Origin of the sequence: Robertmurraya sp., from assembly GCF_036676585.1 — a bacterium.
Classification (GTDB): Bacteria; Bacillota; Bacilli; order Bacillales; family Cytobacillaceae; genus Robertmurraya_A.
This window is the reverse complement of sequence record NZ_JAKFCQ010000027.1, coordinates 1-89,022: the sequence shown is the minus strand read 5'-3', so window position 1 is coordinate 89,022 and position 89,022 is coordinate 1. Positions and strand designations below refer to the sequence as shown.

The window sequence follows — 89,022 nt, the reverse complement described above, 5'->3', positions numbered from 1 at the left end:
AAAATTGCTGAGTTTTCCGATGAACAGGCAGAAATCATTAGAGAGTATTCTAATGCACCTATTACCCATAATAGCTCTGTCTTTTTCAGTGTAGACAACGAAAGGCTTTACGAAAACTTAGATTTTGCTTCGTTTGACACTTATGCCACCATCGATCACTTTGAGAATTATTTGATTAATCATGATTTGTGGAGGAACTTCAAAAAAGGAAAGAATTTCTGGGTCATGGAAACAAGTCCATCCTATGCGGCGTCGTTAGAAAGTCATGCCAATCCTCATCCAAATGGCTATCTAAAAGTAGAAGCAGCTGCTGCCTATGCATTAGGTGCTGAAGCGTTTTGTTATTGGTTATGGAGACAGCAGCGTGCAGGTTGCGAACAGCCACACGGGTCTGTAATCAGCGCATGGGGAAAACCGACCGTTGGATTCTCAAATGTGCTAGAAGTAGAAGAAATGCGTAAAGAAATTGAGCCAATTATTTTATCAACTAAGCCTTCTCAAGCAGAATTGGCTATTACGTATTCTGACCGGGGCAAGGCCTTCTTAAAGACCGAGCCGCATCGAGAATTGAATCATCGCAACTTAATTACGGATTTCTACAAACGAATTTTATCCATGGGAATTTATCGTGATGTAATCCCTGAAAGAGCGAGTTTAGACGGTTATAAACTATTGTTCACCCCGTTTATCCCGTATGTATCTTCCGATTATATCGCTCGGGCAATCGAGTTTGTAGAAAAGGGTGGGATTTGGATTGCTGGGCCATTAACAGGTGGACGCACCGAACATCACACGGTTCATACAGATAGAGCTTTAGGGGAATTAGAAAAATATGCCGGTGTAGAAGTACTTTACACCTACCCAATGGATGGTACTGGAAGCATCGGGCGTGCTTTTGATATTGCTGCACCACTAGGGAATTGGAGTTCCGTGTTCGAAGCAGATTCTGAAACTGCCGTTGGAATCATTGAGGAGGGACTATCTAAAGGGAAAGCCTTTCTAACGGAGCATCAACTTGGAGCAGGAAAAATCGTCATGCTTGGGTCATTGCCACTAGGAGATGCAGGAGACTTGCTGTTGCAGAAATTAGTCGATCATTATTCACAGGAAGCAAATCTTACTATGAGAACCGATGTATCACAAGGAACCATCGTTGCCCCAAGACAAGGGGATGGGTACGCGGTTTGGTTTATCATCAATATGGATGGGAAAGGCGGTTCAGTGACGATTCCGCAACGAGGTATAGATTTGCAGACCAATAGCGCAGTTGAACCAGGAAAACTCGAGCTTAGCAGCTTTGAATATAAGGTGATCCAATTTAATGAGGAGTTACGATGATTCGAAAAGCATCAGTTATGAAAGTGTTTCCTGGCTGTCATGATGAATACAAAAAACGTCATGATGAACTTTGGCCGGAAATGGAAATCGAATTAAGGAATCACGGAGCGCATCACTATTCCATTTTTTTAGATGAGAAGACCAATAGCCTCTTTTCATATGTAGAAATTGAGAGTGAAGAAAAGTGGAATCAGATGGCGCAAACGGATATTTGTCAAAAATGGTGGACGTATATGAAGGACATTATGGAAACGAACCCGGATAACAGTCCAGTTTCAACAGAGTTAAAGCAGGTGTTTTATTTAGACTAGAAAAGAAAAAGAGAGACCATTAGTGCTTCTGTTAGTGGTCTCTCGTTTTATTAAGAGTCTATTCATTAGGGTGTAGAAGTTTATAACAATAAGAGGGGGATAGTTTATGCATAGTTTGCGTTGGGCATGGAGCTATATCCGTCATTTTAAAGGAAAGTTGTTTATTGGTTTATTATTGGCATTGGCTGTGTCAGCCCTTAATATGGTGAATCCATATCTAGCAGGGAGAATGGTTGATGATGTTATGTATGGTGAAAATATAGAAATGCTATGGACTTTGGTAGCGTTAATGATCGGTACCACGATTGTGAGGACTTCCGTTCGATATGGATATCAGATCATGTTTGAAAAAATATCTCAAAATGTCATTTTCAGAATGAGAGAAAACCTTTATGATCGCCTTCTTCAATTAGATTTTACTTTCTATGATCGTACCAAAACAGGAGATATTATGGCTCGTATGACAGGTGACATGGAGGCCATTCGACATTTTACCGCTTGGACGATTTATATGATATTTGAAAATGCAACTATCTTTATCTTTGCTATCGTTTTTATGTTTACTATCCATCCACCATTGGCATTAGCCATTTTATCAATAGCGCCGGTGATCGCATTTTTTGCCTTCCGTTTATCGCGTGATGTTAAGCCAACATTTACGGAAATTAGAAATCAGTTTGCGAAGCTTAATTCAATCGTTCAGGAGAATATCAGTGGAAATCGGGTTGTTAAAGCGTTTGCGAAAGAAAGTTATGAAATTGAAAAGTTTTCAGTCGAAAACGAAGCTTTCATGGATCGAAATCTGAATTCTGCAAAAGTGTGGGAGAGATATTTACCCGTTCTTGATTCTCTTGCAGGTGTCTTAACGGTAGTAATGATCTTAGTCGGCGGTATTATGGTAATAAATGATTCACTAACAATTGGAGAACTCGTCATTTTTAATTCTTTGATCTGGGCGTTAAACAACCCCATGCGGATGGCAGGCTGGTTGATGAATGATGTGCAAAGATTTATTGCCTCTGCTGAAAAAGTGGAGGAATTGCTCCTAACAAAATCAAAAATGATTAATGGTGTTGAAAAAAGTATCATACAGGAAAAATCAGCTACGGTTGAGTTTGACCGTGTTTATTTTAGCTATGGTGATGGAATGGTTCTTGAGGATGTGACCTTTGAGGCTCATCCCGGGCAAACAGTGGGAATCATTGGCCCAACTGGTTCAGGAAAATCAACATTAGTGAACTTGCTTAGCAGATTTTATGATACGTCCAGCGGAGATATTAAAGTTGGTGGAAGGAACGTTAAGGAATGGGATATTCATCAATTAAGGTCATCCATGGGAATGGTTATGCAGGATATATTTCTATTTTCCGATACCATTGAAGGAAATATTGCCTATGGAAATCCCAACGCAACACTGGAGGATGTTCAAGCGGCGGCTAGAAAAGCTGAAGCTCATGATTTTATTACAAGCCTCCCTGACGGCTATGACACGATTGTTGGGGAAAGGGGAGTAGGATTATCAGGAGGACAGAAACAGCGGATCGCACTTGCAAGAGCCCTTTTGAAAGACCCGAGTATTCTTATTTTGGATGATACGACCTCAAGCGTGGATATAGAAACAGAGGAAAGAATTCAACACACACTTCAAGCTATTCAACAACGCAAAACTTGTTTTATTATTGCCCATCGAATTTCGTCTGTAAAAGAGGCAGATATCATTCTCGTAATGAATAATGGCAAAATCATAGAAAAAGGAAATCATGAAGAATTACTGTTAAAAAGAGGCTACTATTACCATGTTTTTCAAAATCAGTATGGGAACTTTGATATTCACCTAATTGCAGGGAAGGTGAGATAAAGTGGCACGTAATAAGTTTAATGTAGATGAAGAGCTGGAAACACCTTTTAGTATCGTTCACCTAAAAAGATTACTAGTGTATGTGAAACCTCATAAAAGAACCATTCTATTAACTGTACTAATCATGCTTCTAGCAAGTGGTGCGAATTTAATTGGCCCCTATTTAATTAAACAGGCAATAGATGAAGAAATACCAGGTAAGGATATTACAGGGTTAGTGATCTTGGCGGGAATTTATTTAGGTGCCTTGATCATTACTGGCATCTGTATGAAATACAGAATCCGAATGATGTCTCAAATTGGTCACGATGTGATAAAACAAATTCGAAAAGATTTATTTACGCATTTACAAAAGCTTTCTTTTTCATTTTTTGATAGCCGGCCACATGGCAAAATATTGGTCCGGGTAGTTAATTATGTGAATGGGTTAAGTGATTTATTATCAAACGGTTTGATTAATTTAATTACCGATCTCTTTAGCTTATTGGTCATTATCGGCTTTATGCTTGCGATTGATGTTAAGTTAACGCTAGCTGCGATGGCTGGTTTTCCGATCCTTGCAGCATTTATTTTCTTAATAAAAAATGCTCAGCGGAAAGCATGGCAAAATTTAAGCAATAAGCAATCCAATATGAATGCGTATATCCATGAAAGCATTAATGGAATTAAAGTGACCCAAGCGTTTGTCCAAGAGGAAGAAAATAAGAAAATTTTTCATGGGGTTTCCAATGGGTATAGAGGTACATGGATTAAAGCGATTAAGGTTCATTTCCTACTGTGGCCTGCGATTGAAAATATTTCGGTATTAACCGTCTCTTTGATATACGTTATTGGCATCAGTATGATAGGAAACGGCATTACAGTCGGGGCATTGGTTGCATTTGTCGGATATATTTGGATGTTTTGGACACCACTGACCAATATCGGGAACTTTTACAATGCAATTATTAATGCTTCGGCATACCTAGAACGTATTTTTGAGATGATGGATGAAAAACCGACGATCATGAGTGAACCTGGAGCAACGGACCTAGACGCTATTAAAGGTAAGGTGGATTTTGAGAATGTCATTTTTGGTTATGAAGAAAACGATAGAAACCTAGATGGCATCAACTTCAAAGTGAATCCGGGTGAAACCATAGCCATTGTGGGCCCAACAGGTTCTGGAAAAACAACGATAGTCAATTTGATTAGCCGTTTTTATGATATTAATAGCGGAGTCATAAAAATTGATGATGTTGATATAAAGTCCGTTAGTGTTACGTCCCTTCGGAAACAGATGGGAGTCATGCTTCAGGACCCGTTTATTTTTTCGGGAACCATTATGGAGAATATCCGTTATGGAAGATTGGAAGCATCCGATGAAGAGGTCATGCAGGCTGCTAAGGCTGTGCAGGCACATGGATTTATTAGCCAGTTAAAGGATGGCTATCATACAGAGGTAAATGAAAGAGGAACAAAGCTCTCAAATGGTCAAAGGCAGCTGATTTCTTTTGCTAGAGCATTACTCGCTGACCCTAAAATCCTTATATTAGATGAAGCAACATCTTCTATAGATACCGAGACAGAACTTGCTCTGCAAAAGGGACTTGAGGCTTTGCTTTCAGGAAGAACTTCTTTTATCATTGCTCACCGGCTTTCCACGATTCAAAATGCATCTCGAATCTTTTTTATTGAAAAAGGGAAGATTCGAGAAGAAGGGACACACGAGGAATTAATTCAACAAAAAGGACTTTATTGGAGTTTATATACTTCACAATACTCCTCTTTAGTTGTTGGCTAATGTTTGGCCCCTGAGTACAGTACTTAGGGGCTATTTGATATGTTTTAAATGTTACAATCGCGTTCGGATTATTTAGAAAAATCCAACTATTTAATTATTCCCTTTGAAAAATAGTTGGATAATGGTAAAATTTAATTAACACGTACGGACAAATTTTATGGTGTTTTCTTGCGGAAAAATGAGGGCGCTTACATATGTATCTTTTTACCTACTATTATATGATGAAAATGGAGAATCACTCTAATGAAAAAGGCTTTTTGTCAACTAAAGAGGCGATATGACAATCTGAAAATTAAATATAAACTATTTGTACTCGTTTCATGGATTATGATTCTCTCATTTTCTTTTACATTCTTTGGATTAAGCTATGCATTTAAAATGTATGATGAACAAATATATAGTAAATCCTCACAAGTTTTAAGTACATCTTCAAATAGTATAGAGAATGAATTAAAGAGGATGGAGGATGTTTCCTATAATATTTTAACGGATCCACAAATCCAACAATATTTGTCTTTAATTTTGGAAGACAGTACAGAATATGAAAAATTTCGATTACGTAACCAAATGAGTGATAAACTTCTTAGCTATGTCAATAAAGAAACTTACATCCAATCAGTGTATTTAGTCGACGCAAATGGCGAAGAGTATGCTGTCGGTCCCAAAAACTTAAAATTGTCAGAGAGACAAAAGAAGTATGTTACCGAGATGGCCATAAGTGCAGATGGGAGCAATGTATGGCTTAATCCAAAGGAAAATGATTTTACCATCGCAACTGCTCGGGAAATTAGGCAGTACCGAAACCTAAGTTTTGACACCTTAGGTACACTCGTCATTTATATCAACATGGATAAGCTTGTAGGAAATATTTTAGAGGGATCGAAAAGGATGGATGGAGAGTTCTTTATTGTTGATAATAATGACATTATTTTTCCAAAAGAAACCAATTTCCTAAAAGATCACTTACTAACATTAGACTCTGGCTATCAGATAAAAGAAATCGATAAAAAAAGTTACTTTCTTGTTTCTATTAAGTCGAATTACTTTGATTGGGGTTATGTAAACGCAATTCCCTTTAATCAAATTTTCAACAATATTAATCTAGTGAAAACTTTTTTAATCATTATATTTATTTTGATGTTCGCTGTTGTAACGGTATTAGGAATGCGATTTGCAAGGAACATAACGATTCCTTTAGAAAATCTTGTAGCCGGCATGCAACACGTAAAGGTTGGTGATTTTAAAGAGGCCAGAAAGGAAACGCTTAAATTTTCCACGACTCAGGATGATGAAGTAGGAAAATTGCAACAAAACTTTCAAACGATGATCCAACAAATTGATGAGTTGATCCATGAGGTTTTTTCTAAGCAGCTGACGATCAAGGAAACAGAGTTTAAAGCATTACAGGCTCAGATTAATCCCCATTTTTTATACAATACATTAGAATCAATCAACTGGTTAGCCAAGGGAAATGGACAAACTCAAATTTCGAAAATGGTTGAAGCGCTCGGTTTTTTATTGCGCAATTCTATCTCTTTAAAAAAACCATTGATTACGGTAGAGGAAGAGCTTGATATCGTTAAAAATTATATTATTATTCAGAGTTATCGATTTGAAGACCGATTGGATTTTCATTTGAATGTGAATACGGATCTTTATGGATATTCTATTCCCAAATTAACGTTACAGCCCCTAGTGGAAAATGCCATTCACTATGCCTTAGAACCAATGATTGATACTTGTAAAATTGAAGTGTATTCAATTGTTGATAGTGACTCGTTCCAACTTATTGTGGAGGACAATGGTCCAGGAATGGAGCCTGCCTTTATTGAAAAATTAAAAAGGGGAGAAGTGAAAACTAGAGGACAAGGGTTAGGGTTATCAAATATAGATGAAAGAATAAAGCTTTCTTTCGGAGAAGACTATGGAGTTAGGATTGAAAGTGTGCCAAATGAAGGTACAAAAGTAATCATCGTACTACCGTTTGATAAGGGGGGAAATTATGTATAAGGTTTTATTAGTAGATGACGAAAGAATCATTACTGACGGAATGGCAAAGGTAATTGCCTGGGAATCGATAGGGACCACATTAATAGGAACGGCAAGAAATGGCATCGAAGCATTCAGTGTAATTGAACAAAAACAACCAGATATCGTTATTAGTGATATCAAAATGCCTGGAATGAACGGGTTAGAGCTTGTTGAAAAAGTTAACAGCGTGTTTCCACACATACGATTTATTCTCCTATCAGGCTTTAGTGAATTTGATTACGCAAAACAGGCAATGGCATATGGAGTGAAGCACTATCTATTAAAACCATGTAATGAGCACTCGATTATGGATGCTGTAACGGAGCTTTGTGAGGATTTAACACAAAGACTAAATCGGGAAAAATTTGTTCAACAGATGAAAGGTACTCTCGAAAGTGTTATGCCCTATGCAAAGGAACAGATGTTAAAGGAAATTGTTACGAATCAGTATGAAAACAAAGATTTAGATTACTATCATAAACTATTTCAATTAGATTTACATTCTTCTAAAGTCCGGCTCGTTTTATTCCAACTTGAGGGAGAATTCTATTTTGAGCATATGTTTGCTATCAAAAATATAGCGGAACATATTTTGGCCTCTTATATACTCAGCTGTACAGTTGGGGAAACCGTGTTGTTATTAATTGAAGATGATGAAGACACACTTAGTCTTCATAGCCAAATAGAAAAAATTAAAAAAACATTTTTTCAATATTACCAAATAGATTGTACGATTGCTATAAGTGAAGAAGGAAGCATCTGTCACGCCAATAAATTATACAAGGAAGCACTGGATTGCCTTTCATACCGGTTTTATTTAAATGAAGGAGGTATCATTACGACAAAGGATATCTCCAATCCATACAATCTAGCGGAAGGAGATTTTTATTTTGATGATCAAAAATTTTGTCGCCTAGTAAAATCGGGTTCATGGGAGGATGTTAAGAACGAAATCAGTAATTTTATTAATCATCTAATCTATTTAAAACTGGATATTCATACAACCAAGTCTTATGTCATACAACTCTTTAATTCGATGATTCGTTTGTGTGAAGCCGAACAGATGAATAAGTATTTAGGTCAATTAACCGTTTTGCTAGAAATGGAAACGATACAAACGATGAAATCCTTTTTTGAAAGCGTTGCCCAAGAAATAACCTCTTTATTTTATAACCAAAATAAGAAGAAACACTCTGCCATTATTAATAAAGTAATTGAAATTATTGAAAAACATATGGGAAATCAACATCTATCCTTGCATTGGGTTGCGAATGAGATGTTATATATGAATGCTGATTATCTAGGAAAGTTATTTAAGAAAGAAACTGGCGAAAAGTTTTCTAATTACCTAACCAAACAAAGAATTGAAATGGCTATTAAGCTTATTGAAAAAGAAAACGATGTAAAGGTGTTTGAAATAGCAGAAAAAATTGGGTATGGTGAGAACCCTCAATATTTTAGTCAGGTCTTTAAAAAACATACAGGATACACTCCATCAGAATATAAAAAAGAATCGTTACAAGGGCAGTAAAAAATATAAAAAAGGGGAAATAACGATGAAAAAACTATTATTTTCAACCTTATCCCTAGTAATGGTATTTTGTGCTGGTGGTTGTGTAAAACTCGACCTGCTCCATTCGGCAGCAAGTAAGGAACAGGAGAGGGTTACTATCAGGATTGCCTGGTGGGGTGAGCAGCCAAGACACGATTATACAATGGAAGTAATTGAATTGTTTGAAAAAGAATACCCCCATATAAATATTGAACCAGAGTATGCTTATTGGGATGATTATTGGAAAAGACTAGCTCCACTGGCGGCTGCAAATCAGCTACCAGATATAGTGCAAATGGATCTCCTATATTTGAAAACGTATAGTGAGAATAATCTGCTTGAGGACATGACTCCTTTTATCGAAGAAGGAGTGATTAATACAGAGGATATTAGTGAAGATGTTCTTTTAGGAGGAAAAGTTAATGGATCCTTGTACGGTTTTCCACTTGGTATGAATGTACCTGCTATTATTGTAGACCGGGATTTACTTTCTTCAGCTATTGATTCGTTTCCAGAATCCAACTGGACATGGGCCGACTATGAAGAAATTGTTTCCAAGGTACATAATGCAAAGGGTATTTATGGAACCAATGGAATGAAATCCGTTGACGTGTTTTTTTCGTATTATTTACGAACAAAAGGAATGAATTTATATAATAATAGCGGCACAGGATTAGGCTATGAGGAAGACCAGTTGTTTATCGATTACTTTGAAATGCAATTAAGATTGCTAGAAAAAGGTGCTTTTCCAAGAGCGGATGAAGAAGATCAAATAAAGGGGATTGAGAATGGGTTACTTGTAAATAAATTAGCTCCTATGACCTGGGCTTATTCCAATCAATACATCGGTTTATTAGAGACTGCCAACCGTGAACTTGATCTTATTCCCCCTCCGGGTCCAGGGCAGGGTGACGGACTAACATTAAGACCGAGCATGCATTTTTCTATTTCTAAGAGTTCAAAAAATAAAGAAGCAGCTGCGCTATTTATTAATTTTTTTATCAATAATATTGAAGCAAATCAAATCATAAAAGGGGAAAGAGGAGTACCTATTTCTTCAACAGTTGCCGAAAAAATAGTAACCATACTTTCCGAAGACCAGAAAAAAGTGTTTGATTATGTTTATCACGTAAAAAATAATAATCCTAAAGTGGAAAAAGCAGATCCGTTAGGCGCTATCGAGGTAGTCAGTTTACTACAGGATATATCTGACCAAATTCTTTTTAAGAAGATTACGCCAAGTGAAGGGGCGAAAATGTTTAGAACAGAAGCGAATAATATTCTCTCGAAGAAAAACTAGATCCTTTTTCCTGCAGTAAGGGCTCTATTGAACAAGAAATACTACTTGTTCAAGGAGTCTTTTTTGTTTTCAAATAAATGTCTGATTTTTAAACAAATAGGACGGAAAAATGGATTCAGAATAGTTCGAATTGGTTGCATAATAAAAATGTAAACACTTACATAAAAGTGTGAGAAAAGAAGGGGGAAAAAGAATGAAAAAGTTTTTAGTGTTAATTTTTACTTTTGTTTTAGTTTTTTCCTTAGCAGCATGTAACAGTAGTTCACCTAGTAGTAATGAGTCTGAAGAACCAAAAGAAGACAATAAAGATGAAAAAGTAACTCTTCGTATTGCCTGGTGGGGTTCACAACCGCGTCATGATTACACACTTAAAATAATTGAAATGTATGAAGAAAAAAATCCAAATGTAAAAATCGAAGCAGAATATGCTGCATGGGACGATTACTGGAAGAAGTTAGCTCCACAAGCTGCTGCAAATGAACTTCCAGATATTATCCAAATGGATTTATCTTATTTCTCACAATATGCTCAAAACGGTCAAATCGCTGATCTAACTTCTTATGTTGGTAATGAAATTAACACAGCAGATATTGCTGAAAATGTTATCGATGGTGGGAAAATTGGCGACAAACTTTATGGAGTTAACGCAGGTGTAAACGTGGTTGGTTTCCATTATGACCCAGCAGGACTTCAAAAAGCTGGCGTGGATTCAATCCCTGAAAATTGGACTTGGGATGATTACCTAGATATCGCTGCAAAAGCGAAAGATGCAGGATTATTTGTAGATACAAGCATGAAAGCCGATGTATTCTTTAACTACTATTTAAGAACAAAGGGTGAGTCTTTATACAGTAAAGATGGTGCTTCTTTAGGATATAAAGATGACCAATTGTTCGTCGATTTCTTTAAAATGAGATCCGATTTAATTCTGGACAAAGCAGCTCCAACTCCAGACTTTTTAGCTCAACTAAAAGGGATTGAAGATGATCCTGTAGTTACACAAAATGCGATTGGTATTTGGCAGTGGTCTAACCAATTCGTAGGTTTACAGCAAGTTGCGAATAGAGATCTTGCTATTGCTCCAATGCCAGGTCCTGACAGCGATAAAGGCCTATATTTAAAGCCAAGTATGTTCTGGTCTGTTGGAAATAATTCGAAAAATAAAGAAGAAGCTGCAAAGTTTATTGACTTCATGATCAACGATATCGAAGCGAATAAATTAAATCTTGGTGACCGTGGTGTTCCTGGTTCTGCAACTGTTAAAGAAGCATTAAAGCCACTACTTTCTCCAGCTCAAGTTCAAGTATTTGACTATGTTGAGTGGGCAGAAGGAAACAGCTCTGCATTTGATGGTCCAGACCCAGTAGGTGCTGGTGAAATTATCGAGACTCTAGATAGTTTAGCTGAACAAATGGCTTATGGAAATCTTAAAGTGGAAGATGCAGCAAAACAGTTTAGACAGCAGGCTGAAAGCGTCTTATCGCAAAACAAATAATAATTTCCAAAGATAGCTGATCACCTTTTCGATCAGCTATCGTCCTTTCATCTTATGGAAACGAGGTCAAAGAATTAAGGAGATGAACCAATGAGTACACCTGTGATAAAGGGAAATGCAAAAGCAGATCTTCCAATCCGCTCTATAAGCAAAAGAAGCCGTATCATCAAGGAAAACTTGACAGGTTATGCGTTTATTAGCCCTTTTGTTATTGGATTCCTTGCTTTTACATTCATTCCAATCGTTGCATCTTTATATTTATCATTTACAAACTATAACCTATTTGCACCACCCAAATGGATAGGATTAGACAACTACATAAAAATGTTTACAGGCGATCCCCGCTATTGGCAATCGTTAAAAGTGACACTTATTTATGTGTTTGCAGGGGTTCCTTTACGACTCGCATTCGCATTGTTAATTGCCATGATGTTAAACACCGCTTCTAAAGCAGTAGGACTATATCGCTCATTGTTCTATTTACCGTCTCTAATCGGAGGCAGTGTCGCTGTTGCCATTATGTGGCGTAATGTGTTCGGTGATATTGGTATTGTTAATATTTTACTAGAATTAATTGGAATCCCAACCGTTAGATGGTTTGGTAACCCTACAGCGGCATTATGGATGCTTATCTTCTTATCTGTATGGCAATTTGGTTCTTCGATGTTAATCTTCTTAGCGGGATTAAAAGGTATTCCAAAGAGTTACTATGAAGCAGCAAGCGTAGACGGAGCAAATGGAGTTCAAAAATTCTTTAAAATCACTCTTCCAATGCTAAGCCCAGTTATCTTATTCAATACGGTCATGCAGACGATTGCTGCATTTATGACGTTTGTTCCAGCCTTTATTATTTCAAAAGGTACCGGGGGACCGTTAGACGGAACACTTCTGTATTCTCTATATCTATTCATTCAAGGATTCGAGTTCTTTAATATGGGTTATGCTTCCGCAATGGCATGGGTCATGCTCATTATTGTGGGTATATTAACAGCGGTCATCTTTAGTACTTCAAAATACTGGGTTCACTATGAATCAGAAGGAGGCAGATAATCATGACATCGAAGTTAAAGTCACCAAGATGGTGGATCTATCACATACTTGTCGGCGGATTTGCTATATTGATGCTGTATCCAGTTATTTGGCTCCTCATGAGTTCCTTTAAACCTAGTGATACAATCTTTATTACTGCGAAATCACTCATCCCAGATCCTTGGATTTGGACCAACTTTGCAGAAGGGTGGAAAGGGATTGGCGGCAATTCCTTTGGGGTGTTTATTAAAAACACAGCCATTCTGGTGGTTATTACACTAATTGGACAAGTAATATCCTCGGCCTTTATTGCCTTTGGATTTGCACGATTACAGTTTAAAGGAAAAGCACTTTGGTTTGGGATCATGATGGTTACCTTAATGCTTCCACACGATGTGTTAATGGTTCCTCAATATATTATTTTCTCGAAGCTTGGTTGGCTTAACTCCATTAAGCCACTTGCTATCCCAGCATACTTTGGACATCCGTTCTTTATTTTTCTCCTAGTACAATTTATTAGGACGATACCGAGAGAGTTAGATGAAGCGGCGATTATTGATGGATGTGGTACCTTTAAAATATTTACAAAGATTATTTTGCCATTAATTAAACCAGCATTAGCTACGGCATCGATTTTCTCATTCTATTGGACTTGGGAATCCTTATTAGGACCAGTGTTATATTTAAATAGCCCGTCAAAGTATACTGTTTCCATGGCATTAAATATGTTCCTGAGTAATGAAACAGTTTCTAACTGGGGCTCTATGTTTGCGATGTCGGTGGTCACGTTAATTCCTGTATTTGTTATTTTCTTTCTCTTTCAACGTCATGTTGTGGAAGGAATCAGTACGAGTGGACTTAAAGGCTAATAGGTACATCAAATTCTGGAATTTGTCTTATTCCTTTGCCACTTCATAAGAGAGAGTGTAAGCAAATCCGAAGTGGCAAAGAAATGTATAAATACGGAATAGTTTTTAGTGGGAAAAAGGGGGATGACTAATGGAAACTTCTGCTTTTATGGGCGGTTTTTATAAACTATTGGAATGGATATCAAGACTGGCTTTCTTAAACATACTTTGGATTTCATTTTCCTTATTAGGACTTATCCTTTTTGGTTTTTTTCCAGCAACAGTGGCTATGTATTCGGTTGTTCGAAAGTGGATGTATGGAAAAGAAGATGTATCTATATTTAGGACCTTCTGGACTGCATATAAACAGGAGTTCGTAAAAAGTAATCTTCTCGGATTGATTATTTTTACGATCGGAGTCATTTTGTATATCGATTTTCACTTTGTAATTCAAGCAACAAGTAGCTTCGTGTCGATCCTTTATATTCCATTTTTATTAATTTCTTTTATCTTAGTTTGTATGTTGTTTTATATTTTTCCAATGTTTGTACATTATGATATGAAAATTCGTCAGGTGATTAAGAATTCATTTTTTGTGATGATTATGAATCCTATTTCAACCTTTTACATGTTAATTGGTAGTTTTGGTATTTGTTTTGCACTATCGTATGCACCGCCCATCTGTATCCTTTATAGCGGAAATCTGCTCGCTCTATTTATCATGAAACCTGCAACCATGGCCTTTGAGAAAATAGAACAAAAATCAAAATTACTACTACAAGGACAGTAAAATCCGGGCTCTCAGTTTATTGAGACCCGTTTTTTAATGACTTGCCTAAACCATTCAGAGAGAAGGGAATGTAATGGAGAAAGATGTTTCAAAACAAGTACTACTATGGAAATCAACAAACATCAAAGATGATGATAGAGATGAGTCTCCTAATATAGAACTGTTTTTATTAGACGGGGAAGGCTCCCATCCAGTCATGATTATAGCACCGGGAGGAGGCTACTCTCATCGAGCAAGCCATGAGGCTTATCCAGTTGCTAATTGGCTCAATTCAATTGGTATTTCTGCGATTGTTCTAAATTATCGTGTCGCCCCTCATAAACATCCACTTCCACTTCATGATGCACAAAGGGCGATTAGAATGGTAAGATACCATTCTACTAATTGGAGGATCGATCCAAACCGGGTAGGGATATTGGGATTTTCTGCCGGAGGACATTTGGCATCCACCGCAGGAACACATTTTGATTTAGGAAATCCGGTGGCCGAAGACCATATAGAACGGTTTAGCTGTCGGCCTGATGTCACGGTTCTTTGTTATCCGGTGATCACAATGGGAGAATCGACTCATGCGGGAAGCATGCATAACTTATTGGGGGGAGATTCAAGTGAAGAAATGATTTATCTGTTATCCAATGAGTTACATATTAATGAACATACACCGCCAGCATTCCTTTGGCATACAGCTGATGATGCATCAGTAGACGTGGAGAACAGCTTCCTCTATGCAAAAGGGTTAAGGAGAAATTCCGTTCCTCTTGAACTACATGTATTTGAAAGTGGTCGACATGGATTAGGGTTAGCGGAGGATCATCCAGAAGTAAAAGTTTGGCCAAAGCTTTGTGAAAAATGGCTAAGAAAAAGGGGATTTTAAACCTTTCTTACGACACCTTAGAAAAAATAGGAGGGAAATATGTTAACGAAAGATGAGATAAGGATTCGAGATCCTTTTATCCTTACTGACCATGATTCAAGAAACTATTATTTGTATGGTACGACAGATGCAAATGTTTGGGAAGGACAGGCTACAGGATTTGATGCCTATAAAAGCAGAGACTTAGTAAACTGGGAAGGTCCATTTCCCGTTTTCCGAACGGATTTATACTTTTGGGCAAATCAACATTACTGGGCACCTGAGGTGTATTTTTATCATGATCAGTATTATATGTTTGCTAGCTTTAAAGGGGAAGGAAAATGTCGCGGTACTCAAATCCTAGTGTCAGACCATCCATTAGGTCCGTTTTCACCTCTTTCAGAACATCCGATTACTCCCAGTCATTGGGAATGTCTTGATGGGACGTTATTTATAGATAGTAACGAAGAACCATGGATCATTTTTTGCCATGAATGGCTTCAGGTTCAAGATGGAGAAATCTGTGCCCAGCGCTTATCACCTGATTTTCAATCGACAGTAGGGGAGCCTTATTTTTTATTCAAAGCGTCAAGTGCCAACTGGGTAGTTCCCGTGAGAGGGGAGACGGAATATATCACAGACGGACCTTTTCTGTATCAAGATCAAAAAGGACGGTTACAAATGCTATGGTCAAGTAGAAGTCCTAAAGGATATGCGGTTGGAATCGCTATATCAGAATCTGGTGATATACGTGGCCCGTGGGTTCAGGAGACAGAATCTTTATTAGACGAAGATGGCGGACATGCGATGCTATTTAGAACTTTTAATAATGAATTAAAACTAGCCATTCATTCACCCAATCGATCCCCAAATGAACGACCTGTATTTTTATCTGTTTCAGAGAAGGATGGCAAACTAGTTGTAGAAAAGTGAAAGAAAAACTGTGTACCAAATGGTTTACACAGTTTTTTCTTCATTCTAGAAAATTAATTAATCAGTGCTTGTAGGGGTGCGGGAATTCTTCCGCCACGATTAATCATTTTTTGTGAGCTGAATGGATTTACTCCCATAACCGGTGCTCTCCCAAGAAGTCCTCCAAATTCAACCATTTCTCCTTCTTGTTTTCCAGGTACAGGGATGACCCTTACTGCTGTTGTTTTTTTGTTAATCATTCCTATGGCCGCTTCATCTGCAATCATTGCGGATAGGGTAGCAGGGGTAACATCTCCTGTTATAGCAATCATATCAAGGCCGACTGAACAGACGCATGTCATTGCTTCAAGCTTTGATAAACTTAAAGCACCGTCGATAATTCCTCGAATCATTCCATTATCTTCACTGACGGGGATAAAAGCACCGCTTAATCCACCAACATAAGAACTGGCCATGGCTCCACCTTTTTTTACCGCGTCATTCATGAGGGCCAGGGCTGCGATCGTTCCATGAGTACCCACGCGCTCAAGACCGATTTCCTCTAAGATTTCTGCAACACTATCATTAATGGCGTTGGTAGGAGCCAAAGAGAGGTCCATAATTCCAAACGGAATGCCGAGCCGCTTGGCTACCACTCTACCAATAAGCTCACCTGCACGTGTAATCTTGAACGCTGTTTTTTTGATAATATCAGATACTTCTCCTAGGTCAGCTTGTGGGTGTTTTTTTAACGCGTTCAATACGACGCCAGGACCGCTAACTCCAACGTTAATAACAACTTCGCCTTCTCCAGCTCCATGAAAAGCTCCTGCCATAAATGGATTATCTTCAACTGGATTACAAAATACGACGAGTTTAGCACAAGCGATACCATTTTGATCTTTTGTTCGCTCAGCTGCTTCTTTGATAACATATCCTAATTGCCTTACCGCATCCATATTGATACCGGTGCGAGTGGTGGCGACTGAAACTGAGGAGCAAACGCGCTCTGTTACACTAAGTGCTTCTGGCAAGGCTTTAAGTAAGGTCTCATCACCTTTAGAAAATCCTTTGTGAACAAGGGCAGAGAATCCTCCGATAAAATCTACACCTAATTGCTTTGCGGCTAGGTCAAGAGTTTTTGCAAGCTCCACGGTTTGTTCAACGGTTGCACTTCCTAGGATTTCAGCAATTGGGGTAATAGATATACGCTTATTAATAATCGGAACGCCAAATTCCTTTTCCGCTTCTTCTGCTACTTTCGTTAAATCCTTAGCATAAGTAGTTATTTTATGAAATACATTTTGCTGCATTTTATGGAAATCGGAATCCGCACAATCACGGAGACTGATTCCCATTGTTACTGTTCGGATATCAAGGTTTTCCATCTGCACCATTCGTATTGTTTGAAGGATTTCATCCATTGCAATTGTCATATACAGTCACCACCTATCTATATTCTGTGCATCGCTTGAAAAATCTCTTCAAGCTGAATGTTTATTTTTAAGTCCATTTCCTCTCCAACTAAATCCAGTTGGTCACGGAGTTTTGACAAATTTTCATTTCCGGTCACGTCAATAATCATCATCATGGTAAAAAAGTCTTGTAAAATGGTTTGGCTGATATCCAAAATATTCATATTATTTTCAGCGAGAATAGTTGTCACTTTTGATATTATGCCAACCTTGTCCTTTCCAATCACACTTACCACTGCACGTCTTCTTTCCATTCGTTCCACCTCATTATTTTTTTGAAATAAAAAAAGATTGGAGTATCTCCAATCTCGGGTAAGAAGAGTGTGCAAAATATTATTATGCAAACATTCTCTTCTGTCCTTTTGCCTGAGATTGTGAATCCTTCGGCGCCGTATACATACGGTCTCTCCAGAAGCTGCTCCGGTAATAGTTTGATCCACTACCATCATGGCGGCTGTATTGAATTAAGTAAGATATTATCAATAAATAATAATTCAGTCAATTAAAATTTGTGAAAAATAAAAAAAGACCATATCAATTTTGAGTTTTCTGAAAATTAATATTGAAAAATGGTAAAAAAGAACATATAATCAAAAATGAGCATAAACGAGCAAAAACATCCACGTTTATGACTGAATGTAAACGTTTTATGAAAGCGCTATATTTTTTGGGGGTGAGGCTTATACATAATAAAGGAAAATCTACTAGATACTGAATTTCTATTTTCCTGTAACAAAAAAGGCAAGAAAAAAGTACGATTCAGGGGGACCCACGGCCAAATGGAAAAAACCCCTAAATCATACCTCTATTTGAGTATGCCTAAAATTCTTTAGAATTTTAGAACTCATTTTTATGGTATGGCAAAACAAACTTTTTTTCAAGATTTGTATTTTGAAAAACAACTATTATTCTAGGAAATTATTATTTGGAGGTTTTGATAACCATGAAAATTATAAAGAAATTTCACATTATTTTATTCGTATTACTCTTAACTTTATTAAATGCTTGTAGCAGTGGAGAGAGCTCTTCTACCAATGCTACGGATGAAAATAATACTGATGATAAAGAAAAACAACTTAAGATCGGGTTGACCGTTCCAACTTTAGGGAATCCATTCTTCGTAGCAATGTCCAAAGGGGCTGAAGAAGTTGCTGCTAAGTATGATGCTGAAGTCATTACAGTGAGTGCAGATCATGATCTGGCAAAGCAAACGGCTCAAATTGAAGACTTTATTACAAAGAAAGTGGATCTCATTTTGCTAAGTCCATTTGATTCGGCTGGGATTGCAGGTGCAGTTAGTCAAGCAAAAGCAGCTGGAATTCCAGTTGTCGCTCTTGACGGTTTTGCAGAAGGAGGTATCGACTCAGTTGTGATGTCAGATAATGTTCAAGCGGGGAGATTAGCTGCCGAGTACCTAGTAGAGCAATTGAATGAAAAAGGAAATATTGTCATTATTGATGGACCTCCTGTATCAGCGGTCACAGATCGAATTAAAGGCTTTAATGAAGTGATAAGCAAATATCCTGACATTAAAGTAGTTGCTAACCAGAACGGTGAAGGTAACCGTGAGAAGGCGCTAACTGTAATGGAAGGAATATTATCCGCAAATAAGAAAATTGATGCCGTTTTTACTATTAATGACGAAGAAGCTGTCGGAGTACAAATTGCTCAAGAACAAGCTGGTAGAGAAGATGAGTTCTTTCTCGTAAGTGTTGATGGTGCTCCTGCTGCAGTTGATGCACTGAATAAAGGTGGTAGCTTTGCAGGTACTTCAGCACAGTTCCCTAATCAAATGGTGATTGATGGTGTAGCTTTAGCATTAAAAATAATAGATGGAGAGAAAGTAGACTCAGAAGTTCTTATCCCTACTGAATTCATTACTCAAGAAAATGTTGATTCATATAGTGGGTGGTAATCAGTACCCCTCGCAATGAAAAGATAAACATAGTGCTCTAATATCGAGCACTATGTTTACACCAAATGTAGTGTAGGGAGGGGCAGTAATGAACGGAACGAAAGAGAAACATACGAAGCATCAATCTATAAATGAACAACCTATTATGAGTATGAAGGACGTATCAAAGCAGTTTTCTGGTGTGAAGGTGTTACAAAACGTTGATATTGAACTTTATAAAGGGGAAGTTCATGCATTAATGGGTGAGAATGGTGCAGGGAAATCTACTTTAATGAAAATAATGGCAGGAGTGTATCAGCCTGATGGCGGATCAATCGTATACAAAGGTGAAGAAGTGCGGTGGAATCATCCCATGGATGCTAGAAGCAAAGGCATTAGTGTTATTCATCAAGAGATAAGCTTATCGCCTAACTTATCCATTGGAGAAAATATATTAATGGGTACCTCGTTGAAGAAAAATAGAATCGGTTTAATTAGCTGGAATGATATTTATGAAAAAGCTGAAAAAATTTTAATTTCCATTGGTTCTTCATTGGATCCTCGAGCGGATGTTAGTTCATTAAGTGTCGCTCAACAACAAATGGTGGAGATTGCTCGTGCATTATCACTTAACTCAGAAATATTAATCATGGATGAACCAACGGCATCTCTTACTGATAAAGAAATAGAGAAGCTTTTTACGATCATAGACGAATTAAAAAGAAAAGGTGTTGCGATCGTTTATATTTCCCACCGAATGGACGAAATTTTTAAGATTTCCAATCGTTTTACCGTACTTAGAGACGGTTGCTTGGTCACGAGCGGTCCAATATCGGAAACAAATCCTACGCATCTAGTAAAACTTATGGTAGGACGAGAATTAAATGAGCTGTTTGTAAGAGAGAGAAGCGAAAATGATACAGGAGCGAAGAATCAACAACCAGTACTCGAGTTGAAAGGTGTCTCCGACAAAAAAATCGTGAAAAATGTCTCGTTGAAGATTTATCCTGGGGAAATTGTTGGTTTAGCAGGACTTGTTGGAGCTGGAAGAACCGAACTGGTGAGGACCATCTTTGGTTTATCCGACCTGTCAGAGGGTCAAATCGTCATGGACGGAAAGTCTGTTCAGATAAGGAACCCAATTGATGCGATGAAGCTTGGGATTGCCCACGTACCAGAAAGCAGGAAAGAACAGGGTTTATTACCGAATCTATCAGTCAAAGAAAATATCATGATGGCACAATACCCCCTGTACCGTAAATTTAGGATTTTGCAATACAAGAAAATCAACCGTGAAGCGGATCGTTATATTGAGGAACTTGGAGTCAGAACGGCATCAAAAGAACAAAATGTAATGGGCCTTAGCGGTGGAAATCAACAGAAAGTCGTTATAGCAAAATGGCTTTCCATTGGTCCAAAGGTACTGCTGCTAGACGAGCCTACACGAGGGGTAGATATAGGTGCGAAAACAGAGATCCATAAAATTATTAATCAACTAGCTGAAAAAGGGCTTGCTGTATTGATGATTTCTTCAGAATTACCCGAAATACTTGGAGTAAGCGATCGGATCGTAGTGATGCACGAAGGCAGACTAAGAGCCGAACTGTCTCATGCGGAAGCAACACAGGAAAAAATAATGTTCTATGCTACAGGAGAGGTTAAATGATGAATATTAATGTACAATCTACAAGTCCAACAGTAGTTACATTCAAGGATCGTTCCAAACAAATATTTAATCAGCTGGGCATGTTAATCATTCTTGCTTTATTAATCGTAGTTATGAGTGTGATCGCACCAAATTTCACAGATTCAAGTAATATATTAAACGTATTGAAGCAAAGCTCAATCACTGCAATTCTTGCTGCTGGAATGACGGTAGTTATTTTAACAGGTGGGATAGATTTATCTGTTGGATCAACGCTCGCTTTAAGCGGTGTTATATCAGTTTTACTATCAAACGCAGGAGCTCCTGTTGTATTAGCGATGTTAGCTGGAGCTGGTGTTGGATATGTGGCTGGGGCGATTAACGGTTATTTAACAGCGGTACCCAAGCTACCTGCGTTTATCGTCACACTTGGTAGTATGACATATTTAAGAGGATTGGCGTATGTCATTACAGGTGGTTATCCCGTAGTTTTAGCATCAGAGAAGTTCAAGTTTATTGGAGCAGGTGAAATATTTGGCATACCTACTCCGATCTATATCATGGCCATTGTTTATCTAATCATGTTTGTCGTCTTGAAATATACCATGTTTGGACGCCATGTCTATGCGATTGGCGGCAATGAAGAGGCGGCACATCTAACAGGAATTAAAGTGAATCGTACATTAATCAATGTCTACTCTATCAGTGGGTTACTGGCAGGTATTAGTGGAGTTGTGATGGCAGGGCGCTTATTCTCAGGACAGCCGATGGTAGGTATTGCCTTTGAACTGGATGCGATTGCAGCTGTCGTTCTAGGTGGTACTAGTTTTGTAGGAGGACGCGGCAGAATACAAGGTACCATCATTGGGGTGTTAATTGTGGCTGTACTAACAAATGGCATGACCTTACTTAACGTAGATTATTACTGGCAACAAGTCGTAAAAGGGATAGTCATTGTCATTGCTGTTCTTCTTGATCGACTGCGTAGTAAAAATTAATAGAAAAAGTGGAAATTTGAAAGCACATGAGAGCGATTTGTATTCTCATGTGCTTTCAAGTTTTGATTAGTATTTAGAATGGATACTGTCTGTTTGTTGTTTGAATGGATACCCATTTCGTTACAGTGAATTCTTCGACCACCCATGGATTTCCGAATCGACCTAATCCACTAGCTTTATTTCCTCCGAAAGGAATATTTGGAGCATCATTTACGGTTTGGTCATTAATATGTGTCATCCCGCTATCAATTTGGAGGGCTAATTCTTCTCCCCGGGCTAAGTCATTTGTAAATATGGCTGAACTTAGTCCATAATCAGTATCGTTAGCGATTTCAATGGCCTCACTATCTGTTTGTGCCTTAATAATAGTAGCAATAGGAGCAAATAACTCGGTTTGTGCCAGTTTGCTAGAATTATTGACATTCGTGAAAACAAACGGAGTAAGGACGTTACCCACTCGTTTCCCTTCTAAAGCAACAGTTGCTCCTTCAAGTTTCGCCTCTTCAATGTATTGAAGGGCTTTTTCCAATTGGCGCTCGTTAACCAATGGCCCAATAACTGTCTTTGGATCACTTGGATCTCCAAACGGAAGTTCTCTCGCTCTAGCTACAAATTTATCAACAAACTCATCATATTTATCTTTATGAACAATGATTCGGTTAATAATCATACAAATTTGTCCTTGGTGAATAAACTTTCCAAAGATAGCAGCATTCACTGCTTGTTCGACATCGGCATCTGACAGGACAACAAATGGACTGTTTCCACCTAATTCAAGAGCTACTCGTTTTAAATTTTGTCCTGCGATGGCACCAATACGTCTTCCTACAGCAGAAGATCCAGTAAAGCTTATTAGCTTGGATTGAGGGTTGGTTAACATCTCATCTCCAATTTCCTCAATATCAGACAAAATCACATTTAAAACACCTTTTGGCAGCCCGGCATATTCAAAAGCTTTTGCAATTATGATCCCGCCCGAAAGTCCCACTTGGATATCTGGCTTATGAACAACGCTATTTCCTAAAGCAATTGCTGGAGCAATCGTTCTCATAGACAGATTCATTGGAAAATTAAATGGTGAAATAGAAGAAATAACTCCCAGTGGGAGACGGTAAATATGATGTAATTTCTCAGGTGATCCAGGTACTTCTTTTACTTTATAAATTTCATCAGCATATTTTATGGATTCCCCTAAAAATTCTAGGGTAAGATGTAACTCCACATTGGCCTTTAAAAGAGTGCCACCCGTTTCTCGTACGATGGTAGAAACTATTTCTTCACGATTCATAGTTAAATATTCTGCAGCCTTATGTAGAACCGCTCTTCTATCTTCAACGGTAGACTTGGCCCATTTTCTTTGAGCTATTTTGGCATGGTAGAAGGCTTGAGTTAGCTGTTCTTTGGTAGCAAGATGTACCGAGGTAATTATTGAAGTATCATATGGATTTAAAATATCATAGGTTCGTTCACTTTTTCCTTCCGTCCATTCGCCATTAATATAACTCTTGTTTAATACCTGTGTTGATTGCATTATTAGTCTCCTCCCACTTTTTGATAACGCTTACATAAATTTGTAATAGGAATTTCTTTATTAATGCGAGTATATTAGATTCTCCTGATGACGTATAGAAGGTTGTTGCTATATATTAAACGATTTAAAAATTTTTGGATGAAGTCTTGGACATGACTTTGTTTAATCATCCACTAATTTGGTCATAAAGAATAAAAAAGTGGATGTGATTACAATGGATGAACATGAAGGGAATTTTGCGAGAGGATTTACGTGGGCTTTGGTGATTAGTCTTCCTATATGGATAGGGATTTTTGGGATTATTAAATTCATTTCAAAGTGATGATTGTCGTGTTTAAAATTTTTTAGATTTGGGTAAAGTCCAACACGTTAATCTAGGATAGGAGCGGTACATATGACGTTTATATCTAAGATTTTGTACAATTGGCATAGCTTTCGAATGAATTATCATTTTTTGTTAGTAGAAAGTTGTTTGGATTATGAACTGAAAAGTAAGCTAATAAAAAAATTTGAATATCATAAAGATAAGGCAATTCGGTTAAAAAACAACCCCCATTCACTCAGTTGAATGGGGGTTGCATCATTTAATTACGCACTAATCTTAACAACTTTACCTTCTTTACGTTTCTTCGCGTATTCAGCAGTAGCTGTGTATAGTACATCAGATGATGAGTTAAGGGCCGTTTCACAAGAGTCCTGTACCACTCCGATGATGAAACCAACCGCAACTATTTGCATGGCTACATCATTTGAAATTCCAAATAAGCTACAAGCTAAAGGAATAAGCAGGAGAGAACCACCAGCAACTCCTGAGGCACCAGCAGCAGAAACAGCTGCTAAAACACTAAGGATAAGGGCAGTACCGATGTCAACTTGAATACCTAGAGTGTGAACAGCTGCAAGAGTCAGAACAGAAATCGTTATTGCTGCACCAGCCATATTAATGGTTGCACCTAGAGGGATAGAAACAGAATACGTGTCCTTATCTAGATCTAGTTTTTCACATAATGTCATGTTAACTGGAATATTTGCCGCTGAGCTACGAGTAAAGAAAGCAGTAATTCCACTTTCTTTTAAGCATTTAAATACTAATGGATAAGGGTTGGTGCGAATATTTACATAGACGATGATTGGATTCACCACAAGAGCCACAAAGAACATACAACCAACAAGAACAAGAAGTAGTTTTCCATAGTCTAATAATGCAGATAATCCGTTCACTACAATGGCATCATACACCAGTCCCATAATACCAATCGGTGCTAAGTTGATCACCCATTTAACAAGTTGAGAAATCGCATTTGAAAAACTTTCTAACAAGTTTTTTGTAGAGTCATTGGCACCGCGAAGGGCAATCCCAAGAAGAATAGCCCAAGTAAGAATACCAATATAGTTAGCATTGATAAGAGCATTTACTGGGTTATCAACAATATTAAATAATAATGTTCTAAGGACTTCAACAATACCACCAGGAGGTGTAAGGTCCTCAGCTCCAGATGAAAGAGTTAAGCTAACCGGGAAGATAAAGCTTGCAACAACGCCAACAAGTCCTGCTAAAAATGTACTTACAGCATATAACCCAATAATAGATTTCATATTGGTTTGTTGACCACTTCTGTGCTTAGAAATGGCATGCATAACTAGGAATAGAACTAACACTGGGGCAACAGCCTTTAGTGCACCTACAAATAATGAACCGAAAATAGATACCCATTTTGTTGCATCCGGTATGGCTAAAGCAAAAATGATTCCGATAATCATGCCTACGAGGATACGTTTGACAAGGCTCAATTCGTTCCACTTAAGAAATAGATTTTTCATTTTACCCTCCGATTTTTTATAATATTATGATGAAGACAAAGAACAAAGCTATTGCTTTGCTGCGTTAATACCTGTTAGTTTAACACGAATATTATAAATTGTGAAACAAATTATTATATTGAAATATTCGAATTTTTGTTTAATTCACCATTATAGTGTTAATATAAAATGATTAAATGTTCAGAAAATTATATAAGTATTCCCTCTAGAATAATAATCTCGATTATTAGTGTTACAAGAACATATTCACTCATACACTTTTCTTAATAGTATTTCTAAGGAGATGAAGGGTATGATCCATGAGATGCAAAAAGCACTTCTACTCGCTGAAAATATAAAGGGTTTTATTCGGTATGTTGAAAAGCATAAAAACAGCTTCATGGTCGAAGCAGATAAAATGTATCAAGTAAAACTATTTATGAACGAATATAAATTTAAAATTATTGCGGATGAACTTCATAGAATTAACCAGTTTGAATGGGATGAAAAGTACACATACTATTTAGTTGATAGTTTTCAAAAAGGAATCACCACAATTGATGAGTATGTACAACATAACTACAATGATTTGTTTATATTGACAGCCAGACTGTATACACTTAAGAATCTTAGCCATTCTTTTCAAATTCATTAGTCTATTCACTTACCTAAGAATAACAAAAAAACTATAGTAGTAGCCTGTGTGCTTTATAAAAATAAGTTGAGAATCGTACATCACATCGTGCGATTTTTTTGTTTAAAAAAGGAATTAAAAAGAGACAAAATGAGACGGTTGTCTCGTTTTGTCTCTTTTTTTTATCTCTGATTCCATTTTGAAATCCTAAAATTATTGGCTTTTCATGTTGGCACAGTTCTTGCATCAAAAATGGTGTAATGAATTTTTCCTGGGAGGTTGGAATAAATGAGAGCATTGGAAAGCAAAGATGTGGCTTTAACTAAGGAAAAAGCACAGTGGATGTATCAAAAGATGTTAGAGATTCGTAATTTTGAGGACAGGGTTCATGAGTTATTTGCACAAGGGATCTTGCCAGGTTTTGTTCACTTATATGCTGGAGAAGAAGCAGTAGCTGTTGGGGTATGTGCCCATTTAAATGATAAAGATAGCATTACAAGTACTCATCGTGGGCATGGACATTGTATTGCTAAAGGATGCGATTTGAATGGTATGATGGCTGAAATTTATGGAAAGGTGACAGGATTATGTAGAGGTAAGGGCGGTTCTATGCACATTGCGGATCTTGATAAAGGGATGCTTGGTGCGAATGGAATTGTTGGTGGCGGATTTCCACTCGCTTGTGGATCGGCTCTTACGGCTAAGTATAAAAAGACTAATAATGTAAGCGTTTGCTTCTTTGGGGATGGTGCTCAAAACCATGGTACTTTCCATGAAGGCATTAATCTAGCTGCAATATGGAAGCTTCCTGTAGTGTTTGTTGCTGAAAATAATGGCTATGCAGAAGCCACTCCTTTTTCCTATGCGTCTAGCTGTAAATCGATTGTTGATCGTGCGAGTGCCTATAACATTCCTGGTATTAAAGTCGATGGGAAGGATGTTCTTGCCGTTTACCAAGCGGCTGAAGAAGCAGTTCAAAGAGCAAGACGTGGGGAAGGTCCTACTCTTATTGAGTGCGTAACGTATCGTAATTACGGTCACTTCGAAGGGGATGCTCAAAAATACAAGACAGAACAAGAAAAGCTAGAGCATAAGACGGAAAAAGACGCAATCTTACTCTTTAGAAATCATATTGCGAGCGAACAGATGCTAACAGAACAAGAATTAGTTGAGTTAGAAGAATCGGTTGAAGAAGTAGTAAAACAAGCGGTGAAGTTTAGTGAAGATAGTCCATATCCTAACGCCTCTGATTTATTAACCGATGTGTATGTGTCTTATTAATTAATATGATCCATATAAAAGGAGGATTCAATCATGACAAGAAAATTGAGTATGTCAGCTGCAATCAATGAGGCTATGAAACTAGCCATGCGAAAAGATGAAAATGTCATTTTAATGGGGGAGGATGTTGCTGGAGGAGCACAAGTTGACCATCTCCAGGATGAAGATGCATGGGGCGGTGTACTAGGAGTAACAAAAGGGCTAGTACAGGAATTTGGTCGTGACCGTATTTTAGATACTCCAATTTCAGAAGCTGGTTATATGGGGGCAGCCATGGCAGCAGCATCCACAGGACTCAGACCAATTGCGGAGCTCATGTTTAATGACTTTATCGGAAGCTGTTTAGATGAAGTATTAAATCAGGGAGCAAAGTTCCGTTATATGTTTGGTGGGAAAGCACAGGTGCCTGTGACGATTCGGACGATGCATGGAGCTGGTTTTAGAGCTGCAGCCCAGCATTCTCAAAGTTTGTATGCGCTGTTTACTGCGATTCCAGGCGTGAAGGTGGTTGTTCCATCTACCCCATATGAAGCCAAGGGATTATTGCTTGCTTCCATTGAAGATAATGACCCAGTCATCTTTTTTGAGGATAAAACACTTTATAACATGACAGGTGATGTTCCAGAAGGATATTATACGATTCCATTAGGAAAAGCAGATATCAAACGCGAAGGTTCTGACGTGACGATCGTTGCAATCGGGAAGCAGGTGCATACCGCATTAGAGGCTGCAGCCACACTTGCAGCAAGTGGAATTGAAGTGGAAGTCGTAGACCCTCGATGTCTTTCACCATTAGACGAAGAAACGATTCTTTCGTCGGTAGCAAAAACGAATCGACTGATCGTTATTGATGAAGCAAATCCAAGATGTAGTATTGCAACAGACATCGCAGCGCTTGTCGCAGATAAAGGGTTTGACACCCTTGATGCACCAATTAAGCGGATCACTGCACCACATACTCCAGTACCATTCTCGCCTCCATTAGAGGACATTTATTTACCGAAGCCAGAACGTGTGGTTAAAGTGGTGTCTGAATTGTTAGGTACACCAATTGAAATATAGATAGAGAGCTGGAAGGAGAGAAAATCATGGCGGTAGAAGTCGTAATGCCCAAACTGGGAATGGCTATGAAAGAAGGGACTGTTTCCGTATGGAACAAAACAGTTGGTGATGCGGTCGGAAAAGGTGAACCGATTGCCAGTGTAAGCTCCGAAAAAATTGAAATTGATGTTGAGTCTCCAGCAGAAGGAACCGTATTGCAAATTGCGGTTCCGGAAGGCGAAGGTGTTCCGCCCGGTACAGTCATTTGTTATATCGGAATTCCTGGAGAAGAAATAGCCACGGTCACGAAAATTCAAGAAACAGAAGGGAAAAAAGTTGCTTCTATGCAGTTGGAACAAACCGAGCCTAAACACCAGACGAGAGCAGCTCGCGATCGTATAAAAATTTCCCCTGTTGCTAGAAAAATGGCTGAGGCTGGAGGATTAGATATTGAAAATATTCAAGGAACCGGGCCAGGTGGAAGAATTACGAAGGAAGATGTACAAGAAGTTTTGAAGCAAGCTCGTACGACAAAAGTAGAACAGGTTAAAGAGCCTGAACCTACTTCAGTAAAAACTGTAGCAGAGACTCAACAAATCCCTGTTACCGGAATTCGAAAGGTCATTGCAGAAAGAATGTACGATAGCCTCCAAAAATCAGCCCAACTTACGATAAACATGAAAGTGGATGTAACGAAGGTAATTACCTTACAGAAGGAAACAGCAGAACTGGTTCAAAATCGTTATGACAATAAGCTAACTATAACGGATTTTATTGCTAGAGCAGTTGTGCTTTCACTTCAGCAACATTTGCAAATGAATAGCGCTTATATAGATGACAAAATTCATGTATACAAACAGGTTCATATTGGTATGGCCGTTGCGCTTGAAAGAGGATTAGTAGTACCTGTGATTAAAGAAGCAGACAAATTAACGCTTATTGATTTATCAAAAAACATTAAAACACTCGCAACAAAAGCTAGAAAAGGCCAGCTTAGTCATGAAGAGATGCAGGGTTCCACGTTTACGATAAGTAACCTAGGCGCATATGGTGTGGATCATTTCACCCCTGTGTTAAATCCACCTGAAGCTGGAATTCTCGGGGTAGGTGCTGTCTATGATACCCCAGTATTTGTTGGTGAAAACATTGAGAGAAGAAGTATTTTACCCCTCAGTTTGACGTTTGATCACCGAGTTCTTGATGGGGCTCCTGCTGCTGCATTTTTACAAACCGTGAAAAAGTTTTTAGAAGACCCAATTACGATGCTCTTTTAGAAGGAAGGGAGTTCATTGACGACGATCATGATTATTGGAGGTGGACCTGCTGGCTATGTGGCTGCTATTACAGCAGCTCAGCAGGGACATCAGGTATCTCTTATTGACCAAGGTCCATTAGGAGGAACTTGTTTAAATGAAGGGTGTATGCCGACGAAATCCCTCCTGGAAAGCGCGGATGTGTATAGTCAAGTCCAGCACGCTGGTGAATTTGGTATACAACTTTTCGCTGACGGAATTGAGATTGATTGGCAGAGGATCCAGCATCGGAAAAATCAAGTAGTTTCCACACTTGTACATGGAATTCAGTATTTAATGAGAAAAAACAAGGTGAAAGTTATTAATGGAAAAGCTTCATTTATAACAAGCAATACAGTTCGGGTAAAAGGTGAGGGGACAGAGCAACAAGTTTCTGCTGACAAAATAATCATTGCAACAGGATCGGAACCTGTTGCGTTGCCTTTTGCTCCTTTTGATGATGAGTGGATTCTACACAGCAGTCACGCCATGTCGCTTCAAGAAATTCCTGCTTCAATGGTGATTATTGGTGGAGGAGTGATAGGCTGTGAGTTTGCTAGTGTGTATAGTAGATTTGGGACAAATGTTACCATAATCGAGATGTCTTGTCAGCTATTGCCAGGAGAGGATGAAGATGTGGCTGCCGTCTTACATAAAAAGCTCGAAGACGATGGGGTCATAATCCACACATCAACAGCTGTAAAGGACTTACAAAAGGACAAAAAGATGGTTCTTTTTGAAAATGACGAAGGGATCCAAAAGCTTTCGGCGGATCTTGTACTTGTATCGATCGGTCGAAAGCCAAGAGTGCAAAACCTTGGCTTAGAAAATATCGGGCTAGAGTTTTCCCATCAAGGGATTTTTGTAAATGAGCGTATGGAAACCAATATTCCGAACATCTATGCTTGTGGTGACGTCATTGGCGGGGTGCAGTTGGCACATATCGCTTTTCACGAAGGAACAGTGGCAGCCTTACAAGCAAGCGGGGAGGAAGCTCAAGTAAATTATCGGGCCGTCCCTCGCTGTATTTACACATCACCAGAAATCGCTAGTGTTGGGTTAACAGAAAAGCAAGCGAGAGATCAATACGGGGATATCCGGATTGGAGAGTTTCCTTTTGCAGCAAACGGAAAAGCATTAATTACGGGGAAGCAGCAAGGAAAAGTAAAAGTGTTAGTTGAACCAGATTTCGGTGAAGTCATTGGAGTGTCCATTGTTGGAGTTCATGCCACTGAACTTATTGGCCAAGCGACGGTTATGCTGCATGCAGAACTCACAACAGATTCTCTTGAGAACTTCATAGCTGCTCATCCAACACTATCAGAGACTATCCATGAAGCTTTGCTAAGTGCCATAGGTCATGCTGTACATGTATAAAATATAGGAGGAATGTGAATGAGAGCTGCTCTCTGGTATAACAGAAAAGATATACGTGTGGAAAGTATTCCTGAACCTGTTGTTAAAAAAGATCAGGTGAAAATAAAAGTAGAGTATTGTGGAATTTGTGGGTCGGATTTACACGAATACCTAGCTGGGCCAATTTTTATACCCGTTGAAGAGCCGCACCCCCTATCAGAGGATCAAGCTCCGATTGTGATGGGACATGAGTATGCTGGTGAAGTAGTTGAAGTAGGTAATGAAGTAAGCAGATTCAAGATAGGGGACCGTGTATGTATTGAACCGATTTATAACTGTGGAACGTGCGCTTCATGTCTAAAGGGACATTATAACGTATGTGAACAGCTCGGGTTCATAGGTCTTTCTGGTGGGCTTGGAGGTTTTTCGGAATATAGTGTCGTCCCAGATAAAATGGTTCATAAAATTCCAGACCATATGTCATGGGAACAGGCTGCACTTGTCGAGCCGACAGCTGTAGCTGTACATGCGGTTCGACAAAGTGAAATGAGAATAGGGGACTCTGTCGCAGTTATCGGTACAGGACCAATCGGTTTATTAGTTATTCAAGCAGCGAAAGCAGCAGGAGCAAGTCAGATTATTGCGGTTGAGGTTTCTCCTGAACGTCGTGAAATAGCGTTACGAGTAGGGGCCCATATGGCCATCAATCCAATGGAAGTGGATGCAGTGGATGAAATAAAAAGCTATACCAATGGCTTAGGGGTGGATGTTGCCTTTGAGGTGGCTGGAATTGATGCAACAATTAACACAGCTATCCAAGCGACGAAAGCCGAAGGGAATGTAGTAAACATTAGCATTTGGGAAAAACCAGCTACTATTCCAGTGAATAACTTTATTTTAACTGAGAGAAAGATGACAAGTATTATTGCATATCGTAATATTTTCCCTCAAGTTATTCAATTGATTGCGAACAGCCAAATTCAAGCTGAAAGACTAATTACGAAAAAAATCTCCCTTAATCAAATAGTCGATGAAGGATTTGATGCATTAACAAGGAGTAAGAACCAGATTAAGATTTTAGTAGACCCTTCACAATAATTTCTAAGCCTTTGCGTAATAAACGCAAAGGCTTTATTTTTTAAATTTTCTATATATGACTGATTACTCATTGAAAGCGTATACACCCTTTACTATAATGATAGTTGGAGATATATTCCTACACAGGTAAAAACGTGGAAAAATTTATCATGGATAGAGGAGGTTGCATGGATACTACCTTTTATTTTGATACTTGGAAGCGTTTTGTAAAGGAAGGTGTGCTCGATTCAGCTCGATTAAATAAAAGAATCCTAGAGTCGTGGTACAGGTGTAAGACAGAAAAGGTGAATCCTTATCTAAATAAAGCACACTATGTACTCACCCATGAGGAATTAGGTGCAAAAAAGGAGGAACATGCTCTTCTTATCGAATTGGCTACCCCTTTTTTAAAGAAAATGGATCAACCGATAAAAGAATCGGGCATGATGGCCTTATTGGTTGACCCTGATGGATATGTCCTTTCCTTGTCTGGAAATGAAAGAACGTTAACGAATGCGAAAAAAATAAATTTTGTTGAAGGTGTGCGGTGGACGGAGACGGAGGTAGGTACTAACGCAATTGGGACAGCGTTACAAACAAAAGAACCAGTAATCATTCATGGGCCAGAGCATTATTCGGTTGCTTCTCATCAGTGGAGCTGTTCGGCCACTCCAATAGTTAAAGAAGATGGGAGATTGTTAGGAGTGATTGATGTTTCTTGCCCAGTCGAGTCTTCCCATCCTTTTATGATTGGAATGGTAACATCTATTTCTTATGCGATTGAAAAAGAAATCACTAGTAGGTCTTATAAACAAGAAGTAGCCCTTATCCAACAAGCACTGATTCTAGCAGAAACACATAAAAATCACCTCTTCATAGTCTGTAATCATAACAACCTAATTCTATCTGCAAGTAAACCCATCCGAGAAAGATTTCCCCAAGTAATTGGTATGAACCTTCATGAGTTACTACATAACAAGTATAAGATTGATTTGGAAATGCCTTCTTTATTAAAGGAGGACTACAGTAGAAATGGAAGATGTTTCTTTTTATCAGAAATCGTTAAAGAACAGAACCGACTATTTTTTCCTCATTCAGAAAATACGTTTCTATTTAAAGGGGAAACAGGAGTCAGTCGTGTTTTTCAAAACACGCTACAAAAGATAAAAATCGTTGCTCCATCTGATACCTCTGTTTTTATTACAGGAGAAACAGGGACAGGAAAAGAACTGATTGCTAGAGCTATTCATGACAATAGTCTTCGTGAAAATGGACCGTTTATTTCCTTGAATTGTGGGGCCATACCAAAAGATTTGATGGAAAGCGAGTTATTCGGTTATGCAGAAGGGGCTTTTACTGGTGCGAGACGACAGGGGTATAAAGGGAAGTTTGAACAGGCAAATAAAGGGACCCTTTTCTTAGATGAAATTGGAGAGATTCCACAAACGATGCAAGTTGCACTATTACGAGTGCTCCAGGAGAGAAAGGTAACTCCGATTGGAAGCATGAAGGAAGTACCTCTAGATGTACGTGTCATTACTGCGACCCACCGTGATTTGTCAGAGCTAGTAAGGAATGGGGAATTCAGAGAAGACCTTTATTATCGATTGCATGTGTTTCCAATTGAAGCACCTGCTTTACGAGATAGAAAAGAGGATATCCCTCATCTTGTAAGTTATATTTGTCAAAAAAACGACTGGAGCATCGGTCATTCGGAGAGTGTGATAGATAAATTAATAGAGTATGATTGGCCAGGAAATATAAGAGAACTAACCAATATTCTGGAGAGGTTGCATATTATGCTTCCAGAATGGCATGGATCGATTCAAGCTCTGTACAAGGAGATTCTGCCTACTAAGCAATTGCCAAGTGGGCCTAAGGATGAAATAAAATCTACCGAAAACCAGTTAAAACCACGTGAAAAAATTCAACGAGATCTCATGCTTGATGCATTGAAAAAAACAAAGGGCAATGTCACAGCAGCAGCAAAATTGCTTGATATCCCAAGAAGTACATTTTATAAGAGATTGCAGAGGTTTAGTTTGTGACTAGTTTGGAGAGGATACCATTTTTTAGTGGAGGTGTCCTCTTTTTATTTTTTTGAAAATTCTTTTAAAAAAACCGTTGAAACGTTTCAATTGTGGTGTTATGATAAATTTATGAAAACGCTTTAATTGTTTTGGGGGTATTATTAGTGCCAAGTATAAAAGATGTTGCAGACTTAGCAGGAGTTGGGGTTGGCACTGTTTCACGTGTCATAAATAAGAATCCCACTGTAAAGCCTGAAACAAGGGAAAAAGTGAATGCAGCTATTAAAAAATTAAATTACATACCAAATGAAGTAGCGCGAAATTTTAAGATGCAAAAATCAACGATGGTGGCGTTATTGCTTCCAAGTATATGGCATCCGTTTTTTTCAGAGTTCGCTTATTACATTGAAGATGCACTTGACAAAGATGGATATAAGTTAATGCTTTGTAATAGTGGGGGGAGACCAGATAAAGAAATCTACTATCTTGATATGCTTAATCAAAACAAAGTAGCAGGCATTATCGGGATCACTTACAATGAGATTGAAGATAGTGTAAGTACGGATATTCCTATTATCAGCTTGGACCGACATTTCGGGAAAAAGATTACATGTGTCACTTCAGATAACTATACCGGTGGTCGAATGGCAGTAAAGGAGCTTGTAAAGGCGGGAGCAACGAAGGTTGCCTATCTTGGGATTACTAGTTCTGTATATAGTGAGGTTTTGCTTCGCAAGAAAGGATTCCTGGACGAAGCGGAGGCACAAGGAATTGAATACGTGACTTACGAAGAACACGATGGTGTGTATAAAGACGATACCTTCTTTGATGATTTCTTTAGCAAAAAAGAACACCAAGATGTAAATGGTATTTTTGCAAATACCGATCTGCTTGCAGCTAAGTATATTGATAAAGCAAAACAAAAGGGGATTCTTACTCCTGAGGATGTAAAAGTGATCGGTTATGACGGCATTCAAGATAATAAGCTTTTTCGTCCATTTTTATCAACGATACGGCAACCAGTCGAAGAAATGGCAAGGATGTCTGTGGAGCTCCTGTTAAGAAAGATTGAAGGAGAAACGCTAGACCAAGATATTTATCGAATTCCGGTTATGTATAGAGAAGGAGAAACAACGTAATTTTTTTAGCTTTTAGAATGAAACGTTTCAAAAAGGTAGAGTAATAGTACCGCTCAACTCCCTATGAAGCTGAAGGGGTTGGCGATTACTTTAACAACAAATTGAAACGTTTCAAAATGAATTATGTGATGCATAAAAAATTTTAAAATAGATTGGAAACGTTTCAACGGGAAGATTTATCTCAAAAAATACACATGTAAGTGAGGGAAGAGCATGGAAATAGCTAGAAAGGCAGATCCAGTAATCAACTCAACTACCACAGCTAAAAAAGGATTGAAGCTTAAAAAGATCTTTTCAAATTATCAGCTTTATTTATTTCTTTTACCCGCATTAATCTATTTTATTGTTTTTCATTATGTACCTATGTATGGAGTGTTGATTGCATTTAAAGATTTTGTTGCTACAAAAGGGATTATGGGAAGTCCTTGGGTTGGATTTAAACATTTTGAGAGGTTTTTTGATTCCTACCAATTTTGGTCGTTGATTAAAAATACTCTCGGACTTAGTGTTACGCAACTAGTCGTTGGTTTTCCTCTTCCGATTTTCCTCGCTCTTATGCTAAACCAAATGAGAAGTGAGAAATCGAAACGGTTTGTTCAAACAGTCGTTTATGCACCGCACTTTATTTCCGTTGTTGTTTTAGCCGGTATGATTTATGTGTTCTTTTCCAATAACGGATTGATCAATAATATGATCCTAATGTTTGGTGGAGATCCTATCTCATTCATGGCAAAACCTGAATGGTTTAAACCATTATATATTGCATCTGGAGTATGGCAGGAGACAGGCTGGGCTGCCATCATCTATCTAGCAGCTCTAGCAGGGGTTAGTCCTGAGTTACATGAAGCAGCGATTATGGATGGTGCAAATAAGTGGCAGCGAATCTTTCATGTCGATATACCAGCTATCATGCCAACTGCAGTTATTTTATTAATCTTGTCAGTTGGAAGCATTATGAACATTGGTTTTGAAAAGGCTTACTTATTGCAGACACCGATGAATCAGCCGTCGGCAGAAATCATTCCTACCTATGTATACAAAATGGGTTTACAGCAAGCTCAATATAGCTTCGCTGCTGCGGTTGGATTGTTTAATGCAGTGATTAACTTGATTTTACTAGTGGCTGTAAACAAATTCGCAAAGAGATTATCAGGAACAGGATTATGGTAGGGGGGTGCCACTAATGAGTTTACTAACATTAAAGAATAAGAAGGTTACTAGAAGATCGAAGGAAGATCGAGTGTTTGATGCAATCAACGTGTTTCTAGTTGCGCTCATTGTGATATTGGTTATTTATCCTTTGTACTTTATCGTTATTGCTTCCTTTAGTGACCCTAATATGATTTACGAAGGTAAGGTATGGTTGCTGCCAAAGGAAATCACTTTTGAAGGATACGAACGAATTTTCAGAGATAGTAAGATCTGGTTGGGATATAAAAACTCTCTCATCTATACAGTTGTTGGTACGATCGTAAATGTATCATTTACATTAATGGCTGCTTACGCCTTATCAAGAAAGGATTTATATGGAAGAAATGTCATCATGTTCTTGTTCCTAATGACGATGTTTTTCTCGGGTGGATTAATTCCAACTTATTTAGTTGTTAAAAATTTAGGCCTATTGAATACCATGTGGGCACTCATTTTACCTAAGGCAGTAGCTGTGTGGAATGTGATTGTGGCAAAAACATACTTTGAGAGCTCCATACCTAATGAGCTTTTAGAGGCTGCCAAAATGGATGGATGCTCCGATGCGAAGTTTTTCTGGAAGATCGTTTTGCCATTGTCCAAACCGATTGTGGCGGTCATGGTGTTATTCTATGCGGTAGGACACTGGAACTCTTACTTTGATGCACTCATCTACTTGAATAATGAAAACTTATATCCGCTGCAGCTCATTTTACGAAATATATTAATTCAAAATGAGGCGTCCACCATGATGATAAGCGACCTAGAGTCATTAGCTGCAAAGCAAAGAGTTTCTGAGTTAATCAAGTATGGTGTCATAATTGTTGCTTCTGTTCCGTTATTAATCGTCTATCCTTTTGTTCAAAAGTATTTTGTAAAGGGTGTAATGATTGGCGGAATTAAAGGTTAATACAAAAAATAATCAAAAATGAGGGGGAAAAGAAATGCTTAAATCAATGAGAAAAAGAATGAAGAGAAGCAAAGCGTCAACAATTTTGGTAGTCGGTTTAACAGCTACACTTGCGTTGACCGGATGTACAAACAATGATTCTGCTAGTTCAAATAATACAGAAAAGGTTGCCTTTAATAAAACAGGTTTACCGATTGTCGACAAACAAGTAACGTTAAACATCGTTTCACCAAAGGCAGCATTGGCACCTGACTATTCGGAAATGGTCATTTTCGACCGACTTCAAGAAGCAACGAACGTCAAAATCAAATGGAATAATATCCCTGGCGATGGATATCAAGAAAAGAAAAATTTAATGCTGGCAAGTGGCGACCTGCCAGATGCGTTCTATGCGTCAGGATTTAGTGATCATGACCTTGTACAGTATGGTCAGAACGGTACTATTATACCATTAGAGGATTTAATAGACAAATATGCACCTAATCTAAAGAAGCTATTTGAACAAAGACCGGATTTGAAAAAAGTCGTTACTGCACCTGATGGTCATATTTATTCATTGCCTCGTGCAGAAGAAATGGATTTAATTGGAATGCCTAATATTATGTTTATTAATAAAGTATGGCTAGATAAGCTAGGCCTTGAAATGCCTACTACTCTTGAAGAATACCATGATGTGTTAAAAGCATTTAAAGAAAAAGATCCAAATGGAAATGGAAAGCAAGATGAAATTGGGTTGACCTTTTGGTATAACGGCTGGTGTGGGAATGAAGGAGATTTAATTGGATTATTTGGTCTCCCTGATTCACCTTTTGAAGCAGATCACCGTGTCGTAAGAAATGGAAAGGTAATTTATGCCGCAGTTCAGCCCGAATTTAAAGAAGCGATCAGCTACTATAACGGGTGGGTAAAAGAAGGATTAATCGATCCTGAGGTTGTTACTCAAAAGACGGAGCAATTATTTGCAAAAGGAAAAACTGAGGATCCAACTCTAGGATCATTCATTTGGTGGGAGAATACAGAAGTTGTAGGAACGGATCGAGTAGATGATTATGTGGTTTTACCACCGTTAAAAGGAAAAGACGGCAATATTGTCATCGGTCGTTCCAACTATTCGGAGTATGGCAGAGATGCCTTCGTGATTACCTCTGCAAATCAAAACCCTGAAGTGACCATGCGTTGGGTAGATGAATTGTATGAGCCGAAAATGTCTGCACAAATCAACTGGGGGCCGATTGGAGAGATATATGAAGAAGATGCAAATGGAATGTTAGTCAATAAAGAGCTTCCTGAGGGAATAGCGATGGGTGAGCTGCGTCAAAAAGTGGCACCAGGTGGTCCGTTTGTTGTCTTAAAAGAACACTTCGGTAGTGTGGTAGATATGGAAGAAAGAGCGAAGGAAAGATTAGAAATTCTTGATGAGTATTATAAACCACATATGGTGTCAGAAAATTATCCTTCTATCTTCTTTAGTCCAGAGGAGCTTGAAGTTATTAACACCATTGAGCCAGAAATTAAAACATTTGTAAAACAAAAAGAGGCTCAATGGTTAATTGATGGTGGCATTGAGGAAGAATGGGATGACTATGTAAAGCAATTAAAAGATATGGGACTTGATCAATTAATGGAAGTGTACCAGAAGGGTCTAGATCGTTATAACAAGCAATAACCCTATAAAGCCAGACAGCGTTTTCGTCTGGCTTTTCAATTCATACCAAAAAAATATGCTGAAAGATTTCGAATGAGAGGCAGGCCGATACTATGAATAACGTCTTAGAAAAGCAACAGTATTATACAGAGAAATATCGTCCACAATATCACTTCTCACCCGAGAAGAATTGGATGAACGATCCAAATGGTATGGTGTTTTATGAAGGAGAGTATCATTTGTTTTATCAATACCATCCACACGGAACGACATGGGGGCCAATGCATTGGGGGCATGCAGTAAGTAAAGATCTCGTATACTGGGAACATCTTCCGATTGGTTTGGCTCCAGATGAGCATGGGATGATTTTTTCGGGTAGTGCAGTCGTTGATTGGAACGACTCTAGCGGTTTATTTGAGGGGAAATCAGGGTTAGTAGCGATATTCACTCACGCGGACACATATCCAGAAACCAATCGTGCGAGACAAAGACAGAGTATTGCCTATAGTAAGGATCATGGTCGAACGTGGATCAAGTATGCAGGCAATCCTGTACTTCAGGAAGAACATATTACCGATTTCCGTGATCCGAAGGTGTTCTGGCATCGTGAAACGAATCGTTGGGTTATGGTTGTTGCATCCGGACAAACGATTCGAATGTATACTTCTATAAATTTAATATCTTGGGAGTTTGCTAGTGAATTTGGAGAATCTGAGGGCTCTCACCAGGGAGTTTGGGAGTGTCCTGACCTTTTTGAATTGCCTGTTGATAAGGATCCGAATCAGAAAAAATGGGTGTTATTCGTTAGTATTGGCGATAATCCCAACTTACAAGAAGGTTCTCGAACACAATATTTTACAGGTGATTTTGATGGAAGGACCTTCTTGAATGACAACTCTCCAGAAACGGTCTTGTGGATTGACCATGGCCGTGATAACTACGCTGGTGTAAGCTGGTCTGATGTTCCTTATGAGGACGGTAGAAGGATTTATATTGGCTGGATGAGCAATTGGCGTTATGCCAATGTTACTCCAACTAAGGAATGGCGTAGTGCGATGACACTTCCTAGAGTAGTAGAATTACAGTCAACAGAAGAAGGAAATCGACTTGTTCAGAAACCAATTCAAGAAGTGCAAAGATTACGTACTAACCATGTATCTATTCAAAACAAGGTTATTAAGCCAGGAACGAATCTATTAAATAATATGAAAAGCAATACATTCGAAATACTTGCTGAGTTTGAAATTACATCTGAAACAGAATTTGGTTTTAAAGTTTGTAAGGGGGAGAATGAAGAAACGATTATTGGATATGAAGTGGAAAATCAAAGTGTCTTTGTAAGTCGAAACCATTCAGGGGAGGGCATTTTCCATCAAGCTTTCGCTGGTAAACATGAAAGCAAGCTTGTACCTGAAAACAACAAAATTACGTTACACATCTTTGTAGATCAGTCATCAGTAGAGGTGTTTGGGAATCAAGGACGAGTAGTGATTACAGATTTAATTTTTCCAAGCGAAGAAAATAAGGCGATGGAACTGTATGTAAAAGAGGGAGACGTAACTTTACATTCGCTAGAATTTTATTCATTAAAATCTACTTGGCGATAGTTTAAGGAATCGGGGGATTAAAGCAATGCTTATAATATGGGTCATTGCTTCACTCCCTCTTTTCCCTGCAACCAGTTGAAGACACCACGGATGGACAGAAAATGAAAATACTTTTCTAAAAAGGTGATGTCATGAATCGAAAACTAAAGAGGAAAAAGGTTTTCTCGTTGCTTTTAATTTTAGTCCTTATGTTTCAATCGTTTAAACCATTTTCAGTACCTGTTCGCGCTGCTTCTCTTCCAGTAGCGAACGATGAAATCTATAGGCCAGGGTATCATTTTACTCCAGAGAAAAATTGGATGAACGACCCTAACGGTATGGTGTATTACAACGGGGAGTATCATTTGTTTTATCAGCATAACCCTACTGATAAAGTGTGGGGACCGATGTATTGGGGTCATGCGATTAGTAAAGATCTTGTAAACTGGGAGCATTATCCGATATCGGTTTATCCAGATGAAAATGGGTTTGCTTGGTCTGGAAGTGCGGTGGTTGATTATGAAAATACATCCGGTTTAGGAACGAAGGAAAATCCACCCATGGTTGGTCTGTATACGAGTGAACTGGGTGGTGATAATCAACATGTGAGTGTCACTTATAGTCTAGATAGCGGTAGAACATGGTCCACTCTTGAGCAAAATCCAATCATCACCATGCCGAATGAGTTGAAAGCAAGTAATGGAGGCTCAGGCATCTTCCGTGATCCAAAGGTTTTTTGGCATGAACAAAGCAAGCAATGGATGTTTGTCATCACGAGTGGGAAGCGTATCGATTTTTACTCATCACCTAATCTATTAGATTGGCAAAAGGTGAGCGAATTTTCCGATCCAAAAGCAGCAGCACTTGGTCTTTGGGAATGTCCAGATTTGTTTGAGCTACCTGTATATGATGAAATTGGAAACAAAACAGGCTCAAAATGGGTGTTAACGGTTAGTATTAATCCAACCCCATCAGGTGGAACTGGGATGCACTATTATGTAGGAGATTTTAATGGAACAACATTTAGCCCGGATGAGAACTCCGAACCATTAAATTGGGCGGATTACGGGGCCGATTTTTATGCAGCAGTTACATGGAGTAACACTGTTAACCAGCCAGAAGATGGTCGAAGAATCTGGTTAGGCTGGATGAATAATCCTGCTTTATACGCAGGGCAAATTCCAACTTCCACCTGGAGAGGTGCCACCACCGTGCCACGAGAGCTTTCATTAGTGGAAACAATTGAAGGTGTTAGATTAAAGCAGCAACCAGTCAAGGAATTAACTAGTTTACGAGATACAGCGAATGAAGTGAAAATCGCGAATCAAAAATTTTCAACTAATAATGTATTAGAAAATGTAACCGCTGACATGTTTGAGCTTGAAGCTGAGTTTAACCTGAATGAAACGACAGCATCTGAGTTTGGATTTCAAGTACGTAAAGGAGAAAATGAAGCAACTATAATTTCCTATCAAGTGGCAGATGGAAAATTATCAGTGGACCGGACACAATCAGGAGAGACCGATTTTCATAAGGATTTTCCTTCCATTCAGCATACGAACCTAAAAGTAAATGATGGAATCTTACACGTAAAACTATTGGTTGACCGATCTTCAGTTGAGGTGTTTGCAGAAGAAGGCACCACCGTGTTTACGAATCAAATCTTCCCGAGTGAAAAAAGCAAACAAATTAATTTATACGCAAAAGACGGGGAGGTAGCGTTACGTTCCTTATCCTTCTATCCATTAAAAGAAGCATCATTTACGAAATTTGTAGAAGACGTGGATGTAGAAAACCTTCCAAATATGATTGAAAATCCTAATTTTGAAACTGGTGATTTAACTGGCTGGACAACAACGGGATCGGCGTTTAGGGCGCCTGTCTCCGATGCGACAAGCTTTTGGGGTGGACCATTTGAGCATGAAGGTACCTATCATTCATGGGGATTCCTCGGAGCGAAGAGTGATGATAAATCAGATTTACGAACCGGTGTGATGAAGTCTAGCAATTTTGTGCTGGAAGGAAATGGGGTTATTGACTTTTTAGTAGGTGGAGGTCAGGACCTAAATACGCTGTATGTGTCACTAGTGAAAGCTTCAACCGGTGAAGAGCTGATGAAGGCAACGGGTGCCAATACAGAAAAGTACCGGCGAGTATCGTGGGATGCTTCCGAGTACTTGGGAGAAGCACTCTTTATTAAAGTAGTAGATTATCATTCTGGTGGTTTTGGTCATATCAATGTGGATGATTTTCATGTTTTTAACGAAGATGAAGGAAAGCAAGATGACCTCATCAACCCTGGCTTTGAAACAGGAGATTTAACTGGATGGACAGCAGAAGGAAATGCATTCAACGGAACGGTAACTGACCAAGCCACTTATTGGGATACTCTAATTCCGTTTGAACATCAAGGGAAGTATCATCTATGGGGCTTTAACGGTGCGGCTCCTAATGAAGCGGATCAAAGAACAGGAAGCCTCACATCCAATATCTTTGAATTATCAGGAAATGGCAAAATCTCTTTCTTAGTAGGTGGAGGAGATGAGATGGATGGGGAGACTCATTACGACTTATATGTTGCCTTGGTTCGTGCTTCCGATGGAAAAGAGTTATTCAAAGCGACCGGTCCTGAATCAGAGACGTATAAGCGTGTATCTTGGAACGCTTCGGATTATTTAGGTGAAAAAGTATATATCAAAGTGGTCGATCAACATACAGGAGGGTTGGGGCATCTGAATGTGGATGATTTTCAAGTGAAAGGTCGCGGGATGTTAAGTCACTGGAGTTTTGATGAACAAGAGGGCCATACCGCTCTTGATTCAGTCAAAAACGAACAGCTAAAGGTAGAATATGTATTTAATGAAGCAAAGTATAAGCCTTCTACCGATCCTCTTTGGAGAAAAGGGGTCGTGGGTCATGCGCTTCTATTTGATGGCTATTCCACTTATATCAATCAACCTATTAAAAAGGCAGCACAGCCAAGTGATGCATTGACAATAGAAGCATGGGTAGCACCACGATCGTATGAATGGGGAGATTTAGGTCAGCTGTCAGCGATTGTTAATCAGCACAATAAAGCTCGAGGCGAAGGCTATATTTTAGGAATGGGTCGACATGGAAAATGGTCGTTCCAAGCCGGGATGAATGGCGAATGGAAAGAAGTATGGGCAAAGGAAGACAAACCACTTGAAAAAGATCGGTGGTCGTATATTGTTGCCACTTTTGACCAAAACGAGAAAAAGATGAAGTTGTTTTTAAATGGTGAGCTAGTTGGGGAAGTAGATACTCCTAGAAATGCCACGATTACAGCGTCTGAGAACAATCTCTTAATAGGTAAGCATAATTCAGCCGCCGTACTAAGCTCGTTTACAGCGAATATGTTTAACGGGATGATTGATGAGCTGAAAATCTACAACAAGGCAGTATCGGAAGAAGAGATTAAAAGACAATATAATCAAGTGATTACAAGCTTTGAAGATGGGCAGTTACCCCTTCCGGATTTATCGTTTGACCGCAGCGTGTATGATGGGGATCGCTATCGACCACAATATCATTTTCTTTCACCTGGTCACTGGATGAATGAACCACATGCTCCGTTTTATTATAACGGAAAATATCATCTCTTTTATCAGCACAATCCACAAGGACCTTACTGGCATCAAATCCATTGGGGTCACGCGGTAAGTGACGATATGGTTCACTGGGAAGATGTGCCGGTTGCTTTAGCTCCATCAGGTGTGTCACCAGACGGAGTATGGTCTGGCTCCGCAAGCTTTGATCAAAATGGAGAACCAGTGTTATTCTTTACAGCGGGAGATGACAGCAAATCACCAAACCAAATGACAGGTTTGGCCAAACCTGAGGATGTCAAAGATCCAATGCTGAAGATGTGGGATATGTTAGATCATCCGGTTACGGTTCAAGCACCTGATCTTCCAGCAGAGGAAGGAAAGGTGATGTATGGTCAGTTCCGAGATCCATTTGTATGGCAAGATGGTGATACTTGGTATCAAATGGTTGGTTCGGGTATAGAAAATGTTGGAGGTTCCGCACTCCTTTACACTTCAAAAGATTTGGAAAATTGGGAGTATGTTGGTCCATTCTTTACAGGGAATTCCAAAGCCTATCCAAAAACAGGAGATGTATGGGAATTACCAGTGTTTTTACCTATTGGGAAGGATGCAAACGGAGAACAAAAGTATGCGTTCTTTATCAATCCTTGGTTTAAAAGCTATAGTGAACATAACGTAAAATACGTGTTTCACTGGGTGGGCTCATGGGATAAAGAAAAAAATAAATTTGTTCCAGACCATGAGGAGCCGAAACTATTTGATTACGGTGTTCATTTTACTGGACCTAGTGGAATGATTGATGATAAAGGACGTTCGATTTTATTTAGTATTGTTCAAGACCGAAGAACGGACCAGGAGCATTATGATGCTGCTTGGGCACATAACGCTGGTTTGCCATTAGAATTGTCTCTATTAAAAAATGGAGAGCTTGGAGTTGAGCCGATTAAAGAATTAGAAACTCTCCGAGGCAAACAACTGATTAATATTAGAAATTCGAGTCTATCAAAGGCAAATAAGAAGCTTGAGAAAGTGAAAGGAGATATGTTAGAAATCATCCTTGAAATTAAAGCAAAATCGGATGAGAAATATGGCATTAAAATTCGTCAATCCGGAGATTCATCAGAAGAAGTAACCCTCTATTTTGACGAGACAAACGAGCAATTTGGAGTAGACGCTACGAAAATGAGCCTAGACCCTGATGTCGCGAAAACTAGCAGCTCTGGAACTCTTTCCACACAAGGAGAAAATGTGAAACTTCATATTTTCCTAGATCGATCGATGATTGAAGCGTATGCGAATGGGCAAAAAAGCATTACCACAAGAGCATACCCAACAAAAGCGGATGCATTAGGACTTGAACTTTGGAGTAAGAACGGAACGGCAAATATTGTCTCAATGAAAGTGTATGAGATGGGATCTGCCTATAGTGACACTGTCGTACCAGCGTATTATGGGGATGATAGCCCTCAAGAGGAAATTCCACATAGCGAATTAACGAATCATGATTTTCAAACAGGAGATTTAACCGGATGGACGATTGTAGAAGGAAATACCTTCACAAATGATCATGTGACTAATAAGAGTGATTGGGGATGGGGTGGTCCTTTCGGTCAGGCAACTACTTCCACTGACCCAAATAAATATCATCTATGGGGATTTCATCCTGATCATGGGGGAGATGCGGCAACGGGTGTGTTGAAATCCGAAGACTTTGTCCTCGGAGGGGATGGTCAAATTGACTTTTTAACATCTGGAGGGGCAGATGAGCAATTACTATACGTAGCGCTGGTCGATGCGGAAACAAATGAAATTTTAAGGAAAGCAACCGGCCATAACGGTGAAGCCTACCGAAGGGTCAGATGGGATGCTTCAGAGTTTATCGGTAGAAAGCTGTATATTCAAGTAGTTGATAAGCATACAGGAGGATGGGGTCATATTAATCTTGATGATGTGAATGTTCCTGTGAAGCTGGAGGAGAAGTAGTATTTTTATGAACAGTTGGTTTTAGGAAAGAAAGGAGGAAGTTCCTTGGAACTTCCTCCTTTCTATTATTCTTTATTTCGTTTTATTCGGCCATATCAACCCGATGATTACGCCAATAAAAGCTGGAAGTATCCACCCAAGGCCAATTTCATAAAGTGGTAAATAATCTAAATAAATAGTTTTAATTGATTCAAAAAATCCTACTGTTGTTTCAGGTAAATAGGCTGCTAAAGTGCTATACCCATCAATGATACTTACAAAGAACGTGAAAAGCATCGATGCAGCGAATACGCTTTGTTTTCCTTTAAATAATGGTGAAAATAAAGCTAATAAGATTAGAACAATCGCTAACGGATATAAGAACATTAATACCGGGATTGCAAATAGAATGATATTGTTCAAACCGAAATTCGCAATAGCAAAAGAGACGACACATAACATAAGTACAAACCAACGGTAACTTACTTTTGGAAACACATTATGGAAAAATTCACTACATGCCGTAATAAGTCCAATGCTCGTTTTTAAGCAAGCGAGAACAATAATAATCGCTAATAAAATGTTACCGAACGATCCAAAATAATGCTGAGAAACGGCAGCAAATATCTCCCCGCCATTCGTAAACGTTCCTACTGCGGTTATACTCGATGCCCCCATATACGTAATAAGACCATAAATAAGCGTCATAAGTCCCATCGCAAACACACCAGATTGCCAAGTTGCTTTGGCAATCGCTTTTGTTTGAGTGATGCCTTGGCTTTTAATCGTGTTGATGACTACAATTCCGAAAGCAAGGGAGGCAAGGGCATCCATTGTGTTATAGCCTTCTTTAAAGCCTGTCATAAATGGTAAGCTCTTATAATCTCCTGTTGGCTGTCCGAAGTCACCCATCGGCTTAACAATCGCAGTAACAATTAAAATAAATAAAAATATTAAAAAGGCCGGTGTTAAATACTTTCCAACGTAGTCCATAATCTTTGCTGGGTTTAAAGAGAAATAATAAACAATGGCAAAAAATACAAGGCTAAACAGTCCAAGCCATAAACTTGCTGAGTCTGGATTGATATACGGTTCAAAGCCAACAACGAATGGTACAGTTGCCGTACGTGGGATCGCAAAAAATGGTCCAATTGTCAAGTAAAGGGCCATTGCAAATATGACACCAAAAAGTGGATGCACGCGGCTTGCTAAATCACGAAGGCCTGTACTGCCAGATAGGCCAATTGCTAGGATTCCTAAAAAGGGAAGGCCAATCGCTGTTACTAAAAAGCCAATCAATGCAGGCCAAAAGTTAGTACCTGCAAGTTGTCCTAATTGGATCGGAAAAATTAAATTTCCTGCCCCAAAATAAAGACCGAAAAGCATTGTACCGATCAATGCGTAAGTGGAAAATGGTATTTTCTGTTGCATGTTGATACTCCTTCTAGACGTTTTTTTGTTTCAAACTACTATATTAGAAACATATTTTAGTAGTCGCAATAAATTCGAATATATAGATTTATCGTTATATTGTCAATCCGGTTAGTCAATTATTCCTCCTATTTGGAAAACAACTTCTATATGTGATTGAAATGGATAGTGAAATTGTTTGATTCAGTTATTATTCTTTCGAGTATTTTTACTACAAACGGGTAAGAAACTTGTTATCTAAATTAATTAATAGAATTGAAACTACGGGATTGTTTTAAGGTTCTGTGAGAAAAGAACTAATAAAAATGTTTGAAATGGATATATTTCATGTGAGATACAGACATAGTTATTTAGACTATCAACCTATAAACTAACATTAGAAGCGCTTTCATAAATCATTTTTTAAAGGAAGAGGGTTGTAAAATGAATACTTCTAATGCTAGTAAAACGCCTTTCGGACGATTAGTCGCTGGTATTTGTATCGCAAGTTTTGGTTATTGTATTGCGGTAGTTATTCCTATTGCTTTATTACTAACAATGAAATTAGCTATGCTTGATCCTGCAAGCGTTACCAAGAATTTTAGTATTGTTTCAATTTTGGCTGCTCCAGTTGGGATACTTGGTCTTTATGTATCCGGGATCATTAGCGATCGTACTTCCTGGAAATTTGGCCGTCGAAGACCCTGGATATTGATTGGGGCGAGTGCTGGTTTAGTTGGTCTATATTTTACTGGAAAAGCTGAATCATTTACTGCATTATGTGTATTCTTTGCCATATCAAAATTCTTTTTAAGCTTTATGAATACAGCGTTATATGCCTTAATCCCCGATCAAGTCGATGAGAGCAAACGTGGGACAGCTTCCGGGATCATTGGTCTTGTTTCTCCTCTTTCAATCATGATTGGGATTAACTTGATGTTCATGTTAAATAGTTGGACGATTGAAAATAAATTCTTGTTACTTGGAGTTATCAGTGTGGCGAGTGCCATCATTGCCTGTTTGTTAGTGAAAGAGAGTAATGTGGATTTCCAGAAGAGTAATGAAGAAGCAAGTCAATTACGGTTTAGAGAAAAAATATCACGTATTTATCCTAGTCCGAAAAAATATCCGTACTTTACGTATGGAGTGTTAACGAGATTCTTTATGGCTATTGGTTATTGCTCGGCTACTTACACAAGTGTTTATTATCTAGAGCATTTTCATGTTTCTCAACAAGATCTTGCAGGAATTGTTTCAATGAGCATGAATATCACCATTCCGTTACTGGCGATCTCAAGTATATTGGGAGGTGTTTTATCAGATAAAATTGGACGTCAAAAACCGTTTATTTTACTTTCAGCATTAGTGACTGCAATAGGTATTTTAGGGTATAGCTTTGCTCCAAGTATCTCCATTTCGTATATAGCTGGCGCGGTCGTTTCGATTGGATTTGGAATGTTCTTAGCAGTTGATATTGCCCTTATGACGAGAGTTCTTCCAAATCCTCAAGATGCTGCTAAGGACATGGGTATAGTGAATATTGCGAATGACCTTGGTGCACCGGTAGCTAATGCCCTTGCAAGTCCTGTCGTTGCAGCTGGTGGTTATCCATTATTCTTCGGCGTGCTTTCGATATTTGCCATATTGGCTGGAGTGGTTATCAAACCAATTCCAGAGCTAGAAAAACAAGCAGATGATCAAATTTCAATCGCTCAATAAGATTATCGGGGGAAATCTGCGCTCACTTTTTGCGCGGATTTTCTCAGTATAAGGAGGTTCAATGATGAGTGTAACCTTAATTGTTATTGCTGCAGCAGCCGTTCTTTTTGAAATGTTGATTATTACAGGGTTTTGGAATTTTAGGAAGAAACAAGGAAATACAGGGAGGAAAAAATCGTGATAAAGGTCATCGATTTAAAAATAGAAAATCAAGAGATACTTTTTGGGACAGATATTTTAAAACCTCGTTTTAGCTGGAAGCTGAAAAGTGAAACGGCAGGAACTTGTCAAATAGCTTATCAGGTACAAGTATTTGAAGCATCTTTTACTATGAAAAAGCTAATTTGGGACTCAAATAAAATTCAATCAACGGAATCGATTCATATTGAATATGGTGGTCCTTCATTAGAAAGTAGAGCGAGTTACTGCTACAAAGTTCGGGTTTGGTGTTCCAATGGGGAGGAAACACCATGGAGTAGTGAACAATATTGGGAAATGGGGCTACTACACAAAGATGAGTGGGTGGCAAGATGGATTGAACCAGAGCAGGAAGATGTAACGGAGGAACCAGAGCTTACCTTAGAAGATATGTTTATCAAGAAAAATAAAGGGGAGTATTCTCCACCTGAAAAAAAGCTCCACTCACCAAAGATAGTAAGAAAATTATTTACAGTGGATCATAAACCAATTGAAAAGGCCAGACTATATATTACTGCACATGGCCTTTATCAGGCAAAAGTAAATGGGAAAAAGATCACGGATGCAGAATTTACTCCTGATTTTACCTCTTACACAAACTATCTTCAGTATCAAACCTATGACGTCTTACCACATCTCGTTGTAGGGGAAAATGTACTCGGGGTGACACTATCTGATGGGTGGTATGCAGGAAGAATCAGTATCCCTGGTGGAAGTGCTCAGTTCGGGAACCGTCTAGGGCTCCTTGCCCAATTAGAAATTACATTTACTGATGGAACAAAGCAAATGATCGGAACAGATCACTCTTTCCAATCAGCCGACAGCCATTATGTATACAGTGATATTTTTATCGGGGAAAAACAGGACAAAAATTTAGATAAAATTGGCTGGGATTGTCCGGGCTACGAATGCTTTACCCACGAATGGTCGAGGGTTAAAGTAGCCGAATACAATTTAGATAACTTACGTGCGCAATACGGCGAATATGTAAAACCAATGGAAACTCTTTCTCCCATTCGTATTTGGAAGGATGAAAGTAATGCGTTTATCATTGATTTTGGGCAGATTATTGCAGGGCGTGTTCGGGTGCATTTGCAATGTTCAAAAGGTGAAGAAATTAAGATAGAGCATAGTGAAGTATTAAATGAGAAGGGTGAGTTTTTTTCTAATATCGTTGGTCGTAATAAAGAGCAAACCGATTATTATGTGGCTAGTGGTGAAAATGGAGAAGTGTTTGAACCAACTTTTACTTTCCATGGTTTTCGCTACGTTCGCCTATCAGGCTACCATTCTGAACTTCTCTTAGATGATATCACAGCAATTGTATTATTTTCTGATATGAAGCAAACGGGTCATTTCCAAACGTCAGATACAAAGATCAATCAATTATGGCAGAATATCCAATGGAGTCAGAAGGGGAACATGTTATCGATTCCAACGGATTGTCCTCAACGTGAAAGAGCAGGTTGGACAGGAGATTTACAGGTGTTTGCACCAACTGCTGCATTTAATATGGATGTTCAATCATTTTTAACCAGATGGCTTTGGAATCTGCAGCGAGAACAGACGAATGAGGGAGAGATTCTTAATTATTCTCCTGCACCGAAGGATATTTGGAATGACCTTAAATTTACTGGAAGTATATCTTCAGCAGGCTGGGGAGATGCGATCATCATCGTTCCTTGGGTACTTTACCAAAGATACGGAAATCATCGTATTCTGGAGGAATGCTATCCAGCGATGGAAAAGTGGCTTTCTTTTATAGAAAAAAGTGCAGCTAAGGGAAAAGAGAATAATGAAAATGACTATGACCGTTATTTATGGGATACGAAGTTTCATTTTGGAGACTGGATGATTCCTAGTTTTATGTTAGGGGAAAATCCACAAGGTCCAATTGCCTCCGCTCTTAAAACGAAGGATTGTATAGCAACCGCTTTTTACGCTTATTCTTCAAGTTTATTATCTAAGATTGCAAACGTATTAGGAAAAAAAGAGCGGTCTCACTATTATGATCTTCTTCATCATAAGGTGAAAAAAGCCTTTGAATATGCCTACGTAAAAGATACTGGAATGTTAACAGCGGATTACCAAGGGGTTTATACACTTGCCCTTGCTTTTGATCTCCTAACTGAAGATAAAAAGACAAAGGCGGTTCATCGATTGGTCGAATTAATCAAATTAAATGACTATCGAATTGATACAGGATTTTTATCAGTTCCCTTTATTTTGGACGTTTTATGTGAAAATCGATACAAAGATATTGCTTATAAGCTCTTGTTCCAAACCAATTGTCCTTCATGGTTATATGAAGTGGATCATGGTGCAACCACGATTTGGGAGTCATGGGAAGCCATCAAACCGGATGGGACAGTCGGTGCATTCTCCTTTAATCACTATGCCTTCGGATGTGTAGGAGATTGGCTTGTTCGTTATATTGGAGGACTAAGTCCAATGGAGCCAGGATACAAAAAATTTAAGGTGGAGGCCAATATTACGGATCAGCTAACGCATGCTGAAACCAAGTACGATTCTGTATACGGTGAAATCAAAATCAAATGGCAAATGGTAGATACAAATGAAATGTTTCTTCAAGTTCATGTCCCACCAAGTACTTCTGCCATTATTTCACTTAAGGATGTATGTGAGGACAATATTACAAACCTTCAGACACAATTAATAAATAGAGGATATACAAATAGTAAATTTATTAAAGAGGAAAATAGGGTGGAATTCCTGGTGGGTTCGGGACAGTTTGATATTACGTATAAAATGAAAAAACTTAGTAAGGAAGCGTGTTTAAAAAGCTAGATAGAAGAGGCACCAAGAGCTTTACTCCAAATGGGTAACGCTTTTGGTGCCTTTTTTTCGATATTCAGCAGGGGTAATGCCATGTACTTTTTTAAATGATTTGTAGAAAAAAGTAATATTGGTGTAACCAACTTCATTCGCGACTTGGTCAATGGTTAAGTCAGTGTTTTCTAAGAGCGTACATGCATTTTTTATTTTTAATTGATGTGATACTTCAATAAAAGTTTTTCCAAAGTTAGTTTTTAAAAGCCGTGTTAAATGGTTTGGGTGAAAATGAAACTTTTCCGCTGTTTTTTCTAACGTAATGTTCTTATAATTCAATTCCATGTACTTTAGTATTTCAGAAATGATGCCTTTTTTAAAGGTAGGTTCCCCTTTTGTTTTTGAAAGACTATTATAGCTTCTTAACAATTCCGTGAAAATTAGTAACATATATGAATTAATTGCTTCACTTGAGCATAGTTGAGGGTGATAAAATTCATTTACGGCTTGTAAAATTAAATCGTTCAGTCGATCATTTTGCCCTTTTGAAAATAAGATATAACGACTATCCTTCTTTTGTTTATAAATAGCATTTACGAAAAAATCAGTTAATAGGTCATTACCTGATAATCTTTGAAGAAGTGCTGAATCAAAGTAACTTGTGCGAATTAGTATATTAATAATAATATCGTTTTCTGACGCACTATCAATTGAATGAGTTACATTCGTATCTAGTAAACATAGATCCCCTTGCTTTAAAATAACTTCTTTGCCATCAATAAATTGTTTACTCGTACCCGATAATACATAATTCATTTCAATAAATGAATGTCGGTGTTCTGTGAATTTTACATAGCGTGGGTGTTTTAAAAACACAACATTTTGATCTGGTTTAAAAAAATTATCTACAGGTACGATAGTAGGTAAGGGGATATCCTCAGAAAATGTAAGACCTGACTCCCCTAAATGAGAGTAATGTTTTGGATGTGAGGGACTACCAGAATACTTTATTTCAAATTCACTCAATTCTCTTAATTGTTTTTCAAGAGTGGAAGTATCCAAACATAGTCACCTTCTTTAAAAATATAATATACTAAGTATATTGTAAGCGAATTCAATATAGAAATAAATGAAAAAATCATGGTTGATGGAAGGGTGATATTGATGTGGTACCAAAATAAAATAACTAAACTACTAGGATTGGATTTTCCGATCATTCAAGCACCTATGGCAGGCGGTGTAACAACTTCCAAGTTTGTCTCTTCAGTGTCAAACGCCGGTGCCTTAGGGATGATTGGTGCTGGATATATGCAGCCTGATGAATTACGTCATCAGATAAGGGAAGTAAAAGCTTTAACTACTAGAACATTTGGGGTTAACTTATTTATACCAGAAACACCAAAGATTTCAGATGAAGAGATTAACGAAGCAAACGAACTCTTACAACCTTTTAGAAGCGAATTAGGGATTAAATTGGAATTACCTACATATGAAAACAGCTCTATATTTGAAGAAAAACTAAAAATTATCATTGAAGAAAAGGTGCCTGTGTGCTCGTTTACATTTGGGATCCCAACAAAGGAAGTAATAAGCCAATTAAAGAAACATAAGGTCATCGTCATTGGAACAGCCACAACAGTGAATGAAGCTGTAATCAATGAAAATGTTGGGATGGATGCTGTTGTGGTTCAAGGAAGTGAAGCTGGAGGGCATCGGGGAACTTTCGCAAAAGATGCTCAAGAAAGCCTAGTTGGCTTAATGGCTTTGGTACCACAGGTGGTGGATCATGTCACCATTCCTGTCATTGCATCCGGCGGGGTGATGGATGGTAGAGGTGTGATAGCTTCTATGTTTTTAGGAGCAGAAGCAGTTCAAATGGGGACAGCTTTTCTCACTACGATAGAGAGTGGAGCACATGACCAACACAAAAAAGCTATACTACAAGCCACTGAAGACGAGACAATGGTAACTACCGTATTTTCAGGAAAACCGGCTAGAGGAATTAATAACCAGTTTATGAAAGAGCTGAAGAGCAGAGAAAACATGATACCAGCTTATCCTATTCAACATTACTTAACTAGTCATATTAGAAAAGAAGCTGCAAGACAAAATAATCCTGAGTATATGTCTCTTTGGTCGGGTCAAGGGGTTAGGTTGAGTCAATGTCAATCTGTTTATGAACTTATCACAGGTATTGTTTCTCAGGTCGATCAGTTGTTGAAAGAATTTTGAGTGAAAAAAGCCATTCAGCTATATCAGCTAGAATGGCTTTCCTATTTTATAACTTAATTTAACTGATCAGCAGGACCAAAGAATTCAAAATGAACCTTATCAGAAGAAATTCCTAACTCTTTTAATGCAGTATTAACTGTTTTCATGAATGGTATCGGACCACAGAAGTAGAAAGAAGCATTTTTATTTTGAACGACAGAATCAATCCAAGAAAGGTCTATATATCCTTCTTTATTGAACTCCTTGTTTAATACATCGACTTCAGTCGGCTTTTCATAGCAAAGGTGATACTCGATATTCTCCGATTTACTTGAAAGTACTTTAACATGTTCATGCATGGCATGTGTCGTTCCGTTAATAGCGGCGTGAATAAATGTGACTTTACGATTTGGTTGTTTAGAAGCAATGGTATTTAGCATGCTGATCATTGGTGTAATACCAACACCACCACTTAGCAATACAACAGGTTCGGTAGATTCTACATCTAAAACAAAGTCACCGGCAGGAGCTGTCACTTCTAGAGTATCTCCTTCTTGGACGGTATCGTGTAAGTAAGTGGATACTTTCCCGTTTGGGATATGTTCAGAAGAAGAGGTTTCCTTTTTTACACTGATACGGTAGTACTCTTTTTCAGGACTGTCAGATAAACTATACTGGCGAATATGAGTATACTCTTCCCCGTCAATTTTTACACGAATGCTAATATACTGGCCAGGAGTGAAGGTAGGAATTCCCTTATCATCCTTTGGTTGTAAGTAGAAAGAGGTGATTACTTCACTTTCTTTTACTTTTTTAGCAACAGTGAAGTCTCTGAAATCATTCCAGCCACCAGATTGAGAAACTGTTTCATCATACATTTCTTTCTCTACTTGAATAAATACATCAGCAATGACACCATACGCTTTCCCCCAAGCATTAATAATGTCATCGGTCGCAGCATCGCCAAGTACATCTTTTATTGCCAATAATAAATGTTTTCCGACGATAGGATAATGCTCAGCTTTGACTTGTAAACTTCTATGTTTATGGGCAATTTGTCTAACAACTGGTAGAATTGCTTCTAAATTATCAATATATGCAGCGGCAGCGTAAACCGTATTCGCTAGAGCTTTTTGCTGTCTTCCTTGTTTTTGATTGGCGTGGTTGAAGATGTTTAACAACTCCGGATGGTTTGAAAACATCATTTCGTAGAATCTCTTGGTAATGGCTTCTCCATGTTGTGCTAAAACAGGAACAGTAGATTTAATAATTTCAATCGTTTTCGTATCTAATGGACTTGTGGCTGTTGTCATGTTAATCTCCCCTTAATAATATTCTCACAGTGATAAAGATATATTTTAAATACATGTTTATTTTAGACATTGATGATTACTTAAAGCAATATTTTAAATACATGTTTAACAGAATGTTCACATTTATGATGAGAAAATGTGGTTTATGTTATATTTAAATTACTAAAATGCAATTGAGAACAAGGGTGATTACCATGCAATTAACCGCATATACAGACTATACTTTACGTGTACTAATCTATTTAGGAATGCAGGCGAGCGGTGAAAAATCAAATATTAAAGAAATTTCAAGTTTTTATAACATATCGAATAACCATTTAAGTAAAGTGGTGTATGAATTAGGAAAGCTTGGGATGATTGAAACCGTTAGGGGAAGAAATGGAGGAATTAGGCTAGCGAAAGACCCAGATCAAATAAATATTGGTGCGATTGTTCGTCATACAGAGAGCCCAATTAATTTGGTTGAATGCTTTGACGAGACGAGAAACACTTGCAAATTAAGTCCGGCTTGTAAATTGAAATTTGTATTGAATGAGGCACTAAACTCCTATCTGAAAGTCTTAGACGGATATACATTAGAAGATTTGCTGCAAAATAGGGAAGAATTAAAGACACTATTTTAATATAAGTAAAAAGGTTGCTCTGGCAACCTTTTGTTATTTTCATTGATCTACAAAAACGATCTTAACACCTTCAAAAACAGCGATAAGGATGGATTTAAATTGTTCTTTTTCCAAGCAATGACAAGCTCAAAGTCTTGGTCGTCAAATTGATCGATTTCCACAAAACGAAGCGAGGAGCTAGAGATCGCTTCAAAGCTTTTAGGTAAAATGGAGATCCCCATTTCTGATTCCACAAGTACGGGTACCGTATCAACAAAGCGAGGCTGACTGACTATTTTTGGAGTGAAGCCATGTTGCTCGCATATCTGGACAATAAAATCATACGAACCCACCGGGGAATCGTGACGATTATGTATGATGAATGGTTCCTGTGCCACATCTGATAAAGTAATTTTTTTGTTGTTTACTAGTGGATGATTTTTGTGCATAACAATGCAATATGGTTCTTTTGCAACTGTTTCGATTTCAATTTCTTCTATTCGATGAAGACCAGATGGCAGGGTTAGAGCGAAATCTAGGTCCCCATGTTCTAATTCATCTTTTAGCATTTTACTAGGAAAGTGATTTAAATGGAGTTCGACTTTTGGATATAATTCACGAAATCGTTTGATGACTTCTGGTAGGAAACTTCGAACATGTACAGCCAAAAAGCCAATAGAAAGACTACCGATGATTCCTTCATCCGTTTGCTTTGCCTTTTCAATGGCCCCGGATGTTTTTTCCACTATCTCAATGGCTTCTTTGAGAAAAACAGAGCCTGCAGGTGTGAGCTTTACGGAGCGTTTGTTTCTGATAAATAGTTTTACGCCCACTTGATCCTCTAAATCCGCAATTTGCTGGCTAATCGCAGATTGAGCAACATAAAGCTGATTGGCAGCTTTCGTAAAATTTAAATGCTCGGCAACAGTGATAAAATAACGCAATTGGCGAATATCCATAAGACCCTCACTTGTCATGATTTTTCTATTATTTTATCATAGAATATGAGAATAAAAGGATGAGGAAGGAAAGTTTCCCATATATCAAACAGTTGACTACTACAATAAAATGGAAAGAGTAATCATAAATCGTGATTACAGAAATCAAACTCTAATATTTCCAATTATTCCGATTTCGTTTTATGGTTAAATGTGAAAGCGCTTAATAATATAAAAATACTGACTAGGGGTGTGGTGAAATGGTCGTACAGGTCGTTGGCAAATTACCTAATGAAGGCAAACCATATTACGTTCGAAATGGTGAGGGTGAAAGGTACTTATTCGGAACACAGGTAGCTTCGGTTGTTGCCACAACAAAAAGTACTGGTGATATGCTAGAAATCGTTCAATTATCAGGCGGAAAAGGGGACTATTTTCCAGCACATATACACGAACAAGCCCAGGAAGGAATTGTCGTCCTTGATGGTAGACTTGAGGTAGAAGTCAATGGAGAAAAACATCTGCTAACAGCAGGGGATTATGTTCATATCCCTGCAGGCACGGTTCATTCTTATTGGATGCAGAGTCATCGAACACGCTTTTGGTCTTTTACCATTAACGGAACTGTGGCAGAACTATATTCACATATTGGTGAGCCTTATGATAAATTTGAACGTCCACCTGTTTGTGAAAATCCCTTAGAATCAAATTGTCTAGCAAACATTCCTAGTAATATTGATATAAAAATGGTTGATCGAAAGCAAGTATCCGAGTTGGCTCAGTTGGTGAAAGGGTGTGCCATACCAAAAGAGCCTAAACCCTATGTTCTTGAATCTGGAGAAGGAGTGCACCTGCTGAGTGGGGATACTGTTCATTCCCTTCTAACTACGAAAGAGGCAACTGACGGTCATTTTATTGCTTTAGTATCAGAGGGACCAAAGGGGTTGCCTATTGGAGAACACGCACATGAATTCACAAATGAAACCTTTATGTGTTTGCAAGGAGAAATGACCCTTTGGGTAGATGGAGAGGAGTTGCATCTCTTGCCGGGAGATTTTGCCTACGTGCCTGCTAAAACGGCCCATCGCTTCCGTTGTGATGCTCACTACACGAAGTTTCTAGGGGTATTAACACCGGGAGATTTTGAGGATTTCTTTCGAATTCTAGGAGATGAATATGAACATCCTATTTTTCCTAGCGAGCCTGCACCTTATCGGTTTGATCGAGTCATTCAACGAATCCAGGAAATTGATTTGACTTTATTAGGAAAGCCTCCACGTCCCTCCGATATTGAAGAGGTTAGTTAAATATGAGTTTTCGAGTTAGAATTATACAAGATCTTGTGTTTTCCTCCCCTAGTGGAAAGCCGTTATTGCTAGATTTATATTTGCCTCTACATTCAGAAGAACCATTGCCAGTTATTGTTTGGTTACATGGAGGCGGTTGGAGAATTGGGGATCGGAAGCTTGGGCCAGATTTTTGTCAGTTTTTTGCCGAAAAAGGCTTTGCGATGGCGAGTATAGAGTATCGTTTGAGCGGGGAAGCACTGTTTCCAGCACAAATTCATGATGTGAAGACAGCGATCCGGTGGCTTCGTTCGGTTGCAGAAGAGTATCAGTTAGACAGCGGACGTATTGGATTATGGGGTTCATCTGCTGGCGGACATTTAGCTGCATTAGCCGGAACAACAGGATCTGGAGTTCTTGAAGAGTTGGAGCATGGGTGTGCTGATTTTTCCTGTAATGTCCAGGCAGTTGTGGATGGATATGGTCCAACAGATTTCTTGCAAATGGATCTCCATCATACATCTGAGGAGTTTTCCAATGATCCAGAAACGGAACGTCTTCACCCGGTCCGATATCACTCTGATATGGATTCTCCAGAATCCCAATTACTAGGATCTCCTATTCATTTGGTACCTGATCGTGTGCGGGAAGCCAATCCCATCACGTACATTAAAGGGGGAGAACCGCCTTTTCTGATCATGCATGGAACTAATGATACGGCAGTACCGGCACATCAAAGTGAATTACTTTATCAAGCTCTCTTAGAAAAAGGAAATGATGCCACGCTCTGTTTGATAGATGGTTTTGGCCATGCTTTTTTCAACAACAATGATTTGGACAATCATGAACCTTATTCTGCTAGGCTTCGTACGACTCGGGCAGGGGAGAAAGAGCAGACAGAAACCACCCACGTAAAAATATTTGAAATGATTGAAAGGTTTTTTGGAAAACATTTAATAAAAAATTGACTAAAAGATACTCCAAGCAAACGGAGTATCTTTTTTCTTACTGTTCAATCATCTGAAATTGCGATTTCTCAAATAACATCTATGTATTTCAAAAAAGTATTTTTCTGTCTTATCATTTAATTACAGGCTAACACAATGGCTAGATTGAAAAACGAGGAGGAGTTTTCTTGAAATTACTAACATATTCCGTAAATAATGATTCACTCAGACTAGGTGTTCTAGTAGACGAAAATACGATCATCGATCCGCACCAAGCGTATATAGAGCAGCTAAAGCAACAAGGACAACAAAGGGCGGAAGAAATTGCAAACGCTTTACTTCCAACTAACCCTGTGGAATTTATTGCGAATGGGGATATGGCTCTACAATCGGCAAAAGAAGCCATCGACTATGCCCTAGGACATTCTGAAAATACATCGGCTATTTATAAAAAAGACTCGGTAGAAATTGGACCACCGGTGATAAAGCCAAATAAGATCATCTGCGTAGGACTAAATTACAAGAATCATATTATTGAAATGAAGCGAGATTTCCCAGCTCACCCGGTTATTTTTGCTAAGTTTGCAACAGCGATTGCAGCTCCTAACGACGTCTTTCCACTTAACTCTGAGTTAACGAAGAAGCTAGATTATGAGGCAGAATTGGCATTCGTGATTGGGAAGGAAGGAAAGAACATTAAGGCAGAAGATGCTTTGGATTATGTGTACGGCTACACAGTAGCTAATGATATCACCGCTCGCGATATGCAAAAAAGAACCATCCAATGGCTGCAAGGAAAAACTCTTGATAAAAGTCTTCCATTAGGCCCCGTATTAGTGACGAAGGATGAAATTACAAATCCTCATGCTTTGGATATTTCTTTAACCGTAAATGGTGAAGTAAGACAAACCTCTAATACAGAGCAACTGTTGTTTAACGTAAATCATTTGGTTGAGTTTTTATCTGGCATTTGCACATTAGAACCAGGTGATATTGTTTGTACGGGAACTCCAGGTGGTGTTGGTGAGGCGCAAAATAAGTTCCTTCAAGATGGAGATGTTGTAAAAGTGGAAATTTCGGGGATTGGAGCGATCTTGACGACGATTAAGGAGGAGAGTGTTTCATGACAATTTTTCAAGAGCCGATTCGGGATATTGCTCATTTAGCTCATATAGAATTGCTATCACCTAAGCCAAATGAAAGTCTTGAATTTTTCCAGGAACTACTTGGGATGACTGTCTTAAAGAGCGAGGGACAATCCGTGTATTTACGAGGCTGGGGTGACCAACAGCTTTATAGTCTGAAGCTAACCGAAGCTAAGCAAGCTGGCCTTGGACATGTGGCGATGAGAACCTACTCTTCACAAGCGCTTGAACAACGTGCGAACCATCTTAAGGATAGTAAGTACGGTATCGGTTGGACTGACGGAGATTTTGGACATGGTCCTTCCTATCGTTTTATGGATCCGGCTGGACATAAAATAGAAGTCTTTTACGAAGCGGAAAAGTACATGAGACCGGATCATTTAAAGCCAGGGTTAAAAAATATGCCGCAAAAATATTCTGCGAGGGGTGCAGCAGTTACACAGCTTGATCATATTAATTTGTTTAGTCCTGATGTGGATGCGGATAGTTTGTTTTATCGTAAGTACCTAGGTTTCAAATTAAGTGAGCAAGCGGTAACAGAAACAGGGAAACAAACAACGGCTTGGCTACATGTGACCAATAAGTCCTATGATATGGCGATTTCATTAGATAAAACAGGTGCCCAGGGCCGCTTTCATCACGCCGCCTTTAAAGTAGAGACTCCAGAAATGGTTCTGCGAGCAGCAGATGTGTTTTTAGATAATGGAATTTATATTGAAGCTCCTCCTAACAAACATGTGGCAGGGCAAACGATGTTTGTGTACGTGTATGAACCAGGAGGCAATCGGATTGAAGTTTGCTCGGGTGGATTTTTAATTTATACACCTGATTGGGAAACGGTAACATGGACTCCGGAAGAACGAAAAAAAGGATTAGCTTGGGGATCGCCTCTGCCAGCTACGTTCCACACATATGGTACACCAGATATTGAGAAATCAAGTACAGGAGGGTGAGGGAATGAACAAGATGTTAAATAAGTTAACTCATGAGGAAGCCATTGAGCGTGCAAGGGAATTATCTGTCATGATACGTTCTCGTTCACAAGAAGGGGAAAGCTTGAGGCATCAACCACAAGAGAACATTGACGATTTTATTGCATCAGGGTTAGTTCGCTCGCTGGTGCCTAGTCGTTGGGGAGGACATGAACTTGATTGGAAAACATTAGCTGGTAGTGCAATTGAGGTATCAAAAGGAGATGCCTCTGCAGGCTGGTGCTATTCCTTATTGTTGCTTCATAGCTGGATGCTTGCCTTTTTCCCGAACGACGCTCAGAAAGATGTATGGAAGGACAATCCAGATGCTTGTCTAGCGACCTCCATAAATCCAAGTCCGAATTCTGAAATCCTAAAAGAAAAAGGTGGATATCGTCTAACTGGGAAATGGGGATTTTCTTCAGGTATTAACCACTGTGATTGGGTCATGATTAGTGCGGCAGCTCCACAAGAAGATAGCCAGAAAGAGAAAAAGATGTTGTATTTTCTTGTACCGAAAAGCGAATTGAGAGTAATTGATGTATGGCATGTTGTGGGAATGAGAGGAACAGGTAGTAACTTACTAGAATTAACGGATGTGTTTGTCCCTGAATACCGCACGATGGAGTTGAATCCGTGGAATCTTCATGGCATTTCTCCTGGGATGGAACAAAATAAGACTTCACTTTATCGAATTCAATTGTCAGCGGTTATGCCGGTAACTTTATTATCTGTTATTTTAGGAGCAACAAAGGGTGCATATGACATTTGGCGGGATATGGTGATCGGAAAAAATAAATCCCGTAAAGGAGAGCCTGTCGCAAACTTAACACATCAACAAATCCGACTTGCCAAGGTAGCAGCTAAGCTGGAAGCGGTAGATGCCCTCCTTCATAAATCGCTGGAGTTAGTAGAGTCCGGACGAGTACTTGATTACAAGGAACGAGTTAGTTTGAGAAGAAATTATTGCTATTGTGCGGAACTTTGTACAGAAGCAATGGAAACCATTTATACAAGCAGTGGAGCAGCAGCATCAGCCGAAAGCCATCCGTTACAACAATTTTGGCGTGATATCCATGCGGGAGCACAACATACCGCATTTAATTTTGATTGGGTAGGAGAGCTTTATGGCAAGTTGGAGCTTGGACTTCCTGTGAGTGTAGAATACTAGAAACGGAGGAGTAAACATGACAGTAAGTGCAGACAAGTTGACGGCTGACCTGATTTCTTCTTTGCGGGGAGAAACCATGGTTTCCTTGATTACAATGAATTCGGAAACCAATTTACCACAGTTAAGTGTAGTTTCGTGGGTGTATCCTGCATCTGATGGAAAGAGGATAAAAGTGGCGCTTGGCCATAAAGCATCTAGTATAGAAAATATTCGAAGCAATCCTAACGTAGTAATAGGGGTGATTGGAGCTGGAAGCTGTTATTCGGTCCAGGGAAAAGCATCCGTCTCTGAAATAAAAGAACTCACTATGAAACTATGCGTTGTCACCATTGAAGTAGAATCAGTTGAAAACGTGATGTTTTATGGAGGTAAGGTAACAACAGAACCTACTTATGAGAAAACGTATAATAAAGACTTAGCTATTAAATTGGACACCGAAGTTTATGAGCTTCTAAGTGAATAACCTCAGTTATTTGCGATACGGTTAATGTATCAAAATGAGGTTCTCTTGGATTTTTGAGATAAAACTAACTCCCTTTTAAATAAGATGTCAGGTCCTTAATTCAGTAACGAGAAAATAAGCGGAGATTTTTCGGTTAAATGCAGAATGGAGCTCGTTTCGGGGTAAATAAGGGGAGATTTTCCGCTTATGCAAAGAATTCTCTCCTATTTTCGAATTTTTTGAGCCTATAGGCGGAATCTCTCCGTTTATTTAAGCTTTTTTTAATAACAATTACTAATTAAACGGAATTTCTCCGTCTATTCATCAGTTCGGGTGCTTATCCTGATCCCCAACCGAAAAGTGTGGACCATCTTTACCCTTGATGTGGTAATCAGCAGGTTTTTATTGACCAGCCTATTTACTCAAGTAAATTGGTACTCAAAAAGGCACTGCAAAGGACAAAAATTTTGACCTTTTTTTAATTGCACAATACTTATTGTCCATCTTAATAATGATGTCAAATGCTGTGTCAAAGTTAATGGGATTTAGCAGAAACGTTAATAAAAAAGGAAAAGACGTATGCCAAAATTCATACGTCTTTTCTTTGTCTTTTAATAAGAAAGCACTAGAAAACGGAACCCTTACTTTTTGTGTGGCGGGTTTTTTTAATCGAGCAAAGATTGAACTCCCTTTGCAAATGACGCCTGTGGCGGCCAAGCACAAAGATCGAAAGGAAAATCAGAGCCCGGAACGATTCGATCTTCACCTACTGTTTCCAATAAAAAATCAATGCTTGCTTGATTCCATAGAACTGTATCATACCAGAAGCGTTTTAAGTACTCTGAGGGCTTTCCTTGCAGGTTGGACGAAACAGCTCTCCATTGTTCATATCCTTTATCAAGTCTGCCAATTTGATAAGGAAGGAACCCTCCACCATGGGCAAATAAAATTTTAATGTTAGGATACTTGTCGATCATACCGCTTAATAGAATATCAGTTGCACACACGGTTGTTTCCCAGGGGACGCCAATTAGATTCGGCATCATCCAATTTTTTAATCGAGGATCTTCGCTTAGCAATGGATGGATGAAAAGAATTGCTTTTAACCGGTTTGCTTCTTCAAAAAATGGAATAAAATAGTCGTCTGAAAGCATTTTTCCAGCTGCTGAGGGTCCGATGATTGCCCCTTTTAGCCCCGAGTTCATTGCATCATGTAAAATATGTGCGGCACGCTCAGGATGGCTAAGAGGAACGGTGCCAAGAGCGGATAAGCGTCCCTTCGTTTGTGTAACGAATTGTGACAAAGATTGATTGTATACTTGGGAAATATCTGTGGTGATGTCTTGTGGGAAGTCATACATAAAAAGCTGTGGAATAGGTGAAATCAAGGAATGAGAAACACCAGCTTCTTTTTGTTTGTAAAGATACAGGTTCTTGTCGATAAAGGATGGTTTTAATTCAAAGCCCCACTTCTCATTGACTACTAAAAAGTCATCTTTGTTTTCTTCCTTTTTAATCCATTTGGCATTGACGATATCTTTATGGTCCTTTAACCAAGTAAGAACATCATCTGGGATAAAATGAGTATGAAAATCATGCATTTGGGAGATTCTCCTTATGATTTTGATAGAATTTCAGTTTCTTATTACCAATAACCCATACGGTTTGATATTTCCATGGCGGCTTGCATCACTTTCTTTGCGTAGCCTGGAACTTTGTTTGCTTGTATCCTTTGTTTTGGTCCTACAATTGCTAATGCAGCGATGACCTTTCCACGATAATCATAGACAGGTGCAGCGATCGAGTTCACCCCTTCGAGAATTTCTTCACTGCTAAAAGTGTAACCGTTTTCTTTTATTTGTTTTAAATGGGCTCTAAGTTTACTAGGGTCGGTAATGGTGTTTTTCGTATATCTGGTTAAGCCTTTTTCAATGACTCTATCGACTAGTGGATCATCCGAATAGGCTAATAACACCTTACCTGAGCTCGTGCAATAAGGAGGATTCCTTTTTCCAACATTCGTTAACACACGAACAGGGTGGTGGCAATCGACCTTTTGAAGATAGATGACTTCATCATTATCCAGTACAGATATATGGGCTGTTTCGCCTATACTTTCCACCAGACGGTTTAATACCGACTGTGATTCTTTGTAGATGTCCATATGACTATTTACGATACCACTTAAGGAAAGGATGGATAGGCCGAGTCGATACTTTCTTGACTCTGGATCTTTATAGACAAAACCCTCGGAAGCTAACGTCGCCATGGTCCTACTCACCGTGCTTTTATTAATACCTAGAGAAGTAGATAAGTCGCTAATCTTCTTTTCTGGCTCTTCCATCGTAAAGCTTCTTAATATTCGTAAAGCATTTTTTACGGATGATAAATGCTGGTCTTCCTGTTTTTCCGTAACCATCTAGTATCCTCCTTTTTTCATCATTTGAAACAGAACTAAGTTTGTTTCTGTATAGTGGAGAATATAGCAAATAAATCCAAATAAATAAAGTGAATATTTATAAATTTTAAAATAAAATAAATTTTTTGTGTTTTGTTGCATATAGAGAAACTCCAATGTTGATAGCATAAAAAGTAGTGAGTAAGATAAAAATGTGAAGATTGATAAATTTTAGGAGAATCCTTTTCAATTTAAAAGAAAAGATTTTTCTAAACAACGAAATGTAAGCGTTTTAATTAAATGAAGAGGGGGATGTAAGATGTTGAAAAGAGGGATGAAGCTTAGTTTTACTATGTTAACCTTGATTTTACTAGTATTTGTGTCAGCCTGTTCGAAAAGCTCTGGGGGAGAACAAGGTGCATCAGATACAAAATCAATTACCTTTAAGATGGGGCATATGAACTCTCCTGACCATGTTCAAGATTCGAAGGCAATGAAACCGTTCAGTGAAGAAGTAGAAAAGCTTACCGATGGTCGAGTGAAATTTCAAATCTATCCGGGTGGAGCTCTCGGTGGACCTAAGGATACGTTAGACAATATTACAACTGGAATCATGGATGCGGGCTGGGGGTTACACGGGTATAACGCAGGAAAGTTTCCAACCCACTCTGTTCTTCAGCTTCCATTCCTTGCAAACGGGACAGGAGAGGAGTTAAGTGTTGTTGCTCAAAAGCTTTATGATACGTTCCCTGAAATCCAAAAGGAATATGACGATTTAAAGCTGTTATGGGTTCACGCAGCTGATCCGTACGCGATTATCACAAAAGGAAAAGCAGTCAGAAGCTTTGAGGACGTGAAAGGTTTAAAGCTTAGAACTCCGTCTGTTGAAGCAGGTGAAATGATTAAGTCATGGGGAGCAACTCCAGTTTCCTTACCGGCACCAGAAATTTATGATGCACTTCAAAAGGGTGTGATTGATGGGGGCGTCTTACCTGTTGCAGCTATTAAAGATTTTAACCTAACCGATTTGGTTGATTACGTCACATTAGGAAACTTCAACACTAGTATTTTCTACGTTGCTATGAACAAAGATAGCTGGAATAAGATCTCTCCAGAAGATCAAAAGCTCATTGAAGAAGAACTACTTGGTGAGCCAATGGCGAAAATGGCGGGGGCAGCGTTTGATTATCAAAAGGGCTTAGCGGAAACAGAAGCGAAAGATGCAGGTGTAGAATTTATTAATCTGGAAGAGAGTGAACTGCAAAAATTTAAGGATAACTCTGAGGATGTAAAGGAAAAATGGTTATCTGATATGAAATCAAATGGGGTAGATGGTCAGAAGATTTACGATGAAACAGTAAAGCTTATTGAAGAATAATAGTCTTCCTAATTGGAGGTGTAGGTAATGGAACAAGAAGTAAGAAAGGATGTTTCGTTGAGAGCTTCGGCTCTTGACGAAGTTTCCTTTTTAGAAAAAGTTATTCATCCATTCGAGAAAGTCGTTTCTACTTTAAATAATGTTCTTCATAAAGTTTCAAGTATCATTTTGTTTCTATTAATGTTTCTTACGACGGCAGATGTGTTTGGTCGATATTTTTTTAATAAGCCTATTACGGGAACGTACGAACTAACAGGATTGGCACTAGCCATGATCATCTTTTTTAGTCTTGGTTCGGCACAACTGAAAAAAGATCATATTGAAATCGACTTTTTAACGAATATGATGCCCGCAAAGGTTCAACACGCACTTTATGCCCTTACTTCCCTCATATTATTTATCCTTATGTCCTTAACCTCTTGGCAATTATTCGAGTATACAAAGAGGATTTATTTCGGAAATGAATTAAGTGGAGATCTTGGTTTACCACTTTATCTGTTCGTTACTTTTGCCACAGTCGGTGCGGTTTGTTTTACATTAACGTATCTTGTTGATTCGTTAAAATCTTTCCTAAGGGTGGTGAAAAAATGAGTCCAGAAATGATAGGAGTACTAGGAATTGTGCTACTCTTGGTTCTCATCTTATTAAGGGTTTCTGTAGGTCTTTCATTATTTTTAGTAGGGTTTTTAGGTGTATCGTGGCTTTCTGACTGGCAGGTCGGAGTGTCACAGCTTGGCTCCTCTGCTTTTGGTACTTCTAATAACTATGGGTTAAGTGTTATTCCATTGTTTATATTAATGGGAATGTTTATGTCTAACACGGGATTAGGAAAGGATCTGTTTAATGCAGTTGATAAGTGGATTGGCCATTTTCGTGGTGGTCTTGCGATTGCAACAGTCGGTGCCGCCTCCATTTTTGCTGCCATATCTGGCTCTTCCAATGCAACTACGGCTACTTTGGCGAAGATTACGATTCCTGAAATGAAAGAGTACAATTACCGGACGACCTTTTCTACGGCAGCAGTTGCAGCCGGTGGAACTCTGGGGATATTAATTCCTCCTAGTGTTATCTTAATTTTATATGGAGCATTAACGTCTGAACCAATCGGTCCTCTATTAATTGGGGGATTAGTACCGGGAATCATCATGACCCTTCTTTTTATGCTTATGATCAACATTCAAGTCCGCTTAGACCCTTCTATTGCCCCAACTAAAATGGAAAAGGCGACCATAGAGGAAAAATTTTCCTCTTTAAAAAGTGTTTGGCCTTTTCTTTTGATATTTGCGATTAGTATCGGGGGAATTTACTTTGGGGTTTTCACTCCAAGTGAGGCTGGTGGAATTGGAGCCATTGGTGCCTTTTTCCTAACTCTATTAACAAAACGATTGAGTTTTAAAGGGCTCATTTCATCCTTAGATGAATCGATCCGATTGACGGTTATGCTGTTTTTAATTCTGATTGGAGCATCGTTATTCGGAAAGTTCTTAGCGTTAAGCCAAATACCGATGTATTTAACAACAACGGTCGGATCACTAGACGTTTCTCCTTATCTTATCATGGCTATGATTCTTGTAGTCTACTTTATTTTAGGAATGTTTTTAGAGGGAATTGCCATAATGGTACTCACTCTGCCCATTGTTTATCCTTTGATTACTCAATTAGGATTTGATGGATTATGGTTCGGGATTATCATAGTGATGGTACTCAATATTGGGGTTCTTACACCGCCTCTCGGATTAAGTGTTTATATTATTAGTGGCTTCGTAAAAGATGTTCCCATTCAGCAAATTTTTAAAGGTGTAATACCTGCTATTCTTACCATGGTTGCTTTTACGATTGTTTTAGTTATTTTTCCTGAAATTGTAACATTCCTACCAGGTTTGATTGAATAGAGAACGTAAAAGAGGAGTGGGCCATATGATCAAAAAAACACTAGATGAAAAAGCATTTCACTTATTAAAAGAAAAAATGGATGAAGGCTTACTTCCACAATGGGTGTTAACGGATCCAGATATATTTGAGCTTGAAATTGAAAAGATTTATGGACATTCATGGCAGTTTCTTGGCCACGAAACGGAAATCAAAGATCCAGGAAGTTATGTGACACGCTGGATGGTTAATGATCCGGTTCTATTAGTTAGAACTCGTGAAGGTGAAATTAAAGCATTTTTAAATTCATGTACCCATCGTGGAACACAGTTATGTACAGCTGATCGAGGGAATAAAAAAACCTTTACTTGTCCTTATCATGGATGGAGCTATAATTTGAACGGCGAATTAGTGGGGATTGTGGCCGGAAACAAAGTGTATGGGGAAGAAATGGATAAATCAGAGTGGGGGTTAAGACCGATCCCCCAAGTTGAAATGTATCAAGGAATGATCTTTGGAAATCTTGATATAAATGCGGAACCTCTAGAGGATTATCTAGGGGAGATGAAGTGGTACTTAGATATTCTTCTTGGCAGAAGTGGCGGGATGGAAGTGCGAGGTCTTCCACAGCGCTGGGTAGCGAAAGCAAATTGGAAGGCGACGGCTGAAAACTTTGCTGCTGATCCGTATCATGTGCAAACGACTCACCGCTCCACGGTTGAAATGGGAATTAGTCCGGAAGATCCTCTATATGCTGGCTATGGACATCAAGTGGTGATGAAAAATGCACATGGAATTAATGTGATAACCTCAAAGACAGGAAAAGCAAGAGTACCTTTCCAAGGAATGCCCGAATCTATGTGGCCATTGTTTGAGAAGCATTTAACCCCTGAACAGTTAGATGTTCAATCGAAAGTCACTGTTTTCGTGGGGGGAGTTTATCCAAATCTATCATTTGTAAGTCCCATTCACGGAACGGAAGGTCACTTACATAACTACTTGAACTTTCGAATGTGGAGACCGCTTGGACCAGATAAGGTAGAGGTTTGGTGCTGGTTTTTAATTGATGAGGCAGCACCTGAGGAATATAAAGAAGCTGCCTATCGAGGATATCTAGGTTCATTCGGTCCAAGTGGAACATTAGAACAAGATGATACGGAAACATGGGCCCGAATCGTTGAAGTAAGTAAAGGCTTAATGATGAGAGACAAAAGCTTGAATTACAATAGTGTGAGCAATTATTTAATGGGGTACTCGCACGTGGATCCGGACGAGAATTTCCCTGGACCGGGGACTGCTTATCCAACGACGTATATTGACGCCTTATCAAGAAGGATGCACGAACAGTGGCTTGAGCTGATCTCTAAGGGACTCTTTAAAGAGGAGGTTAATAGATGAATCTAGATGTTCAGAAAATGGTGACACCCGAACTTCACCTTGAGATCACGACGTTACTAAACAGAGAAGCGTATTTCCTTGACAATCGAAAATATAAGGAGTGGTTGGAATTACTCACTGATGACCTCGTATATAGGATGCCTTTGAGAGAAACAGTAGAAGGTGTTGGAGTGGATGATATTTCTAAAGATATGGCTTTCTTTGAAGAAACGAAGGTCTCTCTAACTACTAGAGTAAACCGCTTGTATACGAAATCTGCTTGGGTAGAAAACCCGGCAACTAGGCAGCGACATTTTATAACAAATGTAATCGTAGAGGGAACGGAAAAGGAAGACGAGTACCATGTAAGAAGCTATTTCTTATTTATGAGAAGCAGAGCCTCTACGACTGATATTGAGCAAATGTTTGGGGAGAGAAATGATATTATTCGAAAAGTAAATGGTGTGTGGAAAATTTCCTCACGTACGATTTTCCCAGACCAATCAGTAATCACTACAATGAATATGAGTATGTTTCTTTAGCAAATACTAATTTCCTTAAAAAAATTCATTATTACACAGCCTCCTGATAAAAAGGAGGCATTTTAATTAAATTTTCAAAAAAATACAGATTGTTGCATATAGAGCAACAAGAGCGTTGTTGGTGCTGAGAGTAAGCGTTACCATGTAGTTAATAAAAATAATTTATTATTAGGAGGATACACAGCATGCAGGTAGAAACAAAAGTGAAAGCGATCAATTGCTTACATTTTATTAACGGACAATTTGTTGAATCTCAGAACCATAAAACCTTTGAAAATATCAATCCAGCAACAGAAGAAGTCTTAGGCACAGTGGCAGAAGGAGGAAAAGAGGAGGTAGATTTTGCTGTTCGTGCAGCAAGAAGAGCATTGAATGGCCCGTGGAAAAAGATGACTTTGGTTGAGCGCTCCAAAATCCTTCGTCGCATTGGTGATTTGATTCTTGAAAGGCAAGAAGAATTGGCGATGTTAGAATCATTGGACACGGGGAAGCCATTTTCATTAGCAAACAAAATTGATGTTCCGCGTGCAGCGTATAATTTTCACTTTTTCGCCGATTATATTACGTCTGTTGGAACGGATGCGTATCAACAGGATGACCAAGCGATTCATTATGCTTACCGTCGACCAGTAGGGGTTGTCGGAATTATTAAGCCATGGAATCTCCCATTATTACTTCTCACCTGGAAGCTGGCTCCTTGCCTTGGCATGGGGAACACGGCGGTTATTAAACCGGCAGAATGGACTCCGATGACAGCAACGGTACTTATGGAGATTTGTAAAGAGGCAGGTGTTCCAGATGGAGTCGTAAATCTAGTACACGGTTTTGGTCCAAATTCTGCTGGTGGAGCGATCTCCGAACACCCAGATATTGATGCCATTTCCTTCATAGGGGAACCAAGCACTGGTGCTAGTATTATGAAAGCTGCAGCTGACTCTTTGAAAAAGCTGTCGTATGAGTTAGGCGGGAAAAATCCAAATATCATTTTTGCTGATTCTGATATCGATGAAGTGATTGAGACAACGATTAAATCTAGCTTCATTAATCAAGGGGAAGTTTGCCTTTGTGGCTCTCGCATTTACGTAGAACGACCAATTTACAATGAGTTTATTAATAAATTCGCTGAAAAAGTAAGAGAATTACAAGTGGGTGATCCTCTTGCTGAAGCGACAAATGTAGGTGCGTTAGTTAGTAAGGAACACTACGAGAGAGTAAATAGCTATATCGAGATTGCTCGGAATGATGGAGCGAATATTCTTACAGGTGGTAAGCGACCAGAAGGAATGGAAAAAGGGTATTTCCTAGAGCCAACAATAATAACTGGTCTTGATCGTAATTCTCGTTGTGTTCGTGAAGAAATATTTGGACCCGTTGTAACGGTTATGCCATTTGATATGGAAGAAGAAGTGATCATGCAAGCAAATGATACACATTACGGGTTAAGTGCAACCATCTGGACAAATGATCTACGTCGTGCACACCGAGTTGCTCATCAAATTGAAGCGGGGATTATTTGGGTAAACACATGGTTCCTAAGAGATTTAAGAACTCCATTTGGCGGAATGAAAAATAGTGGAATTGGTAGAACCGGAGGAATGCATAGTCTTGATTTCTACTCTGAATTGTCCAATATTACGATCAAGCTGTAGGAAAGGTGGGAAAGGAAATGTCCATTGTAACAAATAAAATAAAAGAATATGCTGCACTTTTAGCGGATGCTGAAAAGACGGGAGTAGGAACCAATCCCCTTACGATATTAGATCCAAGTCTATCTGTAACGGAAGCTTATCATATACAACTAGAAAATATTCAGATGAAAGTGGAACAAGGACAAAAAATTATTGGGAAGAAAATCGGACTCACCTCACTTGCTATGCAAAAGCTTCTCGGGGTTGATGAACCTGACTATGGTCATTTGCTAGACAGCATGGAAGTAACAAATGGGGGTAGGATTTCGATCGAAAAAGTTTTGCAACCAAAAGTAGAAGCCGAACTCGCCTTTGTTCTAAAAAAGGACTTAATAGGGCCAAATGTAACAACACTCGATGTACTTCAGGCAACGGATTATATTGTACCCGCACTCGAAATTGTTGATAGTAGAGTGAAAGATTGGAAGATTAAGCTTCCTGATACGATTGCAGACAACGCATCTTCCGGTTTTTACGTACTTGGAGAAAGAAAAGCGAAGGTAGACGAAATCAATCTCGAATTGCTTGGTATGGTGCTTTCGAAAAACAATGAAATCGTGAACACCGGAGTGGGAGCTGCCGCTCTTGGAAACCCAGCTACATGTGTTGCTTGGCTAGCAAACAAATTGTCTGAATTTGGTATTCCTCTGAAAGCAGGAGAAATCATTTTATCGGGCGCCCTATCGGCAGCTGCAGATGCACAAGCTGGAGATACATTCTCTGCTAGATTTGCTCATCTTGGGGAAGTAAAAGTTCATTTTTAATAGGAAAGGATGGGTTTTATGGGGAAAGTGAAGGTGGCGATTCTTGGATCAGGAAATATCGGTACAGATCTTATGATAAAGCTTGGGCGGTCAGAGGTTCTAGAGTTAACGACGGTAATTGGAATTGATCCTGATTCTGACGGGTTAAGAAAAGCGAGAGAGCTTGGGTATGAAACGATTGATAGTGGTATAAATGGTTTCTTAGAACGCCCAGAACTGGCCGATATTGTATTTGATGCAACGTCAGCGAAAGCACATATACGGCATGCAAAGCTTTTGCGAGAGGCAGGCAAACAGGTGCTTGATTTAACACCAGCAGCAGTTGGGCCACTTGTTGTCCCGCCCGTAAATATTAAAGAGCATGTGGACGCAGATAATATTAATCTGATTACGTGTGGGGGGCAGGCAACAATTCCAATGGTTCATGCGATTCACTCTGTCCAATCAGTGGAATATGCGGAAATTGTCGCAACGATTTCTAGTAAAAGTGCAGGTCCGGGAACAAGGGCAAATATTGATGAATTTACAGAAACGACAGCCCGTGGAATTGAAAAAATTGGTGGTGCAAGAGTTGGGAAAGCGATCATTATCCTAAATCCAGCCGAGCCTCCGATCATGATGAGAGACACCATCCATGTTTTAGTAAAAGGCGATCAGGTGGATGAAGAGGGGATTACTCGTTCCATCAAAGAAATGGAAAAACAAGTCCAAGAATATGTACCTGGATATAAATTAAGACAGGAACCTATCTTTAACGGAAACCATGTGACTGTATTTATTGAGGTAGAAGGTGCAGGTGACTATTTGCCGAAGTATTCTGGAAATCTGGATATTATGACAGCAGCTGCTGTAAAAGTGGCGGAAGAATGGGCAAAACGTAAAATTTCACAAGCAATTGTATAAAAGAAAGGAGGAGCAAAAATGGAAGCGAAACGTGATGTAATACTGACGGAGGTTGCTTTAAGAGATGGTAGTCATGCGATACGACATCAATTCACAGTGGAGCAGGTCACTCAAGTGGCAAAGGGGTTGGATGAGGCAAATGTTCCTTATATTGAAGTATCACATGGAGATGGATTAGGTGGGTCCTCTTTGCAATATGGATTTTCTCGAACGAATGAAATGGAATTAATTGAAGCAGCGGCTGCAACAGTAAAAAAGGCAAAAATCTCTGTTCTTCTTATTCCTGGAATCGGAACGAAGCAAGAATTAAAGCATGCGGCACAGCTTGGTGCCAAGATGGTGAGAGTGGCGACTCATGTGACAGAGGCCGACGTGGCCCCGCAGCATATTGCTCTTGCGAAAGATTTAGGTCTTGAAACAGTAGGATTCTTGATGATGTCTCATATGGCTCCAACGGAAAAGTTGGTGGAGCAAGCAAAGCTTATGGAGAGTTACGGTGCGGATACAGTTTATGTGGTTGATTCTGCGGGAACTCTTTTACCACATGAAGTGAAGGAGAGAATCCGTGCCCTTCGACAAAGTCTTTCGATTGATATTGGGTTTCATGCCCATAACAACTTATCTTTAGCAGTGGCAAACAGTATTACCGCGATTGAAGAAGGTGCCAGAAGGATTGATGGAAGCATCCGCTGTCTTGGTGCCGGTGCAGGAAACACACAGACCGAAGTACTCGTAGCGGTGCTCGACCGGTTAGGTATCCAAACGGGTGTTGATCTATACAAAATGATGGATGTAGCGGAGGAAATCGTTGCTCCTATCTTAGAAAAACCACAAGAAATCACAAAAGACGGTTTGGTGCTAGGGTATGCAGGCGTCTATTCTAGCTTTCTATTACACGCTCAGGCAGCAGCACGAAAATTTGGAATTGATTCGCGTGATATTCTCGTTGAGCTTGGAAAAATGAAAGTGGTTGGCGGTCAGGAAGATATGATTCTTGATGTTGCAGCTGAACTTGCCAAAAAACTATAAACGGCGGGATTATAAGGAGGAAATGTAATGGCGACAGTGGAATATAAAGAGATTGCTAAATATTTGATTGCCGGAGAAATAGAGAAACGGGAGGTCGTGAAAGTAACTGAGAATATCAAGCCGGATCTTTCTGTGGAGGAAGGATATCTCGTCCAACAGGAGCTCGTTAAAATTAAGCTAGAAGAAGGGAGAAGAATCGTCGGACCTAAAATGGGCTTAACTAGCAAAGCAAAGATGCAGCAAATGAAAGTAAATGAGCCCATCTATGGATATGTGTTTGATTATATGTTGATTGAAAATGGTGGAAAGGTTCATCTACAGGACATGATTCACCCAAAAGTAGAAGCAGAGATTGCTTTTGTAATTGGAGAGGACATTGAAGGACCAAACGTGACAGCAGCAGAAGTGTTGTCAAAAACAGAATATGTTATTCCAGCTCTTGAACTGATTGACAGTCGGTATGTCAATTTCCAATTTACTTTACCAGATGTAATTGCTGATAATGCTTCCACATCTAGAGTCGTTTTCGGTACATCTTTTCATAAGCCAGACAAATTTGATCTTGATTTATTAGGAGTGACACTTTCTATTAATGGTGAAATAAAGGAACTAGGTGCAGGAGCGGCTGTACTTGGCCACCCAGCGGAAGCGATTGCGATGCTAGCAAATATGCTTTCTCGTAGAGGAGAGAAGGTTCGTAAGGGCGATGTGATTTTATCTGGAGCGATTACCAGTGCCATTTTGCTAGAAAAAGGAGATGTTGTCACCGGCCGGTTCGATGGATTAGGTGAAGTATCTTTCGTAGTGACAGATTAGTTATACAATATGAGAGAGGAGGCATCTTATGCCAATCATTCAAGTTCAAATGATGGAAGGCAGGCCAAAGGAGAAAATCGCAGAAGTGATTCAGAATATTACAAATACAGTTGCTGAAACATTGGACGCTCCAAAAGAGAGTATTCGAGTGTTAGTGACTGAGATTCCGAAAACTCATTGGGGAGTAGCAGGAGTGCCAAAGTCAAAATCGTAAGGACTATTATAGGAGGTTCATTATGACAATTGAGTTATGTACTTTAGTTCCACATGTTCCAAGTATCTGTCATGAAGATGCAGTCCCGGATTTTCAAAGAAACATGGTAGAAGGATTAAAAGAGGTGGCAAAAGATATTGAAAGAATTGCTCCCGATGTCATTGTGTTAGTATCCTGCCATTGGCCATCTACTTTCTTCCATTATGTAGATTGCACACCTGAGCACAAAGGGATTTTAACAGCCTATGAAGCTCCCGATCTAATTAAGGATATTCCATATTATTATCCAGGAGATGCTGATTTGGCAAACCAGCTTGTGCAAGCTGGAGTGAATGCTGGTTTACAAGTACAAGGAGTAAATGATCCCTATTATATTTGGGATTACGGAACAGTTGTCCCACTTAGGTATCTTGTACCGAAAGAAGATATTCCTATCATTAATCTATCAGTTACTCTTGCTGCTAGTATTGAAGAAACATATAAATGGGGTCAAGAGATTGCTAAAGTCTTGCATGCAACCGAAAAAAAGGTCGTTTTTGTATCGAGTGGCGCTTTATCTCATAATTTAGTGCGTGGCCGACATAATAAGCCAACCGTTGCGGAGCACTCTCTAGATAAGCAATTCATCGAGTTCGTAATGAACAAAGACTATCAATCTGCTTACGATATGTTACCTGAATATGCAAGGATGGCAAGAGTTGAGTCTGGTGGACGCCATCTAGCTATGTTGTTTAGCATGCTTCAAAAGGATGATGAGGTTGCATACTTAGCAGATGGGCAATCGTCTGGAAGTTGGAACGTATTACTAACCTTTGATTCCAAAAAGGTCGTAGGCTTGGAAGCAATGGAAGATAGTAAAGCGGTAAAGAAATAAATGTCATTTAATTAGCAGTTGTGAAAGCGTTAACAATAAAAGGAAGGTGATTTTATGCGAACGAAAGTAGGTATCATTGGAGCGGGGCCAGCTGGATTAATGCTGTCCCATCTCCTGCATCTTCAAGGAATTGACTCTATTATTCTTGAAAATCGATCGAAGGAAGAAATTGAGGGTACGATTCGTGCAGGAGTGCTCGAGCAAGGTACAGTTGATTTGCTTAATAGTACAGGAATTGGAAGTAGGATGATGAGAGAAGGGCATATTCACCATGGAATTGAACTTCAGTTTAATGGCCGCAGACATAGAATTGATATGAATGAATTGACCGATGGAAAGAGAATTATGCTTTATCCTCAACATGAGGTGATTAAGGACTTGCTTGAAGCTCGCCTAAAGGCTGGTGGAAAGATCTACTTTAACGTAAAAGATGTTCAGCTCCACGATGTTGAGACGAACTCTCCAACTATTAGCTTCATACAGGAAAATGGGACTGAGGTAGAACAAATTGAATGCGATTTCATTGCAGGCTGTGATGGGTTTCATGGACCAAGCCGCCAAGCGATACCAAAAGAAGAAAGAGTAGAAAAACAAAAAATCTACCCTTTTGGTTGGCTAGGAATTCTTACCGAAACTCCACCAGTACATACAGAACTTATCTACGTTCACCACGACCGAGGCTTTGCACTATTAAGTACTCGTACCCCTAAGATTCAACGCCACTACCTTCAAGTTGATCCAAAAGATGATATTGCGAATTGGTCAGATGACAGAATTTGGTCCGAGCTACATGCAAGGGTGGATACTTCAGATGGATGGAAAATGATTGATGGACCGATTATTCAGAAAAATATTGTTGCAATGAGAAGCTTTGTTTGTGAAACGATGCAGTATGGAAGATTATTTCTAGCTGGTGATTCCGCACATATTGTACCGCCAACTGGTGCAAAGGGGCTGAATCTAGCAGTGGCCGATATTCAAGTATTAGCGAAAGGAATCAGCGAATTTTATCATTCAGGAAACGAAGATACTTTAGAACGTTACTCTTCTATTTGTTTGCAAAGAGTATGGAAAGCCCAGCGATTTTCCTGGTGGATGACAACGATGCTTCATAGAAATGTTGAACAGACTCCGTACGAATATGGAATTCAAATCGCTGAGCTAGACTATGTTACTTCTTCCAAGGCGGCTGCAAGAAGTTTGGCCGAAAATTATGTTGGCTTGCCGATGGAGTTTGAAGGTTTAAAGTTTAATCAGCAAATCCTAAACTAATGTAAAAGACATTTCAAAGGGTGAAGGGGAGTCCATTTAGGAGATGGAATAATAAAAGGGGTGTTAGGCTATGAGTCAAGAGAAACAATCATTTTTTCGATATGAAAATGGTATATTATTCGTTTTGTTTTTGGTTTTTGGCTTGGTATTTATGGATCGGCTTAGCATTATCTACTTATTCCCTTTTGTCGCACCGGAGTTAGGTCTGAATAACACGCAAATGGGGATGATTGTTGGAGCGACCTCTATTGCTTGGGGATTTTCAACTTTATTATTTGCTAGTTTATCTGACTTTCTTGGAAAAAAGAAAAAGACCTTAATTGTTTTTATTCTTATCTTTTCTGCGGCAACCTTTACTTCTGGACTTGTTGGAGGACTTGGCTCCCTCATCCTTGTTAGACTATTAATGGGAGCATCTGAGGGGCCGGTTATTCCATTAGTTCAGTCTTCGATCATGGCAGAATCTACTCCTAAACGAAGAGGATTTAACATGGGCTTTATTCAAAGCTCTGGACCGCTACTAGGAAATGCGATTGCGCCTGTCCTGGTCGTGGCCATTGCAGCGGCGACGAATTGGCGCTATTCCTTCTTTGCTCTTGCAATTCCTGGCGTAATTCTTGCAATCATATTAATGTTTTATATGAGGGAGCCACTCTTACATTCATCTGGAAAAAGTGGAGAAAAGCAGGAAAAACCAACCTTTAGTGAATATAAAAGTGTTTTTAAAACAAGAAACGTATGGGTAGGTATGCTGATAGCTATTTTTTACATGATGTATTTATTGGTGTTCACTAGCTTTATGCCATTATTCTTATCAGGAGTTTCTGGATACAGTGAAGCACAATACGGAATTGTTTTAGGTGTTTTAGGAATTGCCATGTTCTTTTGGCAGTTATTTATTCCGTTTTTATCCGATAAGGTAGGGCGTAAAGCGGTCATCACGCCTGTGACGTTTATAGCTATTTTCCTACCGTTAGCCATTGCTAATTTTCATAGTAATTTCGCCTTACTAGCTATTTCTGTTTTCATACTAGCTATCGGATTCGGAGGTCAGCCGCTTTATCTAGCCATTATTCCCTCTGAGTCAGTACCAAGAACGTTTGCGGCCACTGCGATAGCAGTTATTGTTTTAACTGGAGAGATTATTGGAGGCACTTTAGGCCCGATCGTTGCGGGAGTTTTAGCAGACAAATACAGTTTGTACGCCCCGTTATGGCTTGCCAGTGGAGCTGCTCTAATATTCTTCCTATTATCATTTGCCTTAAAGGAAACAGCTCCTGTTAAAGTGTCGGGTGATAAAGAAACGTCTATGAACGAGGTAAATGTAAACATTTAATAAAACCTATTATAATAGGTCGTGATCCAATTAGATCACGGCTTTTTCTTTTGGGAAAGAGAGAAAGAGTTTACTTTAAAAATAATGTTGGAAATTGTTGATGGAAAAGTTGAAAAAGATTCTATGGTTTTGTTGACAACACTGAATATTTGAACTATTCTAAATTTAACAAAGTTGTAATCGCTTTCAAAGGATCCTGCAATCAAATCCTATCAATCACCTATTTATTACTTCTTCTACAGATTTTGAATTTCCTACTTACTAAAAATGGTATATACCAAATATGCTTTCGAAAAGCAAAGGACAGTGAATTGGATTTTACTATATAATGTAAATAGAACTAGCAAAGTATTTAACCATTTGAAGCAGGTGAGGAAATGTATAAAGGGGAAGAAGAAACACCTTTTTATCAACAGTTAAAAGACAAAATCATTGATGATATTGAATGCGGGAAACTAAAGCATGGAGATAAGCTCCCATCTGAGAGGGAATTAGCTGAACAATATGGAATCAGCCGGATGACAGCAAGACATACTCTTTCCATATTAGAAAGAGAAGGAGTAGTGGAAAGAAGAGTTGGTGCAGGAACCTTTATTTCTAATTATAAAATTGAAATGGATTTTATTACTTTTAATAGCTTTACAAGGACGATGTTGGGCAAGGGGTTAACACCAAGTACCCAAGTGCTTTCTATTAAAAAGAGTCCAGCAAAACCAGGTATTGCTAATAAGCTACATATCCCAGTTGGTGAAGAAATTGTTATCATTAAGCGTTTGCGAAATGTGAATGGAATCCCTATTTCTATTGAAGAATCCTTTATTCCTTATAAATATTGTCCAGGCATTGATCACCGAATTACAAACAATCATTCGCTTTATCAAATGTTAGAAAGCGAATATGGTATTACGTTAGTAAAGGCCAAAGAATATATGAAGGTGAAACTAGCAGAAGAAAGTGACAGTAAATTGCTTAGAATTCGATCCGAGAGTCCATGTGTATTACGTGAAGCTGTTGCCTACGATGACCAGGGCCAATCAATCGAATTTTCAACATCACTAACTAGAAGTGACATTGTTAGATTTTATTCCGAGTTACATCTGAAATGACGTTCATTTCAGGTTAGCAAAAATGGTATATACCATTAAAAGGTAAGGGGAGGGGAAAGTAATGAGAGTCATTGGGGTTGGAGATAATGTGGTGGATAAGTATATGTATAAGAGAATCATGTATCCAGGAGGAAATGCACTTAACTTAAGCGTCTATGCTAAGCAACTAGGAGTAGATGCAGCATATTTAGGTGTTTTTGGAGATGATAAAGCTGCAAGTCATATCATTGAAACGCTAAACCATTTGAAGATCGATATTTCCCATTGTCGGCAGCATCCTGGAGAAAATGGCTTTGCTGCGGTCGATCTTGTGGATGGGGACAGAGTATTTATCGGAGGGAATGATGGAGGTGTGCAAAATACTCATCCTATCATTCTCACACAAGAAGATTTGGATTATATACAAACATTTGAATTAGCACATAGCAGCATCTATAGCGCAATGGAAGGAGAACTACACAAGTTAAAGGCAGCTGGTATTCTTGTTTCCTTCGATTTTTCGACCGATTATAATGAAAGCGTTTTAAAAGGCGTTTGCCCTCATGTAGATATTAGTCTTCTCTCGTGTGGTCAATTACAAACAGATGAAGTAAAAGATCTGTTAACTTTCGTGTGTTCCTTAGGAAGTTCGATGGCTATTGGGACGATGGGTTCTAGAGGAGCAATGGTGTTTAACGGGACAAACTTTTTTGAACAGAAGCCCCATTATGTCAAACCAGTGGATACTCTTGGCGCAGGAGATTCTTTTTTCACGGCTTTTATCCTTGAGTACTTAATAGGGAAGAAGATAAAGGTGAATGAGGATCAGTTGATCAAACAAAGCCTTGAAGCAGGAGCGAAATTTGCCGCTCAGACATGCTTAGTAGACGGGGCATTTGGGTTTGGTATTGAATTCTAAATTCTTTTTAAAAGGATTTAAGAATCATAGATAGATAAGAATACGGGGGTGGTGTGGTTTTGGAAGGCTAAAACCTTTAAGATTTTATGCTTAAAACTATAAGGAGGGTCAATGAATGAGAACAAAAATATTAATTGTATTTATGCTTATGTTGGCATTGGTCATTACGGGTTGTTCCAGTTCTACCTCATCAAATGAAGATGAATCGGATAAGATTGTCTTAAAATTTTTGCATAAATGGCCTCAACCAGAATACGCCCCTTATTTTGAAGAAGTTGTAAAAGAATTCGAAAGTCAAAATCCAGATATTAAAATCAAGATGGAAGCCATCGCTGACGAACCGATCAAAGATAAACTTCGCGTTATTCTTGGGGGAAGCGAGGTTCCAGACATTATGTTCTCTTGGTCAGGTGAATTTGCTAGGAAATTTGTTCGAGCCGATGCAGCCTTAGATCTTACCCCGTATTTGGAAGAAGACGCAGCCTGGAAAGATAGTTTTATTCCGGCTTCCCTGCAACCATTTTCTTCTGATGGGAAAAATTACGGAATTCCTCTAAGATTCAATGGAAAGTTCTTTGTTTATAATAAGGAGATTTTTGATAAGCATGGTCTACAAGCACCTAAAACATGGGATGAATTCTTAAATGTTCTCGACACCTTAAAAGAAGAAGGCGAAACACCACTCATGTTAGGAAATGAAAGCCCTTGGGCAGCTATTCACTACTTAACGGGACTGAACCAAAAGATGGTGGATCAGGAAGTTCGAATGAACGATTATAATCCTCGTTCAGGAGAGTTCACAGATTCAGGCTACGTAAAAGCGATGGAACTGCTAGCAGAATTGAACGAAAAAGGCTATTTTATGGAAAACGTAAATTCTAGTTCCCACGATATGGTAAAGCAAATGTTCTTTGCAGGAAAAGGGGCTATTTTCTACGTGGAATTGGAAGAATTTCAAGATGTTGAAAACGCCTTGAAAGGGAACTGGGGATTTTTCCCGATGCCTGCTATAGCTGATGGAGATGGAAGTCGAAATTATATTACTGGTGCTCCAGATGGATTTATTGTTTCTTCAAAGTCTAAACATCCAAAAGAAGCAGTGGAGTTTTTAAAGTTTTTAACAAGTAAAGAAAATTCGTTAAAACTTGTGAAGGATATTGGTTGGCCGAGTCCAATTGAAGGAGCTACGAACCCAGACACTGCTCTAAAGCAAGTGGCAGAAGGTGTGGATTACATGAAGCAAGCGGAAGGAATGGCTGAGTGGCTGGATACAGATGTTCATGCGAAAGTGGCAGACGTGTATTTATCAAACATTCAACTACTTCTCGATGGCTCCAAATCTCCAGAAGAGATTATTAAAGAAGTTCAAGCTGTAGCTAAACAAGTGCAGAGTGAAGTGGAATAAATAGAACAGGGCAGGTAGTCAATCTGATTACTTGCCCCCTCATAGGAGGGAGAAGGATGAAAGAAACATATAGAAACGGCCGAACGGCATTCCTTTTTATTTTGCCAGCACTCCTTCTAATCCTGTTTATTGTATTTCTGCCGATTGTACTTAATTTATACAACAGTTTTTTTAGGTGGAATTCCTTTGAGGCAGGAAAAACGTTCGTCGGCTTCGAGTACTACGTAAGGCTTTTTAAAGATCCAGTGTTTTTTACCGCATTGAAAAATAATTCCCTTTACGCGATTATTTCATTGATCTGTCAGGTCGGTGGGGGAATTATAATAGCCGCCATTTTAGAAGATAAGCTGATTAGAAGGTTTCAACCTTTTTTTAGAACTGTGTTTTTTATTCCTTCTGTTATATCCATTGCCGTGGTCGGGTTAATGTGGCAGCTGATCTATAATCCGGAAATCGGTTTAGTGAATGGTGTGTTAAATGCCATTGGACAATCGGAGTGGGCTCATTCCTGGTTAGGAGATAGTAAAACAGCCATATATGCTGTGGTTGCCGTGTCGCAGTGGCAATATACAGGATATATGACCATGCTTTTTCTTATTGCCATGCAGAAAATCCCGATGGAATATTATGAGGCCGCGATGATTGATGGTGCTTCAAAGATTAACTCGTTTTTTCATATAACATTACCACAAATAAAGGAAATGATTTTGGTTGGTAGCGTCATTACGGTAATTGGAGCTTTCAAGGTTTTTGATGAGGTGTATGTGATGACGTTCGGTGGACCGGGAAGATCAACAGAGGTTCTTGGAACGATGTTGTACCGTTCAGCTTTTCGTAACGATGAAATGGGCTATGCATCCACGATCGGGACGATTATTTTTATCATCACCCTGACCCTATCCCTCATCCAAATGAAGCTGGGAAAATCGGGACAGGAGGTGGAATAAACGAATGATAATCATAAAAAATAGAATCTTTCAAGTGATCATTTTGGTGTGGTTTAGTTTGTTTTCCTTAGTGATTATCTATCCAATTATTTGGCTAGCCTTAAGCGGATTAAAAACAAATAGTGATTTCTTTTTAAACACCTGGTCACTTCCTGAGGAATGGGTATGGGAGAATTATATAGCTGCATGGGATGCGGGTATCGGAAAGTACTTTTTTAATAGTGTGTTTATTACTGTGGTTTCGGTCATTACCGTATTACTGTTTGGGTCAATGGCAGCTTATGGCTTAAGTAGATTTCGCTTTAAAGGACAGAATATTTTATTAATCATTATTTTAAGTGGCTTAATGCTTGCGCCACAAGTCAGTCTGATTCCTCTATACAAGCTGCTACAAGGAGTTGGACTTTATAATACGTATGGAGCGTTAATCATTCCATATGTTGCCTTCCAACTGCCATTTGCTATTTTTTTAATGAGATCGTATTTTTTATCGATTCCTAAAGAGCTTGAAGAGGCAGCTATTATTGATGGGTGTAATCGATGGAAAGTGTACTGGAATATCGTTATACCAATGGGAAAACCAATTATTGCTTCTTGTGCTCTTTTAACTGCCATGAATGTTTGGAATGAGTTCATGTTCGCGTTGGTTTTTATTGAGGATTCAAGTCTTAGAACCATTCCAGTAGGTTTGATGAATTTAAGAAGTCAATTAAATACTAACTTCGGAATTCAGTTGGCGGGATTAGCTATTTCTGCCCTACCGATGATTATCGCGTATATTATCTTTCAAAAACAATTTGTCCGTGGGATATCGGCAGGTGGTGTGAAAGGATAAAATATATAAGTGTCTATATTGGTATTTTTTACTAATATAGACGAATATAAATGGTATATACCATTAGGAGGGGAGTAAATGAAGAAAATTTCCAGAAAACAGATCACGGGTATGAACTTCCATTATCTACATTATCCATTTGAATACTTTTTGGATGCTATGGTGAAGTTTGAATTGCAGCAAATTGAAGTATGGGGAGCATCTCCGCATATGTATGTCGAGGATCTGTCATTACAGGATATTCGTAGAATCAGAGGGGAAATTCATCAACGAGAATTAACAGTTGTATGTTTTACTCCAGAACAATGTATGTATCCAATCAATCTAGCTGCAAAAGAACCAAAAATTAGAGAGAGAAGTATCCGTTATTTTCAAAAGTCAATTGATGCGGCAGTGGAATTAGAAAGTCCTATGGTTTTAGTAACTGCTGGCTGGGGATACCGAAATGAAAGCAATGAAGTGGCATTAAATAGATCAAAAGCCTCTCTAGACATTCTCTCAAACTATGCTGAAAAAGAAGGAATCGTTTTAGCGTTAGAGCCATTGCAAAAAGTGGAGTCGAATATTGTAAATACATTACCTGATTTAACAGAACTTCTTAATGAGGTTTCTTCTCCTTATTTAAAAGGGATGGTTGATACTATCCCTATGTCCGTTGAAGGGGAGAACTTAGCAACCTATTTTGAACAGTTGGAACTCGCGCATATTCATTTTATTGATGGAAAACCAGCCGGGCATTTAGCCTGGGGAGATGGGGATCTTCCATTAGAAAGCTATATTCAATCACTGGTCCAGTACGATTACCAAGGTGCGCTTACTCTCGAATTTACTTCAACAGAGTATTTGCTGAATCCAAACGAAGCAATTGAGAAATCTCTTAAAACGTTAGCTCCTTATATAAACTAATTATTTCATAAAAAATGTGGAGGGATTGTCATGTTAAAATTTGATTCAAATCTATTTTTACAGTTAGTTGGAGAGGAAGGAATGGCAAAGAAAGGTGAAATCGAAAGAATCGTAGATGAAATTTCAAATAAGGGTTTTAAAAACATCTTTTTGATTGGATCTGGTGGAACGGTTGCGATGATGTATCCTTATGAGTATATTTTTAAATCGAACTCGAGTTTGGATGTTCATGCAGAGATTGCAGCTGAGCTAATTGTCATGAACAATCGTCATTTAACAAAGGACTCTGTTTGCATATTTGCTTCTGTCACTGGTACAACAAAAGAAACCGTAGCGGCAGCAGAGTTCTGTAAAGAAAAAGGGGCGACGACCATCGGTTTAGTAGCCATCCCGGATACTCCTTTAGCTAATGCTGTGGATTACTGCATTTCGACAGGTAGGGAAAAGCATTCCTTTGATACGTTCTTCGTTCACCTCCAATTGCTTACTGCTCGTTTCATTTATAATCATGGAGAATTCCCTGACTATGAACAATTTACAAAAGAGTTAGCACTTCTTCCACAAGGAATTGTTCACGCTGTTGAAGCGTTTGACCCTCGTGCAGAGCAATTTGCCATTAAACACAAAGATACCGGATACCATATGTTAGTTGGAGCAGGGAATCTATGGGGAAATACTTACTCTTATGCTATGTGTATCTTGGAAGAAATGCAGTGGATTAAATCAAAATCGATTCATGCGGCAGAGTTTTTCCACGGGACATTAGAGCTGGTGGAGGAAGATACAAGTGTCATCTTGTTTAAGGGTGAAGATGAAACACGGCCGCTGGTAGATCGAGTAGAAAGATTTGCTGAAAAAATAACAAAAGAATTATTTATCATTGATACAAAGGATTATCCGTTAGAAGGTATTAGTGAAAAGTTTCGAAAGTTTTTTGCTGTCAATGTAAACTGGGCATTAACTGGTCAGATTAGTGTGTATCTGGAAAGGGAAAGAAACCATCCTTTAGAGCTAAGAAGATATTACCGTAAAATGGAGTACTAAGGGGGGGAAGCCATGTTTAACTTTGACAGAGACAGGTTTTTACGTATTCAAAATGGGGCTATCGGTTTAAAAGACGAATTAGACGTAGTGATAGATGAATTAGTCACAAAAGGAATAAAAAATGTATTCTTTGTTGGTACAGGTGGAGCTGCCATCTTAATGTATGCTGCAGAATACATTTTGAAGAATCACTCAACTTTACCGGTTTTTACAGAAATATCTTCTGAATTAATGGTTATGGATCATCAGCATTTAAATGAGCATTCCTTAGTTATTCTGCCATCCTTGTCAGGAACAACAAAAGAAACGGTGGAAGCTGCGAAATTTTGTAAAGAGAAGGGTGCCACCACAATTGGTTTAGTGGGTCATGCGAAAACACCGCTTACTGTAGTAACAGATTATTCTTTTATCAATTTTGCAGAGGATGACACATCTTGTGAATCATTCTACCTCCAATCGTTCCTCATCGCTTTTCGGTTAATGTATAAGAGACAGGAGTTCCCTGAATATCATCAATGGATGGAAGAGCTGAAAATGTTACCAGAAGCTTTATTGAAGGTGAAGGAAGCTTCGGAAAATCGGGCAAAAGAGTTTGCACAAAAGCATAAAGACACTCCGTATCATATCCTTTCTGGAGCGGGAATTGATTGGGGGCAAACCTACTATTATGCCATGTGTATTTTAGAAGAAATGCAGTGGATTAAGACTCGGCCCGTTCACGCCTCTGATTTCTTCCATGGAACACTTGAGTTAGTAGAAGAAGATACAAGTATCCTATTGTTAAAAGGAGAAGGAAGAGTACGTTCTCTGACGGAAAGAGTGGAACGCTTTGCGAACCACTTTTCAAAGGAATTAACCGTGTTTGATACGAAAGATTATCCACTCGAAGGAATATCAGAGCCATTTAGACCGTTTTTATCGCCTATCATATTAGCTACTCTATTAGAAAGAATCAGCTGTCATTTGGAAGAAGTAAGAAACCATCCTCTCACGACAAGAAGATACTATAAAAAAGTTCCTTTCTAACTATCCTAAAACTGTAGGCATTCCTTGTGTCTACAGTTTTTTATTATTCATATTTCTTTATCTTATCGAAAAATTCTGTTAAAATCACTTATTAAAGCTAGAAAGTAAAAAATGTAAGGGGTTAATCGATGTTAAATTCAGATTTGGATACACGCTTAGAACCAAAAATTAAGGAATTATATCAATTACATAAGGAACGGTCGGCTAATATTGACTGGAGTTACCATGAATTTATACCGTGGGACAAGGCGATGTCCTTTAAGAGAGTTCCTTGGGATAAAAGTCAAGTCACTCTTCCTGAAGCCGTTATTGTAGCGATTGAGACAGCATTACTAACAGAAGTGAATTTGCCTTGGTATACATCTCATTTGGATTATACTTTTAAAAACTCTATGGAAGTCATTAATGATTTTGTTCGCACATGGACGGCAGAGGAAGACCAACACTCTAGTTTACTTGAAACCTATTTATTGGTGACTCGTAACGTAGATCCGAAACGGTTACATGAACTAAGAAAGCGAATGGTTGAAAGTGGTTGGTTCCCTGACTTCACTAACCCATTAGCAACGATGGCTTATACTTCTTTGCAAGAGTTAGCTACTCTAGTTTTTTATAATAATGTCGCAAAAATTGCTAGTCCTCACGATAAAGATTTGGCAACTTTGCTAAGAAGACTAGCTAAAGACGAAGCTCTTCATTATGCGTTCTATCGTGATACGGTGAAAGCACATCTGGAACTTGATCCTAATTTCCTTGTATTTTTCGAAGATGTAATTATCAATTTTTCTATGCCAGGTGCCGTTATGCCAGATTTTAATGAGAGAATGAAAACAATAGCGCTAGAAGCGAATTACGGTCCATTACAGTATTTTGATCAAGTATTAGACGTGGTTGTAACGTATTGGGATATTGAAAACCTTCAGCCTACTACTGAGGAAGCAAAACAATCACAAGCAAATATTATGAAATATCATGGGCGTTTAAAGAGAATTAAAGAACGTCAATTAGCGAAAAAATAAAAGCAAGAGGTAAGGAAGGATCATGTCATGACAACACAATGCGAGATATGTAAAAAGGAAACGAAGGAAAGAGTAAG

72 protein-coding genes and 1 riboswitch are annotated in these 89,022 nt (G+C 38.8%); of the genes, 62 read left to right on the top strand and 10 right to left on the bottom strand.

Translation table 11 applies throughout. From position 1 onward, the window contains the following. From ACGLXV_RS03450 to ACGLXV_RS03390, 13 genes are all read left to right on the top strand, one after another. The coding region (locus tag ACGLXV_RS03450) for a beta-galactosidase (protein WP_391557499.1) at window positions 1–1,338 on the top strand (1,338 nt) is incomplete at its 5' end. Beyond that, window positions 1,335–1,649: an L-rhamnose mutarotase gene (rhaM, locus tag ACGLXV_RS03445; protein ID WP_391557498.1), complete on the top strand. Its 315-nt coding sequence runs from the start codon at window positions 1,335–1,337 to the stop codon at window positions 1,647–1,649. The genes ACGLXV_RS03450 and rhaM, both read left to right, overlap by 4 nt. Before the next feature lie 106 nt (window positions 1,650–1,755). Continuing rightward, entirely contained in the window at window positions 1,756–3,507 is a 1,752-nt protein-coding gene (locus ACGLXV_RS03440) for an ABC transporter ATP-binding protein (protein ID WP_391557497.1), read from the top strand. Between the two features lies 1 nt (window position 3,508). Beyond that, window positions 3,509–5,290, top strand: a complete 1,782-nt coding sequence (locus ACGLXV_RS03435) for an ABC transporter ATP-binding protein (protein WP_391557496.1) — start codon at window positions 3,509–3,511, stop codon at window positions 5,288–5,290. A gap of 243 nt (window positions 5,291–5,533) precedes the next feature. After that, window positions 5,534–7,300: a cache domain-containing sensor histidine kinase gene (locus ACGLXV_RS03430; protein ID WP_391557495.1), complete on the top strand. Its 1,767-nt coding sequence runs from the start codon at window positions 5,534–5,536 to the stop codon at window positions 7,298–7,300. After that, the gene (locus ACGLXV_RS03425) at window positions 7,293–8,852 is read left to right on the top strand and encodes a response regulator transcription factor (RefSeq protein WP_391557494.1); all 1,560 of its coding nucleotides are present in this window, start codon (window positions 7,293–7,295) and stop codon (window positions 8,850–8,852) included. Before ACGLXV_RS03430 ends, ACGLXV_RS03425 begins: the two co-directional genes overlap by 8 nt. A gap of 25 nt (window positions 8,853–8,877) precedes the next feature. After that, window positions 8,878–10,173, top strand: coding sequence for an ABC transporter substrate-binding protein (locus ACGLXV_RS03420; RefSeq protein ID WP_391557493.1), 1,296 nt, complete (start codon window positions 8,878–8,880; stop codon window positions 10,171–10,173). Window positions 10,174–10,366: 193 nt separating this feature from the next. Further along, window positions 10,367–11,668, top strand: coding sequence for an ABC transporter substrate-binding protein (locus ACGLXV_RS03415; RefSeq protein ID WP_391557492.1), 1,302 nt, complete (start codon window positions 10,367–10,369; stop codon window positions 11,666–11,668). A 90-nt stretch (window positions 11,669–11,758) separates the two neighbouring features. After that, window positions 11,759–12,718, top strand: coding sequence for a carbohydrate ABC transporter permease (locus tag ACGLXV_RS03410; protein WP_119707678.1), 960 nt, complete (start codon window positions 11,759–11,761; stop codon window positions 12,716–12,718). A 2-nt stretch (window positions 12,719–12,720) separates the two neighbouring features. Then, the gene (locus tag ACGLXV_RS03405; RefSeq protein ID WP_119707679.1) at window positions 12,721–13,566 is read left to right on the top strand and encodes a carbohydrate ABC transporter permease; all 846 of its coding nucleotides are present in this window, start codon (window positions 12,721–12,723) and stop codon (window positions 13,564–13,566) included. A gap of 130 nt (window positions 13,567–13,696) precedes the next feature. Beyond that, entirely contained in the window at window positions 13,697–14,335 is a 639-nt protein-coding gene (locus ACGLXV_RS03400) for a YesL family protein (RefSeq protein ID WP_391557491.1), read from the top strand. Between the two features lie 73 nt (window positions 14,336–14,408). After that, window positions 14,409–15,209, top strand: coding sequence for an alpha/beta hydrolase (locus ACGLXV_RS03395; RefSeq protein ID WP_391557490.1), 801 nt, complete (start codon window positions 14,409–14,411; stop codon window positions 15,207–15,209). 39 nt (window positions 15,210–15,248) lie between these two features. Further along, window positions 15,249–16,121, top strand: coding sequence for a glycoside hydrolase family 43 protein (locus ACGLXV_RS03390; RefSeq protein ID WP_391557489.1), 873 nt, complete (start codon window positions 15,249–15,251; stop codon window positions 16,119–16,121). A gap of 53 nt (window positions 16,122–16,174) precedes the next feature. Here ACGLXV_RS03390 and ACGLXV_RS03385 read toward each other — a convergent pair whose 3' ends face one another. Both ACGLXV_RS03385 and ACGLXV_RS03380 read right to left on the bottom strand, forming a co-directional pair. After that, the gene (locus ACGLXV_RS03385; protein WP_391557488.1) at window positions 16,175–17,536 is read right to left on the bottom strand and encodes a PFL family protein; all 1,362 of its coding nucleotides are present in this window, start codon (window positions 17,534–17,536) and stop codon (window positions 16,175–16,177) included. Between the two features lie 17 nt (window positions 17,537–17,553). Continuing rightward, entirely contained in the window at window positions 17,554–17,829 is a 276-nt protein-coding gene (locus tag ACGLXV_RS03380) for an ACT domain-containing protein (protein WP_119707683.1), read from the bottom strand. A gap of 90 nt (window positions 17,830–17,919) precedes the next feature. After that, window positions 17,920–17,997, bottom strand: a riboswitch (glycine riboswitch). A gap of 521 nt (window positions 17,998–18,518) precedes the next feature. Between ACGLXV_RS03380 and ACGLXV_RS03375 the strand changes: the two genes are divergently transcribed. From ACGLXV_RS03375 to ACGLXV_RS03365, 3 genes are all read left to right on the top strand, one after another. Next, window positions 18,519–19,490 carry an ABC transporter substrate-binding protein gene (locus ACGLXV_RS03375; RefSeq protein ID WP_391557487.1) on the top strand — a complete coding sequence of 324 codons (972 nt, stop codon included), beginning with the start codon at window positions 18,519–18,521 and terminating at the stop codon, window positions 19,488–19,490. A gap of 88 nt (window positions 19,491–19,578) precedes the next feature. Continuing rightward, window positions 19,579–21,135 carry a sugar ABC transporter ATP-binding protein gene (locus tag ACGLXV_RS03370; RefSeq protein ID WP_391557486.1) on the top strand — a complete coding sequence of 519 codons (1,557 nt, stop codon included), beginning with the start codon at window positions 19,579–19,581 and terminating at the stop codon, window positions 21,133–21,135. After that, entirely contained in the window at window positions 21,135–22,112 is a 978-nt protein-coding gene (locus ACGLXV_RS03365) for an ABC transporter permease (protein WP_391557501.1), read from the top strand. Before ACGLXV_RS03370 ends, ACGLXV_RS03365 begins: the two co-directional genes overlap by 1 nt. A gap of 73 nt (window positions 22,113–22,185) precedes the next feature. Here ACGLXV_RS03365 and ACGLXV_RS03360 read toward each other — a convergent pair whose 3' ends face one another. Together ACGLXV_RS03360 and sstT are read right to left on the bottom strand one after the other, a co-directional pair. After that, a complete protein-coding gene (locus tag ACGLXV_RS03360) occupies window positions 22,186–23,643 on the bottom strand; it encodes an aldehyde dehydrogenase family protein (RefSeq protein ID WP_391557485.1) in 1,458 nt (485 codons plus the stop codon). A 588-nt stretch (window positions 23,644–24,231) separates the two neighbouring features. Further along, window positions 24,232–25,464, bottom strand: a complete 1,233-nt coding sequence (gene sstT, locus ACGLXV_RS03355; RefSeq protein WP_391557484.1) for a serine/threonine transporter SstT — start codon at window positions 25,462–25,464, stop codon at window positions 24,232–24,234. A gap of 292 nt (window positions 25,465–25,756) precedes the next feature. On the opposite strand from sstT, the gene ACGLXV_RS03350 reads away from it, so the two are divergent. The 13 genes from ACGLXV_RS03350 (at window position 25,757) to ACGLXV_RS03290 (ending at window position 46,177) form a co-directional block, all read left to right on the top strand. After that, the gene (locus ACGLXV_RS03350) at window positions 25,757–26,098 is read left to right on the top strand and encodes a hypothetical protein (RefSeq protein ID WP_391557483.1); all 342 of its coding nucleotides are present in this window, start codon (window positions 25,757–25,759) and stop codon (window positions 26,096–26,098) included. Between the two features lie 267 nt (window positions 26,099–26,365). Next, window positions 26,366–27,358, top strand: coding sequence for a thiamine pyrophosphate-dependent dehydrogenase E1 component subunit alpha (locus tag ACGLXV_RS03345; protein ID WP_391557482.1), 993 nt, complete (start codon window positions 26,366–26,368; stop codon window positions 27,356–27,358). A gap of 33 nt (window positions 27,359–27,391) precedes the next feature. Next, a complete protein-coding gene (locus tag ACGLXV_RS03340) occupies window positions 27,392–28,420 on the top strand; it encodes an alpha-ketoacid dehydrogenase subunit beta (protein WP_391557481.1) in 1,029 nt (342 codons plus the stop codon). Between the two features lie 26 nt (window positions 28,421–28,446). Further along, window positions 28,447–29,673: a dihydrolipoamide acetyltransferase family protein gene (locus ACGLXV_RS03335; RefSeq protein ID WP_391557480.1), complete on the top strand. Its 1,227-nt coding sequence runs from the start codon at window positions 28,447–28,449 to the stop codon at window positions 29,671–29,673. Window positions 29,674–29,688: 15 nt separating this feature from the next. Next, window positions 29,689–31,068: a dihydrolipoyl dehydrogenase gene (gene lpdA / locus ACGLXV_RS03330; RefSeq protein WP_391557479.1), complete on the top strand. Its 1,380-nt coding sequence runs from the start codon at window positions 29,689–29,691 to the stop codon at window positions 31,066–31,068. A gap of 18 nt (window positions 31,069–31,086) precedes the next feature. Next, complete coding sequence (locus ACGLXV_RS03325; protein ID WP_391557478.1) at window positions 31,087–32,145, top strand: 2,3-butanediol dehydrogenase; 1,059 nt, start codon at window positions 31,087–31,089, stop codon at window positions 32,143–32,145. Between the two features lie 167 nt (window positions 32,146–32,312). After that, window positions 32,313–34,172: a sigma-54-dependent Fis family transcriptional regulator gene (locus ACGLXV_RS03320; RefSeq protein WP_391557477.1), complete on the top strand. Its 1,860-nt coding sequence runs from the start codon at window positions 32,313–32,315 to the stop codon at window positions 34,170–34,172. A gap of 146 nt (window positions 34,173–34,318) precedes the next feature. After that, window positions 34,319–35,293, top strand: coding sequence for a LacI family DNA-binding transcriptional regulator (locus ACGLXV_RS03315; RefSeq protein ID WP_391557476.1), 975 nt, complete (start codon window positions 34,319–34,321; stop codon window positions 35,291–35,293). Window positions 35,294–35,506: 213 nt separating this feature from the next. Next, window positions 35,507–36,463: an ABC transporter permease gene (locus tag ACGLXV_RS03310; protein ID WP_119707708.1), complete on the top strand. Its 957-nt coding sequence runs from the start codon at window positions 35,507–35,509 to the stop codon at window positions 36,461–36,463. 13 nt (window positions 36,464–36,476) lie between these two features. Next, entirely contained in the window at window positions 36,477–37,391 is a 915-nt protein-coding gene (locus ACGLXV_RS03305) for a carbohydrate ABC transporter permease (protein ID WP_391557475.1), read from the top strand. Between the two features lie 58 nt (window positions 37,392–37,449). Continuing rightward, complete coding sequence (locus tag ACGLXV_RS03300) at window positions 37,450–39,057, top strand: ABC transporter substrate-binding protein (RefSeq protein WP_483880580.1); 1,608 nt, start codon at window positions 37,450–37,452, stop codon at window positions 39,055–39,057. A gap of 92 nt (window positions 39,058–39,149) precedes the next feature. Beyond that, a complete protein-coding gene (locus ACGLXV_RS03295; protein WP_391557473.1) occupies window positions 39,150–40,643 on the top strand; it encodes a glycoside hydrolase family 32 protein in 1,494 nt (497 codons plus the stop codon). A 131-nt stretch (window positions 40,644–40,774) separates the two neighbouring features. Beyond that, window positions 40,775–46,177, top strand: a complete 5,403-nt coding sequence (locus ACGLXV_RS03290) for a GH32 C-terminal domain-containing protein (protein WP_391557472.1) — start codon at window positions 40,775–40,777, stop codon at window positions 46,175–46,177. Window positions 46,178–46,249: 72 nt separating this feature from the next. Here ACGLXV_RS03290 and brnQ read toward each other — a convergent pair whose 3' ends face one another. Further along, on the bottom strand, window positions 46,250–47,587 hold the full coding sequence (gene brnQ, locus ACGLXV_RS03285) for a branched-chain amino acid transport system II carrier protein (RefSeq protein WP_391557471.1): 1,338 nt from the start codon (window positions 47,585–47,587) through the stop codon (window positions 46,250–46,252). A 423-nt stretch (window positions 47,588–48,010) separates the two neighbouring features. On the opposite strand from brnQ, the gene ACGLXV_RS03280 reads away from it, so the two are divergent. Together ACGLXV_RS03280 and ACGLXV_RS03275 are read left to right on the top strand one after the other, a co-directional pair. Beyond that, window positions 48,011–49,285, top strand: coding sequence for an MFS transporter (locus ACGLXV_RS03280; RefSeq protein ID WP_391557470.1), 1,275 nt, complete (start codon window positions 48,011–48,013; stop codon window positions 49,283–49,285). A gap of 177 nt (window positions 49,286–49,462) precedes the next feature. Continuing rightward, complete coding sequence (locus tag ACGLXV_RS03275; protein WP_391557469.1) at window positions 49,463–52,291, top strand: alpha-L-rhamnosidase; 2,829 nt, start codon at window positions 49,463–49,465, stop codon at window positions 52,289–52,291. A gap of 21 nt (window positions 52,292–52,312) precedes the next feature. Here the strand turns inward: ACGLXV_RS03275 and ACGLXV_RS03270 are convergent, their stop codons facing one another. Further along, window positions 52,313–53,299 carry an AraC family transcriptional regulator gene (locus ACGLXV_RS03270; RefSeq protein ID WP_391557468.1) on the bottom strand — a complete coding sequence of 329 codons (987 nt, stop codon included), beginning with the start codon at window positions 53,297–53,299 and terminating at the stop codon, window positions 52,313–52,315. A gap of 138 nt (window positions 53,300–53,437) precedes the next feature. On the opposite strand from ACGLXV_RS03270, the gene ACGLXV_RS03265 reads away from it, so the two are divergent. Continuing rightward, on the top strand, window positions 53,438–54,505 hold the full coding sequence (locus ACGLXV_RS03265) for an NAD(P)H-dependent flavin oxidoreductase (protein WP_391557500.1): 1,068 nt from the start codon (window positions 53,438–53,440) through the stop codon (window positions 54,503–54,505). A 53-nt stretch (window positions 54,506–54,558) separates the two neighbouring features. On the opposite strand, the gene hmpA is transcribed toward ACGLXV_RS03265, so the two are convergent. After that, complete coding sequence (hmpA, locus tag ACGLXV_RS03260) at window positions 54,559–55,797, bottom strand: NO-inducible flavohemoprotein (RefSeq protein WP_391557467.1); 1,239 nt, start codon at window positions 55,795–55,797, stop codon at window positions 54,559–54,561. 194 nt (window positions 55,798–55,991) lie between these two features. Here hmpA and ACGLXV_RS03255 point away from each other — a divergent pair, with 194 nt between their 5' ends. Next, complete coding sequence (locus ACGLXV_RS03255) at window positions 55,992–56,420, top strand: Rrf2 family transcriptional regulator (protein ID WP_391557466.1); 429 nt, start codon at window positions 55,992–55,994, stop codon at window positions 56,418–56,420. A gap of 47 nt (window positions 56,421–56,467) precedes the next feature. Here ACGLXV_RS03255 and ACGLXV_RS03250 read toward each other — a convergent pair whose 3' ends face one another. After that, window positions 56,468–57,358 carry a LysR family transcriptional regulator gene (locus ACGLXV_RS03250; RefSeq protein ID WP_391557465.1) on the bottom strand — a complete coding sequence of 297 codons (891 nt, stop codon included), beginning with the start codon at window positions 57,356–57,358 and terminating at the stop codon, window positions 56,468–56,470. 239 nt (window positions 57,359–57,597) lie between these two features. On the opposite strand from ACGLXV_RS03250, the gene ACGLXV_RS03245 reads away from it, so the two are divergent. The 6 genes from ACGLXV_RS03245 (at window position 57,598) to ACGLXV_RS03220 (ending at window position 63,320) form a co-directional block, all read left to right on the top strand. Further along, window positions 57,598–58,644, top strand: a complete 1,047-nt coding sequence (locus ACGLXV_RS03245; protein ID WP_391557464.1) for a quercetin 2,3-dioxygenase — start codon at window positions 57,598–57,600, stop codon at window positions 58,642–58,644. Between the two features lie 2 nt (window positions 58,645–58,646). Next, entirely contained in the window at window positions 58,647–59,591 is a 945-nt protein-coding gene (locus ACGLXV_RS03240) for an alpha/beta hydrolase fold domain-containing protein (RefSeq protein WP_391557463.1), read from the top strand. A 167-nt stretch (window positions 59,592–59,758) separates the two neighbouring features. After that, on the top strand, window positions 59,759–60,697 hold the full coding sequence (locus ACGLXV_RS03235) for a fumarylacetoacetate hydrolase family protein (RefSeq protein WP_391557462.1): 939 nt from the start codon (window positions 59,759–59,761) through the stop codon (window positions 60,695–60,697). Next, a complete protein-coding gene (locus ACGLXV_RS03230; RefSeq protein ID WP_391557461.1) occupies window positions 60,694–61,668 on the top strand; it encodes a VOC family protein in 975 nt (324 codons plus the stop codon). Before ACGLXV_RS03235 ends, ACGLXV_RS03230 begins: the two co-directional genes overlap by 4 nt. Before the next feature lie 4 nt (window positions 61,669–61,672). After that, window positions 61,673–62,857, top strand: a complete 1,185-nt coding sequence (locus ACGLXV_RS03225; RefSeq protein ID WP_391557460.1) for an acyl-CoA dehydrogenase family protein — start codon at window positions 61,673–61,675, stop codon at window positions 62,855–62,857. Between the two features lie 16 nt (window positions 62,858–62,873). Beyond that, window positions 62,874–63,320, top strand: a complete 447-nt coding sequence (locus ACGLXV_RS03220; protein WP_391557459.1) for a PNPOx family protein — start codon at window positions 62,874–62,876, stop codon at window positions 63,318–63,320. A 644-nt stretch (window positions 63,321–63,964) separates the two neighbouring features. On the opposite strand, the gene ACGLXV_RS03215 is transcribed toward ACGLXV_RS03220, so the two are convergent. After that, window positions 63,965–64,900: an amidohydrolase family protein gene (locus ACGLXV_RS03215; protein WP_391557458.1), complete on the bottom strand. Its 936-nt coding sequence runs from the start codon at window positions 64,898–64,900 to the stop codon at window positions 63,965–63,967. A 44-nt stretch (window positions 64,901–64,944) separates the two neighbouring features. Then, a complete protein-coding gene (locus tag ACGLXV_RS03210; RefSeq protein WP_119707724.1) occupies window positions 64,945–65,718 on the bottom strand; it encodes an IclR family transcriptional regulator in 774 nt (257 codons plus the stop codon). 298 nt (window positions 65,719–66,016) lie between these two features. Here ACGLXV_RS03210 and ACGLXV_RS03205 point away from each other — a divergent pair, with 298 nt between their 5' ends. The 23 genes from ACGLXV_RS03205 (at window position 66,017) to ACGLXV_RS03095 (ending at window position 88,945) form a co-directional block, all read left to right on the top strand. Then, window positions 66,017–67,075 (top strand): TRAP transporter substrate-binding protein, encoded by a 1,059-nt coding sequence (locus ACGLXV_RS03205; protein ID WP_391557457.1) that lies wholly within the window; start codon window positions 66,017–66,019, stop codon window positions 67,073–67,075. 27 nt (window positions 67,076–67,102) lie between these two features. Next, a complete protein-coding gene (locus tag ACGLXV_RS03200) occupies window positions 67,103–67,666 on the top strand; it encodes a TRAP transporter small permease (protein ID WP_391557456.1) in 564 nt (187 codons plus the stop codon). Then, complete coding sequence (locus ACGLXV_RS03195) at window positions 67,663–68,967, top strand: TRAP transporter large permease (RefSeq protein ID WP_391557455.1); 1,305 nt, start codon at window positions 67,663–67,665, stop codon at window positions 68,965–68,967. The genes ACGLXV_RS03200 and ACGLXV_RS03195 overlap by 4 nt, the downstream gene beginning before the upstream one ends. A 25-nt stretch (window positions 68,968–68,992) precedes the next feature. Beyond that, complete coding sequence (locus ACGLXV_RS03190; protein WP_391557454.1) at window positions 68,993–70,342, top strand: aromatic ring-hydroxylating oxygenase subunit alpha; 1,350 nt, start codon at window positions 68,993–68,995, stop codon at window positions 70,340–70,342. Next, window positions 70,339–70,863, top strand: a complete 525-nt coding sequence (locus tag ACGLXV_RS03185; RefSeq protein WP_391557453.1) for a 3-phenylpropionate/cinnamic acid dioxygenase subunit beta — start codon at window positions 70,339–70,341, stop codon at window positions 70,861–70,863. The genes ACGLXV_RS03190 and ACGLXV_RS03185 overlap by 4 nt, the downstream gene beginning before the upstream one ends. A 185-nt stretch (window positions 70,864–71,048) precedes the next feature. Next, on the top strand, window positions 71,049–72,512 hold the full coding sequence (locus ACGLXV_RS03180) for an aldehyde dehydrogenase (protein WP_119707728.1): 1,464 nt from the start codon (window positions 71,049–71,051) through the stop codon (window positions 72,510–72,512). Window positions 72,513–72,529: 17 nt separating this feature from the next. After that, complete coding sequence (locus ACGLXV_RS03175; RefSeq protein WP_391557452.1) at window positions 72,530–73,315, top strand: 2-keto-4-pentenoate hydratase; 786 nt, start codon at window positions 72,530–72,532, stop codon at window positions 73,313–73,315. Window positions 73,316–73,333: 18 nt separating this feature from the next. Next, the gene (locus ACGLXV_RS03170; RefSeq protein ID WP_391557451.1) at window positions 73,334–74,218 is read left to right on the top strand and encodes an acetaldehyde dehydrogenase (acetylating); all 885 of its coding nucleotides are present in this window, start codon (window positions 73,334–73,336) and stop codon (window positions 74,216–74,218) included. 18 nt (window positions 74,219–74,236) lie between these two features. Continuing rightward, on the top strand, window positions 74,237–75,247 hold the full coding sequence (dmpG, locus tag ACGLXV_RS03165; protein WP_391557450.1) for a 4-hydroxy-2-oxovalerate aldolase: 1,011 nt from the start codon (window positions 74,237–74,239) through the stop codon (window positions 75,245–75,247). Window positions 75,248–75,274: 27 nt separating this feature from the next. Next, entirely contained in the window at window positions 75,275–76,063 is a 789-nt protein-coding gene (locus ACGLXV_RS03160) for a 2-keto-4-pentenoate hydratase (RefSeq protein WP_391557449.1), read from the top strand. Window positions 76,064–76,091: 28 nt separating this feature from the next. Then, entirely contained in the window at window positions 76,092–76,277 is a 186-nt protein-coding gene (locus tag ACGLXV_RS03155) for a 4-oxalocrotonate tautomerase (protein ID WP_119707733.1), read from the top strand. A 22-nt stretch (window positions 76,278–76,299) separates the two neighbouring features. Next, window positions 76,300–77,151, top strand: coding sequence for a DODA-type extradiol aromatic ring-opening family dioxygenase (locus ACGLXV_RS03150; protein ID WP_391557448.1), 852 nt, complete (start codon window positions 76,300–76,302; stop codon window positions 77,149–77,151). Between the two features lie 54 nt (window positions 77,152–77,205). Then, entirely contained in the window at window positions 77,206–78,423 is a 1,218-nt protein-coding gene (pobA, locus tag ACGLXV_RS03145) for a 4-hydroxybenzoate 3-monooxygenase (RefSeq protein ID WP_391557447.1), read from the top strand. A gap of 70 nt (window positions 78,424–78,493) precedes the next feature. Then, window positions 78,494–79,759, top strand: a complete 1,266-nt coding sequence (locus ACGLXV_RS03140) for an MFS transporter (protein WP_391557446.1) — start codon at window positions 78,494–78,496, stop codon at window positions 79,757–79,759. A gap of 377 nt (window positions 79,760–80,136) precedes the next feature. Beyond that, on the top strand, window positions 80,137–80,865 hold the full coding sequence (locus ACGLXV_RS03135; RefSeq protein WP_391557445.1) for a GntR family transcriptional regulator: 729 nt from the start codon (window positions 80,137–80,139) through the stop codon (window positions 80,863–80,865). Between the two features lie 61 nt (window positions 80,866–80,926). Beyond that, window positions 80,927–81,763, top strand: a complete 837-nt coding sequence (locus ACGLXV_RS03130; RefSeq protein ID WP_391557444.1) for a PfkB family carbohydrate kinase — start codon at window positions 80,927–80,929, stop codon at window positions 81,761–81,763. 115 nt (window positions 81,764–81,878) lie between these two features. Further along, the gene (locus tag ACGLXV_RS03125) at window positions 81,879–83,168 is read left to right on the top strand and encodes an ABC transporter substrate-binding protein (RefSeq protein WP_391557443.1); all 1,290 of its coding nucleotides are present in this window, start codon (window positions 81,879–81,881) and stop codon (window positions 83,166–83,168) included. 56 nt (window positions 83,169–83,224) lie between these two features. After that, the gene (locus ACGLXV_RS03120) at window positions 83,225–84,115 is read left to right on the top strand and encodes a carbohydrate ABC transporter permease (protein WP_119707739.1); all 891 of its coding nucleotides are present in this window, start codon (window positions 83,225–83,227) and stop codon (window positions 84,113–84,115) included. Window positions 84,116–84,119: 4 nt separating this feature from the next. After that, the gene (locus tag ACGLXV_RS03115) at window positions 84,120–84,950 is read left to right on the top strand and encodes a carbohydrate ABC transporter permease (protein WP_391557442.1); all 831 of its coding nucleotides are present in this window, start codon (window positions 84,120–84,122) and stop codon (window positions 84,948–84,950) included. Between the two features lie 78 nt (window positions 84,951–85,028). Continuing rightward, window positions 85,029–85,856, top strand: a complete 828-nt coding sequence (locus ACGLXV_RS03110) for a sugar phosphate isomerase/epimerase family protein (RefSeq protein WP_391557441.1) — start codon at window positions 85,029–85,031, stop codon at window positions 85,854–85,856. Window positions 85,857–85,886: 30 nt separating this feature from the next. After that, window positions 85,887–86,900, top strand: a complete 1,014-nt coding sequence (locus tag ACGLXV_RS03105) for an SIS domain-containing protein (protein ID WP_391557440.1) — start codon at window positions 85,887–85,889, stop codon at window positions 86,898–86,900. A 12-nt stretch (window positions 86,901–86,912) separates the two neighbouring features. Beyond that, window positions 86,913–87,926, top strand: a complete 1,014-nt coding sequence (locus ACGLXV_RS03100; protein ID WP_391557439.1) for an SIS domain-containing protein — start codon at window positions 86,913–86,915, stop codon at window positions 87,924–87,926. Window positions 87,927–88,054: 128 nt separating this feature from the next. Further along, the gene (locus ACGLXV_RS03095) at window positions 88,055–88,945 is read left to right on the top strand and encodes an acyl-ACP desaturase (RefSeq protein ID WP_340903338.1); all 891 of its coding nucleotides are present in this window, start codon (window positions 88,055–88,057) and stop codon (window positions 88,943–88,945) included. The last annotated feature ends 77 nt before the right edge of the window (window positions 88,946–89,022 follow it).

Coding starts and splice junctions, on each gene's coding strand:
- ACGLXV_RS03255 (WP_391557466.1), top strand. CDS start 55,992: ATGCAATTAACCGCATATACAGACTATACTTTACGTGTACTAATCTAT.
- ACGLXV_RS03345 (WP_391557482.1), top strand. CDS start 26,366: ATGAGAGCATTGGAAAGCAAAGATGTGGCTTTAACTAAGGAAAAAGCA.
- ACGLXV_RS03130 (WP_391557444.1), top strand. CDS start 80,927: ATGAGAGTCATTGGGGTTGGAGATAATGTGGTGGATAAGTATATGTAT.
- ACGLXV_RS03280 (WP_391557470.1), top strand. CDS start 48,011: ATGAATACTTCTAATGCTAGTAAAACGCCTTTCGGACGATTAGTCGCT.
- ACGLXV_RS03140 (WP_391557446.1), top strand. CDS start 78,494: ATGAGTCAAGAGAAACAATCATTTTTTCGATATGAAAATGGTATATTA.
- brnQ (WP_391557471.1), bottom strand. CDS start 47,587: ATGCAACAGAAAATACCATTTTCCACTTACGCATTGATCGGTACAATG.
- ACGLXV_RS03180 (WP_119707728.1), top strand. CDS start 71,049: ATGCAGGTAGAAACAAAAGTGAAAGCGATCAATTGCTTACATTTTATT.
- ACGLXV_RS03215 (WP_391557458.1), bottom strand. CDS start 64,900: ATGCATGATTTTCATACTCATTTTATCCCAGATGATGTTCTTACTTGG.
- ACGLXV_RS03375 (WP_391557487.1), top strand. CDS start 18,519: ATGAAAATTATAAAGAAATTTCACATTATTTTATTCGTATTACTCTTA.
- ACGLXV_RS03120 (WP_119707739.1), top strand. CDS start 83,225: ATGAAAGAAACATATAGAAACGGCCGAACGGCATTCCTTTTTATTTTG.
- ACGLXV_RS03325 (WP_391557478.1), top strand. CDS start 31,087: ATGAGAGCTGCTCTCTGGTATAACAGAAAAGATATACGTGTGGAAAGT.
- ACGLXV_RS03245 (WP_391557464.1), top strand. CDS start 57,598: ATGGTCGTACAGGTCGTTGGCAAATTACCTAATGAAGGCAAACCATAT.
- ACGLXV_RS03370 (WP_391557486.1), top strand. CDS start 19,579: ATGAACGGAACGAAAGAGAAACATACGAAGCATCAATCTATAAATGAA.
- ACGLXV_RS03190 (WP_391557454.1), top strand. CDS start 68,993: ATGATCAAAAAAACACTAGATGAAAAAGCATTTCACTTATTAAAAGAA.
- ACGLXV_RS03430 (WP_391557495.1), top strand. CDS start 5,534: ATGAAAAAGGCTTTTTGTCAACTAAAGAGGCGATATGACAATCTGAAA.
- ACGLXV_RS03395 (WP_391557490.1), top strand. CDS start 14,409: ATGGAGAAAGATGTTTCAAAACAAGTACTACTATGGAAATCAACAAAC.
- ACGLXV_RS03110 (WP_391557441.1), top strand. CDS start 85,029: ATGAAGAAAATTTCCAGAAAACAGATCACGGGTATGAACTTCCATTAT.
- ACGLXV_RS03405 (WP_119707679.1), top strand. CDS start 12,721: ATGACATCGAAGTTAAAGTCACCAAGATGGTGGATCTATCACATACTT.
- ACGLXV_RS03210 (WP_119707724.1), bottom strand. CDS start 65,718: ATGGTTACGGAAAAACAGGAAGACCAGCATTTATCATCCGTAAAAAAT.
- ACGLXV_RS03200 (WP_391557456.1), top strand. CDS start 67,103: ATGGAACAAGAAGTAAGAAAGGATGTTTCGTTGAGAGCTTCGGCTCTT.
- ACGLXV_RS03310 (WP_119707708.1), top strand. CDS start 35,507: ATGGAAATAGCTAGAAAGGCAGATCCAGTAATCAACTCAACTACCACA.
- ACGLXV_RS03410 (WP_119707678.1), top strand. CDS start 11,759: ATGAGTACACCTGTGATAAAGGGAAATGCAAAAGCAGATCTTCCAATC.
- ACGLXV_RS03170 (WP_391557451.1), top strand. CDS start 73,334: ATGGGGAAAGTGAAGGTGGCGATTCTTGGATCAGGAAATATCGGTACA.
- ACGLXV_RS03380 (WP_119707683.1), bottom strand. CDS start 17,829: ATGGAAAGAAGACGTGCAGTGGTAAGTGTGATTGGAAAGGACAAGGTT.
- ACGLXV_RS03095 (WP_340903338.1), top strand. CDS start 88,055: ATGTTAAATTCAGATTTGGATACACGCTTAGAACCAAAAATTAAGGAA.
- ACGLXV_RS03290 (WP_391557472.1), top strand. CDS start 40,775: ATGAATCGAAAACTAAAGAGGAAAAAGGTTTTCTCGTTGCTTTTAATT.
- ACGLXV_RS03400 (WP_391557491.1), top strand. CDS start 13,697: ATGGAAACTTCTGCTTTTATGGGCGGTTTTTATAAACTATTGGAATGG.
- ACGLXV_RS03350 (WP_391557483.1), top strand. CDS start 25,757: ATGATCCATGAGATGCAAAAAGCACTTCTACTCGCTGAAAATATAAAG.
- sstT (WP_391557484.1), bottom strand. CDS start 25,464: ATGAAAAATCTATTTCTTAAGTGGAACGAATTGAGCCTTGTCAAACGT.
- ACGLXV_RS03360 (WP_391557485.1), bottom strand. CDS start 23,643: ATGCAATCAACACAGGTATTAAACAAGAGTTATATTAATGGCGAATGG.
- ACGLXV_RS03415 (WP_391557492.1), top strand. CDS start 10,367: ATGAAAAAGTTTTTAGTGTTAATTTTTACTTTTGTTTTAGTTTTTTCC.
- ACGLXV_RS03155 (WP_119707733.1), top strand. CDS start 76,092: ATGCCAATCATTCAAGTTCAAATGATGGAAGGCAGGCCAAAGGAGAAA.
- ACGLXV_RS03425 (WP_391557494.1), top strand. CDS start 7,293: ATGTATAAGGTTTTATTAGTAGATGACGAAAGAATCATTACTGACGGA.
- ACGLXV_RS03440 (WP_391557497.1), top strand. CDS start 1,756: ATGCATAGTTTGCGTTGGGCATGGAGCTATATCCGTCATTTTAAAGGA.
- ACGLXV_RS03250 (WP_391557465.1), bottom strand. CDS start 57,358: ATGGATATTCGCCAATTGCGTTATTTTATCACTGTTGCCGAGCATTTA.
- ACGLXV_RS03105 (WP_391557440.1), top strand. CDS start 85,887: ATGTTAAAATTTGATTCAAATCTATTTTTACAGTTAGTTGGAGAGGAA.
- ACGLXV_RS03160 (WP_391557449.1), top strand. CDS start 75,275: ATGGCGACAGTGGAATATAAAGAGATTGCTAAATATTTGATTGCCGGA.
- ACGLXV_RS03365 (WP_391557501.1), top strand. CDS start 21,135: ATGAATATTAATGTACAATCTACAAGTCCAACAGTAGTTACATTCAAG.
- dmpG (WP_391557450.1), top strand. CDS start 74,237: ATGGAAGCGAAACGTGATGTAATACTGACGGAGGTTGCTTTAAGAGAT.
- ACGLXV_RS03295 (WP_391557473.1), top strand. CDS start 39,150: ATGAATAACGTCTTAGAAAAGCAACAGTATTATACAGAGAAATATCGT.
- ACGLXV_RS03340 (WP_391557481.1), top strand. CDS start 27,392: ATGACAAGAAAATTGAGTATGTCAGCTGCAATCAATGAGGCTATGAAA.
- ACGLXV_RS03230 (WP_391557461.1), top strand. CDS start 60,694: ATGACAATTTTTCAAGAGCCGATTCGGGATATTGCTCATTTAGCTCAT.
- ACGLXV_RS03300 (WP_483880580.1), top strand. CDS start 37,450: ATGAAGAGAAGCAAAGCGTCAACAATTTTGGTAGTCGGTTTAACAGCT.
- ACGLXV_RS03385 (WP_391557488.1), bottom strand. CDS start 17,536: ATGACAATTGCAATGGATGAAATCCTTCAAACAATACGAATGGTGCAG.
- ACGLXV_RS03225 (WP_391557460.1), top strand. CDS start 61,673: ATGAACAAGATGTTAAATAAGTTAACTCATGAGGAAGCCATTGAGCGT.
- ACGLXV_RS03265 (WP_391557500.1), top strand. CDS start 53,438: ATGTGGTACCAAAATAAAATAACTAAACTACTAGGATTGGATTTTCCG.
- ACGLXV_RS03220 (WP_391557459.1), top strand. CDS start 62,874: ATGACAGTAAGTGCAGACAAGTTGACGGCTGACCTGATTTCTTCTTTG.
- ACGLXV_RS03150 (WP_391557448.1), top strand. CDS start 76,300: ATGACAATTGAGTTATGTACTTTAGTTCCACATGTTCCAAGTATCTGT.
- ACGLXV_RS03305 (WP_391557475.1), top strand. CDS start 36,477: ATGAGTTTACTAACATTAAAGAATAAGAAGGTTACTAGAAGATCGAAG.
- ACGLXV_RS03135 (WP_391557445.1), top strand. CDS start 80,137: ATGTATAAAGGGGAAGAAGAAACACCTTTTTATCAACAGTTAAAAGAC.
- ACGLXV_RS03420 (WP_391557493.1), top strand. CDS start 8,878: ATGAAAAAACTATTATTTTCAACCTTATCCCTAGTAATGGTATTTTGT.
- ACGLXV_RS03240 (WP_391557463.1), top strand. CDS start 58,647: ATGAGTTTTCGAGTTAGAATTATACAAGATCTTGTGTTTTCCTCCCCT.
- hmpA (WP_391557467.1), bottom strand. CDS start 55,797: ATGACAACAGCCACAAGTCCATTAGATACGAAAACGATTGAAATTATT.
- ACGLXV_RS03100 (WP_391557439.1), top strand. CDS start 86,913: ATGTTTAACTTTGACAGAGACAGGTTTTTACGTATTCAAAATGGGGCT.
- ACGLXV_RS03205 (WP_391557457.1), top strand. CDS start 66,017: ATGTTGAAAAGAGGGATGAAGCTTAGTTTTACTATGTTAACCTTGATT.
- ACGLXV_RS03125 (WP_391557443.1), top strand. CDS start 81,879: ATGAGAACAAAAATATTAATTGTATTTATGCTTATGTTGGCATTGGTC.
- ACGLXV_RS03195 (WP_391557455.1), top strand. CDS start 67,663: ATGAGTCCAGAAATGATAGGAGTACTAGGAATTGTGCTACTCTTGGTT.
- ACGLXV_RS03175 (WP_391557452.1), top strand. CDS start 72,530: ATGTCCATTGTAACAAATAAAATAAAAGAATATGCTGCACTTTTAGCG.
- ACGLXV_RS03390 (WP_391557489.1), top strand. CDS start 15,249: ATGTTAACGAAAGATGAGATAAGGATTCGAGATCCTTTTATCCTTACT.
- rhaM (WP_391557498.1), top strand. CDS start 1,335: ATGATTCGAAAAGCATCAGTTATGAAAGTGTTTCCTGGCTGTCATGAT.
- ACGLXV_RS03185 (WP_391557453.1), top strand. CDS start 70,339: ATGAATCTAGATGTTCAGAAAATGGTGACACCCGAACTTCACCTTGAG.
- pobA (WP_391557447.1), top strand. CDS start 77,206: ATGCGAACGAAAGTAGGTATCATTGGAGCGGGGCCAGCTGGATTAATG.
- ACGLXV_RS03320 (WP_391557477.1), top strand. CDS start 32,313: ATGGATACTACCTTTTATTTTGATACTTGGAAGCGTTTTGTAAAGGAA.
- ACGLXV_RS03115 (WP_391557442.1), top strand. CDS start 84,120: ATGATAATCATAAAAAATAGAATCTTTCAAGTGATCATTTTGGTGTGG.
- ACGLXV_RS03335 (WP_391557480.1), top strand. CDS start 28,447: ATGGCGGTAGAAGTCGTAATGCCCAAACTGGGAATGGCTATGAAAGAA.